The sequence below is a fragment of the Francisella sp. SYW-2 genome, assembly GCF_008711475.1.
Lineage (GTDB): Bacteria > Pseudomonadota > Gammaproteobacteria > Francisellales > Francisellaceae > Francisella > Francisella salimarina.
Genome location: NZ_VXKO01000006.1, coordinates 1 through 90,562, shown reverse-complemented (window position 1 = coordinate 90,562; position 90,562 = coordinate 1). Strand labels below are relative to the sequence as shown.

Sequence of the window (90,562 nt, the reverse complement as noted above, 5' to 3'; positions counted from 1 at the left end):
CTTGTGCCAATTGAATATTTCAGATAGACTTCCTCTTAGCTGATTAAAGTACTTTTTCATCTTTCGCAAATAATGAATATATAAGGCTTTAATCAGTCCTTTCAATATTTTTTATCGTGTACAGAGAAGAATGATTTGCATACATTAAAAGAATTTAGTTTTAGTGATAAAATGAAAGGTCAGTTTAGCTGTGCTCATCCTCAGTTTGATCCTGTCACGAAAGAACAGTTTAACTTTGTCGTCGATATATCAAAAAAGTGTAAATACACTATTTATAAAATTGCTAAAAATTCTTCAGAAAGAACAAAAATATATGAATTCTATGATAATCAATTTATATATAACCATACGCTATTTCTTACAGAGAACTATGTTGTTTTATATTTAGGTCCATTAAGAGCAAATCCACTTGATTTTTTGACTAAACCTGTTTCAGAAGTTATATCTTATGATGATACTGCAAAATGCAAGTTATTGGTTATTGATAGACGAACATATGATGTTCGGATTGTAGATGCTGAGAGTATTGTCTTCCTTCATAGTGTTAATGCTTTTGAACAAAATAATAAAATATATCTAGACTTTATTGAGTATACCGATAATCTTGAACCATATAAGAAGTTCTATTTTAAAAATATTGAGAATGATGATTGTAGACTAAAAACACAGCTAACACGAATGGTCGTTGATGTCGGTCGTAACACTATAGAGAAAAGTATTATTACAGCTCTTAATGTTGAGTTCCCAAGGATTAATGAGAAATTTTTGATAAAAAATTATCGTTATGTTTATCTAGCTAAGCGTACAGATCAAGCAGAATTTTTTAATAGCATAATAAAAATAGACTTATCAAATAATGATGTGGTTGAATATTGTTTTGGAAATAATTTTGTCTCAGAACCTATATTTATAGCTAATCCACAAGCTCAAACTGAAGATGATGGTCTTATATTTGTAAATGTTATCGATACAGACAAGAAACTTAGTTATATTGTCTATTTAAATGCAACTGATTTAAGTTTAGTATATAAAGCATATTTACCAATCCTAATTCCTCCAGCTCTGCATGGGGTATACTTAAAGTAGTATTTTATGAAAAATGTAATTTTTGATTTTGATTCAACATTGATTAAAAAAGAATCATTAGAGTTAATCTTAGAGCCATTATTAGAGCAATCTCCTTCAAAGCTAAAAGAAATTGAGCGTATTACCAATTTAGGTATGCAAGGAGACATTTGTTTTAGAGAATCTCTTGAAAGAAGATTGGCTATTGCAAGTCCAACAAAGCAAAGTATCAAAGATTTTGCAGATAAGTATTGTCCTGATTTATTGACAAGTGGTATCAAGAAAATAATCGAAACACTTAGAAATAAAGGTTATCAAATATGGATTTTTAGTGGAGGATTAACTGAGAGTATCGAGCCATTTGCAGATTATTTGCATATTCCACGAGATAATATATTTGCAGTAGATATTATTTGGAATGACGATGGAAGCTTTAAGACTCTTGATAACTCTAATGGAGCATGTGATTCAAAGTTAAGCGCTTTTGATAAAGTCAAAGATTTGATAAATGGTGAAATTATAGCTGTTGGTGATGGTTATACAGATTATCAGCTATATGAAAGCGGTTATGTTAATAAGTTCATAGCATATTTTGAACATGTTGAAAGAGAAAAAGTATCACAATTATCTAAATATATAGCTAGAAATGTAGATGACTTAGAGCTATTGCTTTTCTAACTTTTTGGCAGATATTACAGAGTGAATAAATGCTATAAACAATACTAGTATTCCTATAGAACCACTAAACCATTCTGGAATATGAACGAATATCTTTAGTAATAGTACAGCTGCTAAAAAACCAATAGCGTAGTGAGCACCATGTTCTAAATATATATATTTTGCCAGAGTTTTCTTTTGTACAAATAGTATGGTCAGTGATCTTACAAACATTGCACCAATACCAAGACCAATCATAATTATGATAATATTTGCTGTAATAGCGAATGCACCAATTACACCATCAAAACTAAATGATGCATCTATTATTTCAAGGTAAATAAATCCCATTATGCCATTGCGAGCAACTGTCGAACTATCTATATGCGATGTATCAAATATGGAGTTAAGCATACCAATGCTTTCATGTACAACTATACCCAAAAAGTAAGCAATTGCTAAACTGCCTTGATAATCAGGTTCTGCATCATAGATGATTATTAAGCCAATAAAGATTGCAAATAGAATATATCCACCATTATAATCACGTATTTTTCTTGTAATCCTATTGTTCTCAACTATAGGTATCCAATGATGACCTTCATTTTCACTGAGAAAAAAGTTCAGAAAAACCATAAGTAAGAAACTACCACCAAAACTGCAAATATAAGGCATGGAATGCTCTAATATATTTTGATACTGTTGAGGATTGTTTAGGGCAAGTGTAACTACGTTAGTAAAATTAATACCACTTGTGACACTTACCAATAAAATTGGGAATAATAAACGCATACCAAAAACGGCAATCGGTAAACCTAAGTAGATAAAGATCTTTTGCCATTTTTGTGACATTTGTCCAAGAATTTTTGCATTGATGACGGCATTGTCAAAACTAAGAGAAATTTCAAGTATGGCCAGAATTAATACCGAGTATATTGTTTCTAATGGAGCAGTTGGATAAATAAATATAGCAATACCGATACCAATAAGAGTTACAAAGAAAGAACCATAGAAGTATTTTAAAATTTTCAAAGCGATCAAAAAGTATGTTTTTAACGAGTAGATTTTAACATATAATGATATTTTACAAGATATTTTCAAGGTAGTTATATGTCGTTAGCATTGTATACGATTATTTTTTTAGGATTATGTTTCTTTTTATGGCGTAATTTTATGAAAAATAAGGAATATGCTGTAGATGTTGCTCAACGCTCAACAGCAAAATATGACTTGGAGTTGCTAGATGAAACTGTTTGTTTACGTAAAATAGATGTTAAGCTTGAGAATAGGCGTTTAGTTTTTTATAGAGTATACTCATTTGATTATAATAGCTCATCATCTGATGAGAGGTTTCGAGGGTATATTGTTATAAGAAATGGAAGACTTGATGATATTGTGATATCTGAGTTTGAGAAAGCTGATATTGTCAAAGAAAATATTGTATCTAGGCAATTTGAAGACACTCAATCAGGATCAGCAGCAAATAATGTTATAAATTTTGATGAAGAAGGGAAGTTATGATTATTCATTTACACCAGTTACCGAAATTAAAAGGAAGGAGTTATAGTTGTAGTCCTTTTTGTCTAAAGCTTGAGCTATATTTAAAAGCTACTGATTTGAGTTATCAAAATCATTTTAGTTTAGAGTTTAATAAATCACCAACAGGCAAAATGCCATATATAGAGACTATGGGTAAGAAATTTGCTGATAGCAATCTAATTATCGAAATGTTAGATAAGCAAAATCATAATAACTTGGATGAGCATCTAAACCCTAAACAAAAAGCCATATCTACAGCATTTATAAGATTATGTGAGGATAGCTTGTACTGGGTCGGAGTGTATAGTCGTTGGGCTGATAAAGATAATTATACATGGAAAAAAGAGTTCCTAGAGTCCACTAAGCTACCAAAGGCTATGGCGAGTATAGTTTACCCTGTTGCTAAGAGAAATGTTCTGCGTCAACTAAAGGCTGCTGGTGTAACAAATTTAACTAATAATGAAATTTATTTAAAAGCTGAGCGTGATTTACAAGCTATAGCAGACTATTTAGGTGAAAAAGAGTATTTCTTCAATTCTAAGCTATCATTACTAGATTTAGTGGTGTTTAGTTTTATTGTCAATATTGCAGATGGAAGTTGTGGGCGTAGGTTACAAAGTTTTTTGGCTAGCCTAAAGCTTGATAATTTCATAAAAAATATGCAAGAATCATTTGAGATCAGTTGTTGATCTAGGTAACTATCTTGATCTATAAAGTAATATCTTTATGGGTGATCTTAATTATAAAGCTGTAAGAGCTATTTGAAAGAGTTTCAGTAGCTTGTAGATAATTTGGCTTGAACACAAGGAGGGTGTGTAGTGCAATATATAGAGGAAAAACAACGAACGAAATACTTCATTTCATTATTTTTATTACAATTATTTGAAAGGTTTAGTTTTTTTGGTTTTTTTTATATTTTAATATTTTTCTGTATAAATAAGTTAAATCTTACAGAATCTTACGCATCAACCTTTGCTGGTTCATTTACTGCTCTTTGTTATGTTCTGAGCTCTTTGGGAGGTTTTATATCTGATAAGGCCCTAGGTGTGAGAAGGACTTTAATTGCAGTGGTATTTGTCTATTATCAGGATATTCATTGTTAGCGACTAGTGATATGCTAATGAATTTTTCGATCTATATAGGGTTGGCAATGATTATTGTTGGAGCATGTTTATTTGTGCCAATGACATTGAACAGTGTATCTAGATTATATGCAGGAGATCCAGCAAAGTTAGACTCTATATACGCTTACTTTAATATGGCTAATAATATTGGAGCATTATCAGGTGCTATTCTAATACCTTATTTAAGCAGTGCAGATTCATATGGTTTAGAAAATAGGCATTATGGAATTGCTTTAGGGGTGTGCGCTTGTGGAGTATTACTAGCTCTTGGCAATATATTTATGAATAAGAAATTATTTTCAACAATAGCTGCGCCAGTTGGTAAAAAAACACTTAGTTTTCAGCAGTTGGTTTTAGCTATAGTAGGAATAGTCTTTTTTATATCAGTAGTTACTGGCTTATTGTATTTTAGTGATTTAATTATTATTGTACTTATTCTAGCGGTAGTAGTTATTGTTGGTTATTTCATAAATGTTACTTTTCAGCAAGATAAAGAGTATCGCTTAAAAATGCTACTTTTATTAGTATTTATATTTTATGCAACAATATTTTTTATGACTTATGCACAAAAGACAACATCATTCTTCCTATTTAATGTTCATCATGTGGATTTAAATGTTTTGGGTATAAAATTGAATTCACAAACTGTACCAGGACTTTTAAATACTTCAGGGATTTTAATTTTTTCTCCACTTCTTGCTATGTATTTCAATAAAATGGGTGATAGATTAAGATCAACAAGTAAATTTGCTTTGTGCTTGTTATGTGCTGGGATATGTTACAGTTTCTTATATTTGGTGTGTGTTTTTAATGATCCTTCTACAAAAGTTTCCTTTTGGTGGGAAGTCATAGCTGTAGGTGTGTTTTTTTCCTGGGCTGAGATTATGGCAACGGCTGTTGGCTTATCTTTGATAACGCAACTTGTCCCGACTAAGGTCAGAGGCTTTTGTATGGGGATGTGGTTTTTAACTTGGGCAGTTGGTATTAAGCTAGGAGCATACGTGGCTTCACTTTATGCTAGTAAAGATTTGGAACACTCAAAGAGCTCATTGCTAGTTGGTCAAGCTAAAATTAATAGCTATCTGGGTTATGAGAATTTATTTATGTGGATTGCTATTGTTACTGTAGTTGCTGCTTTTTCACTTCTAGTCCTAAAAAATAAAATTAATAATGTTATTTATAAATAGTGTGGGAAATTTATGAATATTTTAAAAATTAGTAAACAAACTTTAAGGAATAATATTAAAATTATTCGAGAGTATGTTGGCAATGCTAAGATGTGTTTTCCTGTCAAGGCAAATGCTTATGGGCATGGTATAGAAGAGATAGTAGAGAATACACATGATTTAGTAGATTTTTTTGCTGTTGCTAACTCTCTAGAGGCTTTTAGAGTAACAGCTGTTGCTAAAAATCCAGTGCTAGTATTTGGAGTAATATACTATGAATATATTGAAAAAATGATCTCAGAAAATATTAGAGTTAGCATTCAAGACTATGAAGATATTGAAAAGTTAGAGCAAATAGCCAAAGAGCTTGATAAAAAAGTATATGCCCATATTAATATAAACACAGGTATGAATCGTATGGGGGTGTGTTATAGTGATGCTTGTAGAACTATAAAAAGAGCACATGACTCTCAGTGGATTTTACTTGAAGGAGTTTATAGCCATTTAGCATGTGCTGATAATCGAGATCATCCAACAAATACTAAGCAAAAAAAGAGATTTTCAGAAATTGTTGAATATACTAAAGAGTTATCTCGTAAGATAATTTGTCATTTATCAAATTCTTATGGTTTTCTAGGAGATAAGGAAATTTGTTATGATATGATTCGCCCAGGTATTGTAACTTACGGTTTTCTTCCAGAGTTTTATGTTGATAGACCTATAAGAGAAATAAAGCCTATAGCAAGGCTATTATCAAAGGTAGTTAAGATAATTGATTTGGAAGAAGGTGATGGTGTAGGTTATTCTATGATATATAGGGGTTTTCATGGAGAGAAAGTTGCTGTAATACCTATTGGCTATGGCGATGGTTTTCCTAGGGAGCTTGGTGATAGAGGGTTTGTGAGTATCAACAATGTACTATACCCTATGGCTGGAAGAATGAGTATGGATGGATTAACGGTTTCACTAGGCTATAATGAACACGATGTTAAAGTAGGAGATGTAGTAGAACTAATATCTGATATTCCACGCAATAGAAACAGTGCTTTTCTGATGGCTAAGCAAGTCAATACAATCGAGTATGATATTATGAGTACCTTAAACGAGAGAGTTATAAGAGAGGTTATATAACTCCTGAAGTATTTACATGTAAGATCATTCGCAGTAAACTCTTAATTACTATTTAGTAATTTGTTAATTAAAGGATAACATGGAAAAGAAGAGTCTTTCTACCCTTAGCTTGGTAGCTATGGGTGTTGGTGCTATTATGGGGTCAGGGTGGATGTTTGCCGCGCAGTATACATCGCAGGAAGCTGGTCCTGGATCTATTCTTTCTTGGATAGTAGGTGCAATTTTAATGATTTTTATAGCCTTAGTGTTTGCTGAGGTTTGTACAATTGTACCAGTTGAGGGGTCTACTTCACGCATTCCTCACATTACTCATGGGACTATGACAAGCTATATGTTCGCATGGATTACATGGATATCATACTTGGTCTTAGCACCAATTGAGGTTCAAGCAGTTATTCAATATTTGGCAGTATTTTATCCATCACTCATTGATGCTAGCAGAGATGGTGCTTTGTCGATGGCTGGAGTACCGTTAGCAATAATTTTCCTTTTAGGATTCTGTGTTATTAATTTTTATTCACTTAAATGGTTAGCAAAAATTAATAATATTGTTACTTTATTTAAGGTTGCTGTACCAATATTTATATCGATTGTATTTGTTATATTTTGTTTTACTTTACCAGCTTTAAAGGATATGAAAGCAGAAGAATTATCATTTATGCCATTTGGGTTTAATGGTGTTTTGGCTGCAGTTTCAGTTGGTGGTATTGCTTATGCTTTTACTGGTTTTAAAACTATAGTAGAACTCGCAGGAAGTACAAAAAACCCTAAGAAATCAATTCCAGTTGCAACGATCGGGGCAGTTTTGATTTGTTTGATTATTTTTCTATTCTTACAGGCTGCGTATTTATTGGTAATGTCAAAGTTTGTACACAATAATGATTGGCAAGGTGTTGTTATGCCAGGAGCTAGTTCATCTAGTTTTGGTCCATTTGCTGTAATGGCTCAAAGTTTTGGAGTTACATGGGTTATGTACCCACTCTACTTTGGAGCTATAGTATTCCCTCTTATGGCTGGTCTAATTTACTTTAGTATTGCACTAAAATCTTTGGGAGCTATGGTGCATAACGGTTACTTGCCAAGTGTTTTAGGGAAGTTAAGCCCAATTATGCAAAAACCAATCTATGCTATTGGACTTAATTTCTTGATCGCTTTAGTTATGTTTGCTCCATTCCCTGGGTGGAAAGAAATGGCTACTTTCTTAACGTCATTGATCGCTCTTACATACATTACTGGTCCAACATCAACCATGGCACTTAGACATCATCTACCTGACATGCATAGACCATTTAGGCTTAAAGGTGCTTATTTGCTATCAACTTTAGGTATGTTTGCAGCTACTTTGGTATTTCTATGGAGTGGATGGGCAATAGTTTCAAAAGCTGGTATAGCTCTAATTATTGCTTTGATTATGCTTGGAGTTTATAGAACCTTTAGAAAAGATAGATCAGAAGAAATACATTGGAATTTTAGAGAGTCGATATGGTTTTGGATCTATATTGTACTAGTTACAATAGTTTCTTATTTTAGCTCATTTGGCGGAACAGGGGATTTAAATTTATACTGGAGTTCAGCAATAGTTCTTGTGATTAGTTTTATCGTTATTACAATAGCGAAGAATCTATGTCTGTCTGCTGAAGATATGCAAGAAGGAATCAAAAAAGCTATTAGTGACGACAATTATATCTAAATAAACAATTTTATCTTATTATCTCATAATGTATTATATTGTTTAGAAAAGTTTATTAATAATACAATATGATTAAAGTATCTTTTCAGGGTGAGCATGGGGCTTATTCTGAGCAAGCAATAACTAATTTCTTAAATCAACAAAATATTAAAGATTTTCAGACAGTTCCATGCTTCTCGTTTTCTGAAGCAATTGAACATACTATAGCTGGTAAATCAAACTTTGTTATGATTCCCGTTGAAAACTCATTGGCTGGATCAGTCGTGCCAGCTTATGATGAATTAATTAAGAGTAATTTAAAAGTAAAAGCTGAAGTAGTTTTAAAAATCAAACACTGTTTAATGGGATTGGAGGGAGTGCAGCTTTCTGATGTTAAGAGTGTTATATCTCATCCTCAAGCATTATCTCAGTGTTCTAAAAGCCTTAATAAACTAAAACTTGTTCCTGAGGCTTTTGTTGATACCGCTGGAGCCGCAAAGTATATTTTTGAGAAGAATGTTAAAGATAATTTAGCAATAGCTGGAGAGCTTGCGGCAAAGACTTATGGGTTAAAAATTTTTCAAAATGAGTTTGAGGATGAACATTTTAACTATACACGTTTTCTATTAATGGGATATGACGATATTCAGGTTGATATAGATAATAGTAAATATAAAACAACTTTACTTTTTTCTGTTGAAGATAAATCTAATGCACTCGTAAATACCTTAAATGTTTTTGGTAAACATAATATTAATCTTACAAAAATAGAATCTAGACCATCAAGAAATAGGGCCTGGAACTATTTGTTTTTTATAGATTTTGAAGGTTCTGAAGATGATGAAAATGTTCAAAAGGCTCTGTTGGAAGTGCTTAAAAAGAGTACTTTTTTGAAAGTTCTGGGCTCATATAAAAGCTATCATTATAATTAAAGGACATGATTATGAGAAGGTATCTTAGTTTTATACTAATATTTTTTAGTATTGTATTTGTTTATGCTCAAGATGATATAACGGTTTTATCTTTAAATGACTTTCATGGTCAGGTTGAGCCCAATAAAGACATGGTTGGAGCAGCAAAAATAGCTAGTTTTATAGATAATTATAAAAAGACACATCCAAATCTGGTAGTGGTTGCAGCTGGCGATAACTATCAAGGTACGGGTATATCAAATATTTCTCATGGTGATGTGGTTAATGATTTTTTTTGATTACATTGGTGTTAAGTACTCTGCTGTGGGGAATCATGATTTTGATTATGGTCAGAAGTGGTTCAAGCATTGGTATGACAGGAATGGTATTAGATTTTTAGCTGCAAATATTAGTTATAAAGATGATTCGTTATTTGACTATTTTTATAGGAAATATACTGAGCAAAATTCATTAGATTATATTAAGCCTTTTGGCTATGAAACCTTACCAAGTGGTAAAACAATATATTTTATAGGATTAGCTACCTTAGAAACTCCTGATACTACAGCAGAAAAAAATGTCTCGAATTTGAAGTTTATGAATCCTGTTACAAGCGCTAATAAATGGGTTAAGTACATAAATAACTATAATAAGCACAAACTGCCAAAACCAGATACAATAGTCTTATTAACTCATATTCCTACTGATCAACAAAACTCTGAAATCTTTTTTGCAAAGAGGGCTGATTTGGGCGATGAGTCAGAAATATATGCGGTGGTAAATGGTGTTGACGATATCTCAGCTGTTTTGACGGGACATAGTCATAAGTTTGTTAATGGTTTGAAAAATGGTGTTGTAGTTGAACAAGGAGAGAGCCAAGGTAAAGATATAAGTGTTTTACACTATGATTGTCACACATCCGATGTATGTAAAGTAACACCTGAAGTTATTAATTTAGCTCAGGCTACAAAAAATCTTAAACCTAACAAGGAAGTTAGCAATATAATAGCTAAATACAATAATTCTGTTAAATCTGAGCTTGATAAGATCATAACAAAGGCTCCTGCTGATATGTCAGACGAAGCACAAGATGGTTACTACAATATTCCTTTAACTTATACATTAGCAGATATTATTAAAAATCAAACCGGTTCGGATTTAGCTCTTGTTAATTCACATGGTATTAGAAGATCTCTACCACAAGGTAATATTACCTATGGTATGATATATGAGGTGATGCCTTTTGATAATATGGTAGTCACTATGGATATAAAAGGGAGTGATTTATTTAAATTGATTGAGCATAGTTTGCAGCCACTTGGAGATAAACAGGTAGGTGTTTTTGCTGGATTAAATATTACATTAGATAAATCAAATCAAATAAAAAGGATATTAATCGACAATCAGCCTTTAGACGAAAATAATACTTATAAACTTGCAACTATTGATTTTTTAACTACTGGAGGAGATGGTTTCATCTTTGATAATGTTAAAAACTATAAAGACACTAATATTACTATCAGAGATATGGTAACTGAATATTGGTCGAGTAATAATGCTGATATTAAACAGGGCTGGCAGAATATAACAGTACAATAACTTATGTCATATGAAGTTGATATAATATATAAAAATGTTAAAAATCTAAAAATTTCCCTGAGTGTCGACGGTGTAATTACAGTTACCTCGCCCAAAGGAGTTTCAAAAAAAGAAATTCTAGAGCTTTTACAAACAAAAAAAAGATGGATAGATAGGCATACTAAACGTTTACTGATCAATCAAAGATATGACTACAATAATTATAATTTGGATGATGGAGATTGTATTTATTTTTTAGGGCGACAATATCCTATTCAAATAACTTGTTCAAAACATAACTTGGTTAATTATTGTGATGATTATATCGAGTTCTTACTAAATTCTAGTGTTATCAATAATAAAGAGTTTAAGCAAAAACTATTGGAAGAATTCTATAAGGATCAAGCAGACATTATTCTCAATAATCTTGTGGCTAAATATATGAAAATCACTAATCAAGAAATAAATAGAGTAACAATAAAGAAGACAAAAACTAGATGGGGCTCATGTAACTACGTTAAAAAAAATATAAATCTAAATTTTAATCTGATTTTAAGAGATATAGAGGCTATAGAGTATGTGGTGCTTCATGAAATAGCTCATCTGACTCATCCTAATCACTCCAAAGAGTTTTATGACTATATTTCATGCTATATGCCAGATTGGAAAGCTAGAGAAAAGAGATTAAAATAAGATATAATTTAATTATCTTGTATTATTTCAGTTTTAACTTTTGGAGGAGTTTTATGGAAAGTACGTTTGAGCTTTTTTCTATCGGGGTAGGACCATCTTCATCTCATACTATAGGACCAATGAGAGCTGGCAGCAATTTTATTAATTTGTATGAGGACAAGTTAACTGAAACCACAAGAATTAAGATTGATTTATATGGGTCACTTGCTCTTACTGGTAAAGGTCATAAAACAGATTATGCAGTTATCTTAGGTGTAATGGGGTTCTTGCCAGAATCTGTAGATATTGAATTAGCAAAACAGCTTTATGACGACTGTTTAAAGCAAAAAAAACTTAATTTAGGTCAAAAATTTGAAATTAATTTTGATTATGATCAGGATTTAATATTTCATTATGATGAATTTCTTCCAGAGCACTCTAATGGTATGCGTTTTTCGTTATTTGATGATGATAAGCTTCTTTGTCAAAAAGAATATTTCTCTATAGGTGGTGGTTTTATCGTTGATAAAAAACAAATAAAAAAAGATGAAGTTCCTACAGAGGTGGAGTGTAATAAGCCTTATAAATTCGCTAGCATGGCAGAACTAAAAAATATTTGTCAAAAAGAAGGTATGTCTATTGCTGAGATAATGTTTGAAAATGAGAAAACAGCTTATGGAGAACAATATTCTTTGAAGAAATTAGCTGAAATTTGGCAGGTTATGGAAACATCAATAGAAAAAGGCTTAACTTGTCCGGAAGCAATATTACCAGGTGGTCTTAAGGTTAGGAAAAGAGCTCCAAGTATGATAAAAAAACTTAAAGAGCAGAATGTTGTTAATACTGACTTTAACTATCTAAATGCCTTTGCAATTGCTGTGAATGAGCAAAATGCATGTGGTGAAAGGGTAGTTACAGCACCAACGAATGGAGCTGCTGGTGTGATTCCTGCTGTATTGAAGTATTATCTGCAGACTCATGAAATTATTAATCAAGATGAATTATCAAAAGTTGTTAATAAATATTTACTTGTATGTGCCGCTATAGGTATTTTATATAAATCAGGAGCCTCTATATCTGCTGCAGAAGTTGGTTGTCAAGGTGAAGTCGGAGTTGCCTGTTCGATGGCAGCTGCTGGCTATTGTGCACTGCTTGGTGGAGATATTGACTCTATAGAGTCAGCAGCAGAGATTGGTATGGAACATAATTTAGGATTGACTTGTGATCCTATTGGAGGATTAGTTCAGATCCCATGTATTGAGCGTAATGCAATGGGGGCTGTACAGGCTATAAATGCTGCAAAATTAGCTCATTTAGATACAGGCGAGAAGAGATTCGTTGGACTAGACTATGTTATTAAAGTTATGTATGAAACAGGTCTGGATATGTGTAGTAAGTATAAAGAAACCTCTCTAGGAGGTTTAGCGACCAATGTCCCTGTATGCTGATTCATTTCAATTATTCTACATAAATCATAAAATTCTACTACTGACAAAATTATACTAATTTAGTATAATTTGTTTGATTTATATATTTAATAGGCAGTATACAATGTATGATGTGAAAAAAATTAGAAAAGATTTTCCATTTCTTGAACAAGTAATTAATGACAAGCCTGTTGTTTTTTTTGATACAGGGGCTTCGGCTCAGAAACCACAAGTAGTCATCAATGCTGTAGCTGATGCATATAAGTTTAATTATGCTAATGTACATCGTGGAGTTTATCAGCTAAGCCAAGAAGCTAGCGACAGATATGAAAATGTACGTGTAAAGGTTCAGCAGTTTATAAATGCTAAGTCATCAAATGAAATTGTATTAACCAAAGGCACCACAGAGTCAATTAATCTGCTAGCAAATTCTATTGGCAAGTCAATTGTTTCTGAGGGAGATGAAATTATTGTTACTGAAATGGAACATCATGCTAATTTTGTGCCATGGCAAGTGCTCTGTGAAGAAAAACAATTAGTTTTCAAAGTGGCTAAAGTCAATGATAATGGTGAACTTGATATTCAAAACCTTTTATCTTTGATTACAGATAAAACTAGGGTTGTGGCTATAACCTTGTGCTCAAATGTCTTAGGGACTATTAATCCTGTCAAAAAGATAATAGAAGACATTAAAAAGATTAACACAAATATATTAGTAGTTGTTGATGGTGCTCAAGCTGTTATACATTCAAAAGTGGATGTCCAAGATTTAAACTGTGATTTTTTTGTGTTTTCAAGTCATAAACTATATGGACCAACGGGTGTTGGTGTTCTATATGGTAAATATGAGTTACTACAAAAATTACCTCCATATAACTATGGTGGGGATATGGTCAATGACGTAACAATTAATAAGACAACATTTGCGTTACCTCCGTACAAATTTGAGGCGGGGACACCTGATATAGTTGGTTCTATAGGGTTTGGTGAGGCTATAGACTACGTTAATTCTATTGGTATGGAAAATATAGCAAACTACGAGCAACAGTTATTAGAGTATGCAACAACAGAGCTACAAAAAATCGAAGGTCTAAAAATAATTGGTCAGGCTCAAAATAAAGCAGGAGTCATAACATTTGTTGTTGATGGCTGTAATGCTGGTGATATTGGAGAGCTATTGGCTATAAAAGGTATGTGTGTTAGAACAGGAAAGCATTGTGCGCATCCTTTATTAAATAGAATGGGTGTTTCATCAACTGTGCGCATATCATTTGGTATGTATAATACTGTTGAAGAAATAGACTTATTTATTAAAGCATTGAAAAAAGTAATATCTCAATTAAAATAGTCACAATAAACTGAAAAGGTTAGATAATATGGTCGAAGTTTTTGATCCTAATAATAATATTCTAGAGGTCACAGAAGCTGCTGCTAAGCATTTTGAAAAGCATTTGGCTAAAGACTCTGAAAACATAGGTATATATATAGGTACAAAGTTAATGGGTTGTTCTGGATTAGCTTATGATATAGATTTTGTTACTAAACAGCCAAATGATACAACGATAGTAGATAAGCATGGTCTAAAGTTTTTTGTATCTAATAAGTCCATGGATTTTTTAAATGGCTTGCAAATTGATTATGTTAAACATGACTTTGGACTATACAAATTAGAATATACTAATCCAAATGAATCAGCTCGTTGTGGTTGTGGTGAAAGCTTTACAATTTAGGAATATATAAAAAATGAAGACAACAGATGTAACTATAGTAAGAAGGCAAGTAAAAGCAGTAGCTGTTCCATTTGGTAATGAGATTGAGCTTATGCCTGGTCAGGAAGTTTTGGTAACTCAAGATAAAGGTGGAAGTTTTACATTAAACGTAAATGGTAATTTGCTCCACTTAGATGGAAAGGATGCTGATGCAATAGGTAAGCAGGTAGTTAAATATCCAGTTGAAAATTATGAAATCAAGCCTGGAGACCCTATAAATATGGATGCAGTTTGGGATCAGATGAGAACAGTTTATGACCCTGAAATTCCAGTTAATATAGTCGATTTAGGCTTGATTTATAATGTAGTTACTAGAAAGTTAGAGAATGGTAATTTTCATGTGATTATAGATATGACTCTTACAGCACCAGGTTGTGGTATGGGCCCTGTACTAATGACTGATGTTGAGAAGCGTGTAGCAATGCTGCCAAACGTTGATAAGGTTGATGTTGTGATGGTCTTTGATCCACCATGGAATTCGGAACTTATGACAGAAGAGGCTAAACTAGAGTTAGGATTATTTTAATTGAGTCATGACAAAAATAGCAATTTATCCTGGTACTTTTGATCCTATCACAAAAGGCCATGTTGATTTGGTTGATAGAGCATTAAATATTTTTGATGAAATAGTGGTAGCAGTATCTACCGCATATGGTAAGAAAACTCTCTTTGATTTAGATACAAGAGAGCAAATGATTAGAGAAGTTTTCAAAGATAATAGTAGAGTTAAGGTTGTTAGCTTTGAGGGACTTCTGGTAGATACTGCCGCAAAGTATAATGCCTGTGCTATTGTGAGGGGATTAAGAGCAGTATCTGATTTTGATTATGAGTTCCAGATGTCTAGTATGAATAATAAGCTTAATAGCGATATTCAGACTATGTTTTTAACTCCCAGTGAAAAATTTTCTTGTATATCATCTACGTTAGTTAGGGCAGTTGCTATTCATAACTATCAAAGAGTAGGTGAGTTTGTACCAGAGTGTGTATTTAATAAAATAAAGCTAAAATATTCTAAGGACTAGTATGGCACTATTGATTACAGATGATTGTATAAATTGTGATATATGTGAACCAGAATGTCCTAATGAGGCAATATCACAAGGTGAGGAGTATTATGAAATTAATCCTGACAAGTGTACAGAGTGTGTGGGTCACTTTGAAGAGTCTCAATGTACCAAGGTATGTCCAATAAGATGTATCATAACAGACCCTAATAATATCGAAAGCCAAGAAGAGTTATTAATCAAATATAGAATATTAACTTCATAAAAATTAAAAAAAACTTGGAAACTTTATTCTAATTTTGTATAATGCTTCAGTCTTATTTATTTACTACTAGTTTAAAAAAGAGTTTTAAAAGGAGCTTTTGATGAAATTAAAGAACATTGTTATCGCAACGACAGTACTATTAGGTACGGCTACGTTTTCATTTGCTGCAGGTTCTGACAATATGGATACGTCAGTAGATGCAAATTCAACAGCTACTCAAAGTAGTGCTGGAAATAGTTTCCTTACTCCTTTTGCTAATACATATAGCTCTTTAACTAACAAAGACAATACTTGGGGTCCACAAGATAGAACAGGTCAATGGTACTTTGGTGTAGATGCTAATGGTCTTGCTGGAACGCCTAATTCTCCTTCTGGAGCTGGTGCAAATATGATAATTGGTTATAACATCAATAAATATTTTGCAGTTCAATATAACCAATTAGTTGGTAGAGTATTTGCAGGTTTAGGTGAGGGTGTTATTAATTTCAGTAATAGTACTATGATCACTCCATATGCTGCTGGTGGTGCTGGTTGGGCTAATTTGGCTGGTCAAGCTACAGGTGCATGGGACGTTGGTGGAGGTCTTAAATTTGAGCTTTCTAGAGATGTTCAAGTAAGTGCTGATTATAGATATATTCAGACAATGGCTCCAAGTGGTATGTCAGGTGCTCAAGGTAGAGCGGGTACTAACATGATTGGTGGTGGTATTACATGGTTCTTTGGTGGCAAAGATGATAATAATAATGATACTGGCAACATCCAAGACAATGGTGCTACTACAGCTGCAGAAACTACAGCTATGCCGACAATTGATGAATCTAAGTATGTTTTACCTCAAGGTATTAAGCAGTGTGAAGGTAACTTCAACTTAACTAAAGAAGGTGTTGCTTGCTATACTGTGAACGGCGATGATGTAACAGTTTATTTAGATACTAAATTTGCTTATGATAGTTCAAAATTAAACAGTAAGGGCAAAGATGCTATAGCATCTTTTGTTAACTTTGTTAAGAACAGTGATATTAACACAGTAACAGTTAAAGGCTATGCTTCTCAAGGAACAACAGGAAGTGAATTTGAGATATATAACCAAAAACTTTCTGAGAAGAGAGCAGAAGCTGTAGCTGAGTACATGAAGCAACTAGGTTTAGATAATGATAAAATCATTACTAAAGGATTTGGTTATGAGAATACTTTAGATGGTATTCATAAGTCAGATGCTCGTAACCAACGTGTTCAAGCGAGTGTATCAGCTCCCTTAAAAGAAGAAGCTTAATTTCTTAACTTATTAATATTAATCTCTCGAATTTTCTTTTATCATTTTTTAATTTATTTTAGATATTTAAATACTGATTTTTATATCATCATGTTGTAGAATCAGAAAATGTGAATATTAAGGCTCTCAATTAGTCTATTTTATTAACTATCTCTTATTGTACATCTAACTTATATTAGTAAGGGTCTATAGATAACTATGGTACTTATCATATGTTTCTCTATGAAGGTTATAATAAATGTCTGTTTTAAAGTAGGAAATATCCTACTAAGTGTTTTGGTGAATTTTGTTATACCATGAAGATTATCTTAGCGATAGCCTTTAAGAAATATGCTTGGGAAGTGCTACGAGCAAGAGAATAATACTATTTTTGTAAAATAATATAGTAATAAACTTAGATAAAATATTTTGGATAAAATGAACAAATAAGGTTGCTAGCCTATAGCATCTCCCATTTGGAACATTGGCATATACATACTTACTACAAGGAAACCGACAACACCACCTAGCACAATCATAATTAGAGGTTCTAACATTGAGCTCAAACTTCCTACAAGTGTATCAACTTCTTCTTGATATACTCTATTAAGGTTTCCAAGCATCGTTTCTAAAGCACCTGACTCTTCACCAACAGCTATCATCTGTTCTACTAAGAATGGGAAGCTTCCCGTTTCAACAATAGCTTCTTTAAATGACGCTCCTTCACTGATACTTTTTTTAATGTCTATAGCGGCTTGGTCATACTTGGCATTACCTGTTGCTAATGAAACCATATCTAATGCTCTTGTTAAGCTCATACCTGATTGAACAGTAATCTCTAATGTACTAGCAAATCGTGCTAGAGCAGATTTGAAAATAACCTCACCAATTATTGGTATTTTAAGCATAAAATGGTCTTGTGCAACTTGTATTTTTGGGAATTTGAATTTCAGAGATTTAAATATTGATAGTGACATAAATATTATAAGAATAATTTTCCACCATGAATCTTGCATGAAGTTAGATGCATCAACAGTGACTTGAGTAATCGCAGGCAGGGGTTTTCCAGAGTTTATAAACATTGCTGAGAATGCTGGAACCGCAAAAGTTAAAAGTATCCCTGTTACACCGGCTGCTATAACACATACAACAATTGGATATGAAAGAGCTTTTTTAACTTTCTTTTTAATACTTTGTAATGCTTCACGTTGGTCAGCTATTTTATTAAGCATAAGATCTAGGTTACCAGATTCTTCTCCAGCAGTTATGAGACCTATATAAAGCTTATCAAAAACTTTTGGAAAATTACTCAAGGCTTTTGAAAATGATTCACCACCTTCGATAGCTTGCTTAATTTGGATGGCTAATATCTTTAGACGAGGGTGTTTACGAATACCCATTATGAAGACTTCAAAAGATTTAATAATTGGGATACCTGCTTTTGTCATTGTAGCTAGCTGACGAGTCATTTCCGTTATATCCTGATATGATATTTTTTTCGGAAGTAAATCTTTAGGCTGTTTTTTGACTTTAACATCAGTGTAGCCTTTTTGTCTTATTTGAATCTCAGCTTTTTCTTTAGTATCAGCATCTATGATTCCTTTTATGGTTTTACCATTTTTGAGCTTGGCCTTATAGCCCCAAGATGTAATCGTTATTTTGTTTTTATTCTTATTTCCAAATAGCATATTTTATCCTTTAACTTACTCTGTAAGCCTCTTCCATAGATGTTAACCCTTGTGAAACTCTTACTAGTGCTGACTGTCTAACTGTGGCAACTCCTTCTTTTTGAGCCTGTATTGCTAGCTCCATAGTGTTTTTGTCTTCTAATATCATTTTTGCAATTTCTCTAGAAACGGGCATAACCTCATATAAACCAAGTCTTCCTTTGTATCCTTTAAAGCATCTTGGACATCCTTTAGGGTTTGGTTTGTATATCTTTGCACTCTTTACTTTTTCAAGTTTTGTACCGAATGTTTTCATAAGTATCTCATCATTTAGGCCACTGTCCTCAACAAGTAATGAAAACTCGGTATCAGTATCTTCTAATTTGCATTTTGGGCATAATTTTCTTGTTAAACGCTGAGCAATAATCAACGTTACAGAAGTAGCAATATTATATCTAGGTAAGCCCATATCTACCAATCTATTTAATGTTTCTGGAGCACTATTTGTATGTAGTGTTGACATAACCAAGTGACCTGTTTGAGATGCCTTAATTGCAATCGATCCTGTTTCAATATCCCTAATCTCACCGACCATGATTATATCTGGATCTTGACGTAAGAAAGATTTAAGAGCCGCGGCAAATGTTAAACCCTGTTTATTATTAACGTTAACTTGGTTGATACCTTTTACAAAAAGCTCGACAGGATCTTCTGCTGTAGAAATATTTTTTTCAGGTTTATTCAGAATGTTTATACCTGTGTACAAAGTAACTGTTTTACCTGAACCAGTTGGACCTGTTACTAGTACCATGCCTTGTGGTTGTTTGATATATTTAAGATATGTTTCTTTTTGAGTTTCTGAGAAACCTAATTGTTCAATTGGTATTTGTGTTGAACTAGAATCAAGAATACGAAGTACAACTTTTTCACCAAAACTTATTGGACATGTACTAACACGAAAATCAATAGCTTTTTCTCTTGAAAGAGAAATTTTAAATTTACCATCTTGAGGGATTCTTTTTTCTGCGATATCAAGGCTAGACATAATCTTAAGTCTTGATATAACTTTAGGTCCAAGATTTTTTTTGGTATTAAAAGTCTCTATTAGTAGGCCATCTATTCTGTATCTAATACGAAAGTTTTTTTCATATGGTTCAAAGTGTATATCTGAAGCACCTTTTTGTATTGCATCCACAATAGTATTGTTGATGAATCTAATGATAGGAGCTTCTTCATCTTCACCACTTCCTATTATGGCATCTCCCTCACGCTCACCTTCTTCAACAAAGTCAATATCAAGCTCACCACCAGCATTCATCTGCTCCTCAAGTTTTGATTCGCTTTCTACGTGTCCTTCATCTTTGAGATATTGATCGTATTCTTCAATCTTTTCTCGTATTAGGTTAATTTCTCCTACAATAGGAGTAAAAGAGTAATCATATTTACTGCGTAGTTTTTTTAGTATTTCTTGACTATCTATTGGATTAGCTATTGCTACATAAATGCTCTTTTTTCTTTTAAATAGTGGTAAACATTTATTCTCATTACAAAACTCAGCATCAAAGTAATCTTGCGGTAGAAAATTTACATTTATAGCAGTTAAGTCAATATACTGTAAACGTAACAGAGTTGCAGATTCAATCATAAATGATTTACTATCAACTAATTCATGATCAATTAGGTAGTCTAAGAGGTCTTGTTTGGCTAGTGATTTATCTAAACTTATCTCTTCAAGTTGCTCTCTTGTTATAAGCTTACGATGTAGTAGTAAAGAAGCTAGCTTCTTGTTAATATACGGACTATCAATCATTTATACTAAAATAAATCACAAAAATTAACAAAAATTATATCATGATTGAGATAATTATTAAAAAACAAAATATTCAATATAAATTAATAAAAAGGATTTATTTTAATAATATTTTTTAATGTATAATTCAAATTCGAGTTTAATAAATTTTTTGATATATGCATGTAGATAGATATATTTCTCATAGAGGCGCAAATAATGATGCTGTAGAAAATACAATAGAAGCCTTTCAAATTGCCAAGAATGCTGGGTTTAATTGGTTTGAAACAGATGTGCAAATGAGTTCTGATGGGGTGTTATTCTTGTTTCATGATGATACTCCAAAAAGGTTTTTTGATATTGATAAAAATGTTACTAATATGTCAATATTTAGCTTAAAGTCTTTAGAGCTTGTTCATCCTAAGTTAAAGTCAACAGCTAAAATATTAACACTGAAAGAGTATATCGAGTGGGCGGAGCATAATAATGCTTTTTTGAATCTTGAAATTAAAGTAAGTAATGAAAATATAAGCTACCAAAAGACTTTAGTCGCTAAGGTTATTGAGCTTCTTGAGCATTATCCAACTATGAAATCAAAAATTTTATTGTCGAGCTTCTCAAAAGTGGTAATGAGAGAGTTAAGAAGATATAAAGATTTTACTCAAGGTAAACTTTTTTACACCGTTAACTGGGTTAGGGATTTTGAATATATTGATAGTGATTTTTATAAAGACTTTGTTAAAAACAAATATATAGCAATCATAATAAATTATAGCTGCTTAACCGATTCAAGAGTTAAATATTTGAAACGTAAATTTGGTAAAGTTTTTGTTTATTCTGTTTATACAGATGATGAAATTAAACACTTGCTTGAATGGCAGGTTGATGCGATATTCATTGATAAGAAAGAACAGTTAAATCTTAGTCTTTAGATAATCTTTTAAAAGATATTCTACATCTATTATAATACTTTCACTATGAGGACAATCTTCAGGATAAAAGTACTTTAACTCGATAAAGCCTTCTGCAATTCTATATTTGAAAGTAACAAACGGATATTTTTCCTTAATCACTTCTAAGTTTTCTGCAAGCAGGCTTTCACCAATATTGAAAATATTCCATTTTTTACGAACTATTTTTCTTTTTTTACTTGTTTTGTTGTTTAGATTTAATGCTTCAAGCATAGGAATGCACTCTCTAGGAGGTCCAGGAAAAACATATATATATCGACCAGACTCAAACTCTAGTTTAAATCCGTTTGCAGTACCATTTTGATTTATTAAGATTTCTGAGCCCTGAGGAAACATAGCTTGTTTTTCAGTACCCAAAGTAATTCTACCATATTTTTCAATCATCCTTTTTTCTAGTTTGTGCCATGAGTCATCGTCTAAAGATAGACTTTTGTCAAAATATTTGGCAATTGACTCTGTGGTTAAGTCATCTTCAGTGGGACCCAAACCGCCTATAGTTATAATGTTTTTATGATTTTGCTTTAGAAACTCTATACTTGAAACTATATCTTCATAATCATCTTTACACGATATATGAAACCCTATTTCAAAATCATTACTTACTAGGTATTTAGCAAAATTACAGGAGTTAGTATTAACTATATCTCCATCTACTACCTCATCGCCAATAGCTATAAAGCCGAAATCATATTTCATTATCTTCCTTACAAATTTTTGTAGAATTATTAAAATCCGCTATTCTTGGACATGATTTTTATGTATCATGATTTGTGAAGTATATATTAAGTGTATACAAGATTGAATATCTAAGGAGTCTTTAATGAAAATACTATCTACAAATGTTTATGTCGGACCTAATATCTATGCAAACTTTCCTGTTATTAAACATGAAATTGATTTGGGAGTGCTTGAAGAATGGCCATCTGCAAAGATTGGTCAGGATTTTGTAGATCGACTTGTGGATAGTTTACCAGGATTAGAAGAGCATGGTTGTTCATATAGAGAAAAGGGTGGTTTTATCCGTAGAATGAGAGAGGATGAAGGCACTTGGATGGGTCATATTTGGGAGCATGCAATACTAGAGCTTCAAGATATAGCTGGTAGTAATGTAACATATGGTCGTACTAGATCGACAGGTGAGCTTGGTTGTTATAATTTGGTCTATGAATATAAGCAAAAAGATGTTGGTCTAAGAGCTATGGAGTTGGCTAGAGATTTATTGATATCTTTATTGCCAGAGGATCTTAAAAAACAAGTGGCTCATAAGAATGAAGATTTTGATTTTGAATATGAAAAAGTAAGGTTTATAAAATTTGCACAAAGCAAAGAATTTGGACCAAGTACAGCATCATTAATTGAAGCTGCTAAAAAAAGAGATATTCCGTATCTTAGATTGAATGACCATTCATTAGTTCAATTTGGTTATGGTAAATACCAACAAAGAATTCGAGCAACAATTACAGGTAAAACTACTAGTATTGCTGTTGACTTATCTTGTGATAAAAATCAGACGAATACTATTCTACAAGGTTTGGGGCTTCCTATGCCTAAGCAAAGGATGGTAACTACTGAAGAGGGAGCTATGAGAGCCGCAAAAATCCTAGGCTTCCCATTAGTTGTTAAGCCTCTGGATGGTAATCATGGTCGTGGTATATCTATTAACTTAAAAACTATGCAAGAAATTAAAGATGCCTTCGTTGAAGCAAATAAAGTATCTAGATATGTTTTAGTGGAGCAGTTTGCTACTGGTTTCGATCATAGAATGTTGGTGGTTGATGGTAAGCTTGTAGCTGTTGCTAAAAGGGTTCCTGGTCATGTGATAGGAGATGGTAGGCATAATATTAAAGAGCTAGTTGATATTGTAAATGAAGATCCACGTAGAGGCGTTGGACATGAGAAAGTTCTAACAAAATTAGAGTTGGACTATCAAGCTAAGACTTTATTGGCAGCTGCTGGGTATGATGAAAATACTATTCTTAAGGATGGAGAAGTTTTCTATTTAAGATCTACAGCCAACCTTTCAACTGGTGGTACAGCTATTGATGTCACTGATATTGTACACCCTGACAACAAAGATATGGCGGAAAGAGCTATAAAAGCTATAGGTCTTGATGTTGGTGGTGTTGATTTCTTGATAGATGATATATCACAATCTTATCACGATATTGGCGGTGCTATTTGTGAATGTAATGCTGCTCCAGGGTTTAGAATGCATGTGGCTCCTAGTGAGGGTAAATCTAGAGATGTTGCAGGTGCAGTAATAGATATGCTGATTCCTAAAGAACATGGTAATGCTAGGATTCCAATTGCTGCTATTACTGGTACAAATGGTAAAACTACAACATCACGTATGGTTGCTCATATGTGGAAAAATGCTGGGAAAATAGTAGGACTTACAACCACAGATGGTGTTTATATCAACGGAAAACTAACTGTAGCAGGTGATACTACAGGTCCAGCTTCAGCTCAAATGGTTTTGAAAGATCCTTCTGTAGAAATGGCAATCCTTGAAACTGCTAGAGGAGGGTTACTAAGAAGTGGTATGGGCTATGATTACTGTAATGTTGGAGCGTGTTTAAATATATCCTCTGATCACCTAGGTCTTAAAGGAGTTAATACGTTAGAAGATTTGGCTAAAGTTAAGAGTATAGTTCCTCAAGCAGCAAAGGATGTCGCAGTTCTAAATGCTGATGATCCTAATGTACTTAAAATGTCAGCTAAAGTAACAGCAAAATATATACTATATGTAACTATGAATCCAGAGCATGCTTTAGTTAAACAACATATACGTGCTGGCGGTAAAGCTTGTATTATTGAAAAGGGTGTTAATGGAGATATGATTACAATTTTTGATAATCATGTTCATATACCAGTTTTATGGACTCATTTGATTCCAGCTACAATGGAAGGTAAAGCTATCCATAATGTTCAAAACTCTATGTTTGCAATAGCTATATCTTACAGTATGGGTATGAGTTTAGATGATATTAGAGATGGATTGAGAACATTTGTAACATCATTCTACCAAGCGCCAGGACGTATGAACTGGTTTGAGGAGCATCCATTTAAAGTACTGATGGATTATGGACATAATCCAGCAGCAATAAAGCTTGTGAGCCAGATGGTTGATAATATGGAGTTTGCCGGTAAGAAAATATGTGTTTTAGCATCACCAGGTGATAGAAGAGATGAAGATATCTACGAAATAGCTAAAACTGCTGCACCATATTACGATCACTTTATTTGTAAGCGTGATGATACTCTAAGAGGTCGAGCTCCTGATGAAGTTCCAAGAATGCTTAAAGAAGGTTTAATAGAGGCTGGTGTGACTGCCGATAGGATAGAAACTATCGAGAGTGAGCAAGAAGCTGTGGATCATGCTCTGGCAATGGCTCAGGATGGTGATCTGGTAGTTATTTTTGCAGATAAATTAAAAAGAACATGGAAGCAGATTATTTACTTTAACAAAGAAGATGCTGACGACAATAAAGAGCAAAAAGAAGAAAAGAAAGAAATGTTTTCTGCTTCTATTATTGCTCAGGATTCTAGTCTATCAGAAGAAATTTCTGAAGTTATAAAAGCAGGTGTTATAGCTGATGAGAGTGGTGTTAGAGTTATTTTTGATGAAGAAGATAACGACTAATTGTTTATTACTATTTTAAGGGAGCCTTTATATGATTCCTGAAGGTTATTCACGTAGACTTGTTGGACCTAACTTGTTTTTTAAAGAGACTGGAACGGTTCTGGATGTGCCACTTATAGAGCACCGCGATAAATTGACAGAACTTTTTTATCAAGAGGCTAATAGGATTCTTCCTGTATTAGGTTGGCAAGATATAAAACTTACTCATAAGTTTTTTAATAATGGTGTTCGTTATGCAATGATTGCCCCTGTCGATATTACAATGCCAGCGTGTGATGTTATTGACTTTATTTGGCTTTCTGTGAGAGAAGGTTTTGAAACAGGCAGTTTCAAATCACTTCAAGAAGCACAAGATGAGCTAATGCCTTTTATAAATGAAGACAAAAACTTAACTTATAGAAAGCTTTATGAATTAGCTAAATCCAAAGGTTTTAATGCTTTTAGAGATAAGAATAAAGCTTATGTTGGTTCTGGTACTGGTTGTTATGAGTTTGATTTAGACAACGATAAAATTGAAGATGTTGACTGGTCAAAAGTTTATGATATACCGGCTGTTATTGTAACAGGTACAAATGGTAAGACTACAACGGTCAGACTTACTGATTATATCTGTCGTACAGCAGGTAAACTTACAGGGTATACATCTACTGATTGGGTAAAGGTAAATGATGAGTTGATAGATGAGGGCGATTACTCAGGTCCAACAGGACATCAATTTGTTCTTACAAATAAGAAAGTCGAAGTAGCTCTGCTAGAGTCTGCTCGAGGAGGACTTTTAAAAAGAGGTTTAATAGAAACTTATGTTGATGCAGCAGCTGTTACGAATGTCTCTGCTGATCATTTAGGTGAAGATGGAATAGAGACTGTTGCAGAGTTAGCAGAAGCAAAATCGATTGTGTTCCGTACGATGGGCAAAGGCTCTCATGCTATTATCAACTTAGATAATTCGTATATGAAAGAGCGCTTTGATAAGTTAACTTGTGCAAAAATTATCGTGACGCAAAATCCAGAGCAACACGATATGGACTATTATTTATCAAAGTCTGATTATGCTTGTATTGTTGAAAATGGTAGCTTTACTTGGATAAGTAGTGACTCTAGACAGGAAATACTACCAGTTGTTGATGCTCCATTGACAGTTAAAGGTTTTGCCAAGCATAATATCGAAAATGCTATGATTGCTATAGCTTTATCTTTTAAGCTTGGAATTAGTTTTGATAATATCGAAAAAGCTCTTAGAAGCTATAAGAATGATCCTAAAGTTAATAGAGGCCGTGCTAATATCTTTGAGTTTGATAATAAGGTTGTGGTTCTTGATTATGCTCATAATGAAGCTGGTATGGATGCGTTATTGAGTATGATGAAAGCTTATGATAAAGGTGGCAAGAAATACTTGATGATTGGTACTACTGGGGATAGGAAGTATCTGATACCTGGCATAAATGACATTATAATTAAGCATGGTATTGATTTTGTGGTCATTAAAGAAACAGAGAAGTATCTTAGAGGAGCTGAGCCTCTTGAGCTACCGACATTAATCCGAGGTGATTTACAGAGCAAAGGGTTTGATATCTCAAAGACTTATATTTCACATGGTGAGCTAACAGGTGTGAAGTATATCTTAGACAAGCTTGAAGATGATGATATTGGCATTTTCTGTTGTCAGGCTGAGCTAGAGGAAGTCGCAAACTATCTTGAGAACCTAGCTCAGAAGTAATTAAATCAGTTATCTATTTAGTAGGCATACAACGTGTGTGGCAATGCCTTCTTTCCTACCTATAAATCCTAACCGTTCTGTGGTTGTTGCCTTAATATTTATTTGATTAGTTTGAACTTCAAGCACATTTGCCAAACAAGCTTTCATTTTTTCGATATAAGGAAGCATCTTAGGTGCTTGTGCAATTATGGTACAATCAATATTACTGATTTCGTACTCCTTATCATCAAGCATTTTTTTTATTTCAGATAAGAAAAATTTACTATCAATATTTTTATACTCCATATCGGTATCAGGGAAGTGTTTACCTATATCTCCAAGACCTAGTGCACCTAAAATAGCATCACAAAGAGCATGGATTAATACATCACCATCAGAATGAGCTTCTAGTCCCATTTCATATGGAATCTCAATTCCACCAATAATGATATTTTTTTTTGAAGATGTGAATTTGTGCACATCATAACCGTGACCAATTCGAAATGACATTATATAGTTCCTAGTCTTGTGTTACAGGGAAGTTATTATTTAACCATGCATTGATTCCACCTTCTACAGATATAATATCCGTATAGCCCATACTTTTTAAGCTTTTAGCTGCTAATGCCGATCTAAAGCCACTACCGCAGTATAAATATATTTTTTGATTTTTATTTGGAATTAGACTCTCAATTTTGACTTCTATTTGCCCCTTGCTAAGATGGGTAGCACCTTGGATATGGAATCTATTGAACTCAGAATCTTCTCTAACATCAAAAATGACACCATCTAGTTCATTAGAGTTTATCTTATCGTATAAATCAGATACAGAGCATTCTTTGATATCAGATTTGGCATTATTGACAAGCTTTAAAAACTCATGCGGTCTAGCTTGATTAGGTGATTTAGTAGGATAGCCTTTAGCATTCCATGCTCTCCAACCACCATCAACAGAAATTACATTTTTATAACCCATTTCACGCAGTTTATCAGCTACGATAGCAGATCTGAAGCCACCACCACAATAAAAATACATCTTTTGATTTTTGTTAGGAACTGCTGACTCAATAGCACTTTCGATAATTCCTTTACTAATATGAATAGCATTAGGAATATATCCATTTGCAAACTCTGACTCTTCACGTGTATCAATAAGTAAACCATCAAGAGTTTCTGTTTCATTCATTTTGTTGATATCGTCAACTGTACATTCTTGTATTCTACTTTTTGCATCGTTTACTAAATCTAAAAAACCTGATGTGTGTTGCATATCTATACCTTGTAATTTTGTGATTAAATAACTATTTATATTTTATATTTTTATTTGCTTAAAGAGAATATTTAAAGAATATAATCAATAACTTGGAATATGATGATGATAATTGCAATAGTTAGAGCAAAGTTGTTAAGCTTGCTATTTTTCATTGATTTGTAAATTATTTCAAAATTACGGTTACGAAGTATTCTAACCATATTTAGTGGACATGAAACAAGCATAATTAGAGAAAATAGACCTACAACAGAAAGAGCGATTAAGAAAAGCTTTTTAAAATAATAGTTCAGAAATATCGGTAACATGAAAAGCAGAAAGCTTAGAAGAATGTTTTTGCTTAGTGTTGATAGGTTGTTCATTTTAAATCTATCAAGTATTAGATCTTTTAATGCTAATGATAGAGTTATAAAAGCAGTTGTCACAGAAATTGTAATAAAGGTATAAATTAAAGTTATAACTTCAGAAGACTGAATATTAGCTTTAAGAATATAAATAAGCTGAGTGACACTATCTTCGGAGCTAAGAGATTTTAAGACTTCAGCAAAACTATTTTTATCACCATAAATAGCTATATTGCCAAATATTGATACTATCCAGCATACATATATTACTAGTATTATTAGAGATGCAACTATAATAATTCTTCTAATATCTTTTGGGTGTGGTCCTACATAGTTGACAACGCTAGGAACAATTATGTGAGCTGAGAATGTTGTGGCAAGTATAGGTAAAGTAACTATAACCTCTTTTAGAGTGCCAAAACTATAGCTATCTAGCTTAGAGATGCTTATAGACTTGAAGAGTAAAAGTATTGTAAATAATATGATAATAAGCTTTACGGTAAGAAAAATCCTATTAAGCCATTCAGCAGGCCCTGTGCCTTTTAATATAAATCCACCAAAAAGTATAACAAAGCCAATCTCTATAATAATATAGTTTATATCTAGTAGGCTTTCAAAAGATGAGCCTATTGCAGAGATATATGCTGCAAGCATTCCGTAAAGTATTCCAAAAGCACATATGTAAACCAGAATGACTCCTGGTTTCTTAAAGAGTTTATGAGCAAGCCCTAGATAACTAATACCACTTTCAAAATGCAGGCAGGCTTCTGCAACAGCTAATGTTGAATATGTCATTAAAAGCCACATCAAAAACATTATGATGCAACCAATAACGACACCAAAGCTTGAAAGAATCATAGGAATAGCAAGAATACCTCCGCCCAAAGAGGTACCTATAATCAAGAAGATACTACCAATTTGTTTATTTATACTTGTCAATTTTTAGAATAGTAAGTTTTATCTTTGAATACATTAAAACATATAAAATTATGATTATAAATTAATAAATGAAAGAAATAATTACCAAGCTGGTATAGCAGCACCATTCGGATAAAGTTTTTCAGCTAATTGTTTAACTTCATCTGTATTAAATGCTTGTACATACTCTTTAAGTTTAGGATTATCTTTTTGCGACTCTTTAACAGCAATAACATTTGCAAAAGGAGAATCTTTAGGTTCTACAAAAAGAGCATCTTTTAGGCTTAGACCTGCCTTAGGTATATAGTCATTATTTACAATGCCAATATCTACATCGCCTAAATTATTAGGGATTTGATCTGCTTGTAAAGCTATGATTTTTAGATTTTTGGGATTACTAGCTATACTGTCTGTAGTGGCTTTCCAAGTTATACCATCTTTAAGTTTGATTAATCCAGCATCTTGTAGAATCATTAATGCTCTACCTTGATTAGTAGGGTCATTAGGGATTGCTACTGTAGCGCCATTTGGAATATCTTGGATATTTTTATACTTTTTAGAAAACATTCCCATTGGGTATAAGAAAGTCTTACCAATATATGTAAGTTTATAACCAAACTGTTTGATTTGATTTTCTAGGAATGGAATGTGTTGGAAAACATTTGCTTGCAACTCCCCATCATTAAGTGCTCTATTAGGAATGTTGTAATCACCAAATGTTACTAGATTTACATCAAGATTATATTTTTCTTTAGCTATTTTTTTACTTAGCTGCATGATTTTATCTTGAGGAGGACTGGTAATATATCCGACAGTTATTTCATTTGTATTGGTAGTAGCTGCAGCATTCACATACAGCTGTGTACCACTTGCACCAAATAGAATGGCAGTAATAACCCAAAGTGAAGTTAATTTCTTGGCTGTAACTAGATAGTTGCCGAATGATTGGGTGATTTGGACAAGGATAACTAACATAATTACACCACCAAGTAGTAAAGTGTAATTACCGTAATTGTAACCTTTGAAATAGGTCAAATCACCTAGACCACCACCACCAACGATACCAGCCATAGCTGAGAAACCGATTAGTGAAATACATGTTAAAGTAGCAGCATCAATTAACAAATTTTTTGATTCAGGAAGTAATACTTTAAAAATAATCTGTCTTTTAGTTGCTCCCATTGATTTGGCTGCTTCAATAAGCCCGTTATCAACTTCACGTAAAGCTGATTCAGTTAGTCGAGCATAAAATGGCAGAGCAGCAATAGCCAGAGGTACTATTGAAGCGGTAGTCCCTATTGTTGTGCCAACTATAAGTCTTGTCAGAGGATATAGAAGTATTAGCAATATGATATATGGGATACTTCTAGTTATATTTATAATAATACTGAATGTTTTGTTAAATCCTTTAACAGCAACATTTTTACTATCTTGTGTTATATACAGTAATATGCCTAATAATATACCACCTATAACAGCCACTAAAGTAGCTATGAAAACCATAAAAATAGTTTCCCATGTTGATTGAGCTATTAGGCTAAGCTCATGTAAACTAAATATTGTCTGCTGTTGCATAACCTAGCACCTTTAAATTAACATCTTGGTTTGAAAGAAATCTTAATGCATTTTCCCAGTCTTGACGCTCACCTGTGATATGACAAATGGCAATTCCAACTATTTGTTCTTGGATTGTTTCTATATTTGCTTGAATGATACTCGCTGTAGCATTAAATTGACGAGAAATCTCAGCAATGATAGGCATCTTACCTTTATCTCCATAGAATGTTAGTTGTACTACGGGGTATGTATCATCATAGCTATAAGGATTGTCATAAAGTCTTTTAGCTATGAAGTCTGGAACTTTTGTGTGTATGCTTGTTTCAACAAAAGATTTTGTTACAGGGGCTTGAGGATCTAGGAATATATCTAATGTTTTGCCCATTTCTGCAATACGACCTTTGTCAATAATTGCTACACGATCACAGATTTTTCTGACAACATCCATTTCATGTGTAATCAAAACTATTGTTAAGCCAAGTTCTTTATTTAATCTTTTAAGAAGTGCCAAAATCTGTTTTGTAGAGGTTGGATCTAGTGCCGATGTCGCCTCATCAGATAATAAAACTAGAGGATCTAAAGCTAAAGCTCGAGCAATAGCAACTTTTTGTTTTTGACCTCCACTAAGCTCTTGAGGATATGCATTTGCTTTATTTGGAAGCTCTACCAGCTCTAAAAGCTCAAAAACTCTTTTTTTTATTTCGGCCTTTGGTATTCCTTGAATCTCAAGTGGAAGGGCAATATTTTCAAAAACATTGCGAGATGATAGCAAGTTAAAATGCTGAAATATCATCGAAACTTTTTTGCGAAATTCTCTAAGCTGTTTTGGATTCTTCTTTGTAATATTTTCATCAGCAATGAATATTGAGCCATCAGTAGGTTGTTCTAGAAGATTTAAGCATCTTAAAAGTGAGCTTTTGCCTGCACCACTATGACCGATTATACCAAATATCTCACCTTGTTTAATATCAAGGTTTATATTGTCAAGCACAAGGTTGCTAGTATTATTTGATCTGTATTCTTTTTTTAAATTTTTAATTTGAATCATTTTTTGCCTTTGCTTTATCGCCGATTTTACTTTCTTGACCACTGATTAATCTTTGAATATTTCCTCTGTGTTTAACAAGTATTATTATCGCTATTATCAAAAATGGTGTTGCCACTTGTAAATCAGATGTAAATATTACTGAAAAACTTGCTATAACAGTAGCTACTAATGCGGATAAAGATGAATAACGAGTAATCACAGCAACACATAACCAAGTAGTGACAAATATTAAACCCAAAATCCAGCTAAATCCAAATAGTGTACCTATTAAAGTTGCAACACCTTTGCCGCCTTTGAAGCCAAAGAAAAGAGGGAATATATGACCAAGGATTGCATATAGCGCAGTACAAGCAGTTATAAACTCATTACCAGTTAATACTTTAGCTAAAACTACTGGCACTAGACCTTTTAGTATATCAAATGCAAGAGTTATTACTGCTGGTACTTTACCACCTATTCTTAGAACATTTGTAGTTCCTGGATTACCAGAACCAACGCTTCTCGGAGATGGTAATCTAAATATATAACAGACAATAATTGCACTATTAATTGATCCCAAAAGATAAGCAAACACTAGTATGCTAAAATTTAAAAAGTTCATTGTTTTCCTTGATGATTTTAAAACTATTTGAGTTATTATAAGAGATAATACTATCTAGGCAATATCTTCGCTAGCTATTTTTATAAGTTTGTTATAGGATTAGTAGCTTAAAAAAACTTATTCATTAATATCTGTTTCAAAAGGTTAAATTTTATGACTGTAATGAAGTTCGACTTGATTAAAAAAGAAGGTAAAGCTAGAAGAGGGAAAATAAGTTTCCCAAGAGGAGATATTCAGACTCCTGCATTTATGCCAGTAGGGACTTATGGAGCTGTTAAATCTCTATCTCCGGTTGAGTTAAAAGAAATGGGTGCTGATATTATCTTGGGTAATACATTTCATTTATGGTTACGTCCAGGTACTGAAATTATCAAAAAACATGGTACTTTACATGATTTCAACGGTTGGGATAAACCTATACTTACAGACTCCGGGGGATTTCAAGTCTTTAGTTTGGGTAAAATGCGTAAGCTTACAGAAGAAGGCGTTACATTTAAATCACCAATTAACGGTTCAAAAGTTTTTTTATCTCCTGAGATATCAATGCAAGTCCAAAGAGATCTTGGCTCTGATATTGTAATGTGTTTTGATGAGTGCACACCATATCCAGCTACTGAAAAAGAGGCAAAAGATTCTATGGAACTATCTATGCGTTGGGCAAAAAGATCAAAAGATGCTCATGGAGATAATCCATCTGCATTATTTGGTATTATCCAAGGTGGTATGTATGAGCATTTAAGAGATGAATCTCTAAAGGCACTTAAAGAGATAGATTTTGATGGTTTTGCAATAGGTGGATTATCTGTGGGTGAACCTAAAGAAGATATGATTAGAATACTTGATCATACTGCTCATCAAATGCCAGAAGATAAGCCGAGATACTTGATGGGTGTTGGTACTCCAAAGGATTTAGTAGAAGCTGTTTATCGTGGTGTTGATATGTTTGACTGTGTAATGCCGTCACGAAACGCTCGCAATGGTCATATGTTTACATCAGAGGGTATTGTTAGAATTAGAAATGCCAAACACAAGGATGATGTGTCTCCATTGGATCCAAACTGTGACTGTTATACTTGTCAAAATTTTAGTCGTAGTTATTTGCATCATCTAGATAAAACGCAAGAGATATTAGGTTCAAGATTAAATACAATCCACAATCTAACTTATTACCAAAACCTAATGAAAAATATTCGTCAAGCCTTAGAAGAGGGCAGATTTGAAGAGTTTAGAAAAGAATTTCTAGAGAGCTATAAAGGCTAAGCATCAAATAGGATGTCCTAAGTATGAGATTGAAAATATAATCAAAAGTATGAAGATAATACTTTTTTGATAATACTAAAACTATCTGTCTCTGAATCTTTTGCTAAAAGATAATATGATTTTCCTGTCATGTAGTCTTGTTGAGGTGGTACATAAAGAAATCCATTTTTGATGTGTTCTTGAATTAGAAGTCTATCTGTAACAAAGAAACCAATACCTGAAAAGCAAGCTTGAATTGCTTGAAGAGAATTTTTGAAGATTATATTTTTGTTAGGCTTTTTTGAGATGTTGTTGTGTTGTGCCCAGAGTTGATAATCATCAATGCGAATTTTATCATCAACATAGATTAGCTTTTGTTCTAATATTATTTCTGAGAGGCTTCTACCAGAGTGCTTATTATTACAAACTAGTATTAACTCACCATCTGCTAGTTTGAATTTGTTTTTATTGCTAAAATCACTGTCAATACCATACTCTATGCTGATATCTATATCATCATAATCAAAATTTACTCTTCTGCCTAGACTAATGAGCTGTATTTCTGTATTTACTAGTGAATTTATTAAATCATCGAGTTTTGGTATTAGCCAATTTGCACAAAGTGTAGTCATACAGTTTATAGATAATTTTTTAGTGCGTTGTTTTTTTAGTACCTCTGTTGCATTGCGAATTTCTGATACTAGAGGGTCTATCATTGTGTAGTATTCTCTGGCTAAGTCAGTAATAACTAGATTTCGTTTATCCGTGATAAATAGTTTTTTATTAAGGTAGTTTTCTAGTTTTTTTATAGATTGGCTCACAGCAGAGTGAGTCATAAATAGCTGTTTTGAAGCTTTAGTATAACTTTGTGTTTTCATTACTGCTATAAAAATTGGTAATGAATTTAAAGGAGGGAGGTCATTTTTTTTAATCATATTGTGTAAGAAAAACTTACTTATGATGTAAGAATAAAGCGTTTTACAGATTGGTGCAAGAGTTATACTATTCTTATATCTTAAATTCATGGAGTAAAGAAAAATGACCCGAATTAATAACTTTATAAGCTTATGGTTTATGATGACTTCTGCAGCTCTTATAGCCTTTGGCTCATTTGCACGCAAGTATCTGATACAAATAGATGGGATCTACTTAACCATGTTGGTTTCATTTGTTGGTGGAGGCATACTTATGTGGTGGGTTGTAAGTATTTCTTCCTTTTCAAGGGTTGCTCCTTTCGCTTGGCGTTCAATATTTATTAGGGTGGTATTTAGTCTATTTGCACAGTTATTTTTCTTTATAAGTTTAAGTAATGGCTCATTATTGATTACCATTTTACTATTTAATACTAGTCCTTTATTCATCCCGGTTATTAGGTTTTTGTTTTATAAGCAGAGTGTTAGTTACTTTAATTTTGCTTGTATTATTATTAGCTTTTTGGGAATTTATCTTATACTGGGTGTTGGAGAAGGTAATGTTAATACATATAATCTTTGCGCTCTTTTTGCGGGAGTTTTAAATGCAGCATCTCAAGTTGTTTTATACAATGCAAGCAAAAAAGAAGATGTGTTTATTATAAATCTTTGGATATATACATTTATAGGAATATTTTTATTATTATTGCTACCGTTTAACATGTCTGCTATATCTAGCTTAAATGAGGTGTCAATGAAACCTGTAGTCATTTGGGTATCCGTAGCTATAATTATATTTGGTATTAGTTCACAGATTTTTAGAGTAAAAGCCTTTAAGTACACTAAAGATCCTTCACTAATAGCCCCAGCTATGTATTTTTCAGTAATAGTTGCAGCACTATTAGATGTTGTGTTTTATGATAGCTCTATAAGTTGTATGGAGATGATAGGAATTTTGATGGTGTGTGTTTCAAGCATATTGTCTTTAATAAGAAAATAATAAAAGGAAAAGAAATGAAAAATAAAATCGTGATTGTTGCAGACTTTATAAATGAGATAGTTGATGAGAAAGGTGTTTTTGGAGCTCATAATGCTAAGAGAGTTAAAGATGATAAAACTATGGAAAAGGCAAACCAATTAATTGCATGGGCAAGAGAAAATAATATCATGATTGCTCATGTAAAGGTTGGTTTTAGTAAAGATTATAAGGAGTGTTCAAAAGTTTCTCCTATGTTTAAACAAGCTCCTGAATATGGTGTTTTGCAGTTAGATACTTGGGCAACAGATTTTCATCCAGATATGGATGTCCAAGAGCATGATGTTATAATAACAAAGCATCGTGTGAGTGCACTTTATGGAACTAATTTAGAGGTTGTTTTAAAAGCGAATAGTATTCAAGATATTATTATTTGTGGAGTATCGACTAGTTATGTGATAGAGTCTACAGTTAGAGAATTACATGATCGCGATTATAGTGTTACAGTAGTGGCAGATGCTTGTAATGCTAGCAGCCAAGAATCGCATGAAGCGAGTTTGTCAAATCTGAATAAAATTGCTAAAATTATATGTGTAGATAATTTGTTAAAGGGAGAGTGTTTTGGTAATTAAACTTACTCCCTTTTTTGCTGTACCATGATATAATACACTGTATTGCATATAGAGAGTAAATAATATGAATAAAATAACCTCCGTTCTTATTGGGATATTAGTCTCGATTTCGTTATTCAGCTTTTCTTATTCATTCAATGATACTGAGAATTTGCTGTATCTTCAGGCTTACTATAATCACCAAAATGTTGAGAAAGTTAATACTTTCCATCAAGGTTCTAGAATGTCTAGATATTCAACAAATTTGAAAGTTGATGATTATAGATAGTTGCTTTATCAATTTATCAGGGACTCTGTTTTGAATAAAGTTCACTCTAAACCTTGATATGTGTTAGTTTCTACAGCGCTACTGGGTTACACTTCAATAATCAATCTTTCAAAAAAAACAATTGAAAATTCTTTTTAAGTTTATCTAGGTGTTTTTTATTTTTTATATTCTTCTTCTGGTTGGTAACTTGCATTGGTTCATTCGGTAAGGTTTAAACTAGAAGCACTAAGATTCTTAGGTTCTTTATAAAATATACGCTTTAGTTTGGCATAGAGGTTTTTATTTTGGCATTTATTTAGTCATAAGATGAGTGGTTTGGTGATTAATATCGTTTCTTATTTTTGTATCGTGATATAATACACTGTATCGAAATTTAGAGTTGAATGATATGATTAAATTAATATTTGTTTTTGTTAGAGTAGCAATTTTGATTTTTTTATTTTGCTTTTGTTACTCATTTAATGACACTAGGGATCTGCTATACCTTCAGACTTACTTTGATACGCAAAATGTTGAGAAAGTAAATGTTTATCATCGGGGTTCTAGAATGTCTGAGTACTCAACAAATCGAAAAGTTGATTGTTATAGATAGTAGTCGTTACTGATGTTTTCAAAAGTTATCCGAAATAAAAGCTATTCAGCTACATAAATATCTTTCTGTTGCTCTCATTTGACTATATAGTATCAAGTAGCAACTATTATTTTATTTGGCATAGGGTTTGTTATGGCATCTATAGATATATCTCTGGATACTAAGAAGAGTTTGTTTGATAAAGATATTGACCGTAAAAAGGCTATACTTCTTACGTTTGTGGCATTTTTGTTTACTGGTTTTCAGTGTGCTATTTATGGCATGTTGACAGTACCGATTTCACAGCATTTTAATATTGATTCTAATACTATTATATTTTTTGATGGTTTCGGTTTATGGGGGCAGATTTTAGCAATGGCGACTGGAGGCATCCTTATCAAAAAATTTAAAGGCAAAAATACTTTAATAGTTGCTGCGTTATTTATGATTATAGGGTCAATTTTATCGATATTTGCTCCAGATATTTATGTTTATACAGCAATGACTTTTATATGTAATATGGCTGTTGGTTATGTGTTAGTGTCATGTAACTATATTGTGATGGGAACTGTAGAGAAACAAGGTGAATCTGAAGGTAAACTTAGCCTTTTAAATGTATTTTTTAGTCTTGGTTTTTTATCTAGTGCTTTTATAGTTGGGAATATTCTTTTTTATACTAGTTGGCAGGCAGTATTTGTGGTTGTTATGGTTTTATTTATCATATTTATATTATTTTTATTGTCTCTTCAAATTAATGAGAAAATTGAACAGGGCGTAATCACTAAAGCAGAAAATGCATCACAGCCTAGATTTATATTTTTGTCTAAGCCTATTGTTTTGATGGCTATAGCACTATTTTGTATAGTTTATACAGAGCAGATAATGAACTACTATAATCAACCGCATTTACATTTTGATTTGGGCTTTAATATGAAAAATGTAGGTCTGCTAGTGGCTGTTTATACAGGGTCTCAGCTTTTGGGTAGGATCTTTTTTGGTAAATTCTTATTACCTAGAGTAAGGATTGAGCGTTATCTTGTGGTGTCAGGGTTAGTTTTTGCTTTTGCGATATTCATTTTCATATATACAAAATCATTTGTCCTAGTACTAATTTTAATGGCTATACTAGGGCTTAGTGACTCATGTATATATCCATCTGTTTTAGGTTATGCAATGGATAAACTTCCACATGTATCAAGTGGAGCAACATCATTTTTAGTAACTGTAGGTGCAATAGGTATTCCGTTAGGAACATCCCTATCTGGTATGCTTGGTAACTTATTGGGGCGTGAGCCTGCAATGTTAGTAGGTCCAGTTATGCTTTTGGTATTGGTTACATTGGTAGTGATTGTACACAATTTAAAAGTCGTGAAATAGTGGGGGTGTTATGTCTAATATAGATCAGATAAAAAAATTTATTCAAAGCTCGAAATATTCATGCAAAAATATAGAGATACCAGAGGGTGGTAGTATTAACTTTATGAATGAGGATTTGAAGCCTATCCTTGAAAACAAACTTACATCTGCCCAAGCAAAAATCATACTAAATAAATATCATAAAGCTTTTGATATAGGTTTAACTAAGACAGGTTTTCCTAAAGCAGCGGAAAGAGATACAAACGATGATGCTACAAACTATGATGCTGTATGGGTGCGTGATGCAATTTGGGTGTATTATTACTTTAGTGAATTTAGAGAAAATGATGCTAAAACTCTAATTAACAAGCTTTATGAATATTATAGTTCGCCTGCACAACAGAAGCGTTTTGAAGAAATTATTGCAAATCCAGAGTTAGCGGTAGATAAAATGGCTGTTCCTCATATTCGTTTTGATAGCTCCAGCGAGAGTTATGATGATGTGATAATAAATGGTGAGCCACAAGTATGGAACCATAAACAGATGGATGCTCATGGACTTTTTTTATTGGCTTTAAATGATGCGTATCAAAAACAGATATTCAATGTGGATGATTCAGGATTGCTACTATTCTTAGAACGGTTTTTTGGCTTCTTAGCATCGATAAAATATTACGAATATGCTGATGCAGGTGCTTGGGAAGAAATTGATCGAGTAAATACAAGTAGTATTTCTTTGGTGGCGAATGCTGCTAAGCAATGGAAAAGTACTTTAGATAATAAAAACCTTAAACTATCGATAGATTTACAACAATTAAGTAACTTAGGTATCGATAAAGTTAAAACTCAGATAGCTAGCGGTGGAGAGTCGCCACTTTATAATTCTGATGATATTTGTTACCGTGAGAGTGATGCTGCGATGTTGCATATTTTCACACCATATTTTAGCGATGGTTTAGAGTTTGCAGAATATCAAAAAAGTTTAGCTCTAGTAGGAGATCTTGTCCGTGATTATGGAGTGATACGTTACAAAGGTGATAGTTATCAATCTGGTAATTTTTGGTTTGAAGATGATAGTACAACAAAAGAAAGCTTAACAGATGATGCCTCCAGCGTAGAAGAGTTTGCAAAAAGAGCTATGGGAAGATTTGAAGATTCTGAAGCACAATGGTTTTTTGATAGTATGTTAGCTTTAGCAATGATGAATTTATATGATAAATATTCACAAAAATTTGATAGGGATAAATATTTTAACAAAATTGCATGGCATCTCAAAAGAGCTTTAGCTCAAATGACAGCTAGTGATTATATAACAGCAGATGGACAGCCAGTTAATGCAGAACTGTTACCCGAGAGTATAAATGTTATTATTTTTGATGAGCAAAGGTATTATTTACCATCTCCTATTACTCCACTTAATTGGGCGAAAGCTTCATTAGCAACAGCGCTTAAAAAAATTAGTAATTATAATATTGAATAAAGCCAAAAATTAGAATGTCCAACTTTCTAATAAAACACTTATTCTAATCTTATTATTAGTCTTTAATTGATTAAGTACTACTACTAATGTAAAATTCCTACGTTTAAAAATTAAAAATTTTCGGGAGAAAAAATGAGAAAGTTACTATTATCATTATCTGCAATCGTATTATTTACATCAACTTCATTTGCAGAAGGTGCTGAACAAGCAGCTGGTAGCCCATTAAGCTCAATCTTAATGCTTGTGGTGTTTTTTGCAATATTCTGGTTCTTATTAATTAGACCACAGCAGAAAAAAAATAAAGAACTACGTAAAATGTTGTCAGAGCTTTCAAAGGGTGATGAAGTTGTCACAAATGGTGGTATGATAGGGAAAATTGCTAAGATTGATGAGTCTTTTGTAGAACTGGAAATTGCTGAAAATGTTGTTGTTAAAATTCAGAGAAACGCAGTAGCTAATATTTTACCTAAAGGTGCTACAAAAGCTTAATAAGCTAAATTTCTATAAAGTCTTTTAATTTTTTTCTTTTTATGTAAAGGAATTTTCAATGAGTAATAACAGAAGCCTACCTATAAATCAATTTCCTTTATGGAAGAATCTTTTGATAGTTGTTGTATTAGCATTGGCACTTTTTTATGCTTTACCGAATGTGTTTGGTAAAAGCCCAGCTTTACAGATTTCTCAGAAAGATGGTGATGTAAGTACACAGCTTGTCAAAAATATTGAAGATACTCTCAGTACTGACAAAATTGTTTACCAAAGAGTTAACCTCTCAGATGATAAGAGTAATGTTGCTATTATCTTCAAAGATGTCGAAGAGCAGCTAAAAGCTAAAAAGGCTCTCAAAGAAAGTCTGGGAGATGAGTATATTATAGCTATGAATATGCTTTCAAACTCTCCAGGTTGGTTATCTGCGCTAGGTGCTAACCCTATGAACTTAGGATTAGATTTACGTGGTGGTATGTATCTGATGTTAGAAGCTGATACAAATACTGCGATTAATGCTCAGTTAGATAATTCTTTAAGTACAATTCTAAGTGCTGCGAAAGATAATAATATAAATATTGTCAGCTCTAAGAAAGCCGAAGAGAAATCAATAGTAAAAGCTCCGCAAGATTATATAGATAATGGTTTTGTTTCTGTTACTCTAGAAAACTCAGTAGGTGTTGATCAGCTAAAACAATATTTGAATACTGAATTTAGAAAGACCCAAGACCCTAATATGGTTTATAGTGTAAAAGATAATACGGTATTTATATCTTATAACAGTGCAAAAATTTTACAACTTAGACAGGATGCTATATCACAAGTTGTGACGGTTATGCGTAATCGTATTAATGCTTTGGGAGTTGCTGAAGCATCTGTGGCTCAGGCTGGCGATAATCGTGTGGTGATTGAAATACCAGGTATGCAAGATGCAACTCAAGCTAAGCAAATTCTAGGTGGTACATCCACAGCTAGTTTTTATTTGGTTAGCCCTGTTACGGATAGGTTGTCTGCAGAAGAGCAGGGTTATAAGGTTTATTCTTTAGATAATGGCAGAGGTTATCAAAGCTATTATAGTTTAAGAGGCGCACCTGTAGCTGGTGGTGCTGATATTATCGGCGCAAGTCCTTCTATCGATCATCAGACAGGCACTCCTATTGTTATGGTTGAGTTAGATAGAAGTGCTGCAAGCCACTTTAGGCAAATAACAGGCAAAAATATTGGTAATCCAATGGGTGTGATGCTTGTTAATACAACTTATGAAAAAGTCAAAGATAAAGATGGTAAAGAGAAAAATGTAGTAAATAAAACTGAAAAGCTAATCAACGTTGCTACAATTCAGTCAGCACTAGGATCTCAGTTCCAAATTACAGGATTAAATCAAAAAGAAGCAAATAATCTTGCGTTGATGATTAAATCAGGTGCGCTACAAGTGCCAGTGCATATCGTACAGGAAACACAAATTGGTCCAAGTCTCGGTAAAGATAATATCGAAAAAGGTATGCTATCTATTGTGGTAGCTCTGATTGCAGTTATAGTCTTTATCTTAGTTTACTATAGAGTCTTTGGTGTTATAGCTAATATAGCTCTTGTAATGAATTTGGTGTTAATTGTTGCTGTGATGTCAATCATACCAGGTGCTACACTTACATTACCTGGTATAGCAGGTATTGTACTGAACTTGGGTATGTCGATAGATGGTAACGTGCTTATATTTGAGAGAATCAGAGAAGAAATTAGAGCAGGTATGCCACGTCAAAGCGCGATTCATATTGGTTATGAGAAAGCATTTACAACTATTGTAGATTCAAATATTACAACTTTGATTGTTGCTGTTATTTTATTCTTCATAGGTAGCGGAGCAGTCAAAGGTTTTGCTATAACTCTAATGATAGGTATTGTAACATCTATGTTTACATCTGTAACTGTCTCTCGAGCAATGACAAATTTTGTGTATGGTAAGAGAAAGAAATTAGAAAAAATTTCTATAGGCATATAATTTTAGGTTGGATTTATAATGGAATTTTTCAAACAAAAAACAAATATAGACTTCTTAGGAATAAAAAAATATACGACAGCTTTCTCTGTTTTAATGATTGTTGTTTCATTATTTTTTATATTTACAAAAGGTCTTAATCTAGGGCTAGATTTTACAGGTGGCTATCAGGTACAGATTCAAGCGACTAGTTTACTAAACTCAGCAACAATCTCTGAAAAATTGGCTAAAGTTGGTTTTGAACATACTACAGTTACAACTTTTGGCGAAAATAATAACTATCTTATTAAATTTACACCGGATGAAGTTAATTCAAAAACTAATAGTCTAGATAGTGCCCAGCAGTATCTTAAACAACAGGTTGAGAGCTCTCTTGATGCTAAAGTTTTGAGTGTGAATTATATAGGTCCACAAGTAGGTAAAGAGCTTGCTAGTAATGGTGTATTAGCAATTATAATAGCTTTAGTATGTATTTTGATCTATATAAGCGCTAGATTTGAGATGAAATTTGGTATTAGTGCATGTGTTGCCTTACTCCATGACCCTATAGTAATTTTAGGTATATTTGCAGCATTTCAACTTGAGTTTGATTTGACTGTATTAGCAGCTATATTAGCAGTGATAGGTTACTCACTAAATGATACAGTTGTAATCTACGATAGAGTGCGTGAGAACTTTAGAAAAATGCGTAACGCTAATGTAGTTGAAGTAGTTAATAAAAGTATTAATGATACATTATCTAGAACAATTTTAACATCAGGGTTAACGATGCTAGTTGTAGTTGTGCTTTATCTATTCGGTGGTAGCTCTGTGCATAACTTCTCATTGGCTTTAATTTTGGGTATTGTAGTTGGAACATACTCATCTATATATGTTGCAGGTGTTGTGGCTGTAGCACTGGGCTTAAATAGAGAATCGCTGCTTCCTAAGCAAGTATCAAAAGAAGATATGCCAATACTTTAATATTTATTAATGTTAGTTATATAGCTAAATGGTGTATAATTCTAAGGGATAAATTTAAAAAGGATTAATAAATGAGAAAAATAATATTGGCTTCATTAGCTATATCTTTAGGGTTCACTTCAGGCTTTGCAATGTCAAAGAGTGAGCCTGCACAAACTCCTAAAGTTAGTGAAGTTTCACAGCAGTCAAGTAAACTTGTAGATATCTATACAAAAGATGATACTTCTTCTGACGTAACTGGACAAATTGACCTAAAAAACCAAGATAAATATAATATTTTCTACTGTAAGCAAAATAGCTGGTGCGAAGTTGTTAATAAAGAAAATGGTGATACTGGTTGGGTTAGTTTAGAACAATTAAAGCAAGCTAAACAAAAAGCAGCTAAAATCATGCAGAAGAAAAATGCAGTGAAAAGATTGGAAGAGTATATGGTAATTCAAGATCAAAAAATTGCTCAGTTGTATGCAATGATGACGCAGCAACAACAAGAGCTTGTCAGAATTATAGAGCAGCAGCAAATGCAAATTAATCAGCTGAAGCAAGCTTACTACCGTAGATAGTAACTTATAGTCTGCTATAGGAGCAATATGACGAAAAAAAAATTATTACCAGCTACAAAAGGCAAATCATTACCAGTTGTATCTGATAATAACCTTAGCTCTTATCTAAATTTTGTTAATAAATTACCAATACTGTCACTTGAGGAAGAGCAAGAGCTCGCCAAACGCTATAAATATCAAAAAGACTTAGATGCTGCTCAGCAGCTTGTCTTGTCACACTTGCGTTTTGTTACTAAAATCGCGCGTAATTTTTCAGGTTATGGCCTTTCGATAGCAGACCTTATCCAAGAGGGTAACATTGGTCTAATGAAAGCTGTGAGTAAGTTTGATCCTGATCAAGGTGTCAGATTAGTATCATTTGCAGTGCATTGGATTAAAGCAGAAATGCATGACTATGTACTTAAAAACTGGAAGATTGTTAAAGTTGCTACTACAAAAGCTCAGCGTAAACTATTTTTTAATCTTAGAAGTAGTAAAGATAAGATTGGCTGGTTAAGTTCAGAAGATATTAAGCAGTTAGCAGAAGAATTAGGTGTCAAAGAAGAAACAGTTATAGAAATGGAAAAGAGAATGTGTCAAGGTGATGCAAGTCTTGATTTACCATATACTGATGACGAAGGCGGGCAATCTAATCAACAGAGTTTATATTTAGAGGATAAATCATCAGATGTAGAACATCAAATAGTGCAACAAGATTATTATGATAACTTTAAGATGATTGTTAAAGATGTATTAAGTGATTTTGATACGCGTACTAAAGATATTATTATGTCGCGTTATCTACTTGATACAAAAGCGACTCTTCAAGATCTAGCAGCTAAGTATAATATTTCGGCAGAAAGAGTGCGTCAGATTGAGGAAGAGGCACTTACTAAGCTTAAAAAAGCTATCAAAAACAGGTCCTAATTTTTAACTTTATTGATGGTTAATTATTCAAAAAAATAGTGTTACTTATGTTAATATTACCAACAATATAGTTTTATTTACTTATTAGATGAAAGATTTTATACCCAAGGTAAAATCAAAAATAAAATCCTCAGTTTATTTAGATGGTTCAAAGAGTATATCGAATAGGTCTTTGATAATTGCAGCTATGGCACAAGGTCAAACAGCGTTTGTAAATCTACCTAATAGTGCTGATGTACTGGCATGTGTTGGAGCGTTAAAAGAGTTAGGCTGTCAACTAGAACATAATCAAGAATCTAAAACTTTGGTGATCCAAGGATGTAGTGGAAAATTTGCCAACTCAAATGCAAAAATATTTTGTAATGAGTCAGGTACTTTGACAAGATTTATAATCCCTATGTTAGCAGTGCAAGCTACTGGCCAATACTATGTATATGCAAAGCAAAGAATGATGGATAGACCTTTAGCAGATCAGTTAATACCTCTTGAAAAGCTAGGTATGTCAGCATTTTATCATCAAAAAGAGCATGCTATGCCTCTTACTATTAAAGCGAAGTCTTTAGATGGAGATAATATCGAAGTAGATGGTGCTAAGAGTTCTCAGTTTGCATCAGGTCTGCTTATGGCAGCTCCATATATGACAAAGGGCCTGCAACTAGACTCTATTACAGATCATAAGCAACCATATTTAGAGATGACTGCTAAAGTAATGGCGGAGTTTGGTATAAATGTAGATATTAATGGAAGTGTTTATAGTGTAAATAACTCTAACTATGTTTCCCCGGATAAATATGTTGTTGAGCCTGATGTTTCGACTGCATCATATTTTTGGGCATTTGCTGCTATTACAGGTTCAGCTATTAAGGTCATGAATGTAACGCAAAAATCTAAACAAGGCGATATTAAATTTTTAGAAGTACTAGAGAGAATAGGTTGCCAAGTTAATTACTTTGATGATGGTATCGAAGTTGTAGGTACAGATAGTTTGAGTGGTATAGAAGTAAATATGCGTAATTTTTCTGATACCTTTATGACACTTGCTGCTATTGCGTGCTTTGCAAATTCTGATACTCATATTTCAGGACTTAGTCATACAAGAGGACAGGAGTCAGATCGTGTTAATGCTATGGCAGAAGGACTTGCAAAACTTGGCATCTATGTTGAGACAACTCAAGATAGTATCTTAATATCTCCGACAAGAAGCAAATTTAAGCCAGCTGAAGTTGATAGTCATAATGATCATCGTATCGCTATGTCGTTAGCATTATTGGGATTGAAATATGATGGTGTTGTGATAAATAATGCAGAGGCGGTTAGTAAAACATGCCCTGACTATTTTGATAGAATGAGAAACTTAGTAGGTTCGTGATGACAAATAAAGAGCGTATTATTACCAGATATCTAAGTCAAAGATGGTATAAGAAGGCTCTTATTATCACGCCTAAAGAGCAGAGCTATTTTTATAAGATAAATGTTCTAAAGCTCGTGGCTTGTTCGGGCTATCTAAAAAATGAGCCTCCGCTAGGGTGTGTATTTGATGTAGAGGCTTGGCCCTTTGAGCATAAGTTTTTTGATCTTATCATATTAGATGAGAGTTTTATAAATTGTCCTGCTTTAATGAAAGCAATATTCAATCGGCTTCATTTCTGTTTAGCTGATGATGGCGAAGTTATTGTCGCTTGTTCAGGCAATATTAGCCTATATAGTTTATTATCAAGATTTATCTCAAATGGTTTTATTAGCAAGAGAGTGAGATTAATAAACTATACTGGTAACTTTATAGTAAATATGTTCAAAAGAATTTTTAGTAAATATTTTGTAGTGGTTTTTAAGAAGGATAATTATTTCTCCGTTGATCCACTTAGTGTCGGAGAGCTAATAAAAGAACCTACAAAGTCTGAAGTAGCTAAAATATACAGTGGTGGTTGTGCTAAGGAAGTATATGGGAATTTTCACAAAGAAAAATAATGTAATTGCTTATACAGATGGAGCATGTAAAGGTAATCCAGGTATAGGCGGTTGGGGAGCTATCTTGAGTTATAATGGTGTTGATAAAGAGATTTATGGTGCCGAAAAAGATACAACGAATAATCGAATGGAGCTAATGGCAGCAATCAAAACTCTACAAGCGCTAAAAAGAAAATGCGATATAACGATCTATACAGATTCTAAATATCTCCAAAATGGCATTAATCAATGGTTAGCAAATTGGAAGGCTAATGGTTGGAAGACAGCAGCTAAAAAAGAAGTCAAAAATAAAGATCTTTGGCAAGAGTTAGATAGTTTGACAATCAAGCACAATGTGACTTGGAGCTGGGTAAAGGGTCATAGTGGTAATCAAGGTAATGAAAAGGCTGATGAGTTGGCAAATAAAGCAATTGTTGAATTGACAGGAAAATAGATATGAATAATTACTCTAATAAAAAAATTCTAGTTTTATATACTGGTGGTACTATAGGGATGATTAGTACTGAGCAAGGCTATGATGTTGAAGCAGGCTATCTGACAAAAACAATCGCTGGAATTAGAGATTTTTATCATTATGATATGCCAGGGTTCGAGATCAAAGAGTATAGTGATCTTATTGATTCATCAAATATTGACCCTAAAAGATGGGTTTCGCTAGCACAAGATATATTGGATAATTATGCTAATTATGATGGTTTTGTGATTTTGCATGGTACAGACACTCTTGCTTATACCGCATCGGTACTGTCTTTTATGTTAGGTGAAATTAATAAGCCAGTTATTGTCACAGGCTCGCAAATACCAATCTCTAAAATCAGGTCAGATGCTATATCAAATATACTTAATAGTCTAATTTTTGCATGTAATGATGATATCAAAGAAGTTTGTGTCTATTTTAACCAAAAGTTAATGCGTGGTAATAGAACTACGAAAATATCAGCGACAGATTTTGATGCTTTTGGATCCCCAAATTATCCTACTTTAGCAAAAGTTGGTATTGATATCGTAGTCAAGCACAAAAGATTGTGGCAACGACAAAAGTCATTTAATGTACCAAGTTTAGATACGTTTACAATCCCTAAGATTGCGATATTACAGATTTATCCTGGTATGAATAGTGATATGCTATCAGCTATTGTTGAGCAACCATTACAGGGATTAATTCTCAAGACTTATGGTTCTGGTAATATGATGAATGATCCAGAAATTTATACGACCCTCAAAAAGGCTAGTGATAAGGGAATTGTGATAGTGAACTGTACGCAGTGCTTGTATGGTAGTGTCAAAATGGCTACATACAAAGTCGCAAGAGGACTGATTGATGTTGGTGTGATCTCAGGTCGTGATATGACTGATGAAGCAGCATTTGCTAAGCTTTTTTATTTATTAGGTCAAGCAAATATTTCTCTAAAAGAGATCAAGAGAGCTTTTGAAACTTCTTTGCATGGCGAAGTAACATTGTCATAGCAATTATAAAAATTTGTTTATTTTATAGTACTAATATAGTATATTGATACATGAAAAAAAATTCACTTATAAATAAGGGGACTAAACGATGAGTAATATTTCTGAATTAATAAAAGGTAACAGAGCTTGGGCTGAACAAATCAAAAAAACAAACCCTGAGTTCTTTGAAACACTATCAAAAGGTCAATCACCAGAGTATCTTTGGATAGGTTGTTCAGATAGTCGTGTACCTGCTAACCAAGTTTGTGGCTTGATACCAGGTGAGGTTTTTGTACATCGTAATGTTGCAAATGTTGTTTCGCTTACCGATTTAAATTGTTTATCAGTGTTACAGTTTGCTATCGAAGTTTTAAAGGTCAAGAAAATCATAGTATGTGGTCACTACGCTTGTGGTGGTGTTGAAACTGTTGTTAAAGATAAGAGCTATGGCTTGATTGATAATTGGTTGACATCTATCCATGAAGTCAAAGAGCAAAATAAAAAGTTTATTGAAGAGTCATTAGCTTGTTACAAGAATAATGAAGACGAATATATGAAGAAAAAAGTAGATATGATGTGTGAGCTAAATGCACTCCACCAAGCTCTTAACCTATGTAAAACTACGGTTGTGAAAGATGCTTGGGCAAAAGGACTTAACTTCACTATTCATGCTTCTATATATGGTATTGGCGACGGTAAGCTGTATGAAATCGGTGGTGGTGTAGGCTCAAGAGCTGAGATGGATGCTATGTATGCCGAGGCTATCGAATCTATCAAATCTAGATATTGTCAAACTCAATCTTGTTCATTGTAATTCTTCTTTCTTATAGAAAAATCTTATCATTAATCATATTATATAAAATATATGTGATTAAAAATCTCCTAAATGTCATATTCAGAAGCAGATACTAAAGCTAATAAGCAAAATTGAGATTATTCTTTAGAAGTATTGTTTTTAACGAAATTTGATTTTTCTATTTAATATTTTATACAAAATATAAGCTATTAAAGCAGTTGTAATATTAATAAAGAACACAGCCTCAACATGTTGACTATAAATCTGACCATTAAATAGCGTAAGAGCATCTAATAATGTATAGATAGCAAAAAATATCAAACAAGCTGCTTTGAATTCTCTAGCTTTAAATAGTGCCAAAATTGAGAATAAAAAGATGGCTAACTCAAAGATTCCAATCTGGAAAACTGCCGGAGTAAAAATCCATCCTTGAAATTTACTGATACTATCCCCATCTACTAAATATGTAAAACTGTTGATACAAGCATATAGGCTTATATTGAAAATAATAAAGTAGTTAGCGTAGATATTTGCGTGATGTTTACCGTATATAATGCTAGAGTGTAAGAAAGCTATTATAAAAGGTGATATTAATAAACAAATACTTATAATTACAGTTACCATAAGTCGCTTAAGATTTGTAGAAATAGCTAGATTTTACAGCAAATGTTTTGGCTTGTCATATATTTAATAATAAACATATAGACAATCTAATAGATGATAGTTAAAATTTGCTACTAGAAAATTGTTAAATAAATAAAAGGAAAACTTAATAATGCAAGTTACTGTAGAGAAGAAAGAAGGTATCCATTGTTCACTATTGATAGAAGTACCAGCGAATGAGATTGATAGCGTAGTTACTAAAGAGATTAACAAAACTGCAAAAACTATCAAGATGGATGGTTTCAGACCTGGCAAAGTACCTGCTAGTATGGTTGAGAAAAAGTATGGTGAGCAAATCCGTATGGAAGTGATCTCTGATATCATTCCTCAGAAGTATACTAAGGCTATACAAGATGAGAAGTTGGCAGTAGCTGGTATCGAGGTAGACCTTAAAGAAAACAAAAAAGGCGAGCCTCTTAAGTTTGTAGCTAACCTTGAGCTATTCCCAGAATTTGAAGTTTCAGGTTTTGAGAAAATCGAAATTCAAAAGCCAGTTGTTGAGCTAACTGACAAAGAAGTTAAGCAAATGATCGAAAACCTTAGAAAACAAATGGCTACATTCTCAGAAGTAGAGAGAGCTGTGCAAAAAGATGACAAAGTTGTTATCGATTTCGTAGGTAAGAAAGATGGTGAAGTTTTCGAAGGTGGTTCTGCAAATGATCAAGAATTAGTAATTGGTTCTGGTCAAATGATCCCAGGTTTTGAAGATGGTATCATCGGTATGAATAAAGATGAGCAAAAAACTATCACAGTTACTTTCCCAGAAGAGTACCAAAACAAAGACTTAGCTGGTCAAGAAGCTACTTTTGATATCACTGTTAAGAAGATTCAAGAAGCTCAGTTACCAGAAGTTGACGAAGAGTTCGTTAAGAAGTTTGGTGTGAAAGGTGGGGTAGATACTTTTGAAGACGAAATCAAAGAAAATATGCAACGTGAACTTAAGTTCATCCTACAAAGAAAGATCAAAGATCAAGTATTCAAAGGATTAAGAGAAATCGCTGAATTTGAAACTCCAAAAGCTTTAATTAAAAGAGAAATAGAAGCTGCTAAGCAAAATTTAGTTCAACAAATGGGTGGTGGCCAAAACTTTGATGTTAACCAATTGCCTGATAACTTATTTGAAGCTAATGCTAAGCAAAAAGTTGATACTAGTTTAGTTCTTGATAGTGTAATGAAATCTCAAGAGTTCAAGGCAGAAGATGCTGAAGTTGAGAACTTATTAGATGAATTAGTTCAAGCTTATGAAGAGCCAGAAAAAACTAAAGAGCAAATCAAAAAGAACGAAAAAGAAATCTCTAACTTAAAAGCTTTAGTTATAGAAAACAAGCTGACTGATTGGGTACTATCTCAAGCTCAAGTAACTGAAAAGCAAGAAGATTTCTTTGAAGTTATTAAAGAAAACATGCAAGCTCAGCAAAGTGGTTTCTAAGCTAGCTTATTAAGAGAGGATATAAATGATAACTAATAACTTAGTTCCTACTGTCGTTGAGAAAACAGCTGGTGGTGAGAGAGCTTTTGATATTTATTCAAGGTTACTAAAAGAGCGTATAGTTTTTTTAAATGGTGAGGTAAATGATCAATCAGCAAACCTTGTAATCGCTCAGTTGTTGTTTTTGGAGTCAGAAGATCCTGACAAAGATATATATTTTTATATCAATTCCCCAGGTGGTATGGTTACAGCTGGTATGGGTGTCTATGATACTATGCAATTTATCAAGCCGGACGTTAATACTATATGTATTGGTCTGGCTGCTAGTATGGGATCGCTATTGTTAGCTGGTGGAGCTAAAGGTAAAAGATATAGTTTACCTAGCTCACAGATTATGATTCATCAACCACTAGGTGGCTTTAGAGGACAAGCTTCTGATATAGAAATTCATGCAAAAAATATTCTACGTATCAAAGATAGGTTAAATAAAGTTTTAGCGTATCATACAAGTCAAGATTTAGAGACTATTGTTAGAGATACTGATAGAGATAATTTCATGATGGCAGAAGAAGCTAAAGAGTATGGTCTAATCGATCATGTAATAGAGTCTCGTGAAGCAATTATTAAATAATTAAAGGAATTCTAATTCAATAATATGGCTAAAATTCTATACTGTTCTTTTTGTGGTAAGTCACAACAAGAAGTTAAGCATATCATCGCAGGTCGTGATGGTAATATCTGTAATGAATGTATTGCTAAATGTGCAGATAAAATTCATAGCACAGAAGGAGCTTCTCTAGAGGATGTATCGTTTGAGAAGTTACCAAAGCCAATCGAAATCAAAAAATATCTTGATGATTATATTATTGGTCAAGACAATGCTAAAAAAGTATTATCTGTGGCTGTATACAATCACTACAAAAGAATCACTTCCGAAACTGCAAAAGATGATCATATTGAGCTTAAAAAAAGTAATGTTCTATTACTAGGACCTACTGGCTCTGGTAAAACATTATTTGCCCAAACATTAGCAAAGCTTTTAAATGTTCCTTTTGCCATAGCAGATGCAACAACTCTTACAGAGGCTGGCTATGTTGGAGATGATGTTGAGAATATCATTGTTCGATTGCTACAAAATGCTGATTTTGATGTTGCTAAAGCTCAAAAAGGTATTATCTATATCGATGAAATAGATAAGATTGCACGTAAGTCAGAAAGTGCTTCTATAACACGTGATGTATCTGGAGAAGGTGTTCAGCAAGCACTTTTGAAGCTTATAGAGGGTACTGTATCATCTGTACCTCCTAAAGGTGGTCGAAAGCATCCTAATCAAGAGATGATACAAGTTGACACTTCAGATATATTATTTATATGTGGGGGAGCGTTTGCTGGTATTGAGAAAGTTGTTAAGCATAGAATGGATAAAGTTAGTATTGGTTTCAATGCGGATGTGGTACAACAAAAAAATAGCTTAGATACTGAAAAATTGATGCAGAAAGTCGAAAGTGAAGATTTGACTAGATTTGGACTTATTCCTGAACTTATTGGACGTTTGCCAATTGTTACTGTGCTAAATGAGTTAAAAGAAGAGGATTTGGTCAAAATTCTTACGGAACCAAAAAATGCTTTAATTAAACAATATGTTAAGCTGTTTGAATTTGATGATGTAATGATTGAGTTTAGTGATGAAGCTCTTGTTGAAATAGCTAAAAAAGCAATAGCTAAAAAAACAGGTGCGAGAGGATTGAGAACTATTCTTGAAAATATACTTCTTGATGTGATGTTTCATGTCCCTTCATCTGAAGATGTTGAGAAAGTTATTGTCAACGATAAAGTAATATTAGAGCAAGAAGAGCCAACTCTTGTAATGAAATCACAGCAGCAAAAACAATTAAAAGAGATAATCTAAAAAATTTACAGGAGAATGTAAGTTTATGTCAGAAGTCCTAAATGTCGTTCCTGTTATTCCCTTAAGAGATGTGGTTATATACCCATCAATGACTTTACCTTTAAATGTGGGTCGTAAAAAGTCAATTGAAGCAGTCAAGCAGGCATCTAACAGTTATAATAACTATATCTTATTAGCAACTCAAAAGAACGGTTCAAGTTCTGGTGATGTTGTTGATAATATATACGATATTGGTACGTTAGCTAAAATTGTTCAAATTATGAAGCTTCCTGATGGTAGCTTAAAGATCATAGTAGAAGGTGTAGCTAAAAGATTAGTTGCTAAATATGATAGTGTTGATGGCTGTATATTTGCTAACTTAGATAGTCTTCATATTGATGATAGTTATGATCCTAGTCAAGTTGATAAAGAGCTAAAAGCAATCTTATTGTCGATTAGTGATTCTCTCAAAAAGTTTGTTGATATTAGTGGAAAAGTGTCTAAAGAATCTTTAGCTACGCTTATAAATACAGAAGAGCCTCATAAGTTTATATATGAGATTTCAACTATTCTAAATACAGAGATTACTAAAAAGCAAAAAATTTTAGAAGCTACAGATATCAAAAATAAAGCGTTATTACTTTTATCTTGCTTATATGAAGAGTTAGAAATTCTTGAGCTAGAGGCTAAAATTAAAGATAGAGTCAAATCTCAAGTAGATAAGAATCAACGTGAGTACTATTTGAATGAGCAAGTCAAGGCTATTTATAAAGAGCTTGGTGAGGCTGATGAAGAGTCAGAAGTAACCGCTCTTAAGAAGAGAATTGAAACTACTAAAATGTCCAAAGAGGCAAAAGAAAAATGCTTAAAAGAACTTAAAAAGCTTAAAGCTATGCCTCCTTCATCTTCTGAATCTGCTGTATCAAGGAATTATATTGAGACTATACTTTCATTACCTTGGGGTAAGAAAGCAAAAGTTAAAAAAGATATTAATCTTGCTGAAAAAGTTTTAGAGAAAGATCACTACGGTATTAAGAAAGTTAAAGAAAGAATATTGGAGCATTTAGCTGTTCAAATCAAACGAGACAGTAATACAAAAGCTCCTATTCTATGTCTAGTAGGTCCTCCGGGTGTTGGTAAGACATCAATTGGCCAATCCATTGCTAGAGCAACAGGGCGTGAATATGTTCGTATGGCTCTTGGTGGTGTAAGAGATGAGTCTGAGATTAGAGGACACCGTCGTACATATATAGGATCTATGCCTGGGCAAATTATCCAAAAGATAATTAAGTCTAAGACGGAAAACCCACTTTTCTTACTTGATGAAATAGATAAAATTTCTTCTGATTTTAGGGGAGACCCATCTGCAGCTCTTTTAGAAGTTCTTGATCCAGAGCAAAATAGTACATTTAACGATCATTATCTTGAGATAGATTATGATCTATCTAAGGTGATGTTTGTTGCTACAGCAAATTCACTTGATATAGATCCTGCATTACGTGATAGGCTAGAAATTATACACTTATCAGGGTATACAGAGATTGAGAAGCAAGCAATTGCTAAGCAATATCTAGTACCAAAATCATTGGAAAACAATGGGCTGACTAAGAGTGAAATTAATTTTACTCCTAAGGCTATTTTGGATGTGGTGAGATATTATACGAGAGAAGCAGGAGTAAGAAATTTACAACAAAAGATAGACGGTGTATGTCGTAAGGCTGTTAAAAATCTTCTTAAAGATCCTGAGCATGGTAAGGTATCTATCACACAAAAGAATCTTGAAGACTATCTTGGCGTTCATCAGTTTGATTATGGTATCAAAAATGCCAAGCCTAAAGTAGGTCAAGTAACAGGTTTAGCATGGACTTCTGTAGGTGGTGAGCTACTAACTATAGAAGCTTTGGCGATGCCTGGTAAAGGTAAGGTTAAGTACACAGGTAGCCTTGGTGATGTGATGAAAGAATCAATTGATGCGGCCTTTAGTGTTGTACGCTCGATTTCAAAAGGCTATGAGCTAGCAGATGACTTTTATGAGAAAAAAGATGTACATATACACGTTCCTGAAGGAGCTACTCCAAAGGATGGTCCAAGTGCTGGTATCGCTATGACTACAGCTCTAGTTTCTGTATATACAAATAAACCAGTTAGAAATGATATTGCTATGACTGGTGAAGTAACTTTGCGTGGAGATGTTTTAGCAATTGGAGGGTTAAAAGAGAAACTTTTAGCTGCGCTAAGAGGTGGAATTAAAGAGGTTTTGATTCCTAAACAGAATGTTAAAAACTTAGCAGATGTTGATAAAGAAATACTTGAAAAACTTGAAATAACGCCTGTAAATAGTATAAAAGAGGTGTTAGAGAGAGTTTTTTGATGATAAAGTATTGAAACACTACATTTTTAGTGTTATAAAATTAAATGACACTTGTCGATTATGTATAAATAAAGGAGTTTAAGACATGAATAAGAGTGAATTAGTAAGTGCTATTGCTAAAGAAGCAGATGTTACTAAAGAAGTTGCTAGTAATACTCTGGATGCAACTATTGCTGCTGTAACTAAAGCTTTAAAGAATGGTGATAGCGTTACTCTAGTAGGCTTTGGAACTTTTCAAGTAAAAGAAAGAAGTGCTAGAGAAGGTAGAAATCCTAAAACTGGTGAAACAATCAAGATAGCAGCTTCTAAAGTTCCAAGCTTCAAAGCAGGTAAAGGTCTTAAAGACGCTGTAAAATAAAGAAAAATTACAAAAATAGTGATTTTTTGAAAAGCATACTTAACAGTATGCTTTTTTTTTATCTATAATATCTATAGTTTAATAAAGCAGTAATTATTTAAGGTTGATAAAATGTTACAGTCTTTCAATGATAGGCTCAAAGGTCCATTTACATGGATTATAATTATTTCTATAAGTTTTATATTTGTCATATCTGGTATGACATTTTTTTTCACGAATATTGGCTCAAGTAGATCTTATGTGGCTAAAGTAGGTGATAATGAGATAGGTCTGCAACAGTTTCAGCAGTATGCTCAAAATGCTACAACTGAGGCACAAAAGAGAGCAGTTTTAGATCAGATGATAAATCAATACTTAGTACTTGCAGATGCGCAGCGCCATAATATTGCGGTATCTAAGTTAGCATTACAATCTGCGATATTTACAAATCCCATGTTTTTTGACAAAGAGGGTAAATTCTCAGCCGATAAGTTGAAGCAAGTTGTAGAGTATATTGGAGGTATGAGTAAATTAGAGCAAATCTTAACTCAAAATATTCAGGCAACAATGATTCCAAAGGCTATAGCGGATACAACAATAACAACTGATTATGAGAAGAAGCTTTTAGATAATATTTATCTAGTTAATAAAAAAATAGAGTATTTGAAGATATCTCTATCAGATTTCAAATCCCAAATTAAGCCTACTCAACAAGATTTGGAAGCTTACTATAATGCTCATAAAAATGAGTATATAAATCCAGCTAAAAAGAAAATTAACTATTTTATAATCACAAAAGATAGCTTTATATCTAAGAGTGATATTAGTGAAAGCGATATAAAATCATATTATGATACTCATAAGGAATTTTTTAAAGGCTATAACAAAGATGCTAAAACTACTATTGCGAAAATAATTCAAAATAGAAGAGCCTTGGAGAAATTTAATACTTACTCGCAGAATATTGATAGTATTAGTTTCACTGAGCTTGAAAAGAATTTAGGTAACCCTAAGGTGGCGAATATTGTGAATAATGATGAATCTACAATATCTACGGTAGCTAATAGTCAATTCTTTGTAAGTACAGAGAAGTACTCAAGTATTCCGGTTGCTGATAATGAGCTTTTAGTATATGAGGTAAATAACTCTCAGCCATCAACCCAACAAAAACTAGCAGACGTTAAGAGTGAAGTGTCTAAAGCCGTAATTGCAGAGAAATCTCAAAGATTGTCTTTAGAAAAGTCTCAAAAGCTACTTGATGACTTGGTTAGTGATAAAAAAGTAAGTGTTAGCTTCAAGCAAGCAACTATTGATAGTAACTCGAAGTCATTTAGTAAAGAGTTTAATGATTATGTGATGTTTAATACTAATAATCAGTATCATAGTTATCAAGCGGATAATGGTGATATATACATATATAAAGTTATTAAAGTTGAACCTTTAGGTAATAAAGATACTAAATTACCTAGGCAAGTATTAAATACAGTCAAAGAAGAAGAGTTAAACTTCTATTTACAAGTAGTTAAGCAAGAAGTTCCTGTTAAAGTTAATTACAAAAATATCTAAATGAATAAGCTAATCTATGGTCTTGCGGGACCAACAGCATCTGGTAAAACCTCTTTATCAATATCTATTGCAAATAAAATTAATGCTGAAATAATTAGTGTTGATTCATCACTGGTCTATAAATGTATGAATATTGGTACAGCTAAGCCAACTTTGGATGAGCAAGGAGGTATTAAACATCATTTAATAGATATGATTGAGCCAACAGAAAGCTTTTCAGTTGCTGACTTTATAACGAATGTTAATAAGATTAAAAAAGAGGTTTGGAGTAGAGGGAAAGAGGTCTTACTCGTAGGTGGAACGATGCTTTATTTCAAAGGTTTGATAGAAGGTTTATCATCTTTGCCTGAGTCACAACCTGAAGTGAGGCAGGCTCTTGAGTTAGAAAGAAAAGCAAAAGGTTTAAAATACTTACATCAACAGTTAAATAAAATGGATCAAGAATCTGCTCAAAAGATTAATCCTAATGATCAGCAGAGGATATTTAGAGCCCTTGAAGTTATTATTATAAGTGGGAAGAAATATTCAGAACTTGTTAAGACATCTAAAATTGGTGGATTAGAAGAGCAGTTAAAACTATGTGCTTTGGTACCTAATGATAGGTCAATTCTACATAATAATATTGAATTAAGATTTAAACAGATGCTTGATCAAGGATTTCTCGATGAAGTTCAAAGTTTACGCAAAAATCCTAAGCTTACTAAAGAAACTACAGCTATTCGAAGTGTTGGATATCGTCAGGCATGGGAATATTTAGATGGAGACATTAGCTATGAGGAGTTTGTTAAAAAGGGAATTGTAGCTACTCGGCAACTTGCTAAGCGTCAACTTACATGGATTCGTAACTGGCAGGATGAGATTAAATTAATTGAGATGGAGAGTCAAAATAAAGAACAACAAGTCTGGGGATATTTTGGTCATAAATAAGATTTGCTGATAACTTTAAATATTGTTAGAATATATCGCGAAGTTTAATTGTTAAACTTGATAAAATAATAACTATAACAAAATAATTAAAAGGAAGTGAAACAATGTCAAGAATATCATCTTTACAAGACCCGTTCTTAAACGCTCTAAGAAAAGAAAAAGTTAGCGTATCTGTATATCTAGTAAATGGAATCAAACTACAAGGTCAAGTAGAAGCTTTTGATCAGTTCTGTATCGTACTTAGAAATACTGTTAATCAAATGGTTTATAAGCATGCTATTTCTACTATAGTACCGGCTAAGAGTGTAAGAATGGTTTATAGCTCTTTTAACCCATATCATCAAAATTCAAATGATGAACAAGATGAGAATGTAGATGATATTCATTCTGATGATCTTGAAGCTCAAGAAAATCAAGGCAATGTTGCTGAGTAATCAAACTTTATATTCTTTTTTCTTTAATTCCATTCTGGAGTAACATAAATTAATGGAATTTTTCGAGTCTTATGAAGCAGGTAGTAAATGCTTACTTGTAAATATAAATTTTAAATATCGCCGCGAACTAAATGCTGATTTAGCTGAACTGGAAGGTTTGGTTTTAGCAGCTGATAAAGTTGTGTTGGAGAGTTTAGATTTCAATCATCCTGAACCTGATATCAAGTATTTTTGTGGTATGGGTAAAATGGAGATGATCAAAAATAAACGTGATGAGTTAGAAGCTGATCTTGTTGTCTTTAATCATCCATTAAGCCCATCTCAAGAGAGAAATATTGAGAAGTTTCTTGAGTGTAAGATTATGGACAGAACGAGACTAATTCTTGAAATATTCTCACTTCGAGCAAAAACTCATGAGGGTAAGCTTCAAGTTGAGTTAGCTCAATTAAATTATCAGTCAACACGCTTAGTCAAAGGTTGGACTCACTTAGAGAGACAAAAAGGTGGTATTGGTGTACGTGGTGGGCCAGGAGAAACCCAGCTTGAGATTGATAGACGTCTAATTAGACAAAGAATTAAACAAATTACTCAAAAGCTGGAAAAAGTAAAACATCATCGTGATTTAAGTAGATCTTCCCGAAAGAAAAATAATATTCCAACAATATCATTTGTTGGTTATACCAATGCTGGTAAATCAACACTATTTAACAAAATAACAAATGCAGATGTTTTAGCTAAAGACCAACTATTTGCTACACTTGATCCTACTTTACGTAAAGTAATTGTACCAAAACTAGGTGAAGTTATCTTCTCTGATACAGTAGGATTCATTAAGAACTTACCTCATGATTTAGTAGAAGCATTCCATGCAACTTTAGAAGAAGCTATAGAGTCAGACCTTCTAGTTCATGTGATAGATTATGCAGATGAGGATTATAAAAGTTATATCGAGCAAGTAGAAAAAGTTCTAAAGGAAATAGGTATCGCAGATAAAGAGATGATCTGTGTTTATAATAAAATCGATAAAATTGAGAATGCTTATGCTGGATTTGTTCCAATGGATGATTCAGATTCAAGTGTGGTTGGCAGAGTGTATCTGTCTGCTCAGACTGGAGATGGTATTGAAGAGTTTTATCATGCGTTGGCTACATTTTTTAATAAATCATGGATTAATGAAACTTTAGAATTACCTCCTAAATATTCAAAAGTTAGAGCTATGATGTATGAGCTTGGAGCTATTGATGGTGAAGATGTTTCTGAAGAAGGTAACTATTTGCTTAAAATAAAAATTTCAGAAGATGATTTTGAAAGGTTTAAAAGAGAGTTTGATTTAGATTTAGAAGAGTTCTTCGCTAAATAAGTTTTAATCTTATTTGTACTCAGGAACCTCAATTGGATCTTTAAATATTCCAGCACCTATGAATTTAGAGATAACTGGAGTTGATGATATTTTAACTGTAATAGTCGATAAGTATTTTTTAACTATTTCATCAGATGCTGCTACAGATAGGTTGGTAAGCCCAACTTTTTGTTTTCTAGCTATAATATCTTTTAATCTATGTTGCCATTGATCAAAAGCAATATTATAGTCACCATTTGCTTTATGAAGTTCACCAGCTAATACATAAGCCTCAACGATTGCAAATATACTTCCAAGCCCCATTAATATAGATGGGCAAGCAGCAGAGTCTCCAACAAGAGCAACTCTTCCTTTATGCCAAGTATCCATGCGTATTTGACTGACTTTATCAAAATAGATTTCCTCCACATCATTTAACTTGTTAAGTATATCGGGAGTCTCCCAGCCAAAGTTATGAAAAGATTTTTGTAGTAGTTCTTTTTTTTGCTCTAAAGTTGCTGGGAATTGTTTCACAAGTTCAGCATCTAATGTAAACATAATCAAAGTTTCATCTTGGTCTAGACATACTCTTGCTACTTGTTGCTTCTCACCTACGCTTAGAGCATAAGTATATTTCTCATAATGATCGTATTTTTTCAGAGAAAGAGCTGCTACATATTTATCCAACTCATATTCTTGATATTCTGACTTGTCAAAAGCGATGTTACGTATATGAGAGTGTAAGCCATCAGTTCCTATAACCAAATCAAAGTCCTCTTTAGTTCCATCGCTAAGATGAGTAGTTATAGTTTTATCTTTTTCTTCTATTTTCTCGATAGATGTACCAAACCTAATATCTATACCTTCGCAGGCTTTATAAATAGTTTCTGCAATATCTCCGCGTTTGACACTTAGAAAGTCATCATAGTTATTAGTGATAAGAGATGAGATATTAACTTTTGAAGATCTTCTACCATTTTGATCAAAACAGTGAATATTCTTAATTTGATAAGATTTCTCTTTAAGCTGCTCAAATAATCCCATCTTTCTCACTACTTCACAGGCAGGACCCCAAAAATCGACTAGGTAACCACCAGTTCTAAATTCCGAAGCTTTTTCAAAAAGAGTAGGTTGGAATCCATACTCTCTCAACCACCATGCTAAAGTTGTACCTGCTATGCCAGTACCATTTATTGCAATTCTTTTCATTTTCATATTCCTAAGAAATGTATCTCTATTATAGATTTTAGAGTTATATTGATAGTTATTCAATACAGCTTTACTGTGCATTTGATATTTATTTGTAGATAGTGCAAAAAATATAGGAAAATTTATATATAATAGGTAGGATAAAAATTATTCAATACTGTTTTGGATTAGGAATTATAGGAATAACTATTTATGATAAAAAAGCTTAAAGAAAAATGGTTCTGGAGCAAAAACTCGGAGCAAGGGCCACCAGACTTAGAGGAAATAATCAAAAAATTCTTTGGCAAAAAGTCAAAGAAGAACGATGATGAGAATGAGAGTATTTATTCAAAAAATGCTAACAAGAATAAACCTATGTTTGATAAACCTCCTGTAGTTAAGATTGCATCTATAGTTGTGGCAGTATTGATAGTTGCATGGATAGGTTTTGGTTTTTATGTGGTACAACCAGCTGAGCAGGCTGCTGTTCTTAGATTAGGCAAATTCTCAAAAATGGTAGAACCTGGTCTACACTGGCATCCTATTGGTATTGATAAGGTGTACAAAGAGAATGTTCAAGAGCTTAAAACTACGTCGTTAAAGCGTGATATGCTTACATCTGAAGAGAATATTGTTCATATTTCTTTTACAGTTCAATATCGTATTGCAGATTTAGAGAAATATTTATTTGCTAATGTAAACACAACACGACTATTGCAACAAGCTTTAGAAAGTGCTGTTAGACAGGTTGTTGGTGAAAATAAGCTAGAGCAGATATTAACTACCAATAGGGCTGTGATTACGCAACAAGTCCGTAAAGAGATGGAAGCACTACTAAAGTCTTATAATACAGGTATATATATTAGTGAAGTGATTATGCAACCAGCTCAAGCACCTGATGCTGTTAAAAGTGCATTTGATGATGTGATCAAGGCTCGTGAAGATCGTGAAAGGGAGCAAAATGAAGCCGAAGCTTATGCTAACAGAGTAGTGCCAGTTGCACAAGGTAAAGCTCAAAGAATTGTTGATCAGGCTAACGCTTATAAACAAAAAATTGTTTTAGAAGCTCAAGGTGAAGTTGCCCAGTTTGAACAATTATTACCAATATACAAAAAATCTCCTGATATAGTTATGAATCAAATGTATTTTAATACTATTTCAAATGTACTTCAGCACAATAAGATATTCTTAATAGATGGTGATGGTGCAAAAAATATTTTCTATGGTTTAGATAATGCTCAAAAGCAAGCATTATTACCAAATACTCAAGGAGGTAACTAAGATGAGTAAGTTTCTAAAAATATTCTTAGTACTTGTAGTGGTTGCTTCTGTGGTGGTTTTGAGTACTAAATTTATTGTTAAAGAAGGATCAGAGGCAGTTATTTTAAGACTAGGAGAGTTAGTTAAAGATAAAGATGGTAAAGCAATTGAGTATGAGCCTGGCTTGCATGTTAAGATTCCATTTATTGATACAGTCAAAACTTATGATATGCGTAATAGAGTATTAGAAGCAGACTCAGCTCGTGTTGTTACAAAAGAGCAGAAAGATGTTCTAATTAATGCTTATGTTGTGTGGAAAGTTAGTAATAGTAATATCTCAAAATTCTATACGAGTACAAGTGGAAGTGTAGAAAGAGCAGAAACTTTATTGAAACAGTTTTTAGAGTCTTCTTTGAGAGCAGAAGTTGGTAACAATGATATTCAAAGCCTAATCAATAATAATCGTGATAAGTTAATGATTGCTCTGACAAATAGTGTCCAAAAGCAAGCTAAACAAATCGGTGTTGATGTTATAGATGTAAGAGTTAAGCAAATTGATCTACCAGATACTGTTACGGACTCTATTTACCAAAGAATGAGATCTTCACGTCAGAAAGTTGCAGCTTCTATTAGAGCTGAAGGTAAACAATTGGCTGAAAAGATTAATGCAGCAGCAGATGCTAAAGTTACTGTAACAATGGCGGAGGCTGAGAGAGAATCTAAGATCATAAGAGCTGAAGCTGATGCTAAAGCAGCTAAGATATTTACAGAGGCTTATTCTAAGTCCGTACCACTTTATGAATTCTTAAAGAGTATGAACTCTTATAAAGAAAGCTTTAATGGTAAAAATGAAGTTGTATTTATGCTAAAACCAGATAGTAAGTTTTTCCAAGGTTTTAAGTTAGAACCAGATAGTAAGCTTGCAGAAGATATGAAGGAAGCAAAATAAAAATGACTAAAGTAAAAGTGCTTTTTGTATGTAAAGGTAACATTTGTAGATCACCAACTGCTCATGGTATTTTTAGAGATATTGTCAAACAAAATGCCTTAGAGAATCATATTCATGTTGCATCTTGTGGCACTAGTTCACGTATGTGGGGACATGAAGGCCATGGAGCTGATTTACGCTCTATAGAAACGGCTAAGAAATATGATTGTAATCTTTTAGATCAAGTTTCTCAGCAATTAGAGGAAACTGATTTTACAGAATATGATTATATAGTTGCGATGGATCAAGAAAATATTGATACAATGAAAGAAATGTTTCCAAATGCTGATTTTTCAAAGGTATCAAGGATGTTGCAGTATGCTCCAACAATTGAGTTGACTGATGTGCCAGATCCATATTATCAAAGTAATTTTGAAAAGGTATTCCTCATGATAGATACTGCCTGTCACGGACTTTTTGAAAAAATAAAGTTAGAGTATAAATTATGAATTACACTAAAGCAAAATACATAATGGGTGCTGCAAAAGTTTCTCAACTTCCAGAAGATAATGGTATAGAGGTAGCTTTTGCTGGGCGCTCGAACGCAGGTAAGTCTAGTGCTCTTAATACTCTTACAGACCAAAAAGGTCTTGCTAGAGTAAGTAAGACCCCTGGTAGAACTCAGTTAATTAACTTATTTGATTTGGGAGATAATAAACGTTTAGTTGATTTACCTGGTTATGGTTATGCAAAGGTTTCTGAAGCTATAAAGAGACAGTGGCAAAGTGAAATGGAGAGCTATTTGACTTCACGTAAATGTCTTGGTGGTATCGTACTTTTGGTAGATTCTCGTCATGATTTAAAAGAGTTTGACTCTTTGATGATTGAGATGGCAATATCTTTTGACTTGAACTTACATATTCTTTTGACAAAGGCAGATAAGCTAAATAATAAAGAAAGAGCCCAAGCAAATAGAATGATAGAGAGTTTTTTAAAAACTTTTATCCGTACAGATAAAATTTCATACCAGTTATTTTCTTCATTAAGTAAAATGGGTTTAGATAAGTTAAAAGAAAGACTCGACACTTGGTATCAATAATACTAGAAATACTTTTGTTATATAGATTATCAATTGTTACTTAATTAAAATAGCCTGTATAGAATATTCAATTCTAAGTTAAAATACTTTAGTATAAAGTAGATCTAAAGTCTTTTATAAAATATGAGGTAATTCTAAAGAATGTATAAAATATTAAACTTTTACACCAAAGAAGAAGTTTCTACAGATAGTTTTGTGTTTGCAGGGGAAAATGAGCCCTGGGAAATCCAGATGAATATTAATGAAATTAGTAAGAAAATCAATAAAGATTATTTTACTCAAGCATCACCGTGTCTATCCAAATATATACCATTTATGCCGATAAAGGATCCATCAAGTTTTGTATCTTTAAGAGAGTCGGCAACTCCACTGCTTAAGAGTAAAATTATTGGTAAAGAGCTGGGAATTAATCTGTATTTTAAAGTCGAAGGTAAAAACCCTACAGGGTCATTCAAAGATAGAGGATCGGCAGTTGATATTACAGTTGCAAAAGAGCTTGGTGCTAAGGGAATAGTACTAGCATCTACAGGTAATATGGCGGCTTCATGTGCTTGTTATGCAGCGGCTGCGAAGATGCCATGTTTTATTATTGTGCCAGAAGGAGTTGCAGCTTCTAAGTTAGCTCAGGTAATGTCTTATGGTGGGAAAATAGTTCAAGTTAAAGGTAGCTATAATGAAGCAGCAAAATTAGCTTATGATATCGCAAAATCTAAAGATTTTTTCCTAGCTGGGGATTACGCGTTTAGGGTAGAGGGTCAGAAGACAGCAGCATTTGAGCTTATAGATCAGTTACTGTTCCAAGTTCCAGATGAGGTTATAGTTCCTATAGGTTGCGGTACTAATATGACTGCATACTATAAAGGATTTAGTGAATATAAAGAGTTAGGGTTTATTAAATCTGTTCCTAAGCTTACAGGTGTTCAATCAACAGAGGCTGATACACTAGCTAGAGCATATCAGAAAAATCAAAATAGGATTGAACCACTAAAAACAGCTAATACAATTGCAACGGCAATAGCTGTACCATATCCTATCGATGGTGATAAAGCTATAGATGCAATATATAGCACTGGCGGGGAATCTACTGCTGTAACAGATATGAAGATGTTGGAAGCACAATACTTGCTGTCAACTAAAGAAGGGTTATTTGTAGAATTAGCATCAGCGTCAACTATTGCTCACTTACTCAAAAAATATGAGGAAGGTAAGCTTCAAAAGGGAAGTACGGTAGTATGCGTGTTATCTGGAGAAGGTTTGAAAGACCCTGCGGTAGTGCTAAAATCTGCTATTCAACCACCAATTATATATCCGACAGAGATAGATTTTGACAGGCTTTATAATAGCCATTTCTTTGATAATAAAACGATGTTATTCATAGAGCAAAATGAAGTAATATTTGATCAAGTTCCAACTCTTGAGGAAGTTAAAAAAACTCTAGGCGAATTGTTTGGTGCAAATTATGATAAGAATTTCTTGGCTAAGGTTAGAGAACTGATTGAGAGATTCTTAGTAAAGGGTAAGTCAATTAATGTCTCTGATATACAAGATATTATACAAGATGCTACTGAGATGGCAGATGCTATCAGTAAAGATATCTTAGATGTACAGTCATTTAAGGTAAATGTGGAGCTTGATCAAAAATCTGTGGCTGAAGTTACTGTTAAGGTTGCAGACCAGTTATATTTTGCATCAAGTTCTGGTGTTGGACCTGTAGATGCTGTTTTAAATGCTTTATGTAAAGCCTGTCCTAGTGATATTAGCTATAAGCTGACTGACTATAAGGTTAAAATACGTGGTCAGGGTGCTGATGCTGTTGTTTATGTAGAAATGAGCTTGGAAAAAGAAGGTATTAAAAGTATTGGTAAAGCTGTTTCTCCAGATATAATCCAAGCTTCAGTAGAGGCTTTTATTGATGCTTATAATATTGCATATGCATAGAAAATATTTGAGGTGAAATTAATGAAAAAAGAGTTGAATAAATATAGTAAAAGATTGACAGAAGATAAATCGCAAGGTGCTTCTCAGGCTATGTTATACGGCACGGGGATGAGTGATAACGATATGCATAAGCCTCAAATTGGTATTGCTAGTGTATGGTATGAAGGTAATACTTGTAATATGCATTTAAACCAACTTGCTCAATTTGTCAAAAATAGTGTTGAAAAAGAGAACCTCAAAGGCATGAGGTTTAATACTATAGGTGTTAGTGACGGTATTTCTATGGGCACAGATGGTATGAGTTATTCTCTGCAGTCTAGAGACCTTATTGCAGATTCAATTGAAACTGTAATGTCTGCGCACTGGTATGATGGGCTAGTATCTATACCTGGTTGTGATAAGAATATGCCAGGATGTATGATGGCTTTAGGTAGACTTAATAGACCAGGATTCGTGATCTACGGAGGTACTATCCAAGCTGGGGTTATGCGTGGTAAGCCAATTGATATTGTTACAGCATTTCAGAGTTATGGTGCTTGTATATCTGGACAAATCACAGAACAAGAGCGTCAAGAAACTATCAAAAAAGCATGCCCAGGAGCTGGAGCATGCGGTGGTATGTATACTGCAAATACTATGGCGTGTGCTATAGAAGCTTTAGGAATGAGTTTACCATTTAGCTCATCAACTCCAGCAACTTCTGTTGAGAAAGTACAAGAGTGCGATAAAGCTGGTGAAACTATCAGAAATCTTTTAGAGCTAGATATTAAGCCAAGAGATATTATGACCCGTAAAGCTTTTGAAAATGCAATGGTTCTTATTACAGTTATGGGTGGTTCAACAAATGCGGTACTTCATTTATTGGCTATGGCAAGTTCAGTAGATGTTGATTTAAATATTGATGATTTCCAAGAAATAGCTAATAAAACACCTGTTCTAGCAGACTTTAAGCCTAGTGGTAAATATGTGATGGCTGATTTGCATGCTATAGGTGGTACACCAGCTGTAATGAAAATGTTACTAAAAGCAGGTATGTTACATGGTGATTGTTTAACGGTAACTGGTAAGACTTTAGCGGAGAATCTTGAGAGTGTAGCAGATCTGCCTGAGGATAATGCAATTATTCACAAGTTAGACAATCCTATTAAAAAAACTGGTCATCTACAAATTTTAAAAGGTAATGTTGCTCCGGAAGGATCTGTGGCTAAAATAACGGGTAAAGAAGGAGAAATCTTCACCGGTGTAGCAAATGTTTTTGATTCAGAAGAAGGGATGGTTGCTGCAGTTGAAGAGGGAAGTATTAAAAAAGGTGATGTAATAGTTATACGTTATGAAGGTCCTAAAGGAGGTCCTGGTATGCCTGAGATGCTTAAACCAACATCACTCATAATGGGTGCTGGGCTAGGTCAAGATGTCGCTTTAATCACAGATGGACGTTTTTCTGGTGGTTCGCATGGCTTCATTGTTGGACATATTGCTCCAGAGGCGTATGAGGGTGGTATGTTAGCATTATTAGAAAATGGCGATAAAATTACGATTGATGCAATTAATAACGTTATAAATGTTGACTTATCAGATCAAGAGATTGCTCAAAGAAAATCAAAGTGGCAAGCGCCTAAGCAAAAGGCAAATAGAGGAACGCTTAAGAAATATATAAAAACAGTTTCATCAGCTTCAACAGGATGCGTTACAGATTTAGATTAAAAATTTGTAAAAAAAACTACTAAATATACTTTTTCTATTTAAAAATTTCAAGTCCATGTCTATAATGATTTAACATTTAGTGATTTAGTAACATTGCTAAGTGTAGTTAATTGTTGAATAATATTGAAAAAAGGAGAGTGCTAAAGTATGAAAATAACAGGCTCTCAAGCCATCGTGAAATCATTGGAAGCTCAAGGGGTTGATTGTATATTTGGGTATCCTGGCGGTGCTATTATGCCTACATACGATGCTTTGCATGAGTCAAGGGACAAAGTTCACCATGTTTTGGTTAGACATGAGCAAGGTGCAGTACATGCAGCAGTAGGTTATGCTAGAGCTACTGAAAAAGTTGGTGTTGCAATAGCAACTTCAGGACCTGGAGCAACAAATCTTATTACAGGAATTGCTGATGCGCAGATTGACTCGGTTCCTATTGTTTGTATCACTGGTCAGGTTTTTAGTCCATTGCTAGGTACTGATGCTTTCCAAGAAGCAGATATTATAGGAATGTCTGTCGCGGCTACAAAGTGGAATTATCAGATAACAGATCCTAATGAGATACCAGAAGTATTTAAAAAGGCTTTTGAAATAGCGTCAAATGGTAGACCAGGTGCTGTACTAATTGATATTACAAAAGATGCTCAAGTCGGTATGATGGAGTATAAAGAAGCAGTTGGTAACAAACATGGCAAATGGTTGCATAAGCCAACTATAAATATGGATGATATTTTAAAAGCTTCTGAATATATTAATAATGCTAAGAAACCTATTTTGATTACAGGTCATGGTGTAATGCTATCTGGAGCTGAGGAAGCTGTTCTAAAAGTTGCTGAGAAAGGAAATATACCAGTTGTAAGTACACTGTTGGGCTTATCAGCTTTTCCTTACAATCATCAACTTTACAAGGGTATGTTAGGTATGCATGGTAATTATGCAGCAAATGTTCTTTGTAACGAAGCAGATGTGGTAATAGCAGTCGGTATGAGATTTGATGATAGAGTAACTGGTGATTTGAATCATTATTTGCCAAATGCAAAGATTATTCATATAGAAATTGATCCTTCTGAAATTAACAAAAATGTTAAAGCAGATATTGGTATTAATGCTGATGCAAAAGAAGCACTAAATTGTTTGTTACCATATATCGCTAATAACTCTCACAGTGAGTGGCATCAGGAGTTTGCATCTGAGCATGATAAAGAAGTCAAAGCTATCATCAATGATGAAACTATGCCTGTTGAAGGCGAAATTAAAATGGCTGAGGTGATTAGTTTACTTTCAAAAGAAACTAATGGACGAGCTATTGTAGTATCTGATGTTGGGCAGCATCAAATGATTGCTGCTAGATATTACCAGTTTTTAGAAACTAATTCTCATATTAGTTCTGGTGGCTTAGGTACAATGGGATTTGCATTACCCGCTGCTATCGGTGCTAAGATGGGTGTTAAAGATAATAGAACAGTTGTTGCTGTAATTGGTGATGGCGGGTTCCAAATGAATATCCAGGAGTTAGCAGTACTAAATCAAGAAGGGATTAATGTTAAGATATTAATATTGAATAACTCGTTTTTAGGAATGGTTCGCCAATGGCAAGAATTGTTCTTTGAAAGTAGATACTCTTATACAAACATATCTTCTCCTGATTTTGTTAAGGTTGCTGAAGCATATGGTATTGAAGCCGAAAGAGTTAAAGAAAGAAAAGATCTTAAAGATGCTATAGCTAGATTTCTTAACTCAGATAGTTCATACTTACTTGAGGTAATGGTGGAAAATCAAGAAAATGTTTTCCCAATGGTACCTGCTGGAGAATCAATTAGTAATACTAAATTAGGAATAGAGGAGTAGCGCTATGAATGAAAATATATATTTTATAACAATGAATACTGAAAATACCCTTTGCGTGCTACAAAGAATTTCTTCTGTTCTTTCACGTAACCGTGTTAATATTGAGCAATTGACTGTATTTGAGACTGCAAACAAAGGAATTTCTCACTTTAATCTTGTGGTTCATGGTACTCAAGATAAAATAGAAAAAATTGTTAAAAAGCTAGCAAATGTGATCGAGGTAATAGATATTAATATAACAAACTGTTTGCCTATGCAAGGAGCTGTAGTAAGTGAAATTCCTCAAAATATAAAAACAGTTAGTCAGAGGAAAGCAGCTTAATATTAAAATTTATGAGAAAATAACAAATCGCATAGATGAAGTTTTGCAGTGTTGGAAAAACAAATATAACTCAGTAAGAATTTAATTTTGAAAAGGCATTAGAAATTTTAAAGAATAAGACTATAGCAATTGATTGTGGGTCTAGTTTAGCCTCTTAATTTAAGAGATAATGATTCTAATCTAATAATTGGACAAAGAGAGAATTCTAAGTCATGGGATAAAGTAATCGAAAATGATTGGGTTGTTGGCGAATTTCTATTCAACATTGCTAAAGCTACGCCTAGAGGTGTATTCTCTGATTTATATAATGAAGTGAAAAATGGTAATGAAGCACAAAGGACTATTCATAAAACTAGTCATGCTTACTGTTATCGCAAAGAGCTTGAAGAGCTAAGTTAAATAGCAGTTTGCCAAGCTGATAAAACAGTTAGATCTCTTTGTCCTAATAAGTTATTAAATCATAAAACTGTTTCTAATAGTTATTAATAAATATATTATTTAATTAATGTGAGATATTTTTTAGGAATTTCTCTATAAACTCTATTCTTTGTTCAGCGGTTTTAGTGCTTTTTGTGATGAGTAGATCTTGTTCTTTCGTGATTCTAAAATCAGCGGGTTGAGCTTGAATTAGCTTTATCAGCTTTTGAGGCTCAAATTTAGTAGTATTGGCAAAATTAATCTTACCAGATGTAGCAAACATTTTTATTTGTCCAATACCTAAATTTATAGCATCAATTTTTATGTGAGCAACTTTTAAAAGATATAATACTTCAACAGGTAGCCTGCCAAAACGATCAATAAGTTCAATTTTTATATTTACTAATTCTTTATGATCGGCTTTTGAAATTCGCTTATAAATATTTAATCTAGTATTTACATCACTAATATAGTTATCAGGAATTAGCGTTGGGATATTAAGCTCAACTTCACAAACAGTTGAGTTAATGACATCTTCAATATTTAGCTCCTTCCCAGCTTTAAGATTAGCAATCGTTTTATCTAAGAGATCCATATATAGATTTAGACCTATACCATCAATATTACCACTTTGTTCTTGTCCAAGAATCTCTCCAGCCCCACGAATTTCTAGGTCATGATTTGCGAGTGTAAAGCCACCTCCAAGTGAATCAGTGCTACCAATAGCCTCTAACCTTTTTATAGCATCTTTCGTAATACTACCTTCACTAGGAACTAACATATATGCGTAAGCTTGATGGTGTGAACGACCAACTCTACCTCTTAACTGATGTAGCTGGGCTAGACCTAGATTGTTAGCATTTTCAATAATTAAGGTATTTGCATTTGGTATATCAATACCAGTCTCAATAATTGTGGTACAAAGTAGTATATGATATTTGTTATGCTTAAAGTCAAACATAACTTTTTGGATTTCTTTTTCACTCATCTGACCATGTGCTATAGCTATTCTTAAACGTGGGAATAGTTCTTCGAGAATTTCTTTTTTCTTTTGGATAGTATCGACTTTATTATAAAGATAGAAAATTTGTCCACCACGAATGGTTTCACGACTTACAGCTTCACGAATTATATTATTATCATACTCCTTAACAAATGTTTTTACAGATAAACGTTTAGCAGGAGGTGATGCAATAATTGACAAGTCGCGAAGTGCTGAGAATGCCATACTTAAACTACGAGGAATAGGTGTGGCTGACATAGTTAATATATCTATTTCAGCCTTTAGAGCTTTTAGTTTCTCCTTTTGTGCAACACCGAAACGATGTTCTTCATCAATAATTAATAAGCCTAAATTATTAAAGTCAATCTTTGAGGATATAAGTTTGTGTGTACCAATCACTATATCAACGGTACCTTTTTTGAGATTATCAAAAAGCTCTTGTTGAGCTTTTGCTGTTTTTGAACGAGTAATAACCTCGATATTTACAGCAGTATTAGCAAACCTGTCTTTAAAACTATTATAGTGTTGTTGAGCTAAAATAGTTGTAGGTACTAGAATAGCTACTTGTTTTTGATTTTGAGTTGCTAGAAATGCTGCCCGCATTGCAATTTCAGTTTTACCAAAGCCAACATCGCCACAAATAAGTCTGTCCATTGGCTTAGCAGATATCATATCTTTAAAGACATCATTTATCGCTAAGAGTTGATCAGGCGTTTCTTCATATGGAAAATCTGCACAGAATCGTAGATATTCTTCTTCATCTAAAGAATTGCTGAATCCTTGTCGCATTTCTCTTTTTGCATATATTTCTAAGAGATTTGCAGCAACATCGATAATCTTTTTGATAGTCTTTTCTTTTTGCTTTTTCCATTTATCTGAACCAAGTTTATTTAATGCTATTTTTTCAGTAACAGAAGAGTTATAAATAGAAATTAGATTTAATGAAGTGATTGGCACATAAATTTTTGCATCATTTGCATATCTTAGAAGTATAAACTCATCTTTTTTACCATTTAATTCAATACTTTCTAAGCCTTCGTATCTGCCAATACCATGATCAATATGGACTACATGCATTCCGGGTTTTAGATCTGTCAGATCTTTAAGGTCAACAGTAGGGTGATGATCATGTTCTGATATTTTAGAAGAATTTTGAATATGCTCGGGAAATAGGTCAGATTCAGTAATCAGTATAATTTTCTTGTCGATTATTACACCTTCTTGAAAAGGTGAGATAATTAAGCAAAATTTATCTTTGGTTTTAAGAGCATCGTCAAAACTTTTTGCAATTCTTATATTTAACTGTAACTTATTCAAATGTTCTAAAAGTATCTCACCACGTCCATTCGAATCAGTTGAAAATATAACTTTATCAAAATTAGAGCTATCTATTAATTTTTGTAAATCCCTAAAAGGATTAGCTAATTTATAGTTTGCTGAGATTTTTTCTAGATGATCTATATTTAGAGTTTTAGACTTGGATTTTGGTTGTTGGAACCATTTGATATGTTGATGTTTTTCATACAGATCTTTGACTTCTTTTTGTGAATAAAAAAGTTCTTGATATGGTAAAACAGGTCTATCAATATCATGTTTTAACTCGTTATATCTATATTTAACCTCTTCTGAGAATGCTTCAATTGAGTTGCTAATATTGTCAATAAGGTGGATATTTGCAGACTTTGGTAAGTAGTCAAATAGACTAACAAGTTCAGGATAAAATAATGGTAAATAGAATTCTATACCACTAAAGTATTCATTATTTTTTATATACGTTGCAATAGTTGAATTTTGCGATTGTTCGCCACATTGTATTTTGAGTTTTTCTAATGCAAAAGAAGTATTTTGTGAATTATAAATCAACTCATGTGAAGGCATGATGTTTATAGATTTTATTTCTTTGCCGGAGCGTTGAGTTTCTGTATCTAACTCTTTGATTGTATCAACTTCATCATCAAAAAGATCAATTCTAAAAGCTACTTTTGATCCAACTGGGAAAATATCAATAATACTACCACGGATACTAAACTCACCTTTTTCAAAAACATTGTTTACTAAGGTATATCCAGCTTCGGTTAGTAATACTTTTTGTTTGGTTATATCTAGAGTATCACCAATCTTGAGTATGAAACTATGTTCTTTGATAAACTTGGCAGGTGGAAGTTTTCTTAATGTATTTGAAATACTTGTTATTACTAGAGTATTTTTAGGATTCTGTGTAAGTTTATGCAATATTTCTTGTCTTCTTGAGATAATGTCTATTGCTGCAGAAAATCTATCATAAGGTAGTATTTCTAAGTTAGGAAAATAGAATACTTCTATTTTTGAGTCTTTATTTAGATACTTTAATTCATCATAAACTCTATGCGCTTGTTGAGAGTCTTCAGCAAATATTAGATTAAATTCTCTATTTTGTTTAAGATATTCATTAAACAGAATGCTAAAAGAAGAACCATAAGCATTGGACACAATAGTATCTTTTGCAGATATTTGATTATTGAGCATTAAAATTTAGTAGATTAGAAATTATTAGAATAAATAATAATATAAATTAGTCTCTATCGCCAGCTACAGCACCAAAGATTTGTAGTAGAGTTACGAAGATATTAAATAGAGAAACATATATATTAACAGTTGCTAGGATATAGTTAGTTTCTTCACCTCTTACAATAGCATTTGTTTGCCATAAGATAAATCCACCAGAAATAAATGCAAACACTAGCGAAATTACAAATCCTAAAGCAGGTATTTGTAAGAAGATGTTAAGTACTAAAGCAACTATTGCAACAATAGCACCTATAGCACAGAATGATCCTACTCTATTAAAGTTTCTAGCAGGGCTCATAGCAACTGCAGATAGACCTAAGAAGATTAGGCCTGTAGTACCAAAAGCCATCATTATAAGTTCAGCGCCATTTGAAAATTGCTGAATGTATAAGTTTAGAATTGGACCTAATGAGTACCCTAGTAAACCAGTTAATGCGAATGTTAAAACTATTCCCATAGGAGAGTTTTTAGTAGCATTGATACCAAACAATAAACCAATATAAACTACAAGCATTAGTATAGGATTTAACACTGCAGCGCCTGAGCTCATAGCAACAAAAGCCATCAAAGCACTAAATAACAATGTCATTGACAGTAACCAATATGTATTTCTAAGAACTCTATTAGCTCTTAGTACAGACTCTTGTGATAGGGAGTCTATTACACGAGTATTATTTTCAAAGTTATTCATTTTTTCTCCTTTTTTAAATGTTTTATATATGAATAAAATTCAATCAGATCTGATTATAGCATATTTGTATATTCTTAAATATGGGGCGAGAAGCTAAATTTACAAGAAAATTATTTATAGGCTAATAGAAATATCATATAAGAAGGATACGAATATTAAAGAAGAAAATATTAGGTACAGTAGACTAGTTGTGATAACTTCGTTTTTCCCACCAGCAAGTATTTTACCTAATGAAAAATATATAGGTACAATAAAAATATTTAAAACCAAAGCTAGTATCGTTGCCACAATTAGAGCTAGGTTACAAAAGAGAGTATTGTTTGTGAAAATGGCTATCATTAAAATAAAAACTCTTAAGGTTTCTATGTAGAGCATTGTCTTTATGATGTGAGACTTCGTAATTGATTCTATACGTAAAGTTATTAGTTTGAATCGCCATCCAAAATATATGATTATGCATATAAAGTATCCTGCTAATAAAAATGAGAATGTACTTAAAGGAGAGTTAAGATATTTTGGATCTACTACATTTTCATATCTAAGAAAACTAAGATAAAAGATTTTATTCGCTGCTAGAAGTCCTAGACTAAAATATATGTATTTTAGGAGGTTTGTACCACTTTCTTTATTATTTGAGATGGTAAGGATATGAAGATATATCAAAGAAATTGGTAATATGACCAAATTTATACTACTAAATACATTTAGGTTTTGTAATAAGTAAAATAAAACAAAAGAGAATATAAAGAATATTAATAATACTCCATAAAAGCTAATGTCAATTCGTTCAGTTTGGTTTGTTAGAGATGTGTTAAGTTTGTAACTGTTCTTTAAGAAAAAAACTAGTAAAAATATAGCTATGAATAAATAAAATATTTTAAAATTATATAAGTTTTTAAATATTGTAATATAGGTGATAATACCTATTGCTATACCAAGTAAAGCGCTAGAATACACGCCTATAAACCCATACATTCTACGTAAATCTGTTTTTAGATAAAAAGCACTTAAGTTAAAAAGAAGATTAACTATTACTATAGCTATTCCAATCCATAAGACAGAACAGCTAAATAATGTTATGTTATCAATAAATGAGAGAATCATAGCTATAATTATAAGCTGTAGTCCATGAACTATTGATTTAGTTGAACCAAAAAGATAGTTGCTGATACAGCCAAAAATTCCAGCAAAAAAAATGACAAAGAGATAGTCATTCCTATTATAGAATAAATCAATATCACCATAACTATTTAGAATAGTCATGAAAGGTCCAATACATAAGCACAGGCAAAATGTCATAAAGGCAATGATATGTAGACCCTTAGGTTGCTTAAAATGAATATTTACTTGAGATATTTTTTTAATATTTCTCATTATTTAAGTACTAACTCTTGTAATTTAGTTAAATAATTCTGTTCATCTGGTAGAGTATTGTATTTTTGTGACAGCCATATTTCCTCTGCTAGATAGTCTATCATAAGATGGTGTACTTTATGCTCATCATTGTTGTTTTTACTAAGTAGTTGATGATATGTGGTATTTATCCCGATAGGGCGATTAGTTTGTACTTGTTCAATAATTGCTAAGTGAAGGCTAATATGCAAAAAAGGATTTATTTGTCCCATTTCAGGCGAATAATCTTTGTCAATGTTTTCAATAGTAATTTGTTTATGATACTCAGGGTGTAACTCTATTATTCTAGATATTTGTTCTTCAATGGCTGTGAGTGGTTTTTTATCTAAAAACTTAGCCCAACTATCTATAAAAAGCTTACGAAGTTCATATCTGTCTTGAGAGAGAATCATAAATATTTTTCCTTATCCTTAAATTCACAGTACTCAAAAATTATACAATTACGACATTTAGGTTTTTGAGCTGTGCATATATATCTACCATGTAGTATTATCCAGTGATGTGCATCTTGAAGATACTCTTTAGGAATTACACGTAAGAGTTTTTTTTCAACTTCATTGACATTTTTACCTTTGGCTAACGGTATACGATTTGCAAGTCTAAAAATATGAGTATCAACCGCCATAGTTGGTTGATTAAATGCTGTGTTAAGAACTACATTTGCAGTTTTTCTACCGACACCCGCTAGAGATATTAGATCATCGAAGTTATCAGGAACTTGGCTATCAAATTTTTCGATTAAATCTTTACATGTTGTGATTACGTTTTTTGCTTTAGTTTTATATAATCCAATAGATTTAATATATTGGGCTAGCTTTTGTTCTCCAAGAGAGTATATTTGCTCTGGAGTATTAGCTATTTTATATAAAACTTGTGTTGCCTTATTCACACTGACATCAGTAGCTTGAGCTGATAAAATAACCGCAATTAATAGTTCAAAATTTGATGAATATTCTAACTCAGTTGTTGGACTAGGATCATTTTGTTTCCAAGTTTCAAAAATTTGGATTCTTTTCTGTCTATTCATTATTTGGTGTAGATTTTTTTCTATTTTTATATTTTGCTAATGAAGCTGCAATATAAGCCTTTTTATCTATTTCTTGAGCAGTAGCAATATTTTTATAGACAGCTCTTTGCTTGGCTTTTGTTTGACTTACTCTATATTTGTGGTACTCATATCTATCTTTGAAATGATTCTTTTGGTGAGTATATTGTTTCTCATCAAGATTATCAGGTTGCATATCTGTAGCTAAATCAACTAGAGATATACAATCCATAGGACATGGTTCAATACAAAGTTCGCAACCAGTACATTCTGACTCAATTATAGTGTGCATCAGTTTTTTTGAACCAACAATAGCATCAACAGGACATGCAAGTAAACATTTCTCACAACCAATACACATAGACTCATCAATCTTTGCTACAGCACGAGGTTTGTGTTGACCAAGTGAGCCATCAAGTGGTATCTCAGGTTTGTTTAAAAGTTTAGATAATTCTTTTAAAGTCTTTTCTCCACCAGTTATACACTTATTATGATTTTCGCCATTCGTAATAGCCTTAGCATAACTATAGCAGTCATCATAAGTACATTTTTGGCACTGTGTTTGCGGTAATATTTTATCTATTGCTTCTATGGATATAATCATTTTAATATAGTTCTATATTTGTTTTGGTTTCTATACTTTTTATGTAACTATTAATATTATCAGGAACCTCAAGTAAATCCCTGGCCATGGTTAGTATGAAGAATATTGGAAAAATATTTATATCATCCCAAGAAAAATTATCTCCATTGATGAAAGGTATTTTGACAAAAGGTTCTATCTCTTTGAGGATTTTATTAATTGCTATAATTGAGTCGTAGGGAGGATTTTTAAGTAAAGAATCAAAATCCCCAATGTATTGAGATTTCTTGTTTATAAAATACTCTTTAGCACTTTGTGTTGGGAAATCACATTCATTACGAGGGTGATGAGGAATGCGAGGGTATACTATCCTACGATAATGTTCTGCTAATTGAGCAACCAATTCTTTAACAGAGCTATTAATCATTGATTCTGCTATGTCAAAATTTTGAGTTTTTGCTATAAACTTACATATTTCATCACTTTCTATTATAAAAGTACCATCGTCTTTCTCTAGAAAAGGAACTTGCTTAGAGCCAATTCTGTCTATATGAGATTTTTCATCATCATTCGCTAAGATTATCATCTCATAGTCTAATTTGCTAAGATCTGCCACTAGTCTAACTTTTATACAATACGGGCAGTGATGGTAAAGATATATTTTCATATTTTATTAGTATTTTCAAATCTATGAGGCTAATTATATCATTTATCACAATTAGATAAATGTCTTAAAACATTATTGATATGAGATATTTTTAGTGATTATAATTATTTTTAATAGATATTAAAAAGTTATATTGGCAGGAGAGTGTTTCCAGTAGTCTTGACTTTTACCCATTTTATAGCCTAATTCGTATAACTGATTCATTTCTAGATTATCAAATGGTTCTTGTGATATCGGATTGTAACTATATGGGATGTATGTGAAATTATATTTAAAACCATCTTTCATGCTTAGGTAATATATTCTGAACAAATCACCTACACCTTGAGATGTAGTTAAAGTGAATAGAGCTTTAGTTCCTATTGATAAAAAACTTTGATCAACAGGAACATAATCTTTATGAATTTTGCTATTGCGAATTATATATAATGATTTATCAATTTCATCATGATAGTTAATTTTGTTTAAAGCCTCTGAAAAATCAACACTAAAACCGTATAAAAACACCTCTGTCATCATACCGCCATCAACATGTAATTCATCATAATCTTTATGGTCTACTTTGACATCAAATTTTACTGGAGGAAACGCTACAGGTATAGATGCAGATGCTAGTAATATCTTTCTGATAAGTGCTAGAGATTTTTCTTTATCTGGTTGGATTGCAATCTCTCCAATATTCCAGATATTGACTCTTTGATTATCAATATTAGTAGTGCCAATATATAGTCTTCTACCTTCATTATGAGCCTTGATAATATCATCGAAAACTTCTTGAGTCATATATTTCTCAATTAGTTTTTCAAGAGGTTTGGTTGATGCTAAAGAGGCAGAGTTACCTAATACAGCATTAGTGAGATCAATTTCAAACACATCTTTAGCTGAAATTGTTGTAAATGCTTCTTTTAATTTTTGATCATATTTTTCACCTAAAAAAGCAAATGGAGCTACTAAAGCCCCTGTACTTATGCCTGTGACTAAATAAAATTCAGGCCTTTTTCCAGACTGGGACCATCCATTGATAATACCAGCACTAAATGCACCATCACTACCACCTCCTGATAGAGCTAAAATATCTATTTTAGGGTTGTTATCTTGGCTTGATAAATACTTTACTAGACTTTGCTCTAAATCTTTTTGGAAAAATTGATTTTTACCATATCCGTGAGCTCTAACTGTTTCATAGTCCTTTATATTTGCTTTTTGAGCATATTCTTTTGGGACGGGATTCCTATTTACAGAACAATTAGTAAGAATTAGAGTTAATAGTATTAAAAATATATTTCTGAGTATAGTCATAATAAATTATTTAGTGTTTTCTGGTTAGTTATTATTATCTACAGATAGAGCAGGTAAGTTACTAATCTAAAAGTCATTAGATGATATCATAATTTATGATTAATATATAAAATTAAATCTTTATTTTTATTTAATAGAAAGTTCTTTGCTATAATTCTATATTTCTTTTTTATTAAATACGTAATAGTATAAAAATATTCTATTTTCTAAAGAGCTTATATGTTAAAAGATTTAAGAACAAAACAAAGCTTTACAATTGCTGCTATAACATTTTGGGGTCAGTTTGCCACTTACAGTTTCAATGCTATTTTAATTTTGTATTTGACAAAGTCTGTACTAGATTATGGTATTGGTTTTTCTGAGAGTCATGCTTACTCATTTCAGGGTATTTATAAAGCAATGAATTATGCAATTATTATGTTTGGTGGATATATTGCTGATAGGTACCTTGGTTTGAGAAGATCAATATTCTGGGGTAGTTTACTATTAGCTTTTGCATACTTAGCTGTATTTTTAAGTGGTTTCATAGTCCATGTAAGTAATGAATTTTTTATTTTTGCATTTGCTTTGGTTCCAGTCTGTGGGTCATTATCAATGGGTACTGCATCTGCAATGGTTTCTAAAATCTATAGCACAGATCCTGTTCATGCAAAAAGTGGTATGACTATGTTTTATATATCTATTAATTTAGGTAGTTTGTTAGCATACTTAGTAGCACCCGCATTGATAGGATATCAATTTGGTGCTCTAGCTGTATTAGGTATAGTCTTTGTTGGTAAATTAATAGCTATAGCAAACTTTTCTTATAGGTATAAAATTTATGATAATGTTGTTGATGAAGCTGACAAAAGTCCAATGACGATTATAACTAAGAAGGTCGTTTTAGGGTATTTAGCCATAGTATATATTTTTACAGTAGTTTGTTATCACTACCCAGATTATGCAAATGTTGTAATTGCAGGTATTAGTATACTTTGCTTAGTGATATTTTTATTTAGAACAATTTTTTTCTTAAAAGAAGATGTACGGATTAAGCAAATAGTAGGTTTGATATTAATAATTGTAGCTGTAGTATTTTTTGTTATCTATAATCAGATGGAATCTACTCTTGTAATGGCCGCAAAGAATAATTCTGATCTTTTAATGTTTGGCTTTAGTGTCAATCCAGCAAGCTATCAAATGGTTAATCCAATTTTGATAATATTTGGTGGGATGCTACTTATAAGAATATATCCATTGTTACCGAGATTTTATATACCTTACCAATTTGCAGTAGGAGTCTTGTTAGCTGCTATTGGTTTATTTGTAATGTATTATGGCTTCTCTCATGATAATAATGGGATCATAAGTGGTAACTATATTACTTTATCATATATTTTGATTTCCATATCAGAGCTGTTTGTAAGTGCGATTGGCCTTAGCATGATAGGTATTTATTGTGATGGTAAGACTATAGGTTTTGCTATGGGTGCATGGTATATATCTGCTTCTATGGCAAATTCTATTACAGGATTATTAAACCAAGTTGTTGCTCTTCCAGAAGATGGAATCAGCACAGTAGAGAGTGCTAGTTTGTATCAGACTTATTTTTTTGATACAAGTATTAGTGTTATGTCTATAGGAATATTTATACTTGTACTTGCATATTTTTTGATAAGATTTATGAAAAGAAGGAAAATAGATTTTGTGTAAGTATTAGCCTAAGTCAGGAGCGCTAAAGCTTCTTTTAGCAGCTTCTTGGTCTAACATGTATAAACCACCATCTTTAACTAGCTTAATTTTGTTTATCATATCGTTAACAGTAGCTTCTTCTTCAACCTGTTCGTCAATGAACCACTGTAAGAAACTCTTAGTAGCATGTTCTCTTTCTTCTAGTGCTATATCCATCAAGCTATAAAATCTATTAGTAACTTCTTGCTCGTGCTCAAGAGTTGCTTCAAAAGCCTCAAGCAATGAGTTGAAATGATTCTGAGGAGCAGAGACAGATTTAACTTCTATGCGACCATTTTTGTCGTTTATGAATTTCATAATTTTTTTAGCATGGAAAAGCTCTTCTTCATACTGCGCCATAAACCAATTAGTAAAACCACCAAGGCCTAAATCTTCAGTATATCCAGCCATCGCTAGATAAAGATTAGCTGATTCAAGTTCATAATTAAATTGATCATTTAGAGCATCTAATAATTTTTGTGATAGCATGACATTTTCCTCATTATTTATAATTTACGGATTAAGTTTAAATGTTTTTAGCATCATCTGCAAATTTATAGGCGAAATGATTTTTGGATATTGGATAAGTTATTTTTGTTGAGAATATAATCTTAAAGTAAATATTTATAAATAGGAGTTTATATTTTATAATGTAGTCAAAATTACGGATTTATAAAAGTTTCAATAATTATATGAAAGAAATATCTAGTATAAAAGTGAAAGTTGAGAGTGGTACAAAATATACTACAGACCATGGTTTCCACGCTGTCAAAGATGGCATTAGAAACAAAAAAGAAAATTCTGTACATATACGCAAACCAGAATGGTTAAAGGTAAAGAAGCAAGATTCGAAAGAGTATTTGAAAGTTAAGTCTATAACCAAAAAACATAAATTAGCAACTGTTTGTGAAGAAGCAAAGTGTCCAAATATTAATGAGTGTTGGTCTCATGGAACAGCTACAATTATGCTAATGGGAGCAGTGTGTACCAGAGCATGTAAGTTTTGTTCTGTTGATACGGGTAACCCAAAAGGTTGGCTAGATAAAGAAGAACCTCAGAATACAGCAGAAAGTGTTAAACTTATGAATCTAGAGTATGTTGTATTAACATCCGTGGATCGTGATGATTTAGAGGATGGTGGAGCTGGACATTATGCTGATACAATAACAGCTATCAAGAAACTAGATGAGAATATAAAAGTTGAGGCTTTGACTCCTGATTTTGCGGGAGTTAAACAGAATGTTGATAAAATCATTAATACAAAAGTTGATGTAATAGCTCAAAATATAGAGACTGTAGAACGTTTGACGCATCCTGTACGTGATCCTAGAGCTGGATATTGGCAAACACTAGAATTTTTGAGATATGTCAAAGAAAAAGCACCTAGTGTACTAACTAAAACTAGTATTATGGTTGGCCTTGGTGAAACCGATGAAGAAATTTATAAGACAATGGATGATGCTCGAAGTGTTGGAGTGGATATAATAACTCTTGGTCAGTATATGCAGCCGACAAAGCATCATCTAAGTGTGGAGAGGTTTGTAACTCCTCAGCAGTTTGAAGAATATCGTAAAATTGGTCTTGAAAAAGGATTTTTAGAAGTTGCCTCTGGCCCAATGGTTAGATCAAGTTATAGAGCTGATAGAGTTTTCAAAAGAAATAATCTAGATTTGTAAATAAAAACGTAAAGGTGAGTTTAAAATGTCAAAAATAGCGGTAGTGTTATCTGGTTGTGGCTATCTAGATGGTTCAGAGATACAAGAAACTGTTTTAACTATATTAGCTTTAGAAAAACAAGGTGTAGAGTGGCAGGGAGTTGCTCTTAATAAAAATCAAAAGCATGTTATTAATCATTTGCATCAAAATGTAGATAATAAGGCATCTCCGCGTAATATTTTAGAAGAGTCAGCACGAATTACTAGAGGCAATGTTATTGATATTGCAGATGCAGATAGTGATGAGTATGATGCAGTAATTTTCCCAGGTGGTTTTGGAGCTGCTAAAAATATTATGGATTTTGCATTTGTGGGTGATGAAAGCTATCAGATGGATGAAGATGTATTAACCTTTGCAAGAGCATTTTATCTAGCTGATAAGCCAGCAGGTTATATCTGTATTGCTCCTTTGATGATACCTTTAGTTTATCCAGAAGGTACAAAAGCAACCGTAGGAACAGATGATAATACATCAGCAATCTTAGAGAAAAAAGGTGCAGAAGCTGTTATTATGGATGCAACAGATATATGTGTTGATGAGTCTGTAAAAGTTGTATCAACTCCAGCGTATATGTGTGCTAAAAATATTTTAGAAGCATCTCAAGGTATTGATAAATTAGTAGAAAAAGTGGTTAGTTATATATAAATTAAAATAGGTGTAAAAATGGCAGGTCATAGTAAATGGGCTAATATTAAGCATAAAAAAGCTAAAGAAGATGCTAAAAGAGGAAAAATTTTCACAAAGCTTATCCGAGAAATAACTGTTGCTGCAAGATTAGGTGGGGGCGATAAAGATGCTAATCCACGTTTGAGAGCGGCTATAGCAACAGCTTTTGCAAATAATATGAGTAAAGACACTGTTGAAAGAGCTATACTAAAGGGAGCTGGTGGAGATGATGGCGCTAATGTTGAAGAAGTGCGCTATGAAGGCTACGGACCTGGTGGAGTTGCTATAATAGTAGACTGTATGACTGATAATCGTAATCGTACAGTTGGTGAGGTTCGTCATGCGTTTACAAAAAGTGGTGGTAATTTAGGCACTGATGGTTCAGTTGCGTATATGTTTACAAAAAAGGGTATCATCTCTTTTGCTCCAGGAGTTGACGAAGATGCTCTTATGGAAGTGGCTCTTGAAGCTGGTGCAGAAGATATTATTACTCATGAAGATGGAAGTATTGATGTTTTTACAGCACCTAATGACTTCTCAGATGTGCAAGAAGCATTGGTAGAAAAAGGATTTGAATCTGAAAGTGCTGAAGTAACTTTTGATGCTGAAACAAAGGCTGATATGGAAATTGAAGTGGCTGAGAAAGTTATCAATCTAATTGATAAGTTAGAAGATCTTGATGATGTGCAGAATGTATACTCTAATGCCAACTTCACTCAAGAGATTATGGAGCAATTAGGCTAAATATTCTATAGTAATACATTATGGTTTTTATTCTAAAATATTATACATAATTTATAAAAGCTTCTATCTATTGAGAATTATCTATAATAAAATTCTTCTAAGTTTGTCCAACAAAAATCTATAAATGGTAATCCTAGGAATAGATCCTGGTTCAAGAATAACAGGCTTTGGAGTTATAAAGATACAAGATAACAAAGTATACTATGTGGCAAGTGGCTGCATTCGTATTACGGAAACCGGTACTGCTAAAAGGCTCAAACAAATCGCCGATGGTATCACAGAAGTTATAAACATTTATGCTCCAGATGAATCTGCTATTGAGCAGATATTCATGTTTCAAAATCCTGGTGCAGCACTTAAGCTTGGACAAGCTCGAGGTGTAGCAATGTGCACTCTTGCTATTAATAACCTTGAAGTATCAGAATACTCAGCTAAGCAAGTTAAACAAGCCGTAGTTGGAACAGGTGGAGCAGCTAAGTCTCAAGTCCAACACATGATACAGTCAATATTAGGCTTAAGTAAAAAACCACAAGAAGATGCAGCAGATGCTTTAGCTATAGCAATATGTCACTATCATAGTAGTAAATCTCTAGCTAGAATCGCTGGAGCTAGTCGAGTTGTACATAAAAGAATCAAATAGTATAAAAAATAGTTGCTTGGGTAATACCTTAATATTCCAACATATCAAAAAGTAAAAGGTTTTTTATGCGGTGGTATACAAAAGAAATTAGTAAATTAACAGGAGTATCTGTTAAGACTTTACATCATTATGATAGCTTAGGCTTGTTAGTTCCTGCACGTAATATAAATGATTATAGAATTTATACTGAAAAAGTCATTAATTGGATAGATAAAACTACGGAAGCTTACTTTTGAGCTAGATTAAGAAGCATATTTATTAGTCTTGAGACTAAAAAGGTAGTCTTGTAGCAGAGCAGTTTGGACAGCTATTAGATGAAGTCTTTGGCAATGAAGATAGTTTAAAACTAAACTTTTTTGAACAAATGTTTAATCATAAGAAAGTACCTGAAAAAACTAAAAAATGGGTCAAGCAAAATCAAAAGATCTTTTTATAGCTAATAGATTGATAAAATATTTGTTTATATAGTCTTCAGTGCTTATAATGGCGTTATTAAGATGATAATCAGTTTTATAAAATGAATTCAAAATACTATTTTAGAGCTTGTACAGTTTGGCTTATTGGTGCAACATTTTTCTTTTATGAGTTTTTCCTAAGAGTATTACCAAATTCATTACATCAGGAGATTATTGATAGTTTTCAAGCAACAGCGTTTAGTTTTTCATTATTTGGTGGAGCTTTTTATCTTTGTTATTCTGCCTTGCAAGTTCCAGTAGGATTTATATTTGATAAATATGGTATAAAAAAATCATTATTCTTTGCTACTATTGCATGTGCTTTAGGTGCTTTATTATTTTCTCTTACATCTAGTATATATGTTGCAATCTTTGCTAGATGTTTAATGGGTATTGGTGCTGCGTTTGGTTTTTTAGGATTGTTGATAATTTCAACACAATGGTTCCCTGTTAGATATATGGGAATTCTGTCAGGCTCTACTCAGATACTTGGAACTCTTGGTCCAATTTTAGCTGGTGGGCCATTATTGTTTTTTGTTAGCTATTTAGATAGTTGGAGATTAGTAATATTAATATCTGCTATTATTGGAATTTTTTTGGCCGCTCTAATTTTAATTTTTGTCAAAGAGGGCGCTAAAGCTGCTGAAACTCTAAGTAAACAAGAAGTAAATAGCGAAATTAAAGGTAATCTTTTAAATAAGAATCTAATTACTATATACGTTTATGCTTTCTTTATTTACTGTTCCATACCTACTTTAGGAGCTATATGGGGAGTAAGTTTGCTAGAAACTAAAGGTTTTACTGCAACTCAGGCATCATATTCTGTTGCATTTTTATGGTTAGGATTGGGTATTGGTAGTCCATTTTTTGGGTTTTTATATGACAAGTTTAAAAATAGAATTAATATGTTGTTCGTGGTATCTCTACTAGGATTTGTCTGTGTTTGTGTATTATTGTTTGTACAGTTAAATCACCTAATGAGCATGATAGTATTATTTTTGATAGGATGTGCAGCAGCAGGTCAGACGTTATCTTTTACAGTAATTGCTAATTATAGAGCAGAGAAACCAAAGTCGATATTTTTTGGTATAAACAATACAGCTGTTATGCTTTCAGGATTTGTTGTTCCTTTAGTCGTTGGAGTTTTGGTGAATAGTTTTGATTTAGATATTTCTGTTGCTCTTATGACCCTACCAGTTGCATTCTTAGTTGCACTTATGGTTAGTTTGAAGTTAAATACAATTCAAAAGTGCTAAGGAACTGACAATGATTAGTTTTATTAAAGGAACTTTAATCGAAAAAGATCCAACAGCTTTACTTATAGACGTAAATGGTCTTGGTTATGAGGTTTTTGTACCAATGACTACGTTTTATTCTTTAGGAGAGCTGAATAGCCAAATTAGTCTTTATACTCATTTTGTAGTTCGTGAGGATGCTCAACAGTTATATGGTTTTAAATCAAAAGTTGATAAAAAAGTTTTTCAAGAGCTAATAAAAGTAAGTGGTATAGGTGCTAGAACCGCTATTGCAATATTATCTGGTATGGATTCTACGACACTTCTGCATTGTATTGAAAATAAAGATTATGGATTATTAGCTACTGTACCTGGTATTGGTAAAAAAACCGCAGAACGTCTAGTTGTTGAGATTTATGATAAGCTATTGAAAATGGCAAATGAAATTTATAGTCAATCATCTGATACATCTACAAATTCGAATACAAGTAGTGCTCAACAGAGCGAAACTCCAGCTGCTATTTCAAACTCAATTTTTGGTGAATCAGTAGATGCTCTTTTAGCTCTTGGTTATAAACAAAAAGACGCAGAGAAAATGATTCGTGGTACTATTGGAGAATCAACAACAGCTGCTGAGGCAATTCGTAAGGCTCTTCAAGGGTCTATAAGATCAAAAAATAAATAATCTAAGGAATCTAAAATGATATTAGCTATAGCATTGATAGTGCTATTAGTCATCTGTGGCATAGTGCTGTTTTTTAATCTTAATAAAAAATCTAAAGAAGCAAAGCATATTCGTGCTCAATTTGATGATTACAAAAATTTAGTACAGCAAGAATTGTTGTCTTTGCGTAGCAAAGAATTAACTCTTGATACACTTTTAGATCAAGAAAAGCAAAAGAATTTAGAGTTAAAACAAGATAATAATCTTCGTGTAGATGAGCTTAAGCAGGAGCTTAAAGAAGAAAGAGAAAAAACGTATAGCTGTATTGAAGAAATAAAAAACTACAAATCGCAAGTATCAATGCTTGAAACTCAGCTTAAAGAGCAGAATAATGCGATGCAAGATAAATTAGAGCTTATACAAAATAGTGAGACTAAGTTAAAAACTGAATTTGAAAATCTAGCTACTAAAATCTTTGAAGATAATTCAAAAAAGCTTAGTGAGCGTAATCAAGAAAGCTTAAGTAGTGTTTTAAATCCTGTACGCGAGCAACTTAAAGATTTTAAGCAAAAAGTGGAAGATGTCTATGATAAGGAATCTACAGCTAGAGGGGTTCTACAAAATGAGTTGAAAACTCTTAAAGAGTTAAACCAAAAAATGACTGTTGAAGCTCATAATCTGACAAATGCTCTTAGAAGTAGTACAAAGCAACAAGGTATCTGGGGTGAGATGGTACTTGAGAATGTTCTTGAAAAGTCTGGACTAAGAGAAGGCTTTGAGTACTTCAGAGAAAAACATACTACTGATGATGAGGGCAAAGCATATCGTCCTGATGTGGTTGTCAAATTGCCTGATAATAGAGATATTATTATAGATGCCAAGACTTCGTTATTTGCGTACAATGATTATATGGCTGCAGATGATGAGCAAAAACAAAATCATTTAAAAGCCCATATTCGCTCTATTAGAGAGCATATTAGAGGTCTTTCTAATAAAAATTATGAAAATTTAAAAGGTATAAATTCATTAGATTTTATATTTATGTTTATACCTGTAGAAGGGGCTTTGCTATTAGCATTAGATAACGATACTAATCTTTATGATGAAGCATTTAAACAAAAGATCATCTTAGTTAGTCCTACAACTTTATTAGTAGCATTACGAGCTGTTGAAAATACTTGGCGTTATGAGAAGCAAGCTCAAAGCATTACAGACATTTATAGTAGAGCGGAAGAGTTGTATAAGAAGTTTGTCGGTTTTGTAGAGGATCTAGAAAAGGTTGGTAAATCTATAAATGATGCTAATAAATCTTATGAGAATGCTTTTAATAAGTTAAAAACAGGCCGTGGAAACTTAATTGGTCAAGTTGAAAAGCTAAAAGTAATATCTAACATAAAGCCTAAAAAAGAGCTTGATAATAATTTAGTTGAAAATGCTATGGGTGATGGTGAGTAGGAAAAATGAAGATTTTTAAAGAATATTTTTTTATAAAGTCTTTTTGGCAGTATCTTGGTCAGTCACAAGACAAGAATTATCGTATTTTACATATTGTAGTAGGTATTGCTGTTTTGTTTCAGATTATAAATAGTAATTTTGTGCATACTAAATATGGACTTAACTCATGGGCATATATTCATATGCTTAGTGGGCTAGGGTTAGCTGTGTTAAGCGTACTATTGCTTATTATGTCATTAGACAAAAGAGGTATGAGATACTATTTTCCATATTTGTATGGTGATTTCTCAGCGCTTAAAGAAGATCTACTAGAGTTAAGAAAGTTTAAATTACCTAATGCTCGTAGTGGTAGTCTTGCTGCCATAGTCCAAGGTTTAGGTTTATTAGCTTTAACTCTGGCATGGGTTACAGGATTTTTTTGGTTCACAGCTTGGAACTATCAGTCAGCATATATTGATAATTTAAAAGCTATTCATAAAACACTAGTTGATCCTGTTGAGATATATATCTATGCTCATGCTCTAATGGGTATTTTGCACTACATTTTACAAAGATACTTTCCAGATAGAATTAGTGGAGTTAAATAATATTAAGAAATTTTTTTTGATAAAGGCTTCAGAAAATCATCAATAGTGCAATGATTTTCGATAGGATGGCGAAGGTTTTTGTCTTTATTGATACTGTAATGGTTATTTCTGCCAACTTTTTTTACTTTTAAATAGGCTGTCTCGGTTAGGTCACTTAGAATATTTAGGACTGCTCTTTCAGTGATCCCAACCTTGATAGCCATATCTCTAATAGTTATGTTTGGGTTACTATTAATGAGACATAACACGTGTGAATGGTTAGTCAGAAAAGTCCAACTTTGTTGTTTCTTAGTAGCCATTATCTATACTTTAGATTATCAATTAGTTAATTATACTGGAGAATATGGCAAAGATGAATGGTGAAGCACAATTTGCCTCTGTACACGATAAAAAATATTGAAAGGACTGATTAAAGCCTTATATATTCATTATTTGCGAAAGATGAAAAAGTACTTTAATCAGCTAAGAGGAAGTCTATCTGAAATATTCAATTGGCACAA

86 protein-coding genes and 2 pseudogenes are annotated in these 90,562 nt (G+C 32.8%); 65 read left to right on the top strand and 23 right to left on the bottom strand.

Annotated features, from left to right (window positions below; genetic code table 11):
- Window positions 1-135: 135 nt before the first annotated feature.
- The gene (locus F3D57_RS03775; protein WP_224728148.1) at window positions 136-1,086 is read left to right on the top strand and encodes a carotenoid oxygenase family protein; all 951 of its coding nucleotides are present in this window, start codon (window positions 136-138) and stop codon (window positions 1,084-1,086) included.
- 6 nt (window positions 1,087-1,092) lie between these two features.
- Window positions 1,093-1,743 (top strand): HAD-IB family phosphatase, encoded by a 651-nt coding sequence (locus F3D57_RS03770; protein ID WP_150465249.1) that lies wholly within the window; start codon window positions 1,093-1,095, stop codon window positions 1,741-1,743.
- On the opposite strand, the gene F3D57_RS03765 is transcribed toward F3D57_RS03770, so the two are convergent.
- Complete coding sequence (locus F3D57_RS03765; protein ID WP_150465248.1) at window positions 1,729-2,754, bottom strand: DUF475 domain-containing protein; 1,026 nt, start codon at window positions 2,752-2,754, stop codon at window positions 1,729-1,731. The two genes, F3D57_RS03770 and F3D57_RS03765, sit on opposite strands and share 15 nt — an antisense overlap.
- 78 nt (window positions 2,755-2,832) lie before the next feature.
- On the opposite strand from F3D57_RS03765, the gene F3D57_RS03760 reads away from it, so the two are divergent.
- The 16 genes and pseudogenes from F3D57_RS03760 to F3D57_RS03690 all read left to right on the top strand — a co-directional run bounded on the left by F3D57_RS03760 (window position 2,833) and on the right by F3D57_RS03690 (window position 17,250).
- Entirely contained in the window at window positions 2,833-3,243 is a 411-nt protein-coding gene (locus F3D57_RS03760) for a DUF3301 domain-containing protein (RefSeq protein ID WP_041263797.1), read from the top strand.
- Entirely contained in the window at window positions 3,243-3,950 is a 708-nt protein-coding gene (locus F3D57_RS03755) for a glutathione S-transferase family protein (protein WP_150465250.1), read from the top strand. Before F3D57_RS03760 ends, F3D57_RS03755 begins: the two co-directional genes overlap by 1 nt.
- Window positions 3,951-4,079: 129 nt before the next feature.
- Window positions 4,080-5,572: pseudogene (locus F3D57_RS03750) on the top strand (peptide MFS transporter).
- 12 nt (window positions 5,573-5,584) lie between these two features.
- A complete protein-coding gene (gene alr / locus F3D57_RS03745; protein WP_149368070.1) occupies window positions 5,585-6,682 on the top strand; it encodes an alanine racemase in 1,098 nt (365 codons plus the stop codon).
- 79 nt (window positions 6,683-6,761) lie between these two features.
- Entirely contained in the window at window positions 6,762-8,372 is a 1,611-nt protein-coding gene (locus tag F3D57_RS03740) for an APC family permease (RefSeq protein ID WP_150465247.1), read from the top strand.
- 68 nt (window positions 8,373-8,440) lie between these two features.
- The gene (gene pheA / locus F3D57_RS03735) at window positions 8,441-9,283 is read left to right on the top strand and encodes a prephenate dehydratase (RefSeq protein WP_013923383.1); all 843 of its coding nucleotides are present in this window, start codon (window positions 8,441-8,443) and stop codon (window positions 9,281-9,283) included.
- A gap of 11 nt (window positions 9,284-9,294) precedes the next feature.
- Window positions 9,295-9,561, top strand: a complete 267-nt coding sequence (locus F3D57_RS10350) for a hypothetical protein (protein ID WP_224728147.1) — start codon at window positions 9,295-9,297, stop codon at window positions 9,559-9,561.
- Window positions 9,548-10,861, top strand: a complete 1,314-nt coding sequence (locus tag F3D57_RS03730; protein ID WP_224728146.1) for a bifunctional metallophosphatase/5'-nucleotidase — start codon at window positions 9,548-9,550, stop codon at window positions 10,859-10,861. Before F3D57_RS10350 ends, F3D57_RS03730 begins: the two co-directional genes overlap by 14 nt.
- 3 nt (window positions 10,862-10,864) lie before the next feature.
- Entirely contained in the window at window positions 10,865-11,533 is a 669-nt protein-coding gene (locus F3D57_RS03725) for a M48 family metallopeptidase (RefSeq protein ID WP_150465246.1), read from the top strand.
- Between the two features lie 53 nt (window positions 11,534-11,586).
- Window positions 11,587-12,960, top strand: coding sequence for an L-serine ammonia-lyase (locus F3D57_RS03720; RefSeq protein ID WP_150465245.1), 1,374 nt, complete (start codon window positions 11,587-11,589; stop codon window positions 12,958-12,960).
- A 103-nt stretch (window positions 12,961-13,063) separates the two neighbouring features.
- Entirely contained in the window at window positions 13,064-14,287 is a 1,224-nt protein-coding gene (locus tag F3D57_RS03715) for an aminotransferase class V-fold PLP-dependent enzyme (protein WP_150465244.1), read from the top strand.
- Window positions 14,288-14,315: 28 nt separating this feature from the next.
- Window positions 14,316-14,669: a HesB/IscA family protein gene (locus F3D57_RS03710; RefSeq protein ID WP_149368075.1), complete on the top strand. Its 354-nt coding sequence runs from the start codon at window positions 14,316-14,318 to the stop codon at window positions 14,667-14,669.
- Window positions 14,670-14,682: 13 nt separating this feature from the next.
- A complete protein-coding gene (gene sufT / locus F3D57_RS03705; protein WP_013923377.1) occupies window positions 14,683-15,234 on the top strand; it encodes a putative Fe-S cluster assembly protein SufT in 552 nt (183 codons plus the stop codon).
- Between the two features lie 7 nt (window positions 15,235-15,241).
- The gene (coaD, locus tag F3D57_RS03700) at window positions 15,242-15,730 is read left to right on the top strand and encodes a pantetheine-phosphate adenylyltransferase (RefSeq protein ID WP_150465243.1); all 489 of its coding nucleotides are present in this window, start codon (window positions 15,242-15,244) and stop codon (window positions 15,728-15,730) included.
- 1 nt (window position 15,731) lies between these two features.
- Window positions 15,732-15,977, top strand: a complete 246-nt coding sequence (locus tag F3D57_RS03695; protein WP_013923375.1) for a YfhL family 4Fe-4S dicluster ferredoxin — start codon at window positions 15,732-15,734, stop codon at window positions 15,975-15,977.
- A gap of 100 nt (window positions 15,978-16,077) precedes the next feature.
- Window positions 16,078-17,250: an OmpA family protein gene (locus tag F3D57_RS03690; protein ID WP_150465242.1), complete on the top strand. Its 1,173-nt coding sequence runs from the start codon at window positions 16,078-16,080 to the stop codon at window positions 17,248-17,250.
- Window positions 17,251-17,684: 434 nt separating this feature from the next.
- Here F3D57_RS03690 and F3D57_RS03685 read toward each other — a convergent pair whose 3' ends face one another.
- Together F3D57_RS03685 and pilB are read right to left on the bottom strand one after the other, a co-directional pair.
- The gene (locus F3D57_RS03685; protein WP_150465241.1) at window positions 17,685-18,917 is read right to left on the bottom strand and encodes a type II secretion system F family protein; all 1,233 of its coding nucleotides are present in this window, start codon (window positions 18,915-18,917) and stop codon (window positions 17,685-17,687) included.
- Between the two features lie 10 nt (window positions 18,918-18,927).
- On the bottom strand, window positions 18,928-20,706 hold the full coding sequence (pilB, locus tag F3D57_RS03680; protein ID WP_146421176.1) for a type IV-A pilus assembly ATPase PilB: 1,779 nt from the start codon (window positions 20,704-20,706) through the stop codon (window positions 18,928-18,930).
- A gap of 158 nt (window positions 20,707-20,864) precedes the next feature.
- On the opposite strand from pilB, the gene F3D57_RS03675 reads away from it, so the two are divergent.
- Window positions 20,865-21,617 carry a glycerophosphodiester phosphodiesterase family protein gene (locus F3D57_RS03675; protein ID WP_150465240.1) on the top strand — a complete coding sequence of 251 codons (753 nt, stop codon included), beginning with the start codon at window positions 20,865-20,867 and terminating at the stop codon, window positions 21,615-21,617.
- On the opposite strand, the gene F3D57_RS03670 is transcribed toward F3D57_RS03675, so the two are convergent.
- Window positions 21,600-22,352: a competence/damage-inducible protein A gene (locus F3D57_RS03670; protein ID WP_150465239.1), complete on the bottom strand. Its 753-nt coding sequence runs from the start codon at window positions 22,350-22,352 to the stop codon at window positions 21,600-21,602. The genes F3D57_RS03675 and F3D57_RS03670 overlap by 18 nt on opposite strands.
- A gap of 124 nt (window positions 22,353-22,476) precedes the next feature.
- Between F3D57_RS03670 and cphA the strand changes: the two genes are divergently transcribed.
- Window positions 22,477-25,299 (top strand): cyanophycin synthetase, encoded by a 2,823-nt coding sequence (gene cphA, locus F3D57_RS03665; RefSeq protein ID WP_150465238.1) that lies wholly within the window; start codon window positions 22,477-22,479, stop codon window positions 25,297-25,299.
- 31 nt (window positions 25,300-25,330) lie between these two features.
- Window positions 25,331-27,016 (top strand): Mur ligase family protein, encoded by a 1,686-nt coding sequence (locus tag F3D57_RS03660; RefSeq protein WP_150465237.1) that lies wholly within the window; start codon window positions 25,331-25,333, stop codon window positions 27,014-27,016.
- Between the two features lie 9 nt (window positions 27,017-27,025).
- Here the strand turns inward: F3D57_RS03660 and ispF are convergent, their stop codons facing one another.
- The 6 genes from ispF to plsY form a co-directional block, all read right to left on the bottom strand.
- Window positions 27,026-27,505 carry a 2-C-methyl-D-erythritol 2,4-cyclodiphosphate synthase gene (ispF, locus tag F3D57_RS03655; RefSeq protein WP_150465236.1) on the bottom strand — a complete coding sequence of 160 codons (480 nt, stop codon included), beginning with the start codon at window positions 27,503-27,505 and terminating at the stop codon, window positions 27,026-27,028.
- Between the two features lie 10 nt (window positions 27,506-27,515).
- Window positions 27,516-28,265 (bottom strand): rhodanese-like domain-containing protein, encoded by a 750-nt coding sequence (locus tag F3D57_RS03650; RefSeq protein ID WP_150465235.1) that lies wholly within the window; start codon window positions 28,263-28,265, stop codon window positions 27,516-27,518.
- A 71-nt stretch (window positions 28,266-28,336) separates the two neighbouring features.
- Complete coding sequence (locus F3D57_RS03645) at window positions 28,337-29,548, bottom strand: amino acid permease (protein ID WP_149368082.1); 1,212 nt, start codon at window positions 29,546-29,548, stop codon at window positions 28,337-28,339.
- A gap of 81 nt (window positions 29,549-29,629) precedes the next feature.
- On the bottom strand, window positions 29,630-31,102 hold the full coding sequence (locus F3D57_RS03640) for a MetQ/NlpA family ABC transporter substrate-binding protein (RefSeq protein ID WP_150465234.1): 1,473 nt from the start codon (window positions 31,100-31,102) through the stop codon (window positions 29,630-29,632).
- Entirely contained in the window at window positions 31,080-32,132 is a 1,053-nt protein-coding gene (locus F3D57_RS03635) for a methionine ABC transporter ATP-binding protein (RefSeq protein ID WP_146421184.1), read from the bottom strand. Before F3D57_RS03635 ends, F3D57_RS03640 begins: the two co-directional genes overlap by 23 nt.
- Complete coding sequence (gene plsY, locus F3D57_RS03630; RefSeq protein WP_150465233.1) at window positions 32,119-32,733, bottom strand: glycerol-3-phosphate 1-O-acyltransferase PlsY; 615 nt, start codon at window positions 32,731-32,733, stop codon at window positions 32,119-32,121. Before plsY ends, F3D57_RS03635 begins: the two co-directional genes overlap by 14 nt.
- Before the next feature lie 153 nt (window positions 32,734-32,886).
- Here plsY and tgt point away from each other — a divergent pair, with 153 nt between their 5' ends.
- Entirely contained in the window at window positions 32,887-33,993 is a 1,107-nt protein-coding gene (gene tgt / locus F3D57_RS03625) for a tRNA guanosine(34) transglycosylase Tgt (RefSeq protein WP_150465232.1), read from the top strand.
- 41 nt (window positions 33,994-34,034) lie between these two features.
- On the opposite strand, the gene F3D57_RS03620 is transcribed toward tgt, so the two are convergent.
- Window positions 34,035-34,907 carry a LysR family transcriptional regulator gene (locus F3D57_RS03620; RefSeq protein WP_191092345.1) on the bottom strand — a complete coding sequence of 291 codons (873 nt, stop codon included), beginning with the start codon at window positions 34,905-34,907 and terminating at the stop codon, window positions 34,035-34,037.
- Window positions 34,908-35,010: 103 nt separating this feature from the next.
- On the opposite strand from F3D57_RS03620, the gene F3D57_RS03615 reads away from it, so the two are divergent.
- The 15 genes from F3D57_RS03615 (at window position 35,011) to F3D57_RS03540 (ending at window position 49,305) form a co-directional block, all read left to right on the top strand.
- Window positions 35,011-35,883 (top strand): DMT family transporter, encoded by an 873-nt coding sequence (locus tag F3D57_RS03615; protein WP_150465230.1) that lies wholly within the window; start codon window positions 35,011-35,013, stop codon window positions 35,881-35,883.
- A gap of 14 nt (window positions 35,884-35,897) precedes the next feature.
- The gene (locus F3D57_RS03610; RefSeq protein ID WP_150465229.1) at window positions 35,898-36,491 is read left to right on the top strand and encodes a cysteine hydrolase family protein; all 594 of its coding nucleotides are present in this window, start codon (window positions 35,898-35,900) and stop codon (window positions 36,489-36,491) included.
- Window positions 36,492-36,555: 64 nt separating this feature from the next.
- Window positions 36,556-36,759 (top strand): hypothetical protein, encoded by a 204-nt coding sequence (locus tag F3D57_RS03605; RefSeq protein WP_083817032.1) that lies wholly within the window; start codon window positions 36,556-36,558, stop codon window positions 36,757-36,759.
- A 724-nt stretch (window positions 36,760-37,483) separates the two neighbouring features.
- Window positions 37,484-38,707: an MFS transporter gene (locus tag F3D57_RS03595; RefSeq protein WP_150465227.1), complete on the top strand. Its 1,224-nt coding sequence runs from the start codon at window positions 37,484-37,486 to the stop codon at window positions 38,705-38,707.
- A 10-nt stretch (window positions 38,708-38,717) separates the two neighbouring features.
- The gene (locus tag F3D57_RS03590; RefSeq protein ID WP_150465226.1) at window positions 38,718-40,166 is read left to right on the top strand and encodes a hypothetical protein; all 1,449 of its coding nucleotides are present in this window, start codon (window positions 38,718-38,720) and stop codon (window positions 40,164-40,166) included.
- 132 nt (window positions 40,167-40,298) lie between these two features.
- A complete protein-coding gene (yajC, locus tag F3D57_RS03585) occupies window positions 40,299-40,655 on the top strand; it encodes a preprotein translocase subunit YajC (protein ID WP_013923355.1) in 357 nt (118 codons plus the stop codon).
- 58 nt (window positions 40,656-40,713) lie between these two features.
- On the top strand, window positions 40,714-42,651 hold the full coding sequence (secD, locus tag F3D57_RS03580) for a protein translocase subunit SecD (RefSeq protein ID WP_150465225.1): 1,938 nt from the start codon (window positions 40,714-40,716) through the stop codon (window positions 42,649-42,651).
- An 18-nt stretch (window positions 42,652-42,669) separates the two neighbouring features.
- A complete protein-coding gene (secF, locus tag F3D57_RS03575) occupies window positions 42,670-43,611 on the top strand; it encodes a protein translocase subunit SecF (RefSeq protein WP_150465224.1) in 942 nt (313 codons plus the stop codon).
- A gap of 71 nt (window positions 43,612-43,682) precedes the next feature.
- Window positions 43,683-44,171 (top strand): hypothetical protein, encoded by a 489-nt coding sequence (locus F3D57_RS03570; protein ID WP_013923352.1) that lies wholly within the window; start codon window positions 43,683-43,685, stop codon window positions 44,169-44,171.
- A gap of 27 nt (window positions 44,172-44,198) precedes the next feature.
- On the top strand, window positions 44,199-45,077 hold the full coding sequence (gene rpoH, locus F3D57_RS03565; protein WP_150465223.1) for an RNA polymerase sigma factor RpoH: 879 nt from the start codon (window positions 44,199-44,201) through the stop codon (window positions 45,075-45,077).
- A gap of 88 nt (window positions 45,078-45,165) precedes the next feature.
- Window positions 45,166-46,446 (top strand): 3-phosphoshikimate 1-carboxyvinyltransferase, encoded by a 1,281-nt coding sequence (gene aroA / locus F3D57_RS03560; RefSeq protein ID WP_150465222.1) that lies wholly within the window; start codon window positions 45,166-45,168, stop codon window positions 46,444-46,446.
- Entirely contained in the window at window positions 46,446-47,045 is a 600-nt protein-coding gene (locus F3D57_RS03555; RefSeq protein ID WP_150465221.1) for a class I SAM-dependent methyltransferase, read from the top strand. The genes aroA and F3D57_RS03555 overlap by 1 nt, the downstream gene beginning before the upstream one ends.
- Window positions 47,020-47,478, top strand: a complete 459-nt coding sequence (gene rnhA, locus F3D57_RS03550; RefSeq protein ID WP_191092344.1) for a ribonuclease HI — start codon at window positions 47,020-47,022, stop codon at window positions 47,476-47,478. The genes F3D57_RS03555 and rnhA overlap by 26 nt, the downstream gene beginning before the upstream one ends.
- 2 nt (window positions 47,479-47,480) lie before the next feature.
- Window positions 47,481-48,512 carry an asparaginase gene (gene ansA, locus F3D57_RS03545; protein WP_150465219.1) on the top strand — a complete coding sequence of 344 codons (1,032 nt, stop codon included), beginning with the start codon at window positions 47,481-47,483 and terminating at the stop codon, window positions 48,510-48,512.
- An 88-nt stretch (window positions 48,513-48,600) separates the two neighbouring features.
- A complete protein-coding gene (locus tag F3D57_RS03540) occupies window positions 48,601-49,305 on the top strand; it encodes a carbonic anhydrase (protein ID WP_013923346.1) in 705 nt (234 codons plus the stop codon).
- 141 nt (window positions 49,306-49,446) lie between these two features.
- On the opposite strand, the gene F3D57_RS03535 is transcribed toward F3D57_RS03540, so the two are convergent.
- Window positions 49,447-49,911 carry a DUF6790 family protein gene (locus tag F3D57_RS03535; protein ID WP_150465218.1) on the bottom strand — a complete coding sequence of 155 codons (465 nt, stop codon included), beginning with the start codon at window positions 49,909-49,911 and terminating at the stop codon, window positions 49,447-49,449.
- Between the two features lie 151 nt (window positions 49,912-50,062).
- On the opposite strand from F3D57_RS03535, the gene tig reads away from it, so the two are divergent.
- The 9 genes from tig to hflX all read left to right on the top strand — a co-directional run bounded on the left by tig (window position 50,063) and on the right by hflX (window position 60,262).
- A complete protein-coding gene (gene tig, locus F3D57_RS03530; protein WP_150465217.1) occupies window positions 50,063-51,379 on the top strand; it encodes a trigger factor in 1,317 nt (438 codons plus the stop codon).
- Window positions 51,380-51,404: 25 nt separating this feature from the next.
- Window positions 51,405-52,010 carry an ATP-dependent Clp endopeptidase proteolytic subunit ClpP gene (gene clpP / locus F3D57_RS03525; RefSeq protein ID WP_013923343.1) on the top strand — a complete coding sequence of 202 codons (606 nt, stop codon included), beginning with the start codon at window positions 51,405-51,407 and terminating at the stop codon, window positions 52,008-52,010.
- Window positions 52,011-52,034: 24 nt separating this feature from the next.
- Window positions 52,035-53,288 (top strand): ATP-dependent Clp protease ATP-binding subunit ClpX, encoded by a 1,254-nt coding sequence (clpX, locus tag F3D57_RS03520; protein ID WP_150465216.1) that lies wholly within the window; start codon window positions 52,035-52,037, stop codon window positions 53,286-53,288.
- Window positions 53,289-53,313: 25 nt separating this feature from the next.
- Window positions 53,314-55,638, top strand: coding sequence for an endopeptidase La (gene lon / locus F3D57_RS03515; protein WP_150465215.1), 2,325 nt, complete (start codon window positions 53,314-53,316; stop codon window positions 55,636-55,638).
- A gap of 85 nt (window positions 55,639-55,723) precedes the next feature.
- Complete coding sequence (locus F3D57_RS03510; protein WP_004287553.1) at window positions 55,724-55,996, top strand: HU family DNA-binding protein; 273 nt, start codon at window positions 55,724-55,726, stop codon at window positions 55,994-55,996.
- Between the two features lie 111 nt (window positions 55,997-56,107).
- Window positions 56,108-57,541: a SurA N-terminal domain-containing protein gene (locus F3D57_RS03505; RefSeq protein ID WP_150465214.1), complete on the top strand. Its 1,434-nt coding sequence runs from the start codon at window positions 56,108-56,110 to the stop codon at window positions 57,539-57,541.
- Window positions 57,542-58,468 carry a tRNA (adenosine(37)-N6)-dimethylallyltransferase MiaA gene (gene miaA / locus F3D57_RS03500; protein ID WP_150465213.1) on the top strand — a complete coding sequence of 309 codons (927 nt, stop codon included), beginning with the start codon at window positions 57,542-57,544 and terminating at the stop codon, window positions 58,466-58,468.
- Window positions 58,469-58,572: 104 nt separating this feature from the next.
- Entirely contained in the window at window positions 58,573-58,902 is a 330-nt protein-coding gene (gene hfq, locus F3D57_RS03495; RefSeq protein ID WP_013923338.1) for an RNA chaperone Hfq, read from the top strand.
- A 52-nt stretch (window positions 58,903-58,954) separates the two neighbouring features.
- Entirely contained in the window at window positions 58,955-60,262 is a 1,308-nt protein-coding gene (hflX, locus tag F3D57_RS03490; RefSeq protein ID WP_150465212.1) for a GTPase HflX, read from the top strand.
- A 9-nt stretch (window positions 60,263-60,271) separates the two neighbouring features.
- Here the strand turns inward: hflX and F3D57_RS03485 are convergent, their stop codons facing one another.
- Window positions 60,272-61,450 carry an FAD-binding domain gene (locus tag F3D57_RS03485; RefSeq protein ID WP_191092343.1) on the bottom strand — a complete coding sequence of 393 codons (1,179 nt, stop codon included), beginning with the start codon at window positions 61,448-61,450 and terminating at the stop codon, window positions 60,272-60,274.
- A 192-nt stretch (window positions 61,451-61,642) separates the two neighbouring features.
- Here F3D57_RS03485 and hflK point away from each other — a divergent pair, with 192 nt between their 5' ends.
- The 9 genes and pseudogenes from hflK to F3D57_RS10500 form a co-directional block, all read left to right on the top strand.
- Window positions 61,643-62,710 carry an FtsH protease activity modulator HflK gene (gene hflK, locus F3D57_RS03480; protein ID WP_150465210.1) on the top strand — a complete coding sequence of 356 codons (1,068 nt, stop codon included), beginning with the start codon at window positions 61,643-61,645 and terminating at the stop codon, window positions 62,708-62,710.
- A gap of 1 nt (window position 62,711) precedes the next feature.
- On the top strand, window positions 62,712-63,638 hold the full coding sequence (gene hflC / locus F3D57_RS03475; protein ID WP_149368106.1) for a protease modulator HflC: 927 nt from the start codon (window positions 62,712-62,714) through the stop codon (window positions 63,636-63,638).
- A gap of 2 nt (window positions 63,639-63,640) precedes the next feature.
- Window positions 63,641-64,126, top strand: coding sequence for a low molecular weight protein-tyrosine-phosphatase (locus tag F3D57_RS03470; RefSeq protein ID WP_150465209.1), 486 nt, complete (start codon window positions 63,641-63,643; stop codon window positions 64,124-64,126).
- Window positions 64,123-64,716, top strand: coding sequence for a ribosome biogenesis GTP-binding protein YihA/YsxC (gene yihA / locus F3D57_RS03465; protein WP_146421212.1), 594 nt, complete (start codon window positions 64,123-64,125; stop codon window positions 64,714-64,716). The genes F3D57_RS03470 and yihA overlap by 4 nt, the downstream gene beginning before the upstream one ends.
- Window positions 64,717-64,857: 141 nt before the next feature.
- Complete coding sequence (thrC, locus tag F3D57_RS10480; RefSeq protein ID WP_150465208.1) at window positions 64,858-66,654, top strand: threonine synthase; 1,797 nt, start codon at window positions 64,858-64,860, stop codon at window positions 66,652-66,654.
- A 21-nt stretch (window positions 66,655-66,675) separates the two neighbouring features.
- Complete coding sequence (gene ilvD, locus F3D57_RS03455) at window positions 66,676-68,358, top strand: dihydroxy-acid dehydratase (protein WP_150465207.1); 1,683 nt, start codon at window positions 66,676-66,678, stop codon at window positions 68,356-68,358.
- Window positions 68,359-68,505: 147 nt separating this feature from the next.
- Window positions 68,506-70,203, top strand: coding sequence for a biosynthetic-type acetolactate synthase large subunit (gene ilvB, locus F3D57_RS03450; protein WP_150465206.1), 1,698 nt, complete (start codon window positions 68,506-68,508; stop codon window positions 70,201-70,203).
- A gap of 4 nt (window positions 70,204-70,207) precedes the next feature.
- Window positions 70,208-70,525: an acetolactate synthase small subunit gene (locus F3D57_RS03445; protein ID WP_150465205.1), complete on the top strand. Its 318-nt coding sequence runs from the start codon at window positions 70,208-70,210 to the stop codon at window positions 70,523-70,525.
- Between the two features lie 282 nt (window positions 70,526-70,807).
- Window positions 70,808-70,924 (top strand): annotated as a pseudogene (locus F3D57_RS10500) (ketol-acid reductoisomerase); the annotation flags it as partial.
- A 103-nt stretch (window positions 70,925-71,027) separates the two neighbouring features.
- Here F3D57_RS10500 and mfd read toward each other — a convergent pair.
- The 8 genes from mfd to F3D57_RS03405 all read right to left on the bottom strand — a co-directional run bounded on the left by mfd (window position 71,028) and on the right by F3D57_RS03405 (window position 80,190).
- Window positions 71,028-74,450, bottom strand: a complete 3,423-nt coding sequence (gene mfd, locus F3D57_RS03440) for a transcription-repair coupling factor (protein ID WP_150465204.1) — start codon at window positions 74,448-74,450, stop codon at window positions 71,028-71,030.
- A gap of 46 nt (window positions 74,451-74,496) precedes the next feature.
- The gene (locus F3D57_RS03435; protein ID WP_150465203.1) at window positions 74,497-75,183 is read right to left on the bottom strand and encodes a Bax inhibitor-1/YccA family protein; all 687 of its coding nucleotides are present in this window, start codon (window positions 75,181-75,183) and stop codon (window positions 74,497-74,499) included.
- 114 nt (window positions 75,184-75,297) lie between these two features.
- A complete protein-coding gene (locus tag F3D57_RS03430; protein ID WP_146421217.1) occupies window positions 75,298-76,557 on the bottom strand; it encodes a hypothetical protein in 1,260 nt (419 codons plus the stop codon).
- Window positions 76,557-76,988 (bottom strand): DUF1841 family protein, encoded by a 432-nt coding sequence (locus tag F3D57_RS03425; RefSeq protein WP_150465202.1) that lies wholly within the window; start codon window positions 76,986-76,988, stop codon window positions 76,557-76,559. Before F3D57_RS03425 ends, F3D57_RS03430 begins: the two co-directional genes overlap by 1 nt.
- Entirely contained in the window at window positions 76,985-77,623 is a 639-nt protein-coding gene (nth, locus tag F3D57_RS03420) for an endonuclease III (protein WP_150465201.1), read from the bottom strand. The genes F3D57_RS03425 and nth overlap by 4 nt, the downstream gene beginning before the upstream one ends.
- Window positions 77,616-78,245, bottom strand: coding sequence for an RnfABCDGE type electron transport complex subunit B (locus F3D57_RS03415; RefSeq protein ID WP_150465200.1), 630 nt, complete (start codon window positions 78,243-78,245; stop codon window positions 77,616-77,618). Before F3D57_RS03415 ends, nth begins: the two co-directional genes overlap by 8 nt.
- A 1-nt stretch (window position 78,246) precedes the next feature.
- Window positions 78,247-78,891 carry a glutaredoxin 2 gene (gene grxB / locus F3D57_RS03410; RefSeq protein ID WP_150465199.1) on the bottom strand — a complete coding sequence of 215 codons (645 nt, stop codon included), beginning with the start codon at window positions 78,889-78,891 and terminating at the stop codon, window positions 78,247-78,249.
- Between the two features lie 120 nt (window positions 78,892-79,011).
- Entirely contained in the window at window positions 79,012-80,190 is a 1,179-nt protein-coding gene (locus tag F3D57_RS03405) for a patatin-like phospholipase family protein (protein WP_150465198.1), read from the bottom strand.
- Between the two features lie 219 nt (window positions 80,191-80,409).
- Between F3D57_RS03405 and F3D57_RS03400 the strand changes: the two genes are divergently transcribed.
- Window positions 80,410-81,882, top strand: coding sequence for a peptide MFS transporter (locus tag F3D57_RS03400; RefSeq protein WP_150465197.1), 1,473 nt, complete (start codon window positions 80,410-80,412; stop codon window positions 81,880-81,882).
- Between the two features lie 3 nt (window positions 81,883-81,885).
- On the opposite strand, the gene F3D57_RS03395 is transcribed toward F3D57_RS03400, so the two are convergent.
- Window positions 81,886-82,389 (bottom strand): ferritin, encoded by a 504-nt coding sequence (locus tag F3D57_RS03395; protein ID WP_013923318.1) that lies wholly within the window; start codon window positions 82,387-82,389, stop codon window positions 81,886-81,888.
- A 203-nt stretch (window positions 82,390-82,592) separates the two neighbouring features.
- Here F3D57_RS03395 and lipA point away from each other — a divergent pair, with 203 nt between their 5' ends.
- From lipA to F3D57_RS03350, 9 genes are all read left to right on the top strand, one after another.
- Window positions 82,593-83,576, top strand: coding sequence for a lipoyl synthase (lipA, locus tag F3D57_RS03390; protein WP_146421225.1), 984 nt, complete (start codon window positions 82,593-82,595; stop codon window positions 83,574-83,576).
- A 25-nt stretch (window positions 83,577-83,601) separates the two neighbouring features.
- A complete protein-coding gene (elbB, locus tag F3D57_RS03385; RefSeq protein WP_149368119.1) occupies window positions 83,602-84,261 on the top strand; it encodes an isoprenoid biosynthesis glyoxalase ElbB in 660 nt (219 codons plus the stop codon).
- An 18-nt stretch (window positions 84,262-84,279) separates the two neighbouring features.
- Entirely contained in the window at window positions 84,280-85,026 is a 747-nt protein-coding gene (locus tag F3D57_RS03380; protein WP_146421227.1) for a YebC/PmpR family DNA-binding transcriptional regulator, read from the top strand.
- 124 nt (window positions 85,027-85,150) lie between these two features.
- Window positions 85,151-85,666 carry a crossover junction endodeoxyribonuclease RuvC gene (gene ruvC / locus F3D57_RS03375; protein ID WP_013923314.1) on the top strand — a complete coding sequence of 172 codons (516 nt, stop codon included), beginning with the start codon at window positions 85,151-85,153 and terminating at the stop codon, window positions 85,664-85,666.
- Window positions 85,667-85,731: 65 nt separating this feature from the next.
- Window positions 85,732-85,902: a MerR family DNA-binding transcriptional regulator gene (locus F3D57_RS03370; RefSeq protein WP_150465196.1), complete on the top strand. Its 171-nt coding sequence runs from the start codon at window positions 85,732-85,734 to the stop codon at window positions 85,900-85,902.
- Between the two features lie 281 nt (window positions 85,903-86,183).
- Window positions 86,184-87,377, top strand: coding sequence for an MFS transporter (locus F3D57_RS03365; protein ID WP_146421229.1), 1,194 nt, complete (start codon window positions 86,184-86,186; stop codon window positions 87,375-87,377).
- Window positions 87,378-87,387: 10 nt separating this feature from the next.
- Complete coding sequence (gene ruvA / locus F3D57_RS03360; RefSeq protein WP_150465195.1) at window positions 87,388-88,041, top strand: Holliday junction branch migration protein RuvA; 654 nt, start codon at window positions 87,388-87,390, stop codon at window positions 88,039-88,041.
- 15 nt (window positions 88,042-88,056) lie between these two features.
- Window positions 88,057-89,475: a DNA recombination protein RmuC gene (gene rmuC / locus F3D57_RS03355; protein WP_150465194.1), complete on the top strand. Its 1,419-nt coding sequence runs from the start codon at window positions 88,057-88,059 to the stop codon at window positions 89,473-89,475.
- 5 nt (window positions 89,476-89,480) lie between these two features.
- A complete protein-coding gene (locus F3D57_RS03350) occupies window positions 89,481-90,062 on the top strand; it encodes a cytochrome b/b6 domain-containing protein (RefSeq protein WP_150465193.1) in 582 nt (193 codons plus the stop codon).
- A 2-nt stretch (window positions 90,063-90,064) separates the two neighbouring features.
- On the opposite strand, the gene F3D57_RS03345 is transcribed toward F3D57_RS03350, so the two are convergent.
- Window positions 90,065-90,361, bottom strand: a complete 297-nt coding sequence (locus F3D57_RS03345) for a helix-turn-helix transcriptional regulator (protein ID WP_041263787.1) — start codon at window positions 90,359-90,361, stop codon at window positions 90,065-90,067.
- Window positions 90,362-90,562 lie beyond the last annotated feature (201 nt).

Coding starts and splice junctions, on each gene's coding strand:
- yajC (WP_013923355.1), top strand. CDS start 40,299: ATGAGAAAGTTACTATTATCATTATCTGCAATCGTATTATTTACATCA.
- F3D57_RS03350 (WP_150465193.1), top strand. CDS start 89,481: ATGAAGATTTTTAAAGAATATTTTTTTATAAAGTCTTTTTGGCAGTAT.
- alr (WP_149368070.1), top strand. CDS start 5,585: ATGAATATTTTAAAAATTAGTAAACAAACTTTAAGGAATAATATTAAA.
- secD (WP_150465225.1), top strand. CDS start 40,714: ATGAGTAATAACAGAAGCCTACCTATAAATCAATTTCCTTTATGGAAG.
- F3D57_RS03650 (WP_150465235.1), bottom strand. CDS start 28,265: ATGCAACACACATCAGGTTTTTTAGATTTAGTAAACGATGCAAAAAGT.
- rpoH (WP_150465223.1), top strand. CDS start 44,199: ATGACGAAAAAAAAATTATTACCAGCTACAAAAGGCAAATCATTACCA.
- ilvB (WP_150465206.1), top strand. CDS start 68,506: ATGAAAATAACAGGCTCTCAAGCCATCGTGAAATCATTGGAAGCTCAA.
- F3D57_RS03695 (WP_013923375.1), top strand. CDS start 15,732: ATGGCACTATTGATTACAGATGATTGTATAAATTGTGATATATGTGAA.
- F3D57_RS03590 (WP_150465226.1), top strand. CDS start 38,718: ATGTCTAATATAGATCAGATAAAAAAATTTATTCAAAGCTCGAAATAT.
- F3D57_RS03690 (WP_150465242.1), top strand. CDS start 16,078: ATGAAATTAAAGAACATTGTTATCGCAACGACAGTACTATTAGGTACG.
- secF (WP_150465224.1), top strand. CDS start 42,670: ATGGAATTTTTCAAACAAAAAACAAATATAGACTTCTTAGGAATAAAA.
- pilB (WP_146421176.1), bottom strand. CDS start 20,706: ATGATTGATAGTCCGTATATTAACAAGAAGCTAGCTTCTTTACTACTA.
- F3D57_RS03425 (WP_150465202.1), bottom strand. CDS start 76,988: ATGATTCTCTCTCAAGACAGATATGAACTTCGTAAGCTTTTTATAGAT.
- F3D57_RS03675 (WP_150465240.1), top strand. CDS start 20,865: ATGCATGTAGATAGATATATTTCTCATAGAGGCGCAAATAATGATGCT.
- F3D57_RS03740 (WP_150465247.1), top strand. CDS start 6,762: ATGGAAAAGAAGAGTCTTTCTACCCTTAGCTTGGTAGCTATGGGTGTT.
- F3D57_RS03725 (WP_150465246.1), top strand. CDS start 10,865: ATGTCATATGAAGTTGATATAATATATAAAAATGTTAAAAATCTAAAA.
- F3D57_RS03535 (WP_150465218.1), bottom strand. CDS start 49,911: ATGGTAACTGTAATTATAAGTATTTGTTTATTAATATCACCTTTTATA.
- ansA (WP_150465219.1), top strand. CDS start 47,481: ATGAATAATTACTCTAATAAAAAAATTCTAGTTTTATATACTGGTGGT.
- hflX (WP_150465212.1), top strand. CDS start 58,955: ATGGAATTTTTCGAGTCTTATGAAGCAGGTAGTAAATGCTTACTTGTA.
- F3D57_RS03670 (WP_150465239.1), bottom strand. CDS start 22,352: ATGAAATATGATTTCGGCTTTATAGCTATTGGCGATGAGGTAGTAGAT.
- F3D57_RS03435 (WP_150465203.1), bottom strand. CDS start 75,183: ATGAATAACTTTGAAAATAATACTCGTGTAATAGACTCCCTATCACAA.
- F3D57_RS03715 (WP_150465244.1), top strand. CDS start 13,064: ATGTATGATGTGAAAAAAATTAGAAAAGATTTTCCATTTCTTGAACAA.
- F3D57_RS03640 (WP_150465234.1), bottom strand. CDS start 31,102: ATGCAACAGCAGACAATATTTAGTTTACATGAGCTTAGCCTAATAGCT.
- F3D57_RS03610 (WP_150465229.1), top strand. CDS start 35,898: ATGAAAAATAAAATCGTGATTGTTGCAGACTTTATAAATGAGATAGTT.
- mfd (WP_150465204.1), bottom strand. CDS start 74,450: ATGCTCAATAATCAAATATCTGCAAAAGATACTATTGTGTCCAATGCT.
- F3D57_RS03555 (WP_150465221.1), top strand. CDS start 46,446: ATGACAAATAAAGAGCGTATTATTACCAGATATCTAAGTCAAAGATGG.
- sufT (WP_013923377.1), top strand. CDS start 14,683: ATGAAGACAACAGATGTAACTATAGTAAGAAGGCAAGTAAAAGCAGTA.
- ruvA (WP_150465195.1), top strand. CDS start 87,388: ATGATTAGTTTTATTAAAGGAACTTTAATCGAAAAAGATCCAACAGCT.
- tig (WP_150465217.1), top strand. CDS start 50,063: ATGCAAGTTACTGTAGAGAAGAAAGAAGGTATCCATTGTTCACTATTG.
- nth (WP_150465201.1), bottom strand. CDS start 77,623: ATGAATAGACAGAAAAGAATCCAAATTTTTGAAACTTGGAAACAAAAT.
- grxB (WP_150465199.1), bottom strand. CDS start 78,891: ATGAAAATATATCTTTACCATCACTGCCCGTATTGTATAAAAGTTAGA.
- ispF (WP_150465236.1), bottom strand. CDS start 27,505: ATGTCATTTCGAATTGGTCACGGTTATGATGTGCACAAATTCACATCT.
- F3D57_RS03570 (WP_013923352.1), top strand. CDS start 43,683: ATGAGAAAAATAATATTGGCTTCATTAGCTATATCTTTAGGGTTCACT.
- F3D57_RS03605 (WP_083817032.1), top strand. CDS start 36,556: ATGAATAAAATAACCTCCGTTCTTATTGGGATATTAGTCTCGATTTCG.
- F3D57_RS03710 (WP_149368075.1), top strand. CDS start 14,316: ATGGTCGAAGTTTTTGATCCTAATAATAATATTCTAGAGGTCACAGAA.
- thrC (WP_150465208.1), top strand. CDS start 64,858: ATGTATAAAATATTAAACTTTTACACCAAAGAAGAAGTTTCTACAGAT.
- F3D57_RS03760 (WP_041263797.1), top strand. CDS start 2,833: ATGTCGTTAGCATTGTATACGATTATTTTTTTAGGATTATGTTTCTTT.
- hflC (WP_149368106.1), top strand. CDS start 62,712: ATGAGTAAGTTTCTAAAAATATTCTTAGTACTTGTAGTGGTTGCTTCT.
- miaA (WP_150465213.1), top strand. CDS start 57,542: ATGAATAAGCTAATCTATGGTCTTGCGGGACCAACAGCATCTGGTAAA.
- F3D57_RS03660 (WP_150465237.1), top strand. CDS start 25,331: ATGATTCCTGAAGGTTATTCACGTAGACTTGTTGGACCTAACTTGTTT.
- F3D57_RS03510 (WP_004287553.1), top strand. CDS start 55,724: ATGAATAAGAGTGAATTAGTAAGTGCTATTGCTAAAGAAGCAGATGTT.
- ruvC (WP_013923314.1), top strand. CDS start 85,151: ATGGTAATCCTAGGAATAGATCCTGGTTCAAGAATAACAGGCTTTGGA.
- F3D57_RS03430 (WP_146421217.1), bottom strand. CDS start 76,557: ATGAGAAATATTAAAAAAATATCTCAAGTAAATATTCATTTTAAGCAA.
- hfq (WP_013923338.1), top strand. CDS start 58,573: ATGTCAAGAATATCATCTTTACAAGACCCGTTCTTAAACGCTCTAAGA.
- F3D57_RS03470 (WP_150465209.1), top strand. CDS start 63,641: ATGACTAAAGTAAAAGTGCTTTTTGTATGTAAAGGTAACATTTGTAGA.
- F3D57_RS03615 (WP_150465230.1), top strand. CDS start 35,011: ATGACCCGAATTAATAACTTTATAAGCTTATGGTTTATGATGACTTCT.
- hflK (WP_150465210.1), top strand. CDS start 61,643: ATGATAAAAAAGCTTAAAGAAAAATGGTTCTGGAGCAAAAACTCGGAG.
- F3D57_RS03620 (WP_191092345.1), bottom strand. CDS start 34,907: ATGATTAAAAAAAATGACCTCCCTCCTTTAAATTCATTACCAATTTTT.
- F3D57_RS03505 (WP_150465214.1), top strand. CDS start 56,108: ATGTTACAGTCTTTCAATGATAGGCTCAAAGGTCCATTTACATGGATT.
- cphA (WP_150465238.1), top strand. CDS start 22,477: ATGAAAATACTATCTACAAATGTTTATGTCGGACCTAATATCTATGCA.
- aroA (WP_150465222.1), top strand. CDS start 45,166: ATGAAAGATTTTATACCCAAGGTAAAATCAAAAATAAAATCCTCAGTT.
- F3D57_RS03485 (WP_191092343.1), bottom strand. CDS start 61,450: ATGAAAAGAATTGCAATAAATGGTACTGGCATAGCAGGTACAACTTTA.
- elbB (WP_149368119.1), top strand. CDS start 83,602: ATGTCAAAAATAGCGGTAGTGTTATCTGGTTGTGGCTATCTAGATGGT.
- rmuC (WP_150465194.1), top strand. CDS start 88,057: ATGATATTAGCTATAGCATTGATAGTGCTATTAGTCATCTGTGGCATA.
- ilvD (WP_150465207.1), top strand. CDS start 66,676: ATGAAAAAAGAGTTGAATAAATATAGTAAAAGATTGACAGAAGATAAA.
- F3D57_RS03365 (WP_146421229.1), top strand. CDS start 86,184: ATGAATTCAAAATACTATTTTAGAGCTTGTACAGTTTGGCTTATTGGT.
- F3D57_RS03445 (WP_150465205.1), top strand. CDS start 70,208: ATGAATGAAAATATATATTTTATAACAATGAATACTGAAAATACCCTT.
- coaD (WP_150465243.1), top strand. CDS start 15,242: ATGACAAAAATAGCAATTTATCCTGGTACTTTTGATCCTATCACAAAA.
- F3D57_RS03405 (WP_150465198.1), bottom strand. CDS start 80,190: ATGACTATACTCAGAAATATATTTTTAATACTATTAACTCTAATTCTT.
- clpX (WP_150465216.1), top strand. CDS start 52,035: ATGGCTAAAATTCTATACTGTTCTTTTTGTGGTAAGTCACAACAAGAA.
- F3D57_RS10350 (WP_224728147.1), top strand. CDS start 9,295: ATGAGAAGGTATCTTAGTTTTATACTAATATTTTTTAGTATTGTATTT.
- F3D57_RS03730 (WP_224728146.1), top strand. CDS start 9,548: ATGATTTTTTTTGATTACATTGGTGTTAAGTACTCTGCTGTGGGGAAT.
- plsY (WP_150465233.1), bottom strand. CDS start 32,733: ATGAACTTTTTAAATTTTAGCATACTAGTGTTTGCTTATCTTTTGGGA.
- F3D57_RS03685 (WP_150465241.1), bottom strand. CDS start 18,917: ATGCTATTTGGAAATAAGAATAAAAACAAAATAACGATTACATCTTGG.
- F3D57_RS03595 (WP_150465227.1), top strand. CDS start 37,484: ATGGCATCTATAGATATATCTCTGGATACTAAGAAGAGTTTGTTTGAT.
- F3D57_RS03635 (WP_146421184.1), bottom strand. CDS start 32,132: ATGATTCAAATTAAAAATTTAAAAAAAGAATACAGATCAAATAATACT.
- F3D57_RS03345 (WP_041263787.1), bottom strand. CDS start 90,361: ATGGCTACTAAGAAACAACAAAGTTGGACTTTTCTGACTAACCATTCA.
- pheA (WP_013923383.1), top strand. CDS start 8,441: ATGATTAAAGTATCTTTTCAGGGTGAGCATGGGGCTTATTCTGAGCAA.
- rnhA (WP_191092344.1), top strand. CDS start 47,020: ATGGGAATTTTCACAAAGAAAAATAATGTAATTGCTTATACAGATGGA.
- lipA (WP_146421225.1), top strand. CDS start 82,593: ATGAAAGAAATATCTAGTATAAAAGTGAAAGTTGAGAGTGGTACAAAA.
- F3D57_RS03540 (WP_013923346.1), top strand. CDS start 48,601: ATGAGTAATATTTCTGAATTAATAAAAGGTAACAGAGCTTGGGCTGAA.
- F3D57_RS03380 (WP_146421227.1), top strand. CDS start 84,280: ATGGCAGGTCATAGTAAATGGGCTAATATTAAGCATAAAAAAGCTAAA.
- F3D57_RS03720 (WP_150465245.1), top strand. CDS start 11,587: ATGGAAAGTACGTTTGAGCTTTTTTCTATCGGGGTAGGACCATCTTCA.
- F3D57_RS03395 (WP_013923318.1), bottom strand. CDS start 82,389: ATGCTATCACAAAAATTATTAGATGCTCTAAATGATCAATTTAATTAT.
- F3D57_RS03770 (WP_150465249.1), top strand. CDS start 1,093: ATGAAAAATGTAATTTTTGATTTTGATTCAACATTGATTAAAAAAGAA.
- F3D57_RS03370 (WP_150465196.1), top strand. CDS start 85,732: ATGCGGTGGTATACAAAAGAAATTAGTAAATTAACAGGAGTATCTGTT.
- F3D57_RS03415 (WP_150465200.1), bottom strand. CDS start 78,245: ATGATTATATCCATAGAAGCAATAGATAAAATATTACCGCAAACACAG.
- lon (WP_150465215.1), top strand. CDS start 53,314: ATGTCAGAAGTCCTAAATGTCGTTCCTGTTATTCCCTTAAGAGATGTG.
- F3D57_RS03400 (WP_150465197.1), top strand. CDS start 80,410: ATGTTAAAAGATTTAAGAACAAAACAAAGCTTTACAATTGCTGCTATA.
- yihA (WP_146421212.1), top strand. CDS start 64,123: ATGAATTACACTAAAGCAAAATACATAATGGGTGCTGCAAAAGTTTCT.
- clpP (WP_013923343.1), top strand. CDS start 51,405: ATGATAACTAATAACTTAGTTCCTACTGTCGTTGAGAAAACAGCTGGT.
- tgt (WP_150465232.1), top strand. CDS start 32,887: ATGACTGTAATGAAGTTCGACTTGATTAAAAAAGAAGGTAAAGCTAGA.